At 38.7% G+C, this 115,343-nt stretch carries 93 protein-coding genes, 1 pseudogene and 1 other annotated feature (1 of these 95 running past the window's edge); of the genes and pseudogenes, 14 read left to right on the top strand and 80 right to left on the bottom strand.

Features of this window, described 5'->3' with window-relative positions; translation table 11 throughout:
- Positions 1–100: 100 nt before the first annotated feature.
- The 52 genes and pseudogenes from ACQRD1_RS01405 to ACQRD1_RS01660 all read right to left on the bottom strand — a co-directional run bounded on the left by ACQRD1_RS01405 (position 101) and on the right by ACQRD1_RS01660 (position 63,786).
- Positions 101–1,288, bottom strand: coding sequence for a MerR family transcriptional regulator (locus ACQRD1_RS01405; RefSeq protein ID WP_427786871.1), 1,188 nt, complete (start codon positions 1,286–1,288; stop codon positions 101–103).
- 39 nt (positions 1,289–1,327) lie between these two features.
- Complete coding sequence (locus tag ACQRD1_RS01410; RefSeq protein WP_427786815.1) at positions 1,328–1,924, bottom strand: GerMN domain-containing protein; 597 nt, start codon at positions 1,922–1,924, stop codon at positions 1,328–1,330.
- Positions 1,925–1,929: 5 nt separating this feature from the next.
- The gene (locus ACQRD1_RS01415) at positions 1,930–2,319 is read right to left on the bottom strand and encodes a GtrA family protein (RefSeq protein ID WP_427786816.1); all 390 of its coding nucleotides are present in this window, start codon (positions 2,317–2,319) and stop codon (positions 1,930–1,932) included.
- The gene (locus ACQRD1_RS01420; protein ID WP_427786817.1) at positions 2,303–3,292 is read right to left on the bottom strand and encodes a glycosyltransferase family 2 protein; all 990 of its coding nucleotides are present in this window, start codon (positions 3,290–3,292) and stop codon (positions 2,303–2,305) included. Before ACQRD1_RS01420 ends, ACQRD1_RS01415 begins: the two co-directional genes overlap by 17 nt.
- Positions 3,285–4,847 (bottom strand): hypothetical protein, encoded by a 1,563-nt coding sequence (locus ACQRD1_RS01425; RefSeq protein WP_427786818.1) that lies wholly within the window; start codon positions 4,845–4,847, stop codon positions 3,285–3,287. The genes ACQRD1_RS01420 and ACQRD1_RS01425 overlap by 8 nt, the downstream gene beginning before the upstream one ends.
- A 101-nt stretch (positions 4,848–4,948) precedes the next feature.
- Complete coding sequence (locus ACQRD1_RS01430) at positions 4,949–6,187, bottom strand: glycosyltransferase family 4 protein (RefSeq protein WP_427786819.1); 1,239 nt, start codon at positions 6,185–6,187, stop codon at positions 4,949–4,951.
- An 11-nt stretch (positions 6,188–6,198) separates the two neighbouring features.
- Positions 6,199–7,176: a glycosyltransferase family 2 protein gene (locus ACQRD1_RS01435; RefSeq protein ID WP_427786820.1), complete on the bottom strand. Its 978-nt coding sequence runs from the start codon at positions 7,174–7,176 to the stop codon at positions 6,199–6,201.
- Between the two features lie 16 nt (positions 7,177–7,192).
- A complete protein-coding gene (locus ACQRD1_RS01440; RefSeq protein ID WP_427786821.1) occupies positions 7,193–7,825 on the bottom strand; it encodes a hypothetical protein in 633 nt (210 codons plus the stop codon).
- Between the two features lie 12 nt (positions 7,826–7,837).
- The gene (locus ACQRD1_RS01445) at positions 7,838–8,593 is read right to left on the bottom strand and encodes an ABC transporter ATP-binding protein (protein WP_427786822.1); all 756 of its coding nucleotides are present in this window, start codon (positions 8,591–8,593) and stop codon (positions 7,838–7,840) included.
- A 12-nt stretch (positions 8,594–8,605) separates the two neighbouring features.
- Positions 8,606–9,382 carry an ABC transporter permease gene (locus tag ACQRD1_RS01450; protein WP_427786823.1) on the bottom strand — a complete coding sequence of 259 codons (777 nt, stop codon included), beginning with the start codon at positions 9,380–9,382 and terminating at the stop codon, positions 8,606–8,608.
- Positions 9,383–9,459: 77 nt separating this feature from the next.
- Positions 9,460–11,388, bottom strand: a complete 1,929-nt coding sequence (locus tag ACQRD1_RS01455) for a DUF6077 domain-containing protein (protein ID WP_427786824.1) — start codon at positions 11,386–11,388, stop codon at positions 9,460–9,462.
- A gap of 84 nt (positions 11,389–11,472) precedes the next feature.
- Positions 11,473–11,820: a DUF2304 domain-containing protein gene (locus ACQRD1_RS01460; RefSeq protein WP_427786825.1), complete on the bottom strand. Its 348-nt coding sequence runs from the start codon at positions 11,818–11,820 to the stop codon at positions 11,473–11,475.
- A gap of 13 nt (positions 11,821–11,833) precedes the next feature.
- Positions 11,834–12,532, bottom strand: a complete 699-nt coding sequence (locus ACQRD1_RS01465; protein WP_427786826.1) for a glycosyltransferase family 2 protein — start codon at positions 12,530–12,532, stop codon at positions 11,834–11,836.
- Positions 12,519–13,721 (bottom strand): glycosyltransferase family 4 protein, encoded by a 1,203-nt coding sequence (locus ACQRD1_RS01470; RefSeq protein ID WP_427786827.1) that lies wholly within the window; start codon positions 13,719–13,721, stop codon positions 12,519–12,521. The genes ACQRD1_RS01465 and ACQRD1_RS01470 overlap by 14 nt, the downstream gene beginning before the upstream one ends.
- Positions 13,714–14,811, bottom strand: coding sequence for a glycosyltransferase (locus ACQRD1_RS01475; RefSeq protein WP_427786828.1), 1,098 nt, complete (start codon positions 14,809–14,811; stop codon positions 13,714–13,716). Before ACQRD1_RS01475 ends, ACQRD1_RS01470 begins: the two co-directional genes overlap by 8 nt.
- Before the next feature lie 21 nt (positions 14,812–14,832).
- On the bottom strand, positions 14,833–15,936 hold the full coding sequence (locus ACQRD1_RS01480; RefSeq protein ID WP_427786829.1) for a glycosyltransferase: 1,104 nt from the start codon (positions 15,934–15,936) through the stop codon (positions 14,833–14,835).
- Between the two features lie 35 nt (positions 15,937–15,971).
- Entirely contained in the window at positions 15,972–16,964 is a 993-nt protein-coding gene (locus ACQRD1_RS01485; protein WP_427786830.1) for a Stealth CR1 domain-containing protein, read from the bottom strand.
- Between the two features lie 16 nt (positions 16,965–16,980).
- Positions 16,981–18,189 carry a glycosyltransferase gene (locus tag ACQRD1_RS01490; RefSeq protein ID WP_427786831.1) on the bottom strand — a complete coding sequence of 403 codons (1,209 nt, stop codon included), beginning with the start codon at positions 18,187–18,189 and terminating at the stop codon, positions 16,981–16,983.
- A complete protein-coding gene (locus ACQRD1_RS01495; protein WP_427786832.1) occupies positions 18,189–19,697 on the bottom strand; it encodes a lipopolysaccharide biosynthesis protein in 1,509 nt (502 codons plus the stop codon). Before ACQRD1_RS01495 ends, ACQRD1_RS01490 begins: the two co-directional genes overlap by 1 nt.
- Before the next feature lie 229 nt (positions 19,698–19,926).
- Complete coding sequence (locus ACQRD1_RS01500; RefSeq protein ID WP_427786833.1) at positions 19,927–22,449, bottom strand: L,D-transpeptidase family protein; 2,523 nt, start codon at positions 22,447–22,449, stop codon at positions 19,927–19,929.
- Positions 22,450–22,707: 258 nt separating this feature from the next.
- Positions 22,708–26,226 (bottom strand): N-acetylmuramoyl-L-alanine amidase, encoded by a 3,519-nt coding sequence (locus ACQRD1_RS01505; RefSeq protein ID WP_427786834.1) that lies wholly within the window; start codon positions 26,224–26,226, stop codon positions 22,708–22,710.
- A gap of 180 nt (positions 26,227–26,406) precedes the next feature.
- Entirely contained in the window at positions 26,407–27,507 is a 1,101-nt protein-coding gene (locus ACQRD1_RS01510; RefSeq protein WP_427786835.1) for an acyltransferase family protein, read from the bottom strand.
- Between the two features lie 354 nt (positions 27,508–27,861).
- Entirely contained in the window at positions 27,862–29,382 is a 1,521-nt protein-coding gene (locus tag ACQRD1_RS01515; protein ID WP_427786836.1) for an LTA synthase family protein, read from the bottom strand.
- 379 nt (positions 29,383–29,761) lie between these two features.
- The gene (locus ACQRD1_RS01520) at positions 29,762–30,670 is read right to left on the bottom strand and encodes a nucleotidyltransferase family protein (RefSeq protein ID WP_427786837.1); all 909 of its coding nucleotides are present in this window, start codon (positions 30,668–30,670) and stop codon (positions 29,762–29,764) included.
- A gap of 120 nt (positions 30,671–30,790) precedes the next feature.
- Positions 30,791–32,329 carry an MBOAT family O-acyltransferase gene (locus tag ACQRD1_RS01525; RefSeq protein ID WP_427786838.1) on the bottom strand — a complete coding sequence of 513 codons (1,539 nt, stop codon included), beginning with the start codon at positions 32,327–32,329 and terminating at the stop codon, positions 30,791–30,793.
- Positions 32,330–32,344: 15 nt separating this feature from the next.
- Entirely contained in the window at positions 32,345–32,572 is a 228-nt protein-coding gene (locus ACQRD1_RS01530) for an acyl carrier protein (RefSeq protein ID WP_347376489.1), read from the bottom strand.
- Positions 32,573–32,588: 16 nt separating this feature from the next.
- Positions 32,589–33,572 carry a hypothetical protein gene (locus ACQRD1_RS01535; RefSeq protein ID WP_427786839.1) on the bottom strand — a complete coding sequence of 328 codons (984 nt, stop codon included), beginning with the start codon at positions 33,570–33,572 and terminating at the stop codon, positions 32,589–32,591.
- Positions 33,569–34,768, bottom strand: coding sequence for an alanine racemase (locus ACQRD1_RS01540; RefSeq protein WP_427786840.1), 1,200 nt, complete (start codon positions 34,766–34,768; stop codon positions 33,569–33,571). The genes ACQRD1_RS01535 and ACQRD1_RS01540 overlap by 4 nt, the downstream gene beginning before the upstream one ends.
- Positions 34,761–36,284 carry an amino acid adenylation domain-containing protein gene (locus ACQRD1_RS01545; RefSeq protein ID WP_427786841.1) on the bottom strand — a complete coding sequence of 508 codons (1,524 nt, stop codon included), beginning with the start codon at positions 36,282–36,284 and terminating at the stop codon, positions 34,761–34,763. Before ACQRD1_RS01545 ends, ACQRD1_RS01540 begins: the two co-directional genes overlap by 8 nt.
- 169 nt (positions 36,285–36,453) lie before the next feature.
- Entirely contained in the window at positions 36,454–36,717 is a 264-nt protein-coding gene (locus ACQRD1_RS01550; protein WP_427786842.1) for an HPr family phosphocarrier protein, read from the bottom strand.
- Between the two features lie 11 nt (positions 36,718–36,728).
- Positions 36,729–37,982, bottom strand: a complete 1,254-nt coding sequence (locus ACQRD1_RS01555) for a CdaR family protein (protein ID WP_427786843.1) — start codon at positions 37,980–37,982, stop codon at positions 36,729–36,731.
- Positions 37,960–38,844, bottom strand: coding sequence for a diadenylate cyclase CdaA (gene cdaA, locus ACQRD1_RS01560; protein ID WP_235233869.1), 885 nt, complete (start codon positions 38,842–38,844; stop codon positions 37,960–37,962). Before cdaA ends, ACQRD1_RS01555 begins: the two co-directional genes overlap by 23 nt.
- Before the next feature lie 37 nt (positions 38,845–38,881).
- Positions 38,882–40,006: a hypothetical protein gene (locus ACQRD1_RS01565; protein ID WP_427786844.1), complete on the bottom strand. Its 1,125-nt coding sequence runs from the start codon at positions 40,004–40,006 to the stop codon at positions 38,882–38,884.
- Positions 40,007–40,402, bottom strand: a complete 396-nt coding sequence (locus ACQRD1_RS01570) for a hypothetical protein (RefSeq protein ID WP_427761469.1) — start codon at positions 40,400–40,402, stop codon at positions 40,007–40,009. It lies immediately after the preceding gene.
- Between the two features lie 57 nt (positions 40,403–40,459).
- A complete protein-coding gene (locus ACQRD1_RS01575; RefSeq protein ID WP_427786845.1) occupies positions 40,460–41,185 on the bottom strand; it encodes a double zinc ribbon domain-containing protein in 726 nt (241 codons plus the stop codon).
- Entirely contained in the window at positions 41,182–43,392 is a 2,211-nt protein-coding gene (recD2, locus tag ACQRD1_RS01580; protein ID WP_427786846.1) for an SF1B family DNA helicase RecD2, read from the bottom strand. The genes ACQRD1_RS01575 and recD2 overlap by 4 nt, the downstream gene beginning before the upstream one ends.
- Positions 43,392–44,381, bottom strand: coding sequence for a rod shape-determining protein (locus ACQRD1_RS01585; protein ID WP_328282622.1), 990 nt, complete (start codon positions 44,379–44,381; stop codon positions 43,392–43,394). Before ACQRD1_RS01585 ends, recD2 begins: the two co-directional genes overlap by 1 nt.
- 139 nt (positions 44,382–44,520) lie before the next feature.
- Positions 44,521–47,364, bottom strand: coding sequence for an excinuclease ABC subunit UvrA (gene uvrA / locus ACQRD1_RS01590; protein WP_427786847.1), 2,844 nt, complete (start codon positions 47,362–47,364; stop codon positions 44,521–44,523).
- A 13-nt stretch (positions 47,365–47,377) separates the two neighbouring features.
- Positions 47,378–49,372 (bottom strand): excinuclease ABC subunit UvrB, encoded by a 1,995-nt coding sequence (gene uvrB, locus ACQRD1_RS01595; RefSeq protein WP_235233877.1) that lies wholly within the window; start codon positions 49,370–49,372, stop codon positions 47,378–47,380.
- A 286-nt stretch (positions 49,373–49,658) separates the two neighbouring features.
- Positions 49,659–50,321 carry a PDDEXK nuclease domain-containing protein gene (locus ACQRD1_RS01600; RefSeq protein ID WP_427786848.1) on the bottom strand — a complete coding sequence of 221 codons (663 nt, stop codon included), beginning with the start codon at positions 50,319–50,321 and terminating at the stop codon, positions 49,659–49,661.
- Between the two features lie 208 nt (positions 50,322–50,529).
- Positions 50,530–51,531, bottom strand: coding sequence for a virulence RhuM family protein (locus tag ACQRD1_RS01605; protein ID WP_235231682.1), 1,002 nt, complete (start codon positions 51,529–51,531; stop codon positions 50,530–50,532).
- A gap of 364 nt (positions 51,532–51,895) precedes the next feature.
- A pseudogene (locus ACQRD1_RS01610) lies at positions 51,896–52,165 on the bottom strand (DEAD/DEAH box helicase family protein); the annotation flags it as partial.
- Between the two features lie 213 nt (positions 52,166–52,378).
- The gene (locus ACQRD1_RS01615) at positions 52,379–53,434 is read right to left on the bottom strand and encodes an acyltransferase family protein (protein WP_427786849.1); all 1,056 of its coding nucleotides are present in this window, start codon (positions 53,432–53,434) and stop codon (positions 52,379–52,381) included.
- Positions 53,435–53,438: 4 nt separating this feature from the next.
- On the bottom strand, positions 53,439–54,980 hold the full coding sequence (locus ACQRD1_RS01620; RefSeq protein ID WP_235231686.1) for a nitrite/sulfite reductase: 1,542 nt from the start codon (positions 54,978–54,980) through the stop codon (positions 53,439–53,441).
- 38 nt (positions 54,981–55,018) lie between these two features.
- Complete coding sequence (gene ytvI, locus ACQRD1_RS01625) at positions 55,019–56,161, bottom strand: sporulation integral membrane protein YtvI (RefSeq protein ID WP_427786850.1); 1,143 nt, start codon at positions 56,159–56,161, stop codon at positions 55,019–55,021.
- The gene (gene yihA / locus ACQRD1_RS01630; protein ID WP_347376477.1) at positions 56,151–56,768 is read right to left on the bottom strand and encodes a ribosome biogenesis GTP-binding protein YihA/YsxC; all 618 of its coding nucleotides are present in this window, start codon (positions 56,766–56,768) and stop codon (positions 56,151–56,153) included. Before yihA ends, ytvI begins: the two co-directional genes overlap by 11 nt.
- A gap of 11 nt (positions 56,769–56,779) precedes the next feature.
- On the bottom strand, positions 56,780–59,146 hold the full coding sequence (gene lon / locus ACQRD1_RS01635; protein WP_427786851.1) for an endopeptidase La: 2,367 nt from the start codon (positions 59,144–59,146) through the stop codon (positions 56,780–56,782).
- Between the two features lie 79 nt (positions 59,147–59,225).
- Positions 59,226–60,485 carry an ATP-dependent Clp protease ATP-binding subunit ClpX gene (gene clpX / locus ACQRD1_RS01640; RefSeq protein WP_235231693.1) on the bottom strand — a complete coding sequence of 420 codons (1,260 nt, stop codon included), beginning with the start codon at positions 60,483–60,485 and terminating at the stop codon, positions 59,226–59,228.
- A gap of 33 nt (positions 60,486–60,518) precedes the next feature.
- Positions 60,519–61,100 carry an ATP-dependent Clp endopeptidase proteolytic subunit ClpP gene (clpP, locus tag ACQRD1_RS01645; RefSeq protein WP_235231695.1) on the bottom strand — a complete coding sequence of 194 codons (582 nt, stop codon included), beginning with the start codon at positions 61,098–61,100 and terminating at the stop codon, positions 60,519–60,521.
- Positions 61,101–61,128: 28 nt separating this feature from the next.
- Positions 61,129–62,415 (bottom strand): trigger factor, encoded by a 1,287-nt coding sequence (gene tig / locus ACQRD1_RS01650; protein WP_235231696.1) that lies wholly within the window; start codon positions 62,413–62,415, stop codon positions 61,129–61,131.
- Between the two features lie 121 nt (positions 62,416–62,536).
- Positions 62,537–63,226, bottom strand: a complete 690-nt coding sequence (locus ACQRD1_RS01655; protein ID WP_427786852.1) for a hypothetical protein — start codon at positions 63,224–63,226, stop codon at positions 62,537–62,539.
- Between the two features lie 11 nt (positions 63,227–63,237).
- Positions 63,238–63,786: a DJ-1 family glyoxalase III gene (locus tag ACQRD1_RS01660; protein ID WP_427786853.1), complete on the bottom strand. Its 549-nt coding sequence runs from the start codon at positions 63,784–63,786 to the stop codon at positions 63,238–63,240.
- Between the two features lie 109 nt (positions 63,787–63,895).
- On the opposite strand from ACQRD1_RS01660, the gene ACQRD1_RS01665 reads away from it, so the two are divergent.
- Together ACQRD1_RS01665 and ACQRD1_RS01670 are read left to right on the top strand one after the other, a co-directional pair.
- Complete coding sequence (locus ACQRD1_RS01665; protein WP_347376473.1) at positions 63,896–64,339, top strand: CYTH domain-containing protein; 444 nt, start codon at positions 63,896–63,898, stop codon at positions 64,337–64,339.
- A gap of 110 nt (positions 64,340–64,449) precedes the next feature.
- Positions 64,450–64,854, top strand: coding sequence for a helix-turn-helix domain-containing protein (locus tag ACQRD1_RS01670; protein WP_235231701.1), 405 nt, complete (start codon positions 64,450–64,452; stop codon positions 64,852–64,854).
- Here the strand turns inward: ACQRD1_RS01670 and ACQRD1_RS01675 are convergent.
- The 11 genes from ACQRD1_RS01675 to ACQRD1_RS01725 all read right to left on the bottom strand — a co-directional run bounded on the left by ACQRD1_RS01675 (position 64,851) and on the right by ACQRD1_RS01725 (position 78,139).
- A complete protein-coding gene (locus tag ACQRD1_RS01675; protein WP_427786854.1) occupies positions 64,851–66,059 on the bottom strand; it encodes an aspartate kinase in 1,209 nt (402 codons plus the stop codon). The two genes, ACQRD1_RS01670 and ACQRD1_RS01675, sit on opposite strands and share 4 nt — an antisense overlap.
- Positions 66,053–67,264: a cofactor-independent phosphoglycerate mutase gene (locus tag ACQRD1_RS01680; RefSeq protein ID WP_427786855.1), complete on the bottom strand. Its 1,212-nt coding sequence runs from the start codon at positions 67,262–67,264 to the stop codon at positions 66,053–66,055. The genes ACQRD1_RS01675 and ACQRD1_RS01680 overlap by 7 nt, the downstream gene beginning before the upstream one ends.
- Before the next feature lie 22 nt (positions 67,265–67,286).
- Positions 67,287–68,510 (bottom strand): homoserine dehydrogenase, encoded by a 1,224-nt coding sequence (locus ACQRD1_RS01685; RefSeq protein WP_235231705.1) that lies wholly within the window; start codon positions 68,508–68,510, stop codon positions 67,287–67,289.
- 15 nt (positions 68,511–68,525) lie between these two features.
- Positions 68,526–69,630 (bottom strand): peptide chain release factor 2 gene (gene prfB / locus ACQRD1_RS01690; protein ID WP_420370566.1). Its coding sequence is split into 2 segments (ribosomal slippage): positions 68,526–69,566 and positions 69,568–69,630, totalling 1,104 coding nucleotides; the frame shifts between segments, so codons are not numbered across the junction.
- 14 nt (positions 69,631–69,644) lie between these two features.
- Positions 69,645–72,212 carry a preprotein translocase subunit SecA gene (gene secA / locus ACQRD1_RS01695; RefSeq protein WP_235231707.1) on the bottom strand — a complete coding sequence of 856 codons (2,568 nt, stop codon included), beginning with the start codon at positions 72,210–72,212 and terminating at the stop codon, positions 69,645–69,647.
- 101 nt (positions 72,213–72,313) lie between these two features.
- Positions 72,314–73,126 (bottom strand): phosphoribosylformimino-5-aminoimidazole carboxamide ribotide isomerase, encoded by an 813-nt coding sequence (gene hisA, locus ACQRD1_RS01700; protein WP_427786856.1) that lies wholly within the window; start codon positions 73,124–73,126, stop codon positions 72,314–72,316.
- A 138-nt stretch (positions 73,127–73,264) separates the two neighbouring features.
- Positions 73,265–73,603 (bottom strand): hypothetical protein, encoded by a 339-nt coding sequence (locus ACQRD1_RS01705; protein ID WP_235231710.1) that lies wholly within the window; start codon positions 73,601–73,603, stop codon positions 73,265–73,267.
- 111 nt (positions 73,604–73,714) lie between these two features.
- Complete coding sequence (locus ACQRD1_RS01710) at positions 73,715–75,667, bottom strand: fructose-1,6-bisphosphatase (protein ID WP_235231711.1); 1,953 nt, start codon at positions 75,665–75,667, stop codon at positions 73,715–73,717.
- Positions 75,668–75,759: 92 nt separating this feature from the next.
- Entirely contained in the window at positions 75,760–76,518 is a 759-nt protein-coding gene (gene dapB / locus ACQRD1_RS01715; RefSeq protein WP_235231712.1) for a 4-hydroxy-tetrahydrodipicolinate reductase, read from the bottom strand.
- Between the two features lie 16 nt (positions 76,519–76,534).
- Positions 76,535–77,425, bottom strand: coding sequence for a 4-hydroxy-tetrahydrodipicolinate synthase (gene dapA, locus ACQRD1_RS01720; protein WP_347376470.1), 891 nt, complete (start codon positions 77,423–77,425; stop codon positions 76,535–76,537).
- 84 nt (positions 77,426–77,509) lie between these two features.
- Positions 77,510–78,139: a single-stranded DNA-binding protein gene (locus ACQRD1_RS01725; RefSeq protein ID WP_235231715.1), complete on the bottom strand. Its 630-nt coding sequence runs from the start codon at positions 78,137–78,139 to the stop codon at positions 77,510–77,512.
- 197 nt (positions 78,140–78,336) lie between these two features.
- Between ACQRD1_RS01725 and typA the strand changes: the two genes are divergently transcribed.
- The 4 genes from typA to hpf all read left to right on the top strand — a co-directional run bounded on the left by typA (position 78,337) and on the right by hpf (position 82,299).
- Complete coding sequence (gene typA, locus ACQRD1_RS01730; protein WP_235231716.1) at positions 78,337–80,160, top strand: translational GTPase TypA; 1,824 nt, start codon at positions 78,337–78,339, stop codon at positions 80,158–80,160.
- Positions 80,160–81,065: a phosphatase PAP2 family protein gene (locus ACQRD1_RS01735; RefSeq protein WP_347376468.1), complete on the top strand. Its 906-nt coding sequence runs from the start codon at positions 80,160–80,162 to the stop codon at positions 81,063–81,065. The genes typA and ACQRD1_RS01735 overlap by 1 nt, the downstream gene beginning before the upstream one ends.
- On the top strand, positions 81,050–81,661 hold the full coding sequence (locus ACQRD1_RS01740) for a transporter (protein ID WP_235231719.1): 612 nt from the start codon (positions 81,050–81,052) through the stop codon (positions 81,659–81,661). Before ACQRD1_RS01735 ends, ACQRD1_RS01740 begins: the two co-directional genes overlap by 16 nt.
- A gap of 101 nt (positions 81,662–81,762) precedes the next feature.
- Entirely contained in the window at positions 81,763–82,299 is a 537-nt protein-coding gene (gene hpf / locus ACQRD1_RS01745; protein WP_235231721.1) for a ribosome hibernation-promoting factor, HPF/YfiA family, read from the top strand.
- A 211-nt stretch (positions 82,300–82,510) separates the two neighbouring features.
- Here the strand turns inward: hpf and ACQRD1_RS01750 are convergent, their stop codons facing one another.
- Positions 82,511–83,176 carry a YigZ family protein gene (locus ACQRD1_RS01750; RefSeq protein ID WP_347376466.1) on the bottom strand — a complete coding sequence of 222 codons (666 nt, stop codon included), beginning with the start codon at positions 83,174–83,176 and terminating at the stop codon, positions 82,511–82,513.
- Between the two features lie 153 nt (positions 83,177–83,329).
- On the opposite strand from ACQRD1_RS01750, the gene ACQRD1_RS01755 reads away from it, so the two are divergent.
- Complete coding sequence (locus ACQRD1_RS01755) at positions 83,330–85,846, top strand: PBP1A family penicillin-binding protein (protein ID WP_347376465.1); 2,517 nt, start codon at positions 83,330–83,332, stop codon at positions 85,844–85,846.
- A gap of 88 nt (positions 85,847–85,934) precedes the next feature.
- Here the strand turns inward: ACQRD1_RS01755 and ACQRD1_RS01760 are convergent, their stop codons facing one another.
- The 4 genes from ACQRD1_RS01760 to ftsH all read right to left on the bottom strand — a co-directional run bounded on the left by ACQRD1_RS01760 (position 85,935) and on the right by ftsH (position 91,756).
- Positions 85,935–86,867 (bottom strand): ROK family glucokinase, encoded by a 933-nt coding sequence (locus ACQRD1_RS01760; RefSeq protein ID WP_347376464.1) that lies wholly within the window; start codon positions 86,865–86,867, stop codon positions 85,935–85,937.
- 13 nt (positions 86,868–86,880) lie between these two features.
- Positions 86,881–87,807, bottom strand: coding sequence for an HPr(Ser) kinase/phosphatase (hprK, locus tag ACQRD1_RS01765; protein WP_235231726.1), 927 nt, complete (start codon positions 87,805–87,807; stop codon positions 86,881–86,883).
- Positions 87,808–87,828: 21 nt separating this feature from the next.
- Positions 87,829–89,688, bottom strand: coding sequence for an excinuclease ABC subunit UvrC (gene uvrC, locus ACQRD1_RS01770; RefSeq protein WP_427786857.1), 1,860 nt, complete (start codon positions 89,686–89,688; stop codon positions 87,829–87,831).
- A 112-nt stretch (positions 89,689–89,800) separates the two neighbouring features.
- Positions 89,801–91,756, bottom strand: a complete 1,956-nt coding sequence (ftsH, locus tag ACQRD1_RS01775) for an ATP-dependent zinc metalloprotease FtsH (RefSeq protein WP_235231729.1) — start codon at positions 91,754–91,756, stop codon at positions 89,801–89,803.
- A gap of 201 nt (positions 91,757–91,957) precedes the next feature.
- On the opposite strand from ftsH, the gene ACQRD1_RS01780 reads away from it, so the two are divergent.
- Positions 91,958–93,451, top strand: coding sequence for a DUF1846 domain-containing protein (locus tag ACQRD1_RS01780; protein WP_347376433.1), 1,494 nt, complete (start codon positions 91,958–91,960; stop codon positions 93,449–93,451).
- A 65-nt stretch (positions 93,452–93,516) separates the two neighbouring features.
- The gene (locus ACQRD1_RS01785; RefSeq protein ID WP_427786858.1) at positions 93,517–95,124 is read left to right on the top strand and encodes a CTP synthase; all 1,608 of its coding nucleotides are present in this window, start codon (positions 93,517–93,519) and stop codon (positions 95,122–95,124) included.
- A 102-nt stretch (positions 95,125–95,226) separates the two neighbouring features.
- On the opposite strand, the gene glf is transcribed toward ACQRD1_RS01785, so the two are convergent.
- The 3 genes from glf to ACQRD1_RS01800 are packed head-to-tail and all read right to left on the bottom strand — an operon-like array spanning position 95,227 to position 100,758.
- On the bottom strand, positions 95,227–96,360 hold the full coding sequence (gene glf / locus ACQRD1_RS01790; RefSeq protein WP_235231733.1) for a UDP-galactopyranose mutase: 1,134 nt from the start codon (positions 96,358–96,360) through the stop codon (positions 95,227–95,229).
- Positions 96,361–96,415: 55 nt separating this feature from the next.
- Complete coding sequence (locus tag ACQRD1_RS01795; protein WP_235231734.1) at positions 96,416–99,601, bottom strand: AAA family ATPase; 3,186 nt, start codon at positions 99,599–99,601, stop codon at positions 96,416–96,418.
- Positions 99,598–100,758 carry an exonuclease SbcCD subunit D gene (locus ACQRD1_RS01800; protein ID WP_347376434.1) on the bottom strand — a complete coding sequence of 387 codons (1,161 nt, stop codon included), beginning with the start codon at positions 100,756–100,758 and terminating at the stop codon, positions 99,598–99,600. Before ACQRD1_RS01800 ends, ACQRD1_RS01795 begins: the two co-directional genes overlap by 4 nt.
- Before the next feature lie 90 nt (positions 100,759–100,848).
- On the opposite strand from ACQRD1_RS01800, the gene ACQRD1_RS01805 reads away from it, so the two are divergent.
- Positions 100,849–101,520, top strand: a complete 672-nt coding sequence (locus tag ACQRD1_RS01805; protein WP_427786859.1) for a YkgJ family cysteine cluster protein — start codon at positions 100,849–100,851, stop codon at positions 101,518–101,520.
- 48 nt (positions 101,521–101,568) lie between these two features.
- Here ACQRD1_RS01805 and ACQRD1_RS01810 read toward each other — a convergent pair whose 3' ends face one another.
- The 7 genes from ACQRD1_RS01810 to leuS all read right to left on the bottom strand — a co-directional run bounded on the left by ACQRD1_RS01810 (position 101,569) and on the right by leuS (position 108,348).
- Positions 101,569–102,459 carry a hypothetical protein gene (locus ACQRD1_RS01810; protein ID WP_235231739.1) on the bottom strand — a complete coding sequence of 297 codons (891 nt, stop codon included), beginning with the start codon at positions 102,457–102,459 and terminating at the stop codon, positions 101,569–101,571.
- Positions 102,460–102,727: 268 nt separating this feature from the next.
- Positions 102,728–103,861, bottom strand: coding sequence for a pyridoxal-phosphate dependent enzyme (locus tag ACQRD1_RS01815; RefSeq protein ID WP_347376435.1), 1,134 nt, complete (start codon positions 103,859–103,861; stop codon positions 102,728–102,730).
- 75 nt (positions 103,862–103,936) lie between these two features.
- Complete coding sequence (locus tag ACQRD1_RS01820) at positions 103,937–104,245, bottom strand: hypothetical protein (RefSeq protein WP_347376436.1); 309 nt, start codon at positions 104,243–104,245, stop codon at positions 103,937–103,939.
- 69 nt (positions 104,246–104,314) lie between these two features.
- On the bottom strand, positions 104,315–104,815 hold the full coding sequence (locus tag ACQRD1_RS01825; protein ID WP_347376437.1) for a hypothetical protein: 501 nt from the start codon (positions 104,813–104,815) through the stop codon (positions 104,315–104,317).
- Positions 104,816–104,866: 51 nt separating this feature from the next.
- Positions 104,867–105,451 (bottom strand): TipAS antibiotic-recognition domain-containing protein, encoded by a 585-nt coding sequence (locus ACQRD1_RS01830; RefSeq protein ID WP_235231745.1) that lies wholly within the window; start codon positions 105,449–105,451, stop codon positions 104,867–104,869.
- Positions 105,452–105,505: 54 nt separating this feature from the next.
- Entirely contained in the window at positions 105,506–105,712 is a 207-nt protein-coding gene (locus ACQRD1_RS01835) for a MerR family transcriptional regulator (protein WP_235231746.1), read from the bottom strand.
- Positions 105,713–105,918: 206 nt separating this feature from the next.
- On the bottom strand, positions 105,919–108,348 hold the full coding sequence (gene leuS / locus ACQRD1_RS01840) for a leucine--tRNA ligase (RefSeq protein WP_235231747.1): 2,430 nt from the start codon (positions 108,346–108,348) through the stop codon (positions 105,919–105,921).
- Positions 108,349–108,614: 266 nt separating this feature from the next.
- Positions 108,615–108,864 (bottom strand) — a binding site (T-box leader).
- A gap of 219 nt (positions 108,865–109,083) precedes the next feature.
- Here leuS and ACQRD1_RS01845 point away from each other — a divergent pair.
- The 4 genes from ACQRD1_RS01845 (at position 109,084) to ilvB (ending at position 113,213) form a co-directional block, all read left to right on the top strand.
- Positions 109,084–109,506, top strand: a complete 423-nt coding sequence (locus tag ACQRD1_RS01845) for a hypothetical protein (RefSeq protein WP_235231748.1) — start codon at positions 109,084–109,086, stop codon at positions 109,504–109,506.
- Between the two features lie 59 nt (positions 109,507–109,565).
- Positions 109,566–110,720 carry a CapA family protein gene (locus ACQRD1_RS01850; RefSeq protein WP_347376439.1) on the top strand — a complete coding sequence of 385 codons (1,155 nt, stop codon included), beginning with the start codon at positions 109,566–109,568 and terminating at the stop codon, positions 110,718–110,720.
- Between the two features lie 84 nt (positions 110,721–110,804).
- Entirely contained in the window at positions 110,805–111,383 is a 579-nt protein-coding gene (locus ACQRD1_RS01855; protein WP_235231750.1) for a TetR/AcrR family transcriptional regulator, read from the top strand.
- A 93-nt stretch (positions 111,384–111,476) separates the two neighbouring features.
- On the top strand, positions 111,477–113,213 hold the full coding sequence (gene ilvB, locus ACQRD1_RS01860) for a biosynthetic-type acetolactate synthase large subunit (protein ID WP_347376440.1): 1,737 nt from the start codon (positions 111,477–111,479) through the stop codon (positions 113,211–113,213).
- 59 nt (positions 113,214–113,272) lie between these two features.
- Here ilvB and ACQRD1_RS01865 read toward each other — a convergent pair whose 3' ends face one another.
- Both ACQRD1_RS01865 and ACQRD1_RS01870 read right to left on the bottom strand, forming a co-directional pair.
- A complete protein-coding gene (locus ACQRD1_RS01865; RefSeq protein ID WP_235231752.1) occupies positions 113,273–114,211 on the bottom strand; it encodes an AEC family transporter in 939 nt (312 codons plus the stop codon).
- Positions 114,211–115,343 carry the 3' portion of a CvpA family protein gene (locus ACQRD1_RS01870; RefSeq protein ID WP_235231754.1) on the bottom strand. 478 nt of this gene lie beyond the right edge of the window, so the window shows 1,133 of its 1,611 coding nt (coding positions 479–1,611); the start codon falls outside the window, past its right edge — the gene reads right to left on this strand; it ends in the stop codon at positions 114,211–114,213. The genes ACQRD1_RS01865 and ACQRD1_RS01870 overlap by 1 nt, the downstream gene beginning before the upstream one ends.

Below are 115,343 nucleotides of genomic sequence, written 5' to 3' on the forward strand. Positions count from 1 at the left end.
TCTTGAGTTCAGTATAACAATAACTATTAAAAATCACAAGGAAAGATTCAAATTCTTGCCATCGTTTTGTCGACATTATCTGACAATAATCCCTATTATTTTAAATATGCTTTCGGGAAATGAATATCCCTGCTTCTTTCGTAATCTGAAATCCCACATCCGTCTTTCTCTTCACATACGCACGAAATTCCTTATACCGTTCCGCAATATACTGACCCTGATTCCCATGGCAGGAAAGTACATAAGAGATTAATGGCTCCGGTTCCGGAACCAACAGATAATCTTCATATTCTCTCCATTCATTTTCTGAAAAGTAATCTTTTAGAATCTCAGCACCATTCTCTTTCCCAAAACGCTCATACAATTTATCTGCTGACAGTACGATTCTGTCATCGAATCCCTGGACCAAACGACTGACTTCTATCATATGGTTCCTTCCATAGGTACTACACAAGAAGCATCCTCCCGGCTTAAGTACCCTCCGTACCTCCTGACACACCTTCAAAACATCATCACAATAGAACAGAACATGGTTCGCCACCACCAAATCGAAGCTCTCATCTTCACAAGGGATCTGATGACAATCGAATACCCGAAATGTAAACCGCGAATCTTCCATACCAATAGCACGTCTTGCATCTCGAAGCATTCCTTCTGATATATCCGATAACGTTATCCCTACTTCTTCCGGCAACTTTTTCAAATTACTGCTCCATAACGCGCCATCACCACAGCCAATCTCCAACACCTGCATATCCGACCGCATCTCCATCTGTTCATAGATCCACGGAAACCATCCTTGTGAATTCTGCGAATACAGACTGTGAAGATTAATCCTGGCAGATATATTCGACGCATTCTGATATTGGTTCTTCATGCTCTTCTCCATCCCTGTCAGATGAATCAGATTCAACATCTGATTCCAGTCTATGGTATGCTCCGCCTGAATCGCCTCTGACGTATCCTTAATAGCCTTCTCCACTAGCTGCATCTGCTCGATACGATCTTGCACCAGTTTCAGCTGAATATTCAATGCATTCAACATAAAATGATAATCTGCATCATCAATGGTCATCTCCCGAATATCATCTAATGAGAATCCCAGATACTTCAACAAAAGAATCTGCTGCAATCTTGCAAAATCCTCATCTGTATAAAAACGAGCCCCCGCTTCGCTCACGAAGGAGGGCTTTAATATATCTTGTTTGTCATAATAGCGAATTGTCCGCAAAGTCACATGCGCCATACGGGCAAATTCACCGGAAGAATAATAACCTGTTTTTTTCATCATGTACTCCTTCCAGTGTATCCTCTCACCTGTCAAATTCTATGAAAATGTTGTCATATAGCCTGGATATTCAGCATGTCCAGTAGACAAAGTATCTCCATCCACTGTAACCTGAATCTGCTCACAATCATATGCATCCAGGAATGTATTACAGATACTTCCCATTACAAAGTATTCACCAGTAGATCCCATGCTGGAAATATAAGAAGCGAATGCGTCATTAAAATCAAGTAATATTGTTGATTTTCCGTCTACAGTCGTTGTCTCAAATGACAGGATCTCAACATCCGCTGCAATTGTTCCTTTTTCAATTAATGCATTCAATACTTCTTCTGGAGACAAAGAGTTAATCTGTACTTCCTCAGAGGTAAATGCTGTGGCATCATCATTTCCACAATATAAAATTATATTAGTTGGCTGTTCTACAGTTTCCTGCATATCATCACCATCATCGGGCTCTTCCGTTTCTCCTTGTTTCGTTACAGATTCCTCATCTTTTTTTATTTCTTCTTTTTCGTCCTTTTCTTTCTGTTTTGACACCTCTAATGTCTGACTATTTCCTGTAGTTTTATTACATGCGGCCAAACAACATATTACAGCCAAAAATAAAATTGAAAATACAATTTGCTTCTTCATACCTCTCACTCTTTCTTCTCCAAAACTAATTTCCTGGATACAAAATTATACACCATCACAATTCCAGTTGCTCCAATCTTAGACAATATATAATATATATGAAACAAATCTGTAGCAATCCACATAACTAATTGATTTAGACCTAATCCGATAACACTCATGATAACAAAAAGTAAAAATTCCCTTATTTTTGTTGTATCATCTCTACCTATAAAGACATATTTCATACTTAAAATATAATTCAAAACTGTTGAAAACGAATATGATAAACCACTAGACAAAAGATAATTAATATCACATATTTCCGTAAGAAATATCATCATAAAATAATCTGTACAAGTAGCTATTATCCCCACCATTCCAAATTTAATTATCTGATTAAATAATTTCTTCATTATCCATATCTCTTTCTACACTGAAATTAGAAGTTCTCTCACTGATAATATACCTTGGCCTTGCTTTTGTTTCCAAATATATTTTACCAATATATTCTCCAAGCACACCTATACAAATTAATTGAACTCCTCCAATAAAGCAAATAATACAAATTATACTTGCCCATCCATTAACATTATTTCCTAATGCGTAAGTCAAAATAGCCCATAAAACTCCTAAGAAACTCAAAAGTGATATACAAATCCCAAGTCCAGTTATTATTCTAATTGGTTTTATACTTAAGCTCGTAATTCCATCAAACGCAAGTGCTAACATTTTAGACAAAGGATAATGACTTTCTCCCGCAATTCGTTCATGTCTCTCATAAAAAACACTTGTACTTTTAAATCCCACTAATGGGAACATCCCACGAAGGAAAATATTAACTTCTTTAAAATTTGCAAACTCTTTTAACACCCGACTTGAAACCAAGCGATAATCCGCATGATTGTAAACCACTTCTGCCCCCATTTTATTAAGCAATTTATAGAAACTTTCAGCAGTAAATCTTTTAAAAAAAGTATCCGTTTCTCTTTTGCTTCTTACACCATAAACAATCTCGCACCCATTCAAATACTCTTCAACCATTTGATTCATAGCATTAATATCATCTTGTCCATCACAATCAACAGAAATAGTAATATCCGCTTTATCTTTTGCTTCCATTAGTCCTGCTAATACAGCATTTTGATGCCCTCTATTTCTACTTTGAGAAATCCCAACAAAACAATTATCCGATATTGACAATGACTTAATAATATTCCAAGTATCGTCTTTACTTCCGTCATTTACAAATAGAATTTTGCTATTTACATCTATCATTTCCTTAGAGATTAATTCTTCCAGCTTCTCACGAAAAAGTTTACACGTTATAGGAAGTACTTTTTCTTCATTATAACAAGGAATAATCATATATAAAACTGGTCTATTCATCAGTAATCCTTCTTTCTAATTTCTCTTTCATCCACTCATTCACATTTTTCATACCATATACTCCCAATATAATATAAATTGGAATATAAATAAATAAATACCGCGCTCTTGCCTCGAAAAGTAATTCAAAAAACGTTAGTCCAATAATAGATAGTATCATAACCATATAATCATAATCTTTTTTCTTATTACTTATTGTAAAAAATGTTCTCATCATAATAAATACAAGTATTGTAATCCAAACAAACTGCACAGTTGTAGAATACAAGCTAAAATATTCTCCATTATTATAATATAACTTTTTTAAACGTACAGCCATTTTTGAATTAATATCTTGTTTTATATTGGAATAAAATCCTCCCTCAACTCCCCATGCAAAAGTACCATCATTATAATTTGTCAACATCTTTTTCGAAAGAAATTGCATGTATCCTTTTACTCCATATGATTCCAGTCTTTCTTTTGCAATCTCAAGATTTTTCTTCTCCCTCTCCTCTTGATTTTTACAACTTGCCGAAAGTTCAACATCGCCCAAATCATATATTCCTAATGAATTAGGATTTAATCCCATCATTAAATAGTGAGACATTCCAAATTTGCGGTCACTATTAGTATCAAATCCTTCATTTATATATATTTTCTGTAACACACTAGCCAATGTCGAAATAACGATCCCACTAATTAAGATAATTATAAATCCTTTTTTTATTTTTTCTTTCATGTTATTATTGTCATGCCTCAGACATATTACAATAATAATTGCGATTACCATTATAAGAACTTGTGGTTTTATATAATATCCCAAATAACCAAGAATAAAAATCAATGGGTACCTTATATAATATGGAATATTTTTTTTGATATAAATATATAGTATTAAAACAGGAATAAAAACTCCAAAAGAATCAGAATAACAAATTACCATCCAAGGGGATAATCCTAACAAAACCGCCGAAATACAAAACGCAATAAAGCCATATTGAATTTCCATTTTCTGGCATATTATTGAATAAATCAATCGACATGTTAATGTACTAATCACACAATTGCATACTACAATTGACATCAATTGATATTCTCCTCCAAAAACACCTATTGCACTATTCAGCTTTAAAATCACATAATAAATATGTACAAGCAAAAGATTATTAGGAAACATTGAAAAATAATTATCATTAAATGCTGTTATATCTTCATTTACGACTAATGCACGTGCAGTCGGAATAATATAATATCCAGGATCCCAGCCTGTTTCAAAAAAAATATTATAACAAATATATATTTCTACCAAAAGCAAAATAGGTGTAACAAAATTAACGATCCTGTCATACTGAAAACACTTTATATTAAATGCTTTCTTTCTTCCAACGAAAAACCAAATTAACAAACCAACAAATAAAATTAATATAATGCTAATATTACCAATCAAAAAAGATTTCTTACATGCATAAGTCCATATATCCGAACAAAAAAATAACAGAATCATTAACCAACCAAATATTAATATTGCTAAAATTTCTATACATTTATATAAAAAAGACTGTACTTTTTCCATACACTTATTTATCTCCTAACAACTCAAAATAAAAGCAAAGAAAACACCTTTTGTATAATTATAGAAAACTATTATTAAAACAAATAGGTGTTTCACATTGTTTAAAGCAAATTAATATCTTCTTCAAGCGCTTTCACAATAACGCATTTAACTTTATCTGCCTCTTTCTCCCAAGATGTATTTTTAACATAATCCAATCCTTTTTTACTAATCGCCTTTAATTCATCTGGATTATTGAAATAATATTCCATCTTATCTGCAATATCAACCGGATCATAATCCACCATAACAGCATTATCTTCATTAACCATCCAACTACTATTCTCTCCTTTGGAACAAATAGCAACTGATCCACATGCCATAACTTCCAAAGGAACTAGCGATAAGTTTGTATTCGAAATAACTAGACACATGTCACATCTATTATAACATTCTGCCAATTTCTGCATAGTGACTACCCCCAGGCTCTCATGTTTAAATGGAATCACATAATCGCTCAAATCCCATCCAGCAAACACAACCTCAACATCAGGCATTCTTCTACACAATTCATTTAAAGCTAACAACCCCAATTCAAAATCACGCCTTGGTGTAACAGGCCTTGCATAAAAAAATACTCTTCTAGTATTATCTTTACGCTCAACAGGATAATAAACATCGCGTTGATAAGAAAACAAAAAGCTGTCCGTTTTCATGCCATATTCTTTATTCAGTTTTTCTTTCAGCCAATCTCCTGCCGTAATACCTCTGAGTCCAAATTTATACGTATTTTCAGCAAATTGATATTCTGAACCATGTGCAAAGAAATAAGGTTCAAAATCTTGTACAAAATAAAATTTTGAAATTGTATTATTAAAATTTCGTACATAATACGCAGTATCCCATGATGTAGCAAAAGTAGCATGTCCAAATTTCATATACTTCACATCATAATAAACTTCAACTCTCGAATCCAAAATAGGAAAAGCCTTCGCAACAAACTTTCGGATTGATTTATTGTCAAAAAAACTCTCCGCATTAAAAACATATACTCTACTATGGAAACCGCGTTTCTCTAAATTAGAAATAAACCGAAAGATAGTCGTATGTCCTCCAGATCCTTCTCCCATTTCTGGTATCACCCAGTTTAAAATCTTTATTTGATCATTTTTATGTTTTTCAAAATCATTCTTATTTAATGGAATAATTTTTCTATCCATAATAAACTTGAACAGAGTCAACGGATCTGCTTTTGTTGTAACAAGATGAAGTTTCTGTAACACTCTTCTAAAGATCCCGCCTATTCCTTCTTGTTTCATTATTTTAGGTATTTTTTTTAACATTTTTTTTATCTTAGCCATTTTCTCCTCCTCTATGCATTTCTTTGTTCATATTGCTGCGAAATATGGCGATCAAGCCATACTTGTTTTTTCCGAGAATATCCCGCATATTTTCCTCCAAGATATCCCCCAACATATCTGCTAAAATTTCGACACAAAGAATACCATACCCAATATAATTTTTCTTTTTTAGATATATTTTGATTTTTAATATATCTGGCATCATCTAAATCATGCTTTACAATTTGAAACGGCACTTTAAACCAACTTGATGAAATCAAGAATTTATGCAATCGATATAACCCTTTATATTCATCATAATATCTTTTAAAATATTCTGATAATTTAAAATTGTGAGAATGATAAACAGGCGCAAAAGGACAATACAATTTCTTATACCCTCTTTCAATCATTTCTCTTGCCCAAATCTGGTCTTCTGCAAAATCAACATCCTTATAAGGATATTTTTCAAAGACATCCCTTCTTACACAAGAATTATTATCTGAAAAGAAGACCATAAAATGTCTGTAGCCTTCCTCATTTTTGTACCGTTCCCGATTTTCATCAGTCAATTGAAAAATTGTATTATCTTCCCCAAAATTTTTAAAATGATAATACAAATCTCTCTTATCTATAATATTACAATCCGGGTATGTATAATGAATCCCAAACCCACCAACAATCTCTTTATCAGAGTTCATGGCATCAATAAAATTTTGCAACCATTTTTTTGAAGCCGGCAATGCATCCTGCGTAATAAATATAATATATTCACCAGTACCTTTTGAAGCTCCAAATACTCTAGTCTTACCATGTCCAAATTCAGAAGCTGGAATTTGATAAAGCTTACACGGATATTTTTTTATAATATCAACAGTTTGATCACTGGATCCAGAATCCACACATACAACTTCAAACGTATAAGTTGTTTCCTGCTCAAATATCACTTTTAAAACTTTATCGAAAAGGCTTCCTGCATTTTTAGTTGGAATTACGATTGTTACATCCATCTTTCAATTTCTCCGATTACTTAAATAATTTATACATAAATTTCACAAATACAACTAAATAAAGTACTATTCCTAGAAAAACAATAAATGTTTCAACATTAAAACGTTTATATTCAACTTTAATGATACTTGCTTTTTCAAGATTATCTCCATTAAGTTTTAACGTACTATTAGTCCGTCCTTTTTCTGTAATATAAACTGCCATTGTTTCATTTTCCTGAACCTCAGTTCCTTCAATTGTCAGCAAATACTCTTTACCTTTACTATCCTCTTGTTTTGGAACATCTAACTCAATATTACCTCTTTCTTGTACGCTAGAACTTACAAATTCTTTATTCTCCGTGCTTTTTTCATCAATGACGCCATGAGCAATTTCCGTTTTAGAACCCAGTTCTTCTATTTTCCATTCATAATTACCAATTGATTGACTCTCCAATTTTGTTAATTTAATCTTAAGTCCACACAAACCATTATCAGTACAAACAAACTGCTGTGTCAGCACTTCTCCTTCTTCTAATGCGCCTGTATTCTCATAAGAATTTGCCCCTATATCAGTATTGTATATTGCTCTTGGCCATATTCCATAAGAATACATCGCAGCCACTAGAATTGCCAATGCACAAAAAATGATTCTTTTTAATATTTTCATTTCTATCGTCCTTTACTCTTCCAATTCTCCCGCATAATATGCTTTTTCGAAACGGCTTCCTACTTCTTCACTAGTACCATCTTCTCGAATATGGCCTTTTTCGATCCAAATTGCTCGTTTACAAATCTTTTTCACTTGATCAATACTATGTGATACGAAAAGGATTGTTGTATCTTCTTTCATCATTCCTTGGATCCTCTTTTCACATTTTTCCTGAAAGCGAAAATCTCCTACAGACAACACTTCATCTACGATTAATATATCAGGTTGTCCAATCGTTGCAATTGAAAAGGCCAATCTGGCTAACATGCCAGATGAAAAATTCTTAATAGGTACATCCATAAATTCTTCCAACTCAGAAAACTCTACAATTCCGTCATAATAAGAATTCATTTCTTTACGAGAATACCCTAAAATAGCGCCATTTAAATAAACATTTTCTCTTGCCGTAAGATCCATATCAAACCCCGCACCCAATTCTATCATAGGTGCTATAGTTCCTTGTATTCTGACAGATCCTTTCGTTGGTTTTAGTACCCCTGCTATTGTTTTCAAAAGTGTACTTTTTCCACAGCCATTTAAACCAATAAGACCAACTGATTCTCCTCTTTTCACTTCAAAATCAACATCCTGCAAAGCCCAGAACTCATCATAACTCATATTTCTTTTTATACGCCTAATAAAATATTCTTTCATATTATCTACTTTCTCAGAAGAAAGATTAAAACGCATCGAAACATGATCAACCTTAATTACAGTATCATTCATCTGCTTTTCTCCTTATAAGTTCAAAATAAAATCATCTTGTTGTTTATAAAACACCCATAAACCAAGCAAAAGTGTTACACACGACACTACTAAAGGCACAACAAATTCTGTAACAGACGGTATCGTATTATAAATCATAACATCACGGAACATTTCTACCATCCAAGTAAGAGGATTTAGATTTACGATAAAACGCACCCAATCCGGCAACATACTCATAGGGTAAATTATAGGAGTCAAATACATAAGTCCTGTTAAAAAAACGCTATATAGATGCATTACATCCCGAAACTTCACTGTGAGTGCTGCCAATATAAGACCAATTCCCAATGAAAAAACTATTAAATAAAAAATTGGCACCACCGCTAAAATCATTGTAAAATGTAGTTCCGTCCTTGTACAAAGCATTACTATAATCATCGCACAAAAAGAAGACATAATATTAATTGAAGATGACGCAATTCTTGATACAACAAACAAATATTTTGGAATATATACTTTTTTAATCAAAGATGCATTATTCAATATAGATGTCATTGCTCCCGAAGTTGCCTCATTATAAAATGTAAATAGGATTTGTCCTCCCAGAATATATAAAGAATAATTTTCCACATCAAATCGCATCAGATTTGAAAACACAATTGACAAAATCACCATCATTAAAAGAGGGTTTAAAATAGTCCACAAAACCCCCAAAACTGATTTACGATATTTAATTTTTACATCTCTTGCCATTAATTCATAAAGTAAAGGCTGATATTTTTTTAAATTACTTATATACGCAGACATTTCTATTCCATCCTATTTTTCTATGTAATTCTTTGCACATTATCGCATTATACCTGTAAAATGTCAAGCCAGAGTCCCTAGTAAGTATCTTTATACCATACATAATATACCCCATTTTGTATAATATTCTTTTGTTCAAATCCTATTTTGCTAAGATATTCTCCACATTCTTTATTTTGCACTACAATACAATTGATTCCATATTTCTCAATTTCTGTATTTAACTTCTTCAATGTTGAATCACTAGGGTCATTGACAAAATCATCATATTTAGCTTGATCATAACCATATAACTCATTATCGGCAGATACTGGATATCTCTCAATTGCCGACACCGAAATTATACTTGGAGCAAAAGTTCTCAATTGTGTAGATAAAGAATGTGCTGTTCCGTCTATTCCTGACCATTGTGGGGAAAGTACCAGCAATTTCTCTCCTTCTTCTTCTCCTAATGTCTCCAAATAATTTCCCAATTCAATTGTTGAATTTGGAACAAATTTATTATTGTGATAAATTACTTTTAAATCTTCTATTAAATTTGTATTTGCCGGCATATTATCTGTAACAAATAATTCTCCACCATCTGTTTTATATCCATAAATCAGTAAAATAGTCATTATTCCCGTAATCACAATATAAATATCTCTAACTCGCTTCTCACTAAACCTCTTTCTTATTAACATATAGGAATAAAACACAGAAATAATAACAAATGTATAAATATATGTAGAACACGCTCGTCCAGCCACAAAATCATAAACAGAACAAATTTCAAATACATCGTTTACTTGAGGAACCACTATTAATAAACCGCATAAAATAAATATACTATTTAATCTATATACTATTTTCTCCTTTAATGTAAAACTAAATATAAAAATGACTATACAAATCCAAACAATTGGTGAATGCATAGCGGATTCTACATATGTATAAACTTCTTGCTGTGAATCCACATTACCCGGAAGGAATATTCCACTTAATATATAAACAACCAAAAGACCAATTGCCAACCATTTCAATTGTTTATTTGAACTTTCAAAGAGCCATGTAAAACAAGACGCTACTATCAAAATAATAATTACTGGCAATACAATACTCGATTTTGACATCAAAACTACAGAGATACCTGCCACACCCATTATCATACGTAAATTGATTTTATCTTCTTGAATAAAAAACAATAGTAAAACGATTATTACAATCATTTTAGAAATCGAAGAGCCATAATACATTCCTGTATTCAAGTGGAACATATCTCTTAGGAAAAATAGTTTTGAATCCATTAAGTAAACATAATATATAAAAAAAAGTAAAAATACTCCTAAGACATATTGTAATTCTCTAGTCTTATAATTTTGTTTAGTTCCCTTAACGATTTTTTCTCCAAAGGCAAGAGTACAATTAAAAAAAACAAAATAATGAAACGCAGATTGAAACAGACGTAAAAATAACGTCGGAGTAACCCCAAGAATTTTAACAAAAACCGATGCCTCCAACTCCCATGTATTCAAAAGATATGATATTGCTGCTCCTTGTTCAACTCCCACTGCATAATTTGTACGAAATCCACTTTTTTCATATGGGAGAGTCGCAACTTTTGTTATATAATACCCATCGTCTAGATGATTGCCATACCAAAAAGAACGATAATAAAACAATAGCATACAACATGAAATCACACAAACCAAAATCAAGAACCAATTGTTCATTATATATTCTTTAATTGAACAGTTAATAATTTTACCTTGTTTTTTCTTAAATTTCCAAATACCAAGAAACATCCCCACCAAAATAATCATCAAATAGATAGAAAAAATTATCCAAGCCAGATTTAACAATTGTATAATAATTCCACCTACTGCAACAAAAAAACTATAAACTAAATATCCTACTATAAATTTAACTGCTTGTGATTCATCATTTTTAATCAGTATATTTCCGAATGCATACAATACCAATATAAAAGCACACATAAAAAGTGTGCAAACAAAATACTCTAACATCTCATCCCCACTTTTTTCCTACTTACACGTATTTTTACAACTAAGAATGCATATTTTAATATCTAATTGTATAAGCTAAACTTGCTAACTTTTTTTGTCACAATCTAGCTTTCTATCAATTGCAATTTGCTGGGCTAAACTATCAATCTTATTTTCTAATTGCGAAATTTGAATTGTCATAAAAAACATTTTTATAATCAATACAAAAATAACAATTAAGAAAACCATACTAATAGGTGACTGAAAACCAATAAATCTAGATATACAATAAAAAAGCTGAGGGAAAATCCCCATTACGACCAATATACTAGAAAAAGCAATCCAAAAAACTGTATATTCTATCTTTAATTTTGAATCTCTTATTTTTTTAATCATAAAAATCAACATACAAATTGCACTTATAATCAATAATACTCTTAACAAAGCAGACATATATACCTCCCATTTAATTATCTCGTTTTCTAAAATTCTGGACAAAAAAAATAGAAATCAGCATTTTAATCATATATTTTGCTGAACTTATCCAATTCAAATAACTTTGTCCATACTGTCTTTCTTCCATCTCTACTTGAATTTCAGATACTTTTGCACCATTTTTCAAAAGATAAGAAACCGTATCCGGTTCTGGTCCATAGTTCAAGTTTTTTGCAAATTCCTTAATCATTGGTTTTGAAAACATCCTCATTCCTGATGTCGGATCAGATATTCTAACCTTCGTTGTCATCTTAATAGCAACAGTCAATACTTTACTTCCAATCATTCTCAACGAATTATTTTTACGTTTTCTTACAAACCTTGAACCAATAACTATATCATAACCTTCTCGTATACGCTTCAACATTGGCTCGATAAATTCTGGCAAATGCTGCCCATCTGCATCAAATTGTATTGCAAAAGAGTAATCTTTTTCATAGGCATATTTTAGCCCAGCCTGAAATGCACCAGCTAACCCCAAATTAACTGGTAAATTCAATAACTCATACCCTTTTTCCCTGCAAATTTCTGCAGTTCGATCTATCGACCCATCATTAACAACTATATAATCATATTGCGAATAATTCTCTTGAATAAAATTAACTACATTTTCTATATTTTCTTCTTCATTATATGCTGGTATAATAATTAACAAATCACTTTTCTTCATTAGTTTGCCTTTCTTCATTCAATTCTATAAATATACCTTCTATCTCTTTCGCTGCAATCTTCCATGTAAAATTTTCCTTTAACCGTTTGTACGCCAATGGCACAGCTTTTTGGCGTCGTTCAACATCATTAATTACGTCCAACAATTCCGAAAGTAAAACATCTTCACTATTATCCATTATTATGCTACCATATTCTTTATTAACAATCAATTCTCTTGCTCCTCCACGTGCAGTTGTCAAAATATAACATCGGCAAGCAACTGCTTCTAATATGGATGTAGAAAATCCCTCCGAAAAAGATGGTAAACAAAATATATCGCTTTCCTTTAATAAAGTTACTATTTGTTCAAATTCTAATTGTCCCAACGGAATAATATGCTCATTTTTTCTTTGTGCAATTTCTTTTTTCATATTTCCGTCTCCAGCAATAAATAAATATATATCTTTTCGTTCTATTAGTATATACTCTACAACATTCAGTAAACTAGGCAGTCCCTTTTCTTTTAGCAACCTTCCAGTAAATGTTATGATAATTGCTTCATCTGGAATACAATATAAATTTCTAAAATAAGTTCCTGCATTTTCATATATATTCTCTATCTCATCTACATTTATAGAATTATATATCACGCCTTTTGCATGTATATGAAAATGTTTTAGCCAATCATTACATGCTTTCGATACACCATAATAATTTTTACATATTTTTTTTTCAATCCACGTAATAGTGTGTTCAAATACAGCTCCTACTACATCTAGAAATTTATTATGTACAGAAAGATGACTTGTACCATGTTCGATAGTAATACATGGAATTTTTCGTTTCATTGCAAATATCATTCCATATAAAGAATGAATGTAAAATCTTGTATTTACAATTACCATATCAATTTTTTTCTTTTTTAAATCTCGATTTAATTCTTTAAATTCTTTATCAAATTTAATAACTGGGTATCTTCCACTTAGCAAATTAAAACACGGAAGTCGATATATCTCAATATTCTCATCAAAACATTTTTTTTCTAAACAATATAGATTGGAAGTCACTACTACAACTTCATTCCCTTGATTAATTAATTCTTTTGCTAAATTATACGTATATCTTTCCACTCCTCCCATATGAGGCAAATATTGTGCAGAAAAAATACAATATCGTTTTTTAAGCATAGTTTTTTCATCTCTATACATGACTACAATAAAACTCCTCTAACAAATGTGCCATTTGACTGGAATCATATCCAGCATTGATAACATCCTGTGTTCCGTCCTTTCGAACAAAATGTTTTAAATGATTCAAAATACTAATCGCCCATTTTTCATTATCCCATTCTAAAGGAAATCTCCAAACATGATTTGAAACAATCGCTTCATTCTGTATTGCTGATGAAACGAAACATGGAAGTCCTGCCGCTTGTGCTTCAATACAAACATTTCCCAATCCTTCAAATACAGAAGTGAACACAAATACATCAAATAAATTCATCATATTAGGAACATCATCTCGAACACCTAAAAATTGCACTTTATTTCCCAACTTTTTATTGCTAACTATTTTTTTTATACTATTTTCTAATTCTCCTCTACCAACAAGTATAAGCATTGCATTATCACACCTCATACAAATACTTTCAAATACATCGAGTAAAAATTTGTGATTTTTCGCTTCAGTAAATCGACCAACATGACCAAAAACTAATTTACCTTCTAAACCAAACTGTTTTTTCAACTTTTCATGCCGCTCGATAGAATATTGAAATTCCATAGCATCAATACAATTCTTTAAAACTTTAAAATTCTCCTGTTTTATTATTTTTTTTCCAAACATATCTTTACCAGCTTTATCCGAACATGCGAAAAAAAAGTCTGCTATTTTAGTTACCCTATGAGATAATATCCAAAATACTACTCTTTCCCATAATATACTTGAATTTGTCGCATGACTATGTACAATAGCAAAGGCATCATTTTTTTTTGCACAATATAAATAAGCCGGAGAGAGACTTCCTATATGCCCGTGCACTATTTTATACGGATGAGATTCAAAAAAAGTTTGAAATTTTCTAAATAAATCAAAATAATTATACCCTCTAAACGATGGCATATGATAGATTTCACCTCCCAGCTTCAATATTTCTTCATCATAATCGCCTTGTACATCCGAAAACACCAAAAAATCGAATTGTATTTTTGTCCTATCTATTTTTCTATAAATATTCATAATCAACGATTCAGCACCCGCACGATCCATTTTTCCAATAACATGTAACACTCTCAACATATAATCCGTCACCCAATATCTCTAATATTTCAATTCTAAATATCTTTTTAATTCCTCTGCATTTTCAGATATATCAAATTTTTTTCTACGAACTAAATCACTTCTATTTTCTCTTTTTTGATTTTCTGCACATCTAAGAACTTTAGCAGCCCACATTTCTGAAGAATCATTTAATGACAAAGCACAAATTTTCTCCGTGATTATAACTTCTTCAGATATAGTATCTGAAATAACACAAGGTAAATCAGCCGTTTGTGCTTCAATCAAAGAAATTGGCAATCCTTCAAAAAGTGATGGAAACAAAAAAACATCCATTGCTTGCATTAGTTCATTTACGTCTGTTCTATCTTCTAACATGATAATATTCTGCAAAACACCTTTCTCTTCAGCTTGCTCGATAAACTGCTCTTTCAATTCACCTTTTCCGATCAAAAGAAGCTTTACATTCTTCTTTCTTCTTAAAATCTCATTAAAAATATCCAAAATAAATCTATGATTTTTTTGAAAATGAAATCTTCCTACATGACCAATTAGTAGTTGCGATTTTATTCCTAATGATTCTCTAACTTTGCTCCTAGTTTTAGCATTATACTGATATTTACTTGTGTCAATTGCGTTTTTAATTATTATAGTCTTTTCTGTTTCAATAATATTAGAGGGAAACATAAATTCTGCAGCCACATTTGAGCAAGCGAAAAATTCCGTGGCATACTTTTCAACCACTTTTTTATGATAATTGTGGAGAAATTCATTAATTATTCCTCCCATATTCGCACCATTGTGACTATGCACTATCCGGCATGGAACATCTTGTTTTTGAGCCAATTTAAGCAAAGTAATATCACTCAAAGTACAGACATTGTACCATATAATATCAAATTTTCCTTCTCGAAGAATTTTAATTAATTTTTTATAATATAACAATAAATTATTTGTTCGTTTTGGTACTATGTGCATCTTACACTTATTTACATCTGAAATTTTAATAAAATCCGGCACTTTGTCAAAAATCACAAACTCAAATACATTCTCTTCATCCATCATCTTACTTATATAATTCATTAAAAATGACTCCACTCCACCTAATTGAGAGCTAATTCCAAAAACAAGGTATTTTCTTTTCATATACTACTCCACATTCATAAGAAATTATCTAATATTTATATCTCATATTCAGATTTATCCGGTAAAATATTATCAAAAACATCCAATATATATTTTTTTTCTTCTTCAAAATTGATACTAGTATTCGCATCATTCAGACATACAATTTTATATTTTTTATTTTTCATATCTTTTAATATCAGTTTATCATCTCGTCCAATTTCATAATAATGTCCAAGTTTTTCTTCATTCATTGGATTATATAATCCCTCAGCAATTTGCCAATATTTCATCAAATGTTGGTTTACATCTAAAGGACTTCTAAATTTATTGTAACACGTTTCTTCTAATATTTCTGTTTCTTTCTCCCATACAAGCTCAAACACCGATTTTAAATAGGCATTAGGTAAATGTGTATTTATAAAACCTGTAAACCCAGGGAAAGGAAGCATCATCAAAGTCATTAATACACGTTTGCCATTTTTTAGGGACAACCATTTTTTCCAATCCCTTTTTATCACTTGCCTGATATGAAAATTTTTGTTAATAACCCCAAGATCATTTGCAATCAATTTTGCAAAAACATCATTTTGACATATATATGGGCATGCAACCACCATACTATTAGGCTTTCCATTTTTAAAAAAATCTTCCGGTTTAACAAAATCCACAAAAAAGGTATCATCATTTAAATATAAAAACTTTTCTTCAAGGCCTTCAATTCTATGAATATTCAATTCAATTGGATTTGCACTAAATACAGGCAGGAATTTTTGTGGTATATAATCATCATGCCTAACAATATGAAGTTTAGGATGTTCAATATTCAACCAACTTGGTATATGCCCCCAAGTTATAAAATGAATTTTATTTACCCACGGGGCAAACTTCTCCACTCCTCTAAACCAATATTTCAAATTCTCCCAATCTCTATATCTATTTATAGAATTATCTGCACCCGTATTTACAGAATATCTCTGTTTTTCATTTATCCACTCTTCGTCATTTCCATCAACCCACGGCACTACAAAATCAATTTTTTCCGACATATTATCACTGATCTCCTTAGCCAATTAATTCGTACAATTTTTTCAATTCCTTTTTTGTATCATCCGATCTTTTGACATTATCTTTTAATGTTTTTTCGAACGATTTTCTAAGTTCTTCATGATTTATTACTTCTAAAATTCCAGTATAAATACTATCAACATTTCCTTCTACAAGTTTTCCGTTCTTTCCATTTATTATCTGATCATTTATTCCTTGACAATTTGTAGCTACAATAGGCTTACACAATAATTTAGCTTCACGAATTGTTGTAGAAAACCCTTCAAATCTAGAGCACTGAACATATATATCCGCCATCTCTATGTATTTGTAAGGATTTTTTTTCATTCCTAATAAGATAAAAGAGTCTTCAACATGAAATTTATTTATTAAAACATTTATTTTATCTTTTTGATCTTCTCTTCCAACAATATACCATTTTATATTTTTACCATTCTCAATCAATTTAGCACATACTTCTACTGCCATATCATATCCTTTTGCTGGTAAAATATTACCTACAGATACAATTGTTATTCCGTCTTTATTTTTTTCTACATCTTCTACTTTTTCTTTCGCTAAACGCAACACCTCTTTCTCGTCCAGAATATTATGTATAGTATGTATTCTTTTTTGCAATTCAGGAAAAGCTTTTTTCAAAGTATCTGTAGCTGGTTCCGACATTGTAACCATATAATCAAATTGATTAAAATAAATTTGATCCATTTCATAATTTTGATTAGAATCTAAATAGTTTGTATGCATCCATCCAATTTTTCGTTTTGCATAAACTTTATCAATGCAATAATAATTAGATAATCCTTCTAAATAACCAATACTAACGTCATATTTTTTTTCTAAGGGAATAATATATTTCTGATAATCTTTCCAATAATTACTCCAAAAGTTTCCTTTAATTTCCGAAGTCCTAAAATAGTTTTTTAATAACCTTTTTATATGAATATAAATATACTTCCAATGTCCCGTCAACAAACATTTCACCATAATATTAATTGAAGGCTCTAAAATCGCTTTTTCAGACAAATCAGGGCGAACAATATTCACTGGTTTTGGTATATTTTCTTTATAAAACATACCCTTTTCACATAATACTAGCAAATCCACATTATATTTATTATAATCAAAAACATTTAATAAAGATACAAGCGCATGTTCAGCTCCGCCACATCTTAAAGTTGATATGATAAATAGTATATCTTTTTTCATCACTTCTTTTTCAAAACCCTTTCTATAATATTTATTACATTTTTTGTCATCTTGGGTTCAAAAATTGTATTGGTCAAGCCAAAAATGATTACACATATTATTCCAACGACCATTGCATATACAAACCACTCCAACCAATTTTTTACACAATAGCTAATCCTACAATTTATCCAAAACGCAAAAAACATTATTACTAAATTTCTAATCACTCTAGATATAGAAATCGTTAATGTCTCATTAACAATGTTTTTTCCAACATAACCAATCATATCCACCGTTCTATAAAAATAAGAACATACTGTTCCAATTAAAACACCGTTAATTCCCATCCGCTTAACTAACAATAACGACACTGTAATATTAATTATTGCTTCAATTATAGCAGCATTTTTTGTTTCTTTATAGTGCCCTGCCGCCATTAACATTGTAAGTGAAGGAGTTCTTATACTTCTACAAATCAATATTATAGTGAAAAGCATTGCTGTAATAGGTCGAATATATTTTGCATCTGTAATATTAACTGTATAAACTTCCATAAATGGAATCATCAATATCATCATACATGTACACGCTATAAAACTAATAATAAAAAATAGATATTCATATACCATATAACTATCCCTAACAATATCCATTTCTTTTTTAGCAAATGCATCACCAAATACTGCACATAAACTACTCGAAAACGAATCCAACAACGTAATAATATTAGATACAATCAAATTGTATACAGTATAAACACTAATTTCTGAAAAATTCTTTAAAAAGATCGTTAAGACCACAACATCTGTACTATTTACGATAACGCCCGTAATCTGATGCGTCAATACATCCCATCTCTTTATTAATGCTTCTTTAATAGGTTTTTCTTTAAAGCTTAAATAATGATAATTTCTTTTTACATATCCATAAATAAAAACAGTCCTTAATATATATACAAATGTTGAAACTGCTTTTACCGCAAGAATATTACACTGAAATTTTATCATCAAAATACAAACTAATGCATTTAAAACTGTTCCTATACTTTGTGTAACTGTAACAATATAACCTTTTTGATTTGCATTTAAAAAGACCTTATATTTTCCTAAAACGAGAAAATCTATCAGTGTACTGCTCCCAAGAATGATAACCATCCACCTAATTAACGAAACATCTATGCCTCCTTCTGAAAAAAAAGGATAAACAATGGAAAGTCCTATCAATAAAACAGCAAAAATACCACCTGCCTTAAGATAAAAATCACAAGTTGCTGACATGATACCATTTATTTTTCTATAATTATTTTCAGCTAAAGGCAAAAATAAAGCGACTAATGATGCATTACCAATTCCAGCCTCAACCAAACTAATATATGTAATAAATTGTGTTATGGAAGATACCATTCCATTAACAGAAGAGCCATATGTTACAATCATTAACTGAGGAATATATATTCCAGTAACTACAATTATTAGCTGCAATACAATTGCACTTAATACATTCTGAAATGCATTTTTACTTCTCATTATTATCCAACTTTCTTTTTCACTTACTTAAATGCAATCAATTATTTATATAGTACATTTTTACATTATACTATTTCTATAATATTAAAACAACCATTCACGTTATATATTTTTTCGGTCCTAAACTCAAATTACAAGTCTGTCTTCAGCAAAAATGCTTATTACAATATTAAAGCTTCTTTGCTCGCTTTACAATATCGTAATAAGCACTTTACTAATTATAATTACATTAATATATAACCACTTTTGTTCCTGCGGGAATTACATCATAAATCCATTTTGCATTTTCTATACTTAATCTTACACATCCATGAGAAGCATTGATTCCTAATCTTCCATCAATAATTACACTCTTACTCCCCTGTTGATAAAGTACAGAATGAAATAAATAATTACCATAAAATTGTGTATAATACCAGCAAGTATACCCTTTTCCAAAAGATAATCCTCTACTTTTAACAGTAAATTCTCCTTTCACTGTTGGTGATGACGGTGCCCCAGATGTACACATCCATAATTTCACTTCATTCCAATTATTGATTGTTCCCTGATATATTCCCACTCGGTTTTGCGAAGTATCGACCATAATCAACCATCCAGTATTACTATTATACATCTGAGCTTTCATTGCCATAGCACTCATAATAAGCGCTCCAGTAACTGTATTAAATCTGTAAGTTTTACCTTCTATCACTTGAATCCCATATACCATAGCTCCATCTGCACCATAATATACTTTTTTCCCTGGCAAATCATGCCATCCTCTTACCATTGCACCAGTTATCGTATTAAAATAATACCACTTGTTATTGATATATTGTTCTCCATAACGCATAGCTCCATCCTGCCCATAATATACTTTTTTCCCTGGCAAATCATACCATCCCGTTATCATCACACCATCATTTCCAAAGCAATACCATTTACCATCTATTTGTTTTTCTCCTATATATTTTTGTCCTGTTTCAAGATAATAATAAGTTTTCCCATCCTTTCTTTGAAATCCTTGTACATTTATTCCAGTCACATTACAAAAATAATATCCCACGCCATCAATTTCTTGCCAACCGTATACCATATGACCTGCTATATCGTAATAATAAACATTTCCATTGTGTGTTATCCATCCGCATGCCATTTCTCCGATATCATATTTTTCTGTTTCTTCGACTGCAAAATAATACCAATAACCATCAATGTACTTTTCACCAAGACATTTTTTGCCATCTATATAATAAAATATTTTTCCATTTTCTTGTCTCCATCCGGGCAATAATATTCCTGTTATATTATCAAACAAATAAGTTATTCCTTCAACTTCTTTCCATCCATGACACATTATTCCAGACTGCTCATAATAATATGTATTTCCTCTATGTTGCGTCCATCCAGTTGCCATAATGCCCGTTTGCGGATCAAAATAATACCATTCTCTTTCTATCATTTTTTCACCATAAGCCATAGTTCCATCATCATTGTAATAATACATATGATTATGATGTTTTACTAATCCAATTTGCATACAAGCTTCTGGATTATTGTTAGTAGCATTTTCTTTTTCATTGAAATAATACCACTTACCATTAATATACATTTCACCAATTGCAATCCCCGATGACGTATAATAATATTTATGACCATCATATGTCTTCCAGCCCGTTTTTAATGCACCTGTATCTTCTGCAAATTCATATAAAAAGCCATCAATCTTAATCCTTCCGTATTGCATCTGCCCAGATTCAAGATCATAATATACTGTTTTTGTATTTAATTGACAAAGTCCCGTCTGCATTGCTCCCGTTGTAATATCGAAATAATACCATGCATCATTTATTCTCTGCTCACCATAACACATACTACCATCCGTGCCATAATAAACTGTCTTATTGGATAAATTAACAAACCCATTTTGCATCTTTCCTGTCAATGTATCAAAATAGTACCAACGTCCATCAATATATGCCTCTCCAAATACTTGTTCACCACTAATATCATATCCTATTTTGCTGCCATCTTCTAATGTAAAAATACCTTTTTTCATAGAACCAGTTAATGTATCAAAATAGTAATGTTTATCCCCTATTTTCTGTTCACCATATAACATTTCTCCTGTTTCTACATCATAGTAAACTGTTTTTTGAGATAATTCCACAAATCCTACCTGCATTGCACCTGTAATAGGATCAAAATAATACCATTTATCTTCTATCCTTTTTTCACCATAACACATCCTCCCCTCCGAATCATAATATACAATGCGGTTATCAGGAAGCGTCCAAAAACTATTTTTAACTAGTTGTCCGTTTGAATCAAAATAATACCATCGTCCATTAATATATACTTCTTCATTGAAACATTTTATACCTTGTTGATTATAGTATTCCCATTCTCCATTATCAATACTAATCAGACCAGTTTGCATTGCACCCGTAACAGGATCAAAATAATACCATTTATCTTCTATTTTCTGAGAACCATAAAGCATTTTTCCATCAATATCATAATAAACTATTCGCCCATCTGAAAGTTTTTGAAATTGATTTTTTAGCATAATTCCATTAACATAATAATACCAGTAATCACCCTCTCGCTTTTCCCCAGTATAATTATCACAATTTGTTTGTGAATTTTCCAGCAATGTTAAACTCAATTCTGTACTTTGACCATTGTCCTCTGCACACACATTCATTGATATTCCTATCAATAATATAGATATAACTAAACTGCCAAAGATTTTTACTCTTATTTTCATATTTATTTTCTTTTTCCTTTCCCATTATTATATATCACCGATAAACAAAACAGTTACTATTTGCCAGGCTTAGTCCTTTATTTGATCAAAACATCCCATAACACACTTAAATTTTCCTCTATCCAAGTCATCATTACACTATATATACTTATATTCTTGAAATGGGACTTATATAAATCTGTTTCATTCTTAAAAGTTTTATATACTGCATATATTATAATGAAAGTTTTTACTATGTCACTTTTTAATCAGGTAAAACTATGAGACTAATATTTTCTGGATTATATTAGCAATATCTATTCCGTATCCAACAGCTGTTGCCCATCCTTTACCATATGGATTTTCTTTTTGCCCCAACCATTCAACATATGTTGCACATCCCTTTGGACTAACATAATCAAATCTTGGATCTACACATGGATTTGATAATGTGTTTTTTGTAATTGTTGCGCAAGAATATGCTTTCAAATGTTGAATTTGTGCACGAACTCCCGTTCTAACATCTGCGAAACTTGCGCCTCCGGATCCTCCATCTGTTGCACCAAGACCAGCAAAATTAAACTGTTCAATTTTCACTTGTCCTCCAAATTGGAGAAAACCAGTTTCTTTCATCGTCTGAGCCCATGCGACTTCAGCCTTGATTCCTTCTTGGCACGCTTCTTGATAAAAAATAGTTGCTAAAGTTTCAATATTAGGTGCTCCTCCTTTTGTAAGAGCTTCCGTAGGATATTCCCTATTTCCTTTATTACTATTATAATATCGAATCATCTGATCAATATTTGTATTACTTATTCCTTCAATAATGTAATAAGCTTGTTGCTCTCCATTTGAGCCATAATATTTTCCATTAAAAAAATCATTAATGATCATAGCTCCAGTAACTGTATCAAAAGCATAATTCTTTCCATCTATCGTCTGTTCACCATATAACATTTGCCCTTCTTGGTTATAATAAACCGTTTTATTAGCAAATTCGTGGAATCCAATTATCATTGCTCCAGTAACCAAATCAAAATAATACCAATGACCATTAATATATTGTTCGCCATATCTCATTGCTCCATCAGTGCCATAGTATACTGTCTTCGCCGGAAATTTATGAAAACCAATTACCATTATCCCATCCTTATCCGAATCAAAATAATACCAATGACCATCTATGTTTTTTTCTCCGGTTACTTTATTATCCGCTTCATAATAATACGTTTTATCATTATCAACGAACCAACCCGACTTTTCATCTAAAGCACCGGTCACAGAATCAAAATAATAAGAAATACCATCAATTATTTGATCACCATATATCATTTTCCCTTCAGAATTATAATACACTGTTTTATTTGGCAAGTCACAAAAACCAGTCATCATCGCTCCGCTTACAGGATGAAAATAATACCAATAACCATTAATATATTGTTCACCATATTTCATATCCCCATCTGAACCGTAATACACTGTCTTTGTAGGTAATTTGTAAAAGCCCGTTACCATTGCTCCATCTTCATTTGAATCAAAATAATACCATTTTCCTTCTATATTCTTCTCCCCAGTAACTTTTCCATCCACTGTATAATAATAGACTTTTCCATCTTCCATTACCCATCCAGGCTCTTCTATTAAAGCTCCTGTTATAGGATTAAAATAATACCATTTCCCTTCTATTAACTGCTGACCATATAGCATAACTCCATCCAAATCATAGTATACAGTCTTAGATGAAAGTTCATGGAACCCTGTTGCCATCGCTCCGCTAACTGTGTCGAAATAGTACCATTTCCCATTTATTTGCTGCTCTCCATACAGCATTGCTCCACCTGCCCCATAATAAACTGTCTTTGCTTCAAATTCATGGAATCCTGTTGCCATCGCTCCGCTAACTGTGTCGAAATAGTACCATTTCCCATTTATTTGCTGCTCTCCATACAGCATTGCTCCATCTGCCCCATAACAAACCGTCTTTGCTTCAAATTTATGGAATCCTGTTGCCATCGCTCCACTAACCGTGTCGAAATAGTACCATTTTCCATTTATTCGCTGCTCCCCATACAGCATTGCTCCATCTGTTCCATAACAAACTGTCTTTGTTGCGAATTCATGGAATCCTGTTGCCATCGCTCCACTAACCGTGTCGAAATAGTACCATTTTCCATTTATTCGCTGCTCTCCATACAGCATTGCCCCGTCTGTTCCATAATATACTATTTTATTTGCAAATTCATGGAATCCTGTTGCCATTGCTCCATCTTTGTTTGGATCAAAATAAAACCACTTTCCACTTATGTATTTTTCTCCGGTTACTTTTTCCCCGCCTTCATAGTAATACTTTTCTCCGTTAGTACCAGTTTCCCAATACCCTTTCGTTAAACCAAAATAATTAGCAATTCCTGTTGCGTCAGCGATTCCCATTTTCTTCAACCAGCTATCTTGACTCAATTTTTCTGCATCATTTTCATTTGATATAAATGCATGCTCTACAATAATTCCCGGGAATCCATTCAACTTACTGTTTCTAATAACCGAATAATAATCTGCAATAGAATTATCTGGATATCTTGTATTATTTTCAGAATCTCTAAACTTAATTCCTCTATTATATAATCCTAAAGTAGCCAACTCATTTAAAATATTAATTGATAATTCTTCTCCCTGTTCATAGACAGCCGAATTATAATTGGAATTAGGACTCCATACTTCGACTCCATAAGCTCCAGAATTTGCTGAATTAATATGTAAACTTACAAATACATTTGCTCCCCAATTTTTTGCCATTTCAACTCTATCAGACAATTCTACAGCAACATCACTTTCCCTTGTCATATAAACGGTAACACCACTGTATTGTTCCAACTCTTCTTTACAATATTTTGCAATTTTAAGAGTAAGATCTTTTTCCACCAAGTCATTCGCTGACGCACCACCATCATTGCCTCCATGACCTGGATCCAATACCACAACCACATTTGAGCCATTTTTTTGTTGTTCAAAGTTTGTACGCGCCATTTTACTTGAAGCACTTGCATCCTCCTGCTGAACTGTTTCAACTGTAGAAGCAATTGCATCCTCAATACTTTCATCCGCTGTCGACACTTCGTTCATTGCCACATTTACAATAGAAGTTTCTACTCCAACACTATCTGTTCCACATATTTCTCCTCCTTCATATCCCGGGTAATACATATCTACTCCGAACATCGGTTGCATACCAATTTCTTTAAAATCAATAGAATAAGCTTGTCCATTCTGAATATATGAAAATCCAATTAATTCATAAACACCTACATCATCGCTAGAAAACACATGTGAAAAAAGATATGTTTCATCTTTCTTTTCTGTTAAACCAATTGAAATTGTTTCATTTTCGTTTTTACAAATTAAGTTAACCTCTGAAATCTGTTCACTTCCATCCCCATAAGAAACTACAATTTTTTGCTCTGAAGGTGTTTCTAAATATGGCGACTCAATAGCTATATAATTAATCAAACCATTTTCTGTCTTGTTTATCTTCTTTTCTTCAGTGGGAGTACCTTCGTCTTGTGATGTATCAACTTCTTCACTCGAAACATTCTGTCCACTTCCCCCAACTGAATTTTGTTCGTTTCCGGGAATATCTCCCCCAGATGATTCAACAACCTCTTTATTTGGCTCTTGTTCTTCGACTTTCGAAAACTTTTCATCATTATTATTTATCTCTGCTGCAATAACACTATTTGAAAGACCAAAAGATAATATCATAATTATAGTTAAAATTCTTGTAAATTTCTTTTTCATCATTTTCATTAATTTTTTATATACCTCCTACTAATAATTTATAAAAATATATTATTTTAAGTATATATTATTTCTTTTTTCTTTTCAATAATTTAATCTGCCAGGTAACATCGCACCGCAATAACTTTATTACATTAAAACAAAGAATAACAAAACTATTTTATAGTCTTTTTATTCTTTGTTAAAAATTTATATTATTTTTTGAGACATTTTGTTAACGATTTTTTTCATTTTTTCTTCTATAGTTTTCATTAATAGATCAATATGTAATACATGAAATATTTTACTACGAAGTCTATCAATCAAAATTGATATAATCAGAAATATCCCTGAAAACGCAATCACTTTTACGGGAATCATATAGGAATGGTTATTTGCCCATGATACAAATCTTTGATTCATTCCATATCTCCATATAAAACGCTGCGTATTTAGAATATATACAGCAAAAGCTCCTGGTGCCGCAAATGATATAACTACTTTCAGATATTTGAATGTCATTTTTGAAAAACAGATAATATATAATATTGCAACACCAACTATAGTTGGCGAAGTATAGGATATAAAACTATCTTGATTAATATGAATACTCATAAAATTCAACTCTATCCCGTATATTTTCCAAATCCACGTGACGAATATTAAAAAAACAATTCCTCCAAAAGCCCCCAATGTAGAAACCTTTTTCCCAATCTCACACTTTTTTAATATTGCACCAATCAAATAAAGTATTATCAACCAAGCGAAACAATATCCACCATTTAATGTGAATTTTCCTACAAATGTATCATATATTGAAAATACAAAAAATAAAATCACCAAAAACTTAATTGTAAAAGACTTTGAATACTTTGAAAGTCCTGTATTTAATATCGGTGCAAAAAGGAACAATCCCATATAGGCCGTCAAATACCAATATAGACCATTTGTAACAGGGAATAACATTTCTATTAAATCAAATTTAGTAACTAATTCCGGGTGTAACATATTAAAACCAAGTGTAATAATAACGCCATAGAAAACCACTTGTGACCATAATAATAAATAATTCGATATTTTTAACGGTTTTTCCTCCTCATGATATCCAACATAACCGCTAATTAATGCAAAAACATCCACAGCACAATATGACCATATCTCAAGAAACCAAGAAACCATATACTGATGTGACCCAACAACTACCGAATCTAAAATACCACCTTGCCCCAAAGTATGTAATACTACCACATAAAACATTGCCAAAATACGCAAAAAATCTATTCCTGGATTTCTTTTAATTGTACTTAACATTCCCTTCTCCTTTTTAAATCTTGTTATTTTGACTTAAATATCTCAGTCCAAGAAGCTACTCTCTTCTTGTAAGATTTTCACCTAGTTGTTCATAATAATTACTTACACGTATAATCCAGTTATCTTAGAAGGTAATTAGATTTTTCTTTTTCCCAGTTACCACTGGGTATTTCACCTCATATCATATAAAAAATCTTTATTCCTATTCTTTCTACAATTAAATTAAAGTATCGTGTGAAAGCAAATTTCTACCAAATTACCTTCTTAGAAAAACAGAGCAACCATCTCCGTCAAAAATATTATTTATCTTTTACTAGCAGAACTTTTCAGTAGCTTTCAAACGGAAATAATATTTTATTTAGTTTTTTCAAAATTTTTTATGTCAATAAGTTGATTATAAAAATTCGAATTTTCTTGTAATTTATTATCCAATTTTTTTAAACCAAATTGTTCAGCCAATGTTTCTTCATCAGAGAACAAATTCACTCCCAATCCTAATCGTTCTCCCTTAATCTTCACTCCCATGCTAGCTAATGTTGTAGGAAACATATCCAATGTTGTAAATTTCCTATTATGAATGTTCTCTGTCGTAACTACTGAATTTATAAATGCATTATAAACTGTTCTCTGATAATCTTTATCAACATTTTGGCAAAAATCACTATCCATCGTTAAATGATCTCCTACCAAAACAATTGTAGTATTTTGATAAAAATCTTGTTGTTGAATCCAATTTATAAACTCATAAACCTGTCTACTAGAACAAGCCATCACATTTGAATATTGATTATCATAATCATTTTTGCACAATCCACATACATAACCGTCTTCAAAATGCGTATCAACTGTTAACAATGTAAAATTAAAAGGTTTCTCAGATGATGCCAGTTCAACTAACTCATTTTTTGCAAAAGAAAACAATTTTTCATCTTCAAATCCCCACCACACATAGTAGTCTTCTGGAATTAAGCCTTGATTTTTTATTATATTATAGTCAATCACTTCATAATCCCCATGCTGTTCGAAAAAATTTCTTCTTCCAGCAAAACTTCCATCTGATCCAATCAGCAACACCTGTTTATACCCTGCATCATTCAGAACATCTCCTATACTATAAACAGATGGAAAAATAGCTTTTTCGCTTTCTATATATTCATTCCTTAAAGTTATTTCATTATCTGTCTTTAGTGGCATTCCTGTCGATTGAGTAAACATAGCACCCATAGTCCAGGTTGATCCTACTGTTGGATAAGCACCTCCCAATTTATCTGTATTAGAAAAACTTATATTACTTTCAGCAATTTGGGTCAATTCTGGAATAACATTTTCCTGAAATCCTCCACCCACTTCTTTTGACATATATGTAGTTTCCATAGACTCTAGATAAATATAAATAATATTCCTCTTCTCTTCAGGAAATTCAAGAGAAACATTTCTAGGATCCACATAATTATCTTGAATAAAAGTTGACTCTTTTTTCTGAGCCTCAATATATTTATCAACATCTAATTCTTTCCACAATTTCTCAACTGAAAAAACATCCAAACAACAGAAAAAAACAATTAGAGAAAAGGAAATTAAAACTCCCAACTTCTTTCGTTCACGTATACTAATTAATATTATAATGATTATAAAAAGTACAACTACTGCCATAGGAATACAATAATTAATTGCATCTATAATCATATCTTTATTTGTTCCTTCTAAAGGAACTTTTAAATGAAATACAATTTCATCCATAGATAGTAAGCCCCATGTATCTAAAATCCACTCAACTAAATTATAAATGATCATAGATATGGTACTAAATATTAATAAAATGATAATTAAAAAAAATCCAAAAACTTTTTTTACTATATTTCCTACTTTTTTCATAATTCTTCATCCCTTTTACATAGATTATACTAATATTTTTCTTATTTTTTCACCATTATGTATTATATCTTAGCAAAATAGTGTTTGCAATCTAATCTTATTTTTTTACAAATTTTTCTTGTTCATCAGAAAAAATATGGATAAAATGAAAGTCAAACTCATATTTACCTACATAATTTGAAAAAGAATCCAGAATCTTGGCAAAAAAAGTTTTCATTTATTTGATAATTTTTTATTTCTCACGACTCCGTTTTTCGCAACACAAAAATTCGTCATGCTCAACAACTTAAAACCCATAAAAATAGTGCTGGAAAACAGCTCCAGCACCAACTCTTTCAACAGTTTAAAAGGCAACAAAATATTCCCTTTCATTACTTAATCAAAACAGCCTTTTCGGATATACCCCTGTTGCAATCAATTCTTGTATTGCCTCTACAACAGCTCCTTTATCTTCCTTATATGTAACCCCAAACCACTGATCATGTGACTTTAAGACTTTTACTTGTGTCTTACCTTCTTCCAACAACTGTCCGATAATCCTTGGCAACAAGTATTCTGCCTTAATATCTTCTTTTTTAATACCATCTAAGAATTCTACAAATCCCTTTTCTAATATTTCAAAGAATTCCGGCTGTAGTCCCCACATATTCATGGATACTGGAGAATCCAGATCTAATCGTATCTCTTCTCCGTCCTTTACTGCAACTGCATAGTCATCTCGTCCTGCGATCTCATATGTCTCTTCAATTGCTCTCAACATATTCTCGTCATCTACTTTGCATATTCCTCTGGTCACCGTCCCATTCTTACTTAACGTATTCTTTAGAACGAATCCAACCATACTAATGTCTGATGCATCGTGTTCTTTTATAAGCTCATCATAAGCCTCTACATATGCTTCTTTTCCGTAATAATCATCTGCATTGATGACAAGAAACGGTTCATGCACTACATCTTTGCAGCAAAGGATGGCTTGTCCGGTTCCCCATGGTTTGGTTCTTCCTTCCAGCTTATCTTTGAACTGTGTTGGAATATTATTTAATTCCTGATAGGCATAATCAACCGCTACAACTTTCTCAATACGATTGCCTATGATTTCTTTAAAGTCTTTTTCAAGATCCTTACGTATTACAAATACCACTTTATTAAATCCGGCTTCCAGAGCATCATAGATAGAATAATCCATAATGATCTCTCCATTTGGTCCTACCGGCTCTAACTGTTTAATGCCGCCACCGAACCTGCTTCCGATTCCTGCTGCCATGATAACTAATGTAACATTTTTCATACTCTTTACTCCTTGTACAAAATTAATAGTTCCTCGTTAGTTGATTGTATTATACAATACTTTTTGTGAATTGTACAATGATACATTATTTCGATTTTCCACTAGTATCTTCTCATTTTTCTAAAACTGTGCGTAGATGAATCCGCCAGCTGTATCCATTACACATCCGAACATTGGGATGCAGAATACCAGCATTCCATATACAGCCCATCTTAATATCAACGGCTTCTGCCCAAGGCTTTCCCGGATCTTAACTCCTCGTTCTTGAAGCACGCTGATCAAGAATACGACAAGACATCCCATTGCCAGAATCGCATAATCCAGCCGATCCAATCCCAATGACATTAATGTTCCGTCCGAAAGCGTCTGCAATGCGAATCCTGTCACCGTACTTTTCATCATAGCCCGTGCTGCCGACAGGCTGACCGCCATATCAAAATACCAGCTGATATTAACCAACAGAAAGGTTCGCAGAATCTGAATCACATGCCAACACTTAGACTTGGGATCTATATGGAAGAATGCGAATCCTTTCTTATAGATCGGAGCAAGGAGACTACTGATTGCAATAATCAGACCATTATAGAATCCATAAGCAATGTATTTCCACGCTGCTCCATGCCAGATACCTACTACAAGAAACACAATAATATTAGCCACACAGATAGGCAGGACTCTTCCAGTCTTCTTCCCGAATACTTTCTTGGTCCATTTTCCGAACTTTCCCATCCATTTTGATAAAGAGATTGGATAGAAGATATAATCTTTCATCCAGGTTCCCAGTGTAATATGCCAACGATGCCAAAAATCTGTAATCGAAGTTGCAAAATACGGTCGCCGGAAGTTCTGATCCAGTTCGATTCCAAACAGACTTGCCACCCCTGCCACTACATCCATTCCACCAGAAAAATCCATATATAATTGTATCGAATACATCAGAACTGCTACTATATTCGTGACACCTGAATACTGTGTATAATTCAAGAACACTTGGTTGACCACTACGGATGCCCGGTCGGCAAGTACCAGCTTCTTGAAAAATCCCCATAAGATTAACTGTAAGGCATTCTCGATGTTGATAAGATCAAACCGATGTTCTGCATATAATTGTTCTGCCAGACGATGATACCTTCCAATCGGTCCCTGCAGGATCTGTGGAAAGAAGGAGACAAACAGCGCGAATCGGAAAAAGTTATGCTCAGCCTTACATTTTCCCCAGTACACATCGATAATATATCCCATCGACTGGAACGTATAAAACGAGATACCAAGAGGCAATAGAAGCATCTGAAACGAGATACCTGTGTGGAATACGGCATTGATATTCTCAACCACAAAGTTTGTATATTTCAGAACTGCTAACATTCCAAAGTTCAATACCAGGCATCCTGTCAGAATCGCTTTTTTCCTTGCTTTCCTTCTCTTCTTTTCTTCCTTTGAATTCGCTTGATTACAATCAATCCACTCCAGAAGTCTTCCCGTACCGTAAGTGATAATGGTGGTATACAGAAGGAAGAACAGGAGTTTCACTCCTGATGATGCATAATAGATATAGCTGAATATCAACAGCCAGATCCATTGATACTGCTTAGGGATCAGGTAATATCCCACAGCTGCGATTCCTACGAATAGCAGGAATTCCATTGATATCAGAGACATATCTTTCCTCCACTTTTAAGCTTCCTGGAGCCGTTGTACCATTTCCCATAATGCCTGTGCAGAGTTAAAATTCTCTGGGATGATATCGACTGGTGTGATCTCAACATCAAAAGCATCCTCCAATTCACTTACAATACTTAAGATTGCAAATGAATCCAGTAATTCGTCGTCAATCAGAGTTGTACAGTTCTCGTAATCCACATCTGGCTGAATATCCTTTAATATTTCTAATAATTGTTCCATTGTCTTGTTCCTCCTTTTAATCATTCTCTTTTAGATAATTGCCTAGTTCAAGGCTGAATTGTTCTGCTGCATCTCCATACATGTGACCATCATAATCCCAATAGTTATCTATACTTCTGTCAAACGCAAGAGCCGAATCAAAGATAAAATTATGATATGGAATACGATATTGCTGCATCAGTTCTGTAAAATACCGGTCAGACTGCTGATAACTTTCCGGTGTGTTGGCATATGTCTCTGCCGGTACCGGAAGTGTGATCACTTCCAGTTCAATATTTTCCTTCTTGCAATAGTATAAGATTTTTTCAAAATATTCTTTTGCCTCCGGCCGGAGTTGTTCCTCATTCCATGGAACATTATTGAAGGTTCCCTTCTCTGCTCCTTCTACCTTATCCTGATAGATGAAACCGTCACCGCCGTAATGACCTCCGGGAATATCCAGAATCGCCGGATCATATTGCCGATATTCCGCGCTCAATTTCTTTCGGATTGTCTGCGGTGCTTGAGGGAGAAGATTCTTATAGTAGCTCCACGGGAATATTGTCTGTCTATAATCCAGCTTTATAATCTTATCCCCAAGATACTGAAGCTTGTTCATGGACCAAGGAATTTCCTTATAGAACATACCAGCTACCGTTCCCATATTCTGGTCGGTGATCCAGTAGGATGGGTCTAGCTCATAGATAATCTTTTTCGGTTTCTGCTGCCTGCATGCTTCCTTGATCAGATAATAAGTATCGACAGGATATTCATTTGCCATGCACAAGTTAAAACTATTCTTTCCCGTTACCTGATCCACAACTTGTGGGCTGATTCCATACTGTCCATGGGATGTCCCTACGAACAGATAATCATAAGGGCCATCTTCTTTCAACTCATGGAGATTCAGCCATATAACATTCGGTGGCATCGTAACCCAACTCAGGCAACAAGACAGAATCACGCACAAGATCACGAATATGATCATTCTAATGATATGGTTTTTTCTCTTCTCTTTCATTTTTCTACCATCCCATTCATGATATCTGTCTGCTTCCGTTCCCGTATCATCTGAATGCCATTTTCCTTCGAGTAGAACAGTATCTGCGGAAGATCTCTGCTTAAGAACAGATAGATTCCTTCTGTAACCGCATAAGCTCCTGTCCGTTCGAAGATGATGATATCCCCCACTGCTGCATCTTTTAGTGGAAGTTGCTTCACAATGACATCATTGACTGTACAGAGTGATCCACAGATGTTCCAATTCTCTTCTGTCACATCTCCTTCATTTTTTTGCACATTTTTATGAACATGTTGATAATATGGAGTTTTCATAGCCATCGCCTGCCCATAATATGTGAGATGATTGATTCCGCCATCCACGATTGCATACTGTTGTCCATGGTTTTTCTTTTGATCTGCAATGCTGGTCAGATAATATCCACAATAAGCAGACAGATACCTTCCCATCTCGAAAGTAATCTTCCCTGTATATTTTAATTCTGACAATAGGTTTCGAAGTCTTTGTAGTAGCTCTCCATCATCCGTCTCTTCATCCGTCTGAAAATACGGCACGTAGAGGCCCGGTCCGTATTCCAGTTCTTCTGCCTCATAACCAGATTCTTCTTTTAATCTCTGAAGAAATGTATCCAGATATCGCAACTCTTTCTCTATCTTTTCCATCTTCTTTTTCTGCGTTCCTGAATAATACTGTAATCCTATGAAGGAGATATGCGGATATGCTTTCCGTTTTTCAATCATGGTACAGATATCTTCTTCATCCACACCGAACTGATTTCCACTGGTCAGTCGAATTAAGGCACGAATCACATTGCCTGTCTGAGCAGCACAATACTCCAGAAGCTCCAACTGTTCCAGGGATTCGATTGTATAAGTCCCCTTTGATCCATATGTTTCCATAATGGAGAGAATATCTTCTTTTTCTTTATTTACACCAGATAAGACAATCTGCTCCATGGCAATCCCTGCACGTTCACAGATACGAAATTCTCCCATCGAACACACTTCATACTTATCAACGCGTGTTTGAATCGGCTTTATCAGGAATGGATTGGCTTTCATTGCATAACACAGCTGAATTGACTGGGCAAGTTCTTGCTTTACCATCTCAATTCTACTTATCAGCTCATCAATATCAAAAAGATATGCCGGAGTAGCACATTCTCTGGCTATCGTCTGCAGCTGTACTCTATCCATAGATACCCTCCCTGTATTCTTTCATCATTTTCTTTCGGTCAATCTTTCCATTCTTTGTAATTGGAAGTCGATCCATCTTCACCCACACGTTTGGAATCATATATGCCGGAAGCTTCTTTCCCAATGCACGGACAATCTGCCGTTTCTCAGCCTCGCCTTCATAAAAAGCAATGATCTTATTCTCCGGCTCATCATAAGTACAACAGGCTCTGCGGATTCCCTCTGCCATCTCCATCGCCAGCTCGATCTCTCCAAGCTCAATCCTGTGTCCCATATGCTTGATCTGGAAGTCTTTTCTGGAAGCAAAGTACAGATATCCATCGTGCCCATAATAGGCCATATCTCCTGTACGATATATACGTTCCAGATACTTTTCATTCAGCGGATTCTGAACGAATACTTTCTTGGTCTGTTCCGGATTCCGATAATATCCCAGAGACAGGGCTGTTCCAGAGACGCAGATCTCTCCTTTCTTTCCAGCTTCCCGCACAAGTTGATTCCCCTCATCCAGTAAAAATACCTTTTCATTGGGAAATGGTTGTCCTATTGGCAGACTCTCTCCTGGCTGAAATTCCCGGTCCACAATATAATAGGTACAATTACAGGTAATCTCTGTGGGCCCATATACATTCGCATACAAGGCATCCGGCAGATATTTTTTCCATTCATTCAAGTGCTTTATCGGCATGACCTCTCCGCTAAAGATAATTTTATTCACTTTTTGAGGTACTTTATATTCCAGTCCTTTTAACGTTGTAACTATGCACAGTGCGGACACTGCCCAGATCAATGTAGTGATCTCCCGCTCGTCCAGATAATCCAAAAGCTTTGTCGGAAATGAGAACATCTTCTTTGGAATAATCTGCATAGTTGCCCCTGTTTTCAAAGTAGAATAGATATCCTTCACGGATACATCAAAGTCGAAGGGCGCCTGATTACCGATGACATCTTTGTCTGTAATCCCGAATATATCAACAAATTCTTCCATAAAATCAATGACTGATCGGTGACTGACTAACACTCCTTTAGGGATTCCTGTGGAACCAGATGTGAAAATTGCATATAAAGGATCTATGTCAAGTCTCTGCTCACGAATCGTTTCTAATAGAACTGCATCTTCTTCCCCCTGTAACGCTTCCAGAATATTTACAACATTCCTTTCATATTCCAATGCCTTGAACTGTTTCTCATAATCCGGGTGTAACACCAGAACTTCTGACTGAAGAGTCTGAAGAATCTGTTTCAATCTTTCTGAGGGAAGCTTTGGATCCAGCAGCACATAAAAACAGTCGGCATACACTGCACCCAGGAATGCATAGATGGTCTCCACTCTTTTCTCCATGAATACAGGAACCGGTGATCTTGGCGGAACATAATTGGCCAACTTCGTGCCTACAGATCTGGCAGTTTTCCACAACTCTTTATAAGTACATGTTGACATTTCATCTGCAAATGCAATCTTATCTGGATAATGTCTTGCTGATTGTTCCAGATAGTCTAATATATTTCTAATCATAAGATTCTCCCATCAATTATTTACACACTACTTATTAAGTTTATACTATAACTACCTTTAAATCTAGATGTAATTTCTGAATAATTCTTAATAATTTTGTAATTTTTAAAACAAATCAAGAAAGGCAGTTTACACATCTTATGTAAACTGCCCTTCTCTCTTTTTCACCTTATTCACCAAGTCCATCTGCAATGACTTTTGTCATCGTCCGCATTGCTTCTTCTTCATCTTCCCCGTCGCAGATCAGCTCAATCTCGTCGCCTTTTTTAATGCAGGCTCCAAGAACACTCAAGACACTCTTTGCATTGGCTGTTGTATTGCCATACACAAATGTCACTTTACACTTAAAACTGCTGGCAGTGTTACAGAAGATTCCTGCGGGTCTAAGATGCAAGCCTGTAGGATTGGTAATCGTTACTTTTTGCTTAACCATAATTTCTCCGTTTATTCCTCCTGCTCTTGTTTTTCTTCCAGTATCACTTCTACGCTCACCTCATTCACCAGAGAACATCCCGACGGAAGTTCCACCGATACGGGCACAGTATAAGTTCCTGGTCTTGTATAATCTTTAAGGTCTATACTGACTTTTTTTGCAATCGAGAACGTATTCAGAGTTGCATCCGGACCTTTGATCTGAATCTCAAGATCTACGACCGATCCATAACTCAATTCCAGATTACTGTCAAGGTTATTAACGGTAATCGAACTGGTGGATACTTCGAAGTTCTTTGCCCCCGGCTTTTCCACCGCGATTGTAACCACTACATTATCCGCATTCTCATCTACCAGAGAAACATCTTCCGGGAGATACTGCGAGATATCTATACTTCTCTCTGTTCTCTGCGTCAGGTTCACTGCTGTGAGAGCTGACGCAGGCACTGATATCTCAGTTACTCTTGCCAGGGCACTTTTGCTTCCTGAGATACGGACCTCCTGAGGTTCTACACTGATCTCACTGATCTTATATCCATCTGCTGCCGTCACCATCGAAGTATCTAACTCTACCTTCACACTCTTGATCTGATGTAATGTCACTTCGACAGTAAGTCCTTCTTTTCCAAGATTATTAGCCAGTAGCGATTGGTCAATGACATTATTATTCGCATCGTACAACACCAGTCGTGCTTCCACTTCTGTATCCGATGACAATCCCGACACATCCACTTCTGCCACAACTCTGTTGATGCTGTCAATCACTGTCTTCGGGCCACGGATGGTCACCTTCTCCGGATTGGCCTTCAGTTCCCCGATAACATATCCTTCTCTTACGGTTCCTAATGTGGTCGGTGTAATCGGGAAATTGTTCTTTGCTTCATCATCAATCTGTATCTGAAGGTTTCTTGGATTCGAGACAGCACTATCGTACTTATATCCCTCAATCTTGACCTCGATCGGAATCTGTGTGCCAAGTGACATCTCTTTCATGTCGGCAATTGCCACAATATCTTCTGCTTTGACATCATTCAACACGGAACGCTGAGCAGTCACTGTAACACTCACTTCCTGTGTATCATCCACGATCTGATAGGTTCGGTTTGCTGACGTTACTACTTCTTCATTGATTACTTGAACCGGAATACCGGTATAGGTCTTATCCGTTACCGGATCATCGATATTAACCACGATCAGCCACATGAACAATGCGATAAAGAAGGCTAATATCTTAAGGCCGAAATTAACTGTTAGTCTTTTTCTCATGCTTATGCCTTCCTTTCCACAATGCTGTCAACCTATTTACTTCTGTCTGCTTATCCTGAATTCTTACCAATCTCTCCCTTAATTCTTTTTCACTGATATTTCGATAGATCCTGCCTCCCTGTGCCACAGAGACTGCTCCCGTCTCTTCTGATACTACAATAATCAGTGCATCGCTTACTTCACTCATACCGACAGCCGCACGGTGTCTGGTTCCAAGATCCTTGCTGATTCCCATGTTGTCAGACAACGGCAGATAACACGTTGCAGACACAATCCTGTCTCCCCGCACGATAATCGCACCATCATGAAGAGGTGTATTATGTTCAAAGATATTAATCAACACCTGACTGGACACCAGACAATCCATCTGAATCCCAGTACTCTCATATTCTGTGAGCCGAATGGCCTGCTCTACTACGATAAGAGCTCCTGTCTTGACCTTACCCATTGCATAAGCTGCGCTGATCATACTCTCTCTTGTTTCCTCACTGAAGCGCACCTTCTCTCGCTTGGTCTCAAATGGAATCATAGATGGCAGGAACTTCCGTTCTCCCAGTTTTTCCAGCGCACGCCTTAACTCAGGCTGGAACACCACGACTGCAGCCGTCGCCATCACCGTGACCGCATTCTTGGCCAGGAACAGAATTGTATGCATCTCAAATATTGCGGCGATCAGAATGAATACAGCAAGTACCAGAATACCTTTCATGAGCATCCAAGCTTTCGTATTCTTAATCCACACTATCAGCTGATAGATCAAAAATGTAAGGATTAAAATCTCTACAATATCCGTAATACGCACTTCCGGGAAATACAAGTCTCTTACATATCTTCCAAGAAAATTGCTAATCTGCTGTTCCATCCTATCACCTCCTTTATATTACTATTATATGATGCCTCTAATCCTTTAAATTAAGATCCTTTCTAAGGCTCTGTGTCAGAAGCATCTTATCTACTTCTTTCATATCATGTTTCTTTGCAGCCGGTCCTTTTTTGGGTGCTGGCTTTTTTCCACTTTTTTTCACATTTACTTTACGGTTCTGCGCCTGGGAATCTGCTTTTTTGCGAACCGTCTCTGTATCGATGATCTCAGTCTCCTGACGTTCGTTAATTCGCTTAACAGTCTTCTCTGGTGTCGCCACCGATACCTTCGGAATTGCCTTTACATAATAATAATACTCATCATCTTCAAACTGAAGGTTCTCACTTCTTGCATAATCCACTGAGAACAGGAACAATTCCAGAATCAGTCCAATTACGATTGCTCCGACATTCCCACCGATCAAAGTTCCATAAGAAGTATGTACTCCTAATGCGATGTCTCCTGCTACGATTACAATGACATTAGCAACGGCACCTGCGACAATAGCCACCTTCCACGCATGATCCATAGAAGTTCTGCGCAATGTAAATACTACAAAAAAGCAAATTATAAATGCAACGATAACGATCCACATCTCTTTATTCTGAAATACCTGCTGTACATACTTTGTTACCTGCGTCAGCATTCCTTTTGCACCGACATTTTCAATATTCACAGAACTCTTTTTTACATATTCCAGCATGTAATACACAATCGTTCCGCAAGAGATTGCGATAAGACTGATTGGGGTTGCCACCAGACCACATGCCACCGGGATAATATATGGGACTTTCAGGAAGAATGCCAGCGGAGTCAACAGAACGATCAATGCCTTCTTCGGTGTCAGCCGCAGATAGAAAATGTACATAATCAAAAATATAACTGCTGTTACCGCCAACATTCCAATAGACAAAACAAACATATGGGCAAGAATCAGTACTGTTGCCATGATTACTGTCACCATCAACGGAAGGAAAGTACAGATTACCGCAAGTGCAAGACTTGCCACCGGCGATGCCACAGCCTTCATAAACCCTACATTGTGGTTGATTACCGTAAATGTCACAATTGCAAGAATAAACTGGAATATCTTGTCAAACACCTTTGAATTCTTAGCATATAGCTCTTGTATCCGTCCGCGAAATACGTATATCATATCCATCTATTTGTTCTCCTTTTCATACATCTTAAGCAATCTTGTCAGATTATGATTATATTTCTTCACTCTCTGTCTGGCCTTCTTATGCTTCTCATTATAAATAAAGCTGCTGATAATCAAATATATGATAACCAGCGCAACGTATCCCAGCAATATGATTCCAATCATCATCACCAGTGCTCCATTTGACATCTTCTCCATCAGAGTATCCAGACCCGCCAGTATCACCAGTGCAACTGCCAATATATATCCAACGGTAACCCATAAAAAAGTGCATATCGTATGCAGACTTACATAATCCTTGCGGTAATATGCACTGATTTTAAAATCTTCCTTTCCTTGTGTCTGTTCATAGAACGCAAGATGGGTCATAAGTTTTACCTTTTTTTCATCTAACATAATCCACCTCAAAATGTTTCATTATCCATTTAAACATCATTTTTAGTATAACAAATATCAGTATCCTTGTCCAATACTTATGGTCAAAAAGTATACTTTTTCAACTCCCGCTTTTTTCAGAGTTTTCGCGGCATAATCTATAGTATTCCCCGTTGTATAGATATCATCAATTAACAGCACTGTTGACACTGGAACAAAACCTTTTCTCACAGCAAATGCATGGCTTAGATTCTTCTTCCGTTCATCATGATTCAACGTTTTCTGAGGATTGGTAGATATACATCGTATCAGACTTTTCGTATCGACCGGTATATTCATATTCTTTCCAATCTCTGCACTGATAATCTGCGCCTGATTATAGCCTCGCTTTTTTCTTCGTCTTTTATGGAGGGGAATAGGAATGATCAGATCTGGGTTCCACCTTTTTATCATATGACCATAGGTGCGTATTAATTCCTCTGCATAATGGATTCCATATCTTCTCTGATTATGATATTTGAATTGATAGATGGAGGTGTTGACCGGAGCTTTGTGAAGCCATAGGCTTAGCCCTCTGTCATAAAAATGATGTGTATGTGTACAATCATGACAATACTCTTGTTCTGCATATCGGATCGGCTTTCCGCACTGCATACACCGCGGTTCCCGGACTTTTAAGTGTTCCAGTTTCCGCCTGCATGCAGTGCAGATGCCCTGACGATATACCTTTCCACAAAATGGACAGACCTCTGGCCACAGCCACAGACTGATTCTTTTCAGAAAAGCCTGTAATATCTTTATCATTGTAATTCCTGGATTCGTTCTGCAAGGCTTGTGTTACGATCCTGTTCGTTGGTATTATGAATCATTTCCTGAAATACCACATCACTTCCTACTAACGTTACACATTGCTTTGCTCTTGTGACAGCCGTGTACAGAAGGTTCCTGTGATACAACTGCCTTGGTCCCTGCAGTAACGGAATCACGACCGCAGGATATTCACTCCCCTGAGATTTATGTATAGTAATCGCATAAGCGAGTTCCAGCTCATCCAGCAAAGTATATGGATACTTCACCAGGCGCTGCTCATCATACTCCACAATTACCACTTCTTCATATGTATTAATCTCCTTGATGATTCCCATATCACCATTAAAGATGCCCTGACCTTTGTCGATGGTCATTCCATATTTTGTCGCCACTTCCCACTCCAGCTGATAGTTATTCTTGATCTGCATGACCTTATCGCCTTCACGGAACAGACGATCTCCATATTCTTTTTCCGTCTTTTGGGGCTCTGGTGGATTCAGATATTCCTGAAGTATCCGGTTCAGACGTTCCACTCCTAACAGACCTTTTCTCATAGGCGTCAGGACCTGAATATCATAAGGCTTGGCATTGACATACTTCGGAAGTTTCTTTTGGATCAATGTGATCACAACGCTGATAATCACATTGGCATCCTGCCGCTTCAGGAAGAAGAAATCCCGGCTCTTATTATCTAATACAACCTCTTCTCCACGATTGATCTTATGAGCATTGACCACAATATCGCTTTCTCCTGCCTGACGAAATATCTTCGTCAACATAACGACGGCAAAGCAATGGGAATCAATGATATCCTTCAGTACACTTCCAGGTCCTACGCTTGGGAGCTGGTTTCGGTCACCTACCAGTATCAATCTGGTTCCCGGTACGATTGCTCCCAGCAAAGCATACATCAGTGGAAGGTCTACCATTGACATCTCATCAATAATGATCACATCTGCCTCCAGAGGATTCTCTTCATTTCTCTGAAAACCATTGGTACTGTCATCTTCTGGATTCCCACTGACCTCTAACAATCGATGGATCGTCTGTGCCTCATATCCGGTTGCCTCCGTCATACGCTTGGCAGCACGACCGGTAGGTGCAGCCAGATAGATGTCCATTCCTTCACTTTCAAAGAAATGTATCATCGCATTGATGGTCGTCGTCTTTCCGGTTCCCGGTCCTCCCGTCAAGACCATGACGCCTCTGCGTGCAGCTTCCATCACCGCTGTTCTCTGCTTATCATCCAGATACAGTCCTGTATTCTTCTCGATCGCCTGAAGCCGACGTTCCAGATTGTCCTCTGCAACATCACAGTTCACATTCAGATCATGCAGCATCTTAGCTACATTCATCTCCATGTAATAATAATGGGAAGAATAGATGCGCATTCCATTCTCCGCTTTCTTCATAACGATTTTCTTTTCCATGGCGAGATCCATCAGATATTTCTCGATATCCTGAATCTCCACTTCCAGAAGTTCACTTGCTTTTCTTAATAATACTTCTTGCTTCAGATAGACATGTCCATCATTCACACTCTGCAAAAGCGTATAGAAAATGCCGCTGCGGATGCGATAGTCAGAATCCGTATGAATTCCAACCTTTGCTGCAATCTCATCAGCGGTCTTAAACCCAACTCCCGACACATGATCGGCAAGCTGATAAGGATTTTCCTCGATCACACGATATACGTTCCTGCCATAATGCTGGTATATCTTGGCTGCCAGGGTCGTTGATATTCCATATTTCTGCAGATATATCATTGCCTGGCGCATATCCTTCTTCTCTTCTACCTGTATGGCAATCTCTCTTGCCTTTCGCTCGCTGATTCCTTTGATCTCAGCCAGCCGTTCCGGCTCCTCTTCTATAATTCGAAAGGTATCTTCTTTGAATTTCTTAACGATCTTTCCGGCAACTGCTGTGCCCACACCCTTTACTGCTCCAGAGCCCAGATACCGTTCAATGGATATCAGGTCCTCCGGTTCGCACACCTCAGAAGTCTCTACCTTCATCTGGAGACCATATAATTTGTGCGTAGTATACTCTCCTTCCAGTTTCAGGAGCTCTCCTTCTTCGATATAATGAAAGTTACCGACACACGTCACTTCACCATCATCGTTACTCAGATGAAATACTGTATATCCGTTATCTTCATTGCGGTATACAATATGTTCTACATATCCCTTTATACTTTCCATTAGAATTCTCTTCGTCCGCCCATTAACTCTACAAACTGTCCGGTTCCAATCGCAACCACTTTCATTGGATCATCTGCAGTCATGGTATTGATTCCTGTCTTTTCTTCTATCAGCTCTTCCAGGCCTCTCAGCAAAGCTCCGCCGCCGGTAAGCATGATTCCACGATCCAGGATATCTGCCGACAATTCCGGTGGTGTGCGTTCCAGTACATTGATAACCTCTTCCACGATCTGACCCGTCGGCTCTCGAAGCGCCTCCTCCGTCTCGGAAGATGTAACGGTTACCGTCTTCGGAAGACCTGTCACAAGATTTCTTCCTCTGACTTCCATGACCTCATCTTCAATCAATGGATAAGTAGTCCCTATCTTAATCTTAATATCTTCTGCCGTTCTCTCACCGATCAAAAGATTATGCTTCTTACGCATATAGCGGACAATGGCTTCATCAAAATCATCGCCTGCAATCTTAATAGAAGAATTTACTACTGTTCCTCCCAGGGAAATCACCGCAATATCTGCAGTTCCGCCACCGATATCTACGATCATGTTACCGCAAGGCTTGGAGATGTCTATCCCGGCTCCGATCGCAGCTGCCACCGGCTCTTCGATTAAGTTCACTTCTCTCGCGCCTGCCGCATAAGTTGCCTCTTCTACTGCCTTTCGTTCCACTTCGGTAACCCCACTTGGAACACAGATACTGATTCTAGGCTTCTTAAATGTCCGCTTGCCCAATGCTTTCTGTACAAAATACTTAATCATCTTTTCTGTAACTGTATAGTCTGAGATCACACCCTGACGTAGCGGCCGGACGGCCACAATATTTCCCGGTGTTCTTCCCAGCATCAGACGTGCTTCCTCGCCGATTGCCTTTATCGCGTTCGTATCCCTGTCATAAGCTACAACGGAAGGCTCTTTTAATATGACGCCTTTCCCTTTTACATAGACCAGAACGCTTGCTGTTCCCAAATCAATTCCAATATCTACTGACATCCTTATTTCCCCTTTCATTAAGCTATCTATATGATTATCATTAGTTTATTTATTCACATGCACCTTTAGTGCACGTTCCATTATAATCAACTTTCCTGAAAATGGAAACCTTTTTTTCTTAAATCTTTGTGAATTCCATCTACTTGCGCAGCATGGCATCGATGTATTTTCCTGTGTAGGATATTGGGTTCTTTGCGACCTCTTCTGGTGCCCCTTTTGCAATTACAGTTCCACCTTTGTCTCCTCCTTCCGGCCCGATATCAATGATATAATCTGCCGTCTTAATCACATCCAGATTATGTTCAATGACTACTACCGTATTGCCATCCGAAGAGAGCCTGCGCAGAATCTCTGTCAATTTGTGAACGTCCGCAAAATGCAGTCCTGTTGTTGGCTCATCTAAGATATAGATTGTCTTTCCGGTACTTCTCTTGCTTAATTCCGTAGCAAGCTTAATCCGCTGCGCTTCTCCGCCTGACAGTGTGGTAGACGGCTGTCCCAGCCGGATATAAGATAATCCAACATCATACAGCGTCTCCATCTTTCTTCGAATGCTGGGTACATTTTCAAAGAAATGTAACGCCTCTTCGACCGTCATATCCAAGACGTCATAGATGCTCTTTCCTTTATATTTTACTTCCAGTGTCTCCCGATTATAGCGTTTTCCGCCACAGACCTCACAGGGAACATACACATCCGGCAGGAAATGCATCTCTATCTTAAGGATCCCGTCTCCGGCACAAGCCTCACATCTCCCACCCTTCACATTAAAACTGAATCTGCCTTTCTTATATCCTTTTGCTTTCGCATCCGGAGTTGCCGCGAACAGATCGCGGATCAGATCGAACACTCCCGTATAAGTCGCAGGATTAGATCGCGGAGTACGTCCGATTGGAGACTGGTCAATATTGATGACCTTGTCCAGCTGACTGATACCCTCTATATCTTTATGTTTTCCCGGGATCGTTCTTGCACGGTTCAATTCTCTCGCAAGGCGCTTGTACAAGATCTCGTTAACAAGAGAGCTCTTCCCTGATCCAGAAACACCTGTTACACATGTCATCACTCCCAAAGGGAATTCTACATCAATGTTCTTCAGGTTATTCTCCTGCGCACCAATGACCTTCAGCCATCCGGTTGGCTGCATCCGTTTCTCAGGCACAGGAATCTTAATTCTACCACTTAGGTATGCGCCGGTTATGGAATTTTTATTCTCCATAATCTCTTTTGCAGTTCCCTGGGCAACAACTTCTCCACCGTGTTCGCCAGCTCCCGGTCCAATATCTACAATATAATCTGCTGCCAGCATCGTATCTTCATCATGCTCTACAACGATCACAGAATTACCCAGATCACGCAGATGCCGTAATGTGCCCAACAGCTTGTCGTTATCCCTCTGATGCAGCCCTATGCTCGGCTCATCCAGAATATAAGCAACTCCCACAAGTCCAGAACCGATCTGCGTTGCCAACCGAATCCGCTGTGCCTCTCCGCCAGAGAGGCTTCCAGTTGCGCGGGCCAATGTCAGGTAATTCAGACCTACGTCCATCAAGAATTGAATACGGGCATTAATCTCCTTTAAGATCTGTCCTCCAATCATCTGTTGCTGCTTACTTAACTGCAATTGCTTCAAGAATACTTGCAATTTTTCAATAGACATGGCCATTACTTCAGAGATATTCTTATCTCCCACTGTAACCGCCAGTGCTCCTGGCTTCAATCTCTGTCCGCCACACTCATGGCAAGGTGTGATACACATAAATTCTTCATATTCCGCCTTGACAGTTTCTGAAGATGTCTCCCGGTAGCGCCGTTCAACATTCCGAATCAGTCCTTCAAATGCCACATCGTAGATTCCCTCACCGCGCTGTCCGCGATAATGTACCTTTACCTCTTTTCCTCCAGTTCCATAAATCAACACATCGTGTATCTTTTTTGGATAATCTTTAAATGGTGTATCCAAAGAAAAATTATATTCTTTACTCAGCGCATCCAGAATCGCATAAGTGAAACTCTTCTTATCCGTACAGGACTGCCATCCCATAACAGCGATTGCCCCTTCGCTAATGCTAAGATTCTTGTCTGGAATCATCAGATCTTCATCGAATTCCATCTTATATCCCAATCCAAAACACTCTGGGCATGCACCGAAGGGATTATTGAACGAAAAACTTCTCGGTTCAATCTCATCAATGCTGATACCACAGTCCGGACAAGAAAAACTCTGGCTGAAATTCATCGGCTCACCACCGATGACATCCACAATCATCAGTCCCTCCGCAAGTGCCAGAACATTCTCAATAGAATCTGTCAGCCGCTGCTCAATTCCTTCTTTTACGACCAGTCGGTCTACAATAATCTCGATATTATGCTTGATATTTTTATCCAGAGTAATCTCTTCCGACAATTCATAGAGATTGCCATCCACCCTCACACGGACATAACCGCTTTTTTTCGCGCGTTCAAATAATTTGGCATGGGTTCCTTTTCTTCCTCTTACGACCGGCGCCAACAGCTGTATCTTCGTCCGCTCCGGCAATTCCAGAATCTGATCTACCATCTGATCTACCGTCTGCTTCTTAATCTCTTTACCACATTTTGGGCAATGTGGAATACCGATTCTTGCATACAGCAATCGAAAATAATCATAGATCTCTGTGACCGTTCCCACCGTTGAACGCGGATTCCTGTTCGTAGACTTCTGATCAATGGAAATCGCCGGGGACAGTCCTTCAATGCTCTCTACATCTGGCTTCTCCATCTGTCCCAGGAATTGCCTTGCATAAGATGACAAGGATTCCATATATCTTCTCTGCCCTTCCGCGTAAATAGTGTCAAACGCAAGAGATGATTTCCCGGAGCCGCTGAGTCCCGTCAATACCACCAACTCATTTCTTGGAATATCCAGATCAATATTCTTCAGATTATGCTCATTGGCACCTCGTATTCTTATATATTGCTTCTTATCATTGTTCTTCGACATTGTTCTATCCCTTTCACATCTGCTGCAGCTGTTGCTTCAGTTCTACAATCTTATCTCTTAATTCTGCGGCAGCTTCAAAATTCAATTCTGTTGCAGCCTTCTTCATCTGTTTACTCAATTCCTTGATTAACTTCTCAAGTTCCTTTTCACTCATAGACTCCGGATCTTTTTCCATCCGAAGCTCTTCTGCAGCGACCTTCTTCGATACTGCGATCAGATCACGTACACTCTTCTGAATGGTCTTCGGAGTAATCCCATGCTCCTCATTGTACGCCATCTGTACCTTGCGGCGGCGCTCTGTCTCATCGATTGCCTGACGCATGGAATCTGTCATCACATCCGCATACATGATAACATGTCCTTCTGCATTTCGCGCCGCACGCCCAATTGTCTGAATCAAAGACGTTGCCGAACGTAAGAACCCTTCCTTATCGGCATCCAGAATCGCCACCAGGGTAATCTCTGGAATATCCAGACCTTCTCTCAAAAGATTGATTCCCACCAGCACGTCAAAGACATCCAGACGCATATCCCGAACGATCTCCGTCCGTTCCAATGTATCCACATCCGAATGCAGATAACGTACACGGATGCCCAATTCTCGCATATAATCCGTCAGATCCTCTGCCATTCGCTTCGTCAATGTCGTAATCAATATCTTATTCTTCTTGGCGATCTCCTTATTGACCTCACTTACCAGATCGTCAATCTGGCCTTCCACCGGGCGCACTTCCACCTCAGGATCTAATAGCCCTGTCGGACGGATGACCTGCTCAGCTCTAAGCAGTTCATGCTGTTCCTCATAAGGTCCGGGAGTCGCTGATACAAATAGTACCTGATCAATCTTACCTTCAAATTCTTCAAAATTCAAGGGGCGATTGTCTTTTGCCGACGGCAGACGGAATCCATATTCTACCAACGTAGACTTTCTGGACTGATCACCATGGAACATACCTCCAATCTGCGGCACTGTCTTATGCGACTCATCAATCATCATGATAAAATCATCCGGGAAATAATCTATCAACGTATGTGGCGGCTGTCCCGGTGCCAGTCCCGTCAAATGTCTTGAATAATTCTCTATTCCTGAACAAAAACCGGTCTCCCGCATCATCTCGATATCAAAATTCGTCCGCTCAGAGATTCTCTGAGCTTCCAGAAGCTTCCCTTCACTCTTAAAGAATCGGATCTGCTCCTCCAGTTCTTCTTCAATCCCCTGAATCGCCCGTTCCATATTCTCTTTCGACACTACATAGTGGGAAGCAGGAAAGATGGCGATATGACTCAGTTCATTCTTAATCTCTCCCGTTAATACATCAACCTCAGTGATCCGGTCAATCTCATCTCCAAAGAATTCAACCCGCACCACATATTCCTCAGATCCTGCCGGAAACACCTCCAATACATCCCCATGAACCCGGAATGTGCCGCGCTTAAAGTCCATCTCATTACGATCATATTGTATATCGATCAACTTGCGGATAACTTCATCACGATCCTTGATCATACCCGGACGCAGGGAAATGACCATGTTCTGATAATCAATCGGCGAACCCAGACCATAGATGCAAGATACGCTGGCCACGATAATCACATCCCGCCGCTCCGATAACGCTGCCGTGGCAGAATGGCGAAGCTTGTCTATCTCATCGTTGATGGATGAGTCCTTGGCAATGTAAGTGTCAGAGGAAGGGACATAAGCCTCCGGCTGGTAATAATCATAGTAGGACACAAAATACTCCACCGCATTGTTCGGGAAGAACTCCTTGAATTCACCGTAGAGCTGTGCAGCAAGGGTCTTGTTATGCGCTATGATAAGCGTTGGTTTATTTAATTGTTGGATAACATTTGCCATCGTGAAGGTCTTACCGGAACCGGTGACACCAAGAAGCGTCTGGCATTGGTTACCTTCTTTAAAACCTTTTACTAACTGCTCAATCGCCTGCGGCTGATCGCCGGTCGGCTTGTATTCAGAATGTAATTCAAAACATTTTTGTGCATCTTGCATAAAAACACCTCTTAAAATCTATAGTATAAAAAATTTATCCATCAGCCAAAAATTCGTGTAATTATTGTAAATTCATCTAGTTAATACTCCAAATTAACCCTTTACTCGAATTTAAGAACTCAAAAGTTAACATATGTATTGAAAACAAACATTATTCCGATTCAAATGTTGAATTTTTTGACGATTCGACAATTTTGTTCAATAAATTATCCACACACTGAATTGGCTACACACGTGTAGCCAATTCAAATACATCTAATGGCTTTCGCATTTTTTTGAAATAATTTTAATCCTGATTATATATCAATTGATTTCGTTCCAATTCTTTTTGCAACTCTTCTATAGTAGGTAAAACAGTCATGTATTTAGAAGCAAAAATCTGTTGATTCTCATGTAAAACAGAATATTTAACCATCGTTTCATCTTTGTCCGTACAAAAAATAATACCAATAGTGGGATTATCATCTTCCCTACGTTTCAAATCATCAAACATACGCACATACATATCCATTTGCCCAATATCTTGGTGCGTTAACTTTGTTGTTTTTAAGTCAATAAGTACAAAACACTTCAAAATATAATTGTAAAAAACTAAATCAATATAAAAATCTGTTGTTTCCGTGCAAATTCTCATCTGTCTACCTACAAATGAAAATCCTTTTCCCATTTCTAATAAGAATTTTTGAAGATTGCTAATAATAGCCTTTTCAATATCACTTTCTAAATGTCCATCATTTTGCTTTACTCCCATAAATTCTAGCACAAACGGATCCTTAACAAATTCTAATGTTTTATTCTCCGTATCTGGCAACTGTGTAGACAGCATTCTCTTATAATATCCACTTTTAATATTACGTTCCAACACTCTTACAGTCCAATTTTCATTAGCCACTTCATCCAAATAGAAATTGCGTTCTTCTTCGTCTGAAATACGCATAATATTTCTCAAATGAGACCATATTTACTGAGATAATCCACAACTGGAATTTAGTTTTTCACTTAAGTATCTGATATTCCAACAAAAATATATTCACCATATGTATTTGCTAACGCAGAAATCTCTTTTACTTATTTAGCACCGGACACTTCATCATTTTTAAATTCAAAAAAGAACGATTCTTCTATTTCATTCAAAAAATGTAATATTAATTTTCTCTTTAACCTTTAAGATATTTTTCTACTTCCCGATCAAACTCAGAAACATACTCCCTATCCTGTTTTACCCTAAACACTTCATATTCTTTTTCAGCTTTTTCCATCGCAGTATCATGTGATACTTTTCCTTTTCCAGCCAATACCTTACGCCTGTTATTCGTTAAAAACTGATTTGTCTGGTCAACCCAATCCTGCATACTCATTAATATCTCATCTTCAGCCATTAATTCTGCATAATCAATGAACATAGTTACCAGTCTATTTAAGCGGGATAATTCTTTTTCATTTAAATAATTTTTTGCAATTCCAATATCACGTTTTAAAACCTTGCCATCAGGAGCATCTTTCCATGTAGTTAACCCCATCGCAGGTTTTCCCGAATCAGCACGTTCATATATCAGTTCTGCAGCGGTCTTGCCCGTAACCGCAAAATGCAATTTGTTCTGGACAAAAGCATAGAAATTCTTTGTAATTTCACTGTTTTTATCGTAATCATAACTGCATTGCTCAAAAATATCCGTGATTTTTTGATAAGCTCTTCGCTCACTTGCCCTGATTTCACGGATACGCTCCAATAATTCATCAAAATAATCTTTTCCAAAAGGCTTTCCATTTTTAAGCATATCATCATTCAACACAAACCCTTTGGTAATATATTCTTTTAATGTTTTAGTAGCCCACTGTCGAAACCGCGTAGCTTTCTTGGAGTTAACTCGATATCCAACCGCAATGATTGCATCCAGATTATAACATTTTACATTTCTTTTAACATTCCGTTGACCCTCATTTTGAACTACCGAGAAAAACTCGGTAGTTGACACTTCGTCTAATTCTTCTTCCTTGTAAATGTTTTTCAAATGTAAAGAAATATTATCGGTTGTACAGTCAAATAATTCTGCCATTGCTTTTTGTGTCATCCAAAAAGTATCTTCTTTGAAAAACACATTTACATATATATTGGTATCTTCAACCTGATATAGAACTATCTCATGCTCCTGATTCATTCCTATTTTCACCTCATCTCAAAACATTAAAGAATATATCCACTTTATCATTAAATTTTCAAATAAAAGCTAATGACTTTTGCATTTCGTAATCTCCCTTTATCTCTTTATAATATAATGCGACATCCTTAAACTTCTCAACAATTATATCATGGTAAGAATTGGAGAAATAAAGTTTCCCTCATTCCATCTCTTACTGCTTTCCTACCAATATTATCTCGTACATTACACAAATACATGTCACTAATCTCACCTGTTCATCCGCTGTTATTCTGTCCATATATTTCAATTCTTTCCAGAAAATATGAAATATTCAATATTAAACAGCACTATATATCACGGTTATCACCCTGCCTCCAAACTAGGACATAAAATACTCCGTTGCATTGTTTGGGAAGAATTCTTTAAATTCACCATATAATTGTGCCGCGAGAGTCTTGTCGTGGGCTATGATAAGCGTCGGTTTATTTAATTGTTGGATAACATTGGCCATCGTAAAGGTCTTTCCTGAACCAGTGACACCAAGAAGCGCCTGGCACTGGTTACCTTCCTTGAACCCTTTTACTAACTGCTCAATCGCCTGCGGCTGGTCACCGGTCGGGGCGTATTCTGATACTAATTCAAAATGATCCATGAAATCCTCCTATGAATCTATTATCTGCATTTTCTGTTGCCATTATATCAGAATATAAAACAAAAGTACAGGACAATCGAATGTTTGTTCTGTACTTTCTCAGCTTTATATTATATACTACATACTTACAACTGTTTTTCATCTTCTTCCGCACAAGTATAAAGCGGCTATTTTGTTGCCGATGTCATGTTAGAACTGGAATAAACCACAGTATTAGTTCGACTTCCGGTGAAGCAGTGCACTCAACAGAATTGTAAATCCAAAATTAAACATAATATAGAACACCGTTCCTCTTAATGTATTTTCCATCTGCACAAAGGATGCATATGTCAACAATATCGGCTGATGAAGTAAGTAGCATTCCATACTAATATTGCCGGCAAATTGAAATGGCTTCATTTTAAATAGATTGGAAAAAACTCCTTTCCCGAGTCCCATAATAATTAATACAAGAATATTGGGAATCAGCCAATATACCTGCATACTGAATGAGTTGACTGGCAACGGTAAGAAGAATAATGCAACCCAAAGTACCAGAGCTCCTCCTTCTAAGAAGGAGAATAATGTAATATTTCCGATTGATTTTCTCTCATCATTTACTCGATACATCATCCTTCCCACACACATTCCCAGCAAGTATTCTGCCAGTCTGGATGGAGGAAATGCATAGATGCAATATCCAAAATCTTCCCGATTTCTGACCAACACCGCTACAAGAAAGATAAAAATGGCCAGACATACGCTAACGCCGGTAAGTATTGCCTTTTCTCTTTTATTTTTATGTAATTTATCAAGCAGATAACGCACAGGAAGGTCAAATAGATATAAAAACATAATAGCCGATATGAACCAGGTAACACCATTATAGTGAAGATATGGATTCCACCATGCCTGGATCATAAGTAAGCATTTCATCAACGTCCAGCTACTCTCCTTTAATGCGTTCATATCTCCATTATTAATTATAGAAGGCAAATCCGTCTGTAATATACAGTAAATAACAGACAAGAACAAAACCGGATATATTTTTTTTATTTTTTTCCATTGATGGAGTAACATAGCTTTTACCGTAGGCTTCTCATATCGGTCTGCAGAAGAATAACCCGAACCAAATCCTGACAATATGAAGAAAAAGCTTACCATTGCATAAGCAGAGTTGGCTGAATAGAAATATGGTTCAAGATTCGTTCCAAGAGCATGAAACAAAAAAATAAAACTAAATCCTATAAATCTTAAAAATTGTAGTTGATCTAATCTCTTACCTTTCATCGCGTTAATTTAATAAATACTTCTCTGCAATTGTTTTTAATTTTTTAGGTTCTTCTGCATACCAGGTCTCGAATGTCTTATTTTCTGCCTGAATTGTTTTTCCAAGTTCAACGAAGAATGCCGGCATATCTTTCTGCAGCATCATGCCCCACTGTTCTCCGAAACGTTCCTCTCCCTGCTGATCAGAGCCATTTACATGGAAGGTAAATGCAGGTTCTACAACATCATTTACCCTTTTTGCTCCACCATGGAATCCCAATGTTCCAATCTGATGAGTTCCACAGGAAGAAGTACAGCCTGAAATATGAATTCGTGGCAATATCCCATCTGCAAAATCATATTTTCTTACTTCATGAATGATCTCAGCCAATGCTCCCTGTGAATCGCGCAGCCCAATCTGACAAATAGTCGCTCCAATACAAGAAACGGATGTCTCAAAGAGATTTTGTGCACCATCGTCCGTTACTTTCAGAACTTTCTGTGCTTCATCACCATTCAGATTAACGACATAAATAGTCTCATCTGGTGCAATGCGGATTTCTACTGCTTCCATATCTTTAATTACATCATAAAGCTCTGCAAATTTAGAAACTGCAGGTACTCCGCCAAGTGGATGATAAGCAACCGCATACAGACCCTCCTGTTTCTGGGCGATTACACGTTTTCCTGTTACTTTTGTTCCGTCAGATACTTTCTTAACTGGAGTTGCTTTCACATCAATATCTAAATTTTCATTTGCCTTTACAGATTCTAATTTTTCAAGATATGCTTTCTTGTATCCCTCAACTCCTAATGACTCCTGCATATAACGGGTTCTTGCCTTCGCCCGGTTCTCATAATTTCCATATGCCAGGAATGTCTCTACCATTGCCTTTACATAATACAACACTTGTGACGGCTGCACATCTTCTGCTACTTTTACACCCATACGAGGGTTATTTCCAAGACCGCCGGCACTATATACATCAAATGTTCCGTTGGCAGTTGCCACAAATCCCAGATCTCTGAATGTAGCATGTGTTACATTTGCCGGAGAGTTAGAAAATCCTACTTTCAGTTTTCTAGGCATTTTAACGGTTTTAATAAAACCAAGCAAATAATCCGATACAGCTTCCGCATATGGAAGTACATCAAAGTACTCTCCTTCTTCTACTCCTGACAAAGGGGACACCATAGTATTTCTTGGAAAATCTCCGCCACCGCCTCTGGTGACAATTCCTACATCCAATGCTTTTTCCATGATATCACAAGCCGCTTTTCCATCCAGATTATGGAACTGAATCGTCTGGCAAGTTGTAAAATGCGCTTTTTCCACGCCATATTCTTCAATGGAATCAACTACAAATTTTAATTTTTCCTTTGTCAGTCTTCCACCAGGCAGACGCAATCTTAACATACTTGCCTGTCCACCCTTCTGAGCATAACTTCCAAATCCGCCGGAAAATCCTTTGTACTCTTTCATATTAACTTCTTTTGCATAAAACTTGTCTGTCATCTCTCGAAATTTCGCAAGATCCTCACGAAACTCTTTTAGCAATTTTTCCATAATACTCTCTCCTTTTTTGTGTATTTTGTCAGCGTTCCCTAATTTCTTAAACTTAATATTCCCTCTGCTAATATTTTTATATCATCCAAAATGTAATCAAATGCTCCTGCCTTGTATAGATTTATCGCGATCATTCCAATCGGAACGGCAAAAATCATACCGAACACACCTCCAATCTTGTATCCGGTATATAGCAAGAACAGAGTGAGTAATGGACGTAATCCCATGCTGTCTCCTACTAATTTTGGCTGAATCAACTGTCTCACCAACTGAGTAACAGCATATAAAATAACCAATCCCACTACTAATTTGTAATTTCCCATAAAGAATTGATATATTGCCCATGGAATCAGCGCTGTTCCAGTTCCAAAAAATGGCAGAAAATCTAAAAGTGCAATTAAAAGTCCCAAAAGGAACGAAAAATGAATATTCAATATTATAAATCCGACAACCAAGATTATGTATACAACAACCATGATCTTCAACTGGGCTTTTAAATATCCTCCAACGGCAAATTTCAGATTATCCATTACCATTGTCATACGACTCACCAGTGCATCTGGTGCTACTTTTTTAGACCATCGGATAACATCTTCCCGCTCGGCAATAAAAAAGTATGCGGAGATAAAAGTAACGATTGTTGCTACCAGCACGGACGGAATACTCTTGGCGAATCTTCCGGCAGCTGACACAGTAGGTTCACTGATTCTACTCATCAGTTCTCCCATCATCTCGTCAAAATTAGCAACCATGGTATGCCATCCTTCCTGTACTCCATCCGGAAGCTTTCCAAAGACACCTTCCATACTGTTCCCTATCTGACTCAATCCAGACTCCAGATCTCGGTACATTCCAGGCATATCTTGAATCAAGAAGGATATTTCTTTCCATAATGTACTGATAATGAAATATATTATAAAACAGACTGCCGCCAGAACACCAACAATCATAATCACGGAACCTAATTTTTTTACGATTTTCACTCGTTTTTCCAGCCAATTTACTACCGGACTGGCGATATATGCTATAAACCATCCGATTACAAACGGCATAAAAAATCCAAGCAACTTGTAACCCAGATAGAGAAACAATAATGTTCCGACCAGGCTAAAGGCCAGACTTACGATGACCTTCCAGTAAGGGCGGTCATCTTTCAGCTGCTCTCTAAAATTAGTTTTCATCCGTCTGTTCCACCTCTTCTTCGATCAGGTACTCACTCTCAACCAGATCCCAGATGTCATCTCTGCCCTGCTTAGTAACGGAAGAAAATGGTATGATCTTCGTTCCCGGAACCAGATTCAGACCTGTTTTAATCGCTTTTATCTGCTTATCAATCTGACTTCTCTTAATCTTATCCAGCTTTGTTGCAATAATGATCGGATAGTATCCCTGTGCTACGATCCAGTCATACATCATCTTATCATTAGCAGATGGATCATGGCGAATGTCGATCAAAAGGAACACTGCCTGCAGCTGCTTAGAACCATGAAGATATCGTTCAATCAATTGGCCCCATTTTACTTTTTCCTGCTCCGATACTTTCGCATAACCATATCCTGGGAGGTCTACCAGATACATTTCTTCATTGATATTATAGAAATTAATCGTCTGCGTTTTTCCTGGTGTTGCCGAGATACGTGCATATGACTTACGGTTGATCAAAGCATTAATCAGCGAAGATTTCCCTACGTTAGATTTTCCCGCAAATGCAATTTCCGGCAATGTATTCTCTGGCAACTTACTGGTTATTCCGCATACCGTTTCCAAATTAACATTTCTGATTATCATAATTTTTCCCCTTATTTGTTCTTAGGTTTCGCAGCCCTTCTTTGCTTTACAAAAGCAATTTTCAACACTTCCTCCATATGAGATACCGGAATGATCTCCAATCCTTTCGTAATCTCCGATGAAAGTTCTTCTACATCAATTTCATTTTCTTTTGGCACAATGACCGTCTGAATCCCGGCATTTTTAGCCGCCAGAAGTTTCTCTTTTAATCCACCGATTGGAAGGACGCGTCCTCTTAAAGTAATCTCACCCGTCATAGCGAGATCTGCTCTTACCTTTCTTCCCGTAATTGCCGACATCATAGCCGTTGCCATAGTGATTCCGGCAGAAGGACCATCCTTTGGCACAGCGCCTTCCGGAATGTGGATATGTACATCGTGAGATTTGAAGAAATCTTCTGGAATCTTATATTCTTTACTGACTGAACGGATATAGCTGATTCCTGTTCTGGCTGATTCCTTCATAACATCTCCCAGCTGACCCGTCAGTAAAATCTCTCCCTCTCCTGGCATGACATTTACTTCTATCTGAAGGGTATCTCCACCCACACTGGTCCATGCAAGTCCACGGACGATTCCCACTTCATCGGAATCGTTCTTCATCTGATAGATATAAAGCTCCTTGCCAAGATATGTATGAAGATTGCGCTCCGTTACATGAACCGCGTTCTTCTTTGTCTCCAGAATCTCTCTTGCTGCTTTCCGGCAGATATCTCCAATCTTTCTCTCCAGTTGTCTGACTCCAGCCTCTTTCGTATAATTTCGCGCAATCTTCCACAACGCTTTCTTACTGATGGTCAATTGTTCCGATGTAAGGCCATGCTTTTCCATCTGCTTGGGAATCAGGTGCTCCATGGCAATATGCATCTTTTCATTCTCCGTGTAACTGCTGACCTCAATCACTTCCATACGATCCAGAAGCGGTCTTGGAATTGTCTGTAAAGTATTCGCAGTCGTTACAAACAGTACCTCTGACAAATCTACCGGAACCTCCAGATAATGATCACGGAACTTATGGTTCTGCTCACTGTCCAATACTTCTAATAACGCAGAGAAAGTATCTCCTTTATAATCATTGCTGACCTTGTCAATCTCATCCAATAACATCAATGGATTCTTCACGCCTGCTTGTTTTAATCCATTAGCAATTCTTCCTGGCATTGCTCCTACATAAGTCTTACGATGTCCACGAATCTCAGCTTCATCACGTACACCACCAAGAGATATGCGCACATAAGGCTTCTTCAATGCCCTGGCTAATGATTTCGCTATCGATGTTTTTCCAGTTCCCGGAGGTCCCACCAGGCACAGAATTGGCGTCTCACCTTTCTTTGTAAGCGCACGAACTGCCAGAAATTCCAGCACTCGTTCTTTTACTTTCTCTAATCCGTAATGATCTTCTTCCAATACTTGCTTCGCAAAGGCAATATCCTGATGTTCTTCACACATCTTATCCCATGGCATCTCCAGAACCGTCTCAATATAAGTACGTGTAACTCCGATTTCTGCGGGATTACCCATGGAATTTTTAAATCTTTTAATTTCTTTATTAAGCTTTTCCTTCACTTCTTCCGGCGCCCGAAGTTCATCCGTTTTCTGTTGGAATTCTTCTGCATCTGACAATGTATTGTCATCTCCCAATTCTTCTCGAATCAGTTTTAACTCTTCACGAAGAATGTATTCTCTCTGATTTTTATCTACTCTTTCTTTTACCTTCGCCTGAATCTCATCTTTTACATTCAGAATCTGAATCTCATTGACTAACTTGTAAGCAAGCAATTCATATCTTCTCATCAGATTCGTTTCTTCCAACAATTGCTGGGCATCCAGATAAGAGAATGGCACATTTGCTGCAATGACATTTACTAATCTTGACAATTCATTTATATTTTCAATTTGAAGCGCCAACTCTTTCGATAATTTGGGATTCTTCAAAAGATACTCTTTGAAAATATCCTTCATTCCCCGAAGCATGGCTTCCATATTTAGCGGATGTTCTTCCGCTCCTATATCTTCTACAGAAGTATCCTCATCTGGCATTGTAGTAACATTAACTCTAAGATAAGGTTCTTCAAATTCTATCGTATTTATACATGCTCTGGTATCCCCAGACACCAGGACTCTGTTTATTTTCTTCGGTAATTTTACAATCTGACGGATGGTTGCAACGCATCCAACCCGATATACATCTGCCATTTTCGGGTCTTCTGCCTCAATATCCTTCTGGGCTGACAAGAATATCTTCTGATTCCCTTCCATGGCTTCTTCAATAGCCTTGAGCGATTTTTCACGGCTGACATCAAAATGACGTACCATTTCCGGCAATACAGCAACTCCTCTCAAAGCTACCATTGGCAGACTCATTGTCTCTCTGTTCATAAATATTTCTCCTAATCACAGTTCTTATAGAGTAAAAATAAGCGGGCACAACTGAACTATTTGCACCCGCCTTTTGTTATTATGCACTTTCAAATCTGACGGATGTGTGAACACACTCCGGTTCTCCGATTCCTTTTACGACGTCTTCTGTAATACGGCATGACTTCAACGTCTCATCTGATGGAGCCTGATACATGATATCCATCATGATATTCTCCATGATTGCACGCAAACCTCTGGCGCCAGTTTTTCTCTTAAGCGAAGTTTCAGCAACTGCCTCAAGTGCTTCGTCATCAAAAATCAATTCAACGCCATCTAACTCAAGCATTTTCTGATATTGTTTTACAATTGCATTCTTTGGTTCTGTCAGAATCCGAATTAAAGCTTCTCTGTCTAACATTTCCAAAGATACCGTAACCGGAACACGCCCTACCAATTCTGGAATCAGACCGTATTTTACAAGATCCTGCGGCAACACCTGCTGCAGTAACCGGTCAACATCATTCTCATGCTTTTCTGCAATCTCAACATTAAATCCAATGGATTTCTGATCAATACGTTTTTCAATAATCTTATCAATTCCTTCAAACGCACCGCCACAAATAAACAGGATGTTGGTAGTATCGATCTGAATCAATTCCTGATGAGGATGTTTTCTTCCTCCCTGTGGCGGAACATTCGCAACAGTTCCTTCCACAATCTTAAGCAATGCCTGCTGAACACCTTCTCCAGAAACATCTCTTGTGATAGATGGATTTTCTGATTTACGCGTAATCTTATCAATTTCATCAATGTAAATGATACCATATTCAGCACGCTCAATATCTCCATCGGCAGCCTGGATCAGCTTCAGGAGAATATTCTCCACATCTTCCCCTACATATCCGGCTTCCGTCAGAGCAGTCGCATCCGCAATAGCAAATGGAACACCCAAAATCTTCGCAAGAGATTGTGCGAGCAATGTCTTACCACATCCGGTAGGACCAAGCATAAGAATATTACTCTTGCTCAATTCCACTCCCAGATCTTTTCCTGCCATGATTCTCTTATAATGATTGTACACAGCAACTGATAAGACTTTCTTTGCCTCATCCTGACCAATTACATACTCATCCAGAAATTCCTTGATCTCTTCCGGCTTTAACAGATTAATATCCGCAAATGGATTCCATCTTCTTCCATTGTCATATTCGAATTCTTCTTCTATAATCTCAGAGCAGACGTCCACACACTCATCACAGATATATGCCCCATTAGGACCTGCGATCAATTTTCTTACCTGATTCTGCGTCTTATTACAGAAGGAGCATCTCACCTGATCATCGTTCTTTCCTACCACACTCTCACCTCGTCTAAGGACAGATGCCTTGCACTAGCGTCTCGTGATTACCTCATCGATCAAGCCATATGCTTTTGCTTCTTCCGCAGACATGAAGTTATCACGCTCTGTATCAGCGCTGATCACATCTAACGGCTGTCCTGTATTTTCTGCTAATATCTGATTTAATTTCTGACGAATCTTCAAAATATGTTCTGCCGCAATCTTAATCTCAGTTGCCTGCCCCTGTGCACCGCCTGATGGCTGGTGAATCATAATCTCTGCATTTGGAAGAGCCAGTCTCTTGCCCTTCGTTCCCCCTGCCAGCAAGAAAGATCCCATACTTGCAGCCATACCGATACAGATAGTCTCTATGTCACATTTGATATACTGCATGGTATCATAGATCGCCATACCGGCTGTCACAGAACCTCCCGGGCTGTTAATATACAGATGGATATCCTTCTCAGGATCCTCTGCTTCCAGGAATAACAGCTGAGCTACGATCACACTCGCAGATGCATCTGTCACTTCTTCTCCCAGGAAAATAATTCTATCTTTCAATAATCTTGAATAGATGTCGTAGGAGCGTTCCCCGCGGCTTGTCTGTTCAATGACATAAGGTACTAAACTCATGTATATGCCTCCTCCTGACTACATATTCTTATTTTTCAACAGCATTCTCTACCAAGAAGGTAACAGCCTCCTGAACTGCCATATCTTCTTTCATCTGTTTCTTTTCATTGTCGCTCATGAACTCTTTGAGCTTATCAACTTCCATCTTATAAGCTTCTGCCATCTTAGCCAGCTCTTCATCTAACTTTTCATCACTGATCTCAATGTTCTCAGCTTTTGCAATTGCCTCTAATACAAGACGTGTCTCGATACGTTTGATTGCCTGAGGTCTCATCTCTTCTAACATCTTGTCAGCAGTCATTCCTGTAAACTGGAAGTACTGTTCCATAGTAAGTCCCTGAGACTGGATTCTCTGACCGAAGTCTTCTACCATCTGTAAAGCCTGAGTCTCGATCATAGCCTTTGGAATCTCATACTCTGCATTCTTAACAGCCTGTTCAACAACCTGATCTTCCTGCTTTGTCTTGCCTTCAGAAGCTTTCTGTTCTTTAATCTTTGCCTTAATATCAGCTTTGTATTCTTCTAATGTGTCAAATTCTGAAACTTCTGCTGCGAATTCATCATCAATCTCCGGAAGTTCTTTTGCCTTGATCTCATGGATTGTACATTTGAATACAGCTGCTTTTCCTTTCAGATCTTCTGCATGATAATCTTCTGGGAATGTTACATTGACTTCTACTTCTTTTTCAGCTTCAGCGCCAACCAATTGCTCTTCGAAGCCCGGGATAAATGATCCGGAACCAATTGTCAGCGGATAGTTCTCTCCTTTACCGCCTTCGAAAGCAACGCCATCAACAAATCCTTCAAAATCAAGGATTACTTCATCTCCATCCTGTACCGGACGGTCCTCTACTGTAATTGTTCTTGCGTTCTTCTCAGCTTCTTCCTGAACCTTTGCATCTACTTCCTTCTGTGTGACACGTGTAGAGATCTTATCTACTTCAAGTCCTTTGTACTCACCAAGAGTAACCTCTGGCTTTGTTGCAACTTCTGCTGTAAAGATAAATGGCTTTCCTTTTTCGATCTGAACAACATCGATCTCTGGTCTGGATACGATCTCAAGTTCACATTCATCATATGCATCTGCGTATGCCTTTGGAATCAGAGCATTTGCTGCATCATCGTAAAAGATCTCTGCGCCGTACATTTTTTCAATCATCTGACGTGGTACTTTTCCTTTACGGAATCCTGGAAGAGAGATTTTGTTTTTCTGCTTCATATAGGCACTCTGAAGCGCTTTCTCTAAATCATCGGCAGAAACTTCAATGGTAAGTTTTGCCATGTTTTTTTCTAATTTTTCTACCTGTAAACTCATTTACTATTTCCTCCTGTTTCTATACTCTTTCGGGTTGCCTATCTTTCGGTAGTCGGGAAGATGGGCAGACTATACTACATTACATTCACCAAAGAAGTATAACACAAAGCTTCTGAAATATCTAGCCTTGAATTTCATCTAACCGAAGTATTTTTCGGATTAATTGGTCCATATCATCCTCATCAATGTAATATTCCTTGTCTTTATCCTGTTTTACATGAAGAACTACACTTTTCTTTTCCCCATATTGGCTGTCCATATAAGCGACTTCCAAAAGTTCATAGGCATGATTCACGATATCATTTAATATCTGTTGAGTAGTCTCTTCCTCCGATGCGCCTTCATACTCTCCATTTTTTATCTTCTGAGCGACTTTTAACGAATCTTCCGTCAAAAGCTGCTGAAAATCTACGAATACATCAGACGGATGAATCTCAACCGTTACTTCATATTCTCCTTTACCTGTCTTCTTGGCTTCTTTCACGTTATAACGCATAGTCGTGAATATCTTAGATACCAGTTCTGCAAACTGCGATGTCTTCGTGTCGCTCATCTCAATCTCATTCGTAATGTTACTGGAAACAAACTGATCAATCGAATCACGGTACATCTGCATCAAGGATTCTTCCGTTGCATCTTTTGAATACTTCTTCGCCTGTGTAATGTCTCCCTGAAAGGTCAGATCAAGAACTGCCTGTACATATCCGGCTGCATCAAACTTTTTTCCACATCCTGTCACTGTTAACATTAACACCACGATCAACACGCACAGTTTTCCCCACTTTTTTCGCTTATTCATCACCATTTTCATAGTCGCTTCTCTTAATAATATATGATTGCTTCTGCAATCTCAGCTGTCTTTTCTGGTCCTGACAGGACTTCAATTAATTTCAGTGCAAAGTCTATCGCCGTTCCAACTCCCCGACTGGTAATGATATTGCCATCCACTGTTACATTCGCTCCAGTCATAACCGCACCTTGAATCTCCTTTTCCACAGATGGATAACAGCTGACACGCTTTCCTTTCAGTAATCCCAGATTGCCAAGTACCGTTGGTGCTGCACAGATTGCTCCAACATATTTTCCCTCGTTATAAAAATCTTTTACAACTCTACGGACACCTTCATGCTCATTCAAATTCGTGGTCCCCGGCATTCCTCCCGGCAGAACAATCATATCAGATTCCACAAAATTAACCTCTTCAAACAGATCCTCTGTCTGGACATTGATTCCATGTGCTCCATGAACCGTATATTCTTCTGTAGTGGAAACAGTATCCACATAAATTTTTGCTCTTCTAAGTAAATCAACCACTGTCAGTGCTTCAACTTCTTCAAATCCATCAGCTAAAATTACACTTACTTTTTTCATCACTATCATCCTCCTTAACATTTGATTCTAACACCGTTTACTTTTGGTGTAAACTATATTATGATACCTATAATGCTTTTTTTGATTTATAGACAGGAGGTCCGAAACATTGGAAATAGAACGTAAATATCTCGTACAGCAACTGCCTGAATCTCTGAGCGGCTATCCATGCCGAATTATTGAACAAGGCTATCTCAATACCGATCCCGTTGTACGCATCCGACGTGACAATGAAAAATATGAGCTTACTTATAAATCCAAGGGATTTATGACACGAATGGAATACAATCTTCCATTGACACAGGAAGCTTATGAACATCTTCTCACTAAGATTGATGGGCGTCTTATTCAAAAGAAACGTTATATGATTCCCTTGAACAATGATCTTGCTGCAGAACTGGATATTTTTGAAGGCGATCTCGCGCCTCTTATTCTTGTCGAAGTAGAATTTCCCTCGGAAGAAGCCGCACTTGCCTTTGTCCCACCATCCTGGTTCGGGGATGATGTTACTTTTTCTGGTAAATATCACAACAGTACTCTCAGCAAATTGTAAAGCAACATTTTGTTGCTTTATTGTATTTTGAAACGATTCGATGCATAGATATCTATTTATTGGCCAAATTGCTATACTAACAAGAGAAATGCCTTGTAGGAGTTGACATTATGCCTAATATACAGTTAGCCAATAACTTAAAATATCTACGAAAAAAGCACAACCTGACTCAGACTACTCTGAGTCAGATTCTGAATATATCCAGACAGGCGTACTCAAACTATGAGACCAGTAAGCGCACACCTGACTTGGATTCTCTTCTGCAGCTTACGACTTTCTATCAGGTTAACCTGAACGATCTCGTTCTCGGCAACCTTCAAGACACGACGATCTATTCTGACAAAGTATCAGAAACTGTAGTTCCTTATACTTTTGTCAAAGACAAAAAAACCGGCAATACCATCTATCTCACAGATGAAGAACTGGATCTTATCACCCAGTTCCGCACACTTTCTAAAGAGAATAAACAGATCATTACCGGTTTTCTTCACTCTAATTCCAAAAATTCTGTTTAATCAGACAGTGCAAATCCATCATGTACTGCATTCATTGCTTTATCAATATCTTTCTTTGGAACCAGCACTGTAATGCGAATTTCAGAGGTAGATATCATATTAATATTTACTCTGGAATTATAGAGAGATTCGAACATCTTTGCCGCAACTCCTGGATTACTCATCATTCCAGCTCCTACGACTGACAATTTTGCGACATCTTCATTCCATGTGATGTCCTGAATTGTAAGTCTTTCTTTATTCTCTCCTAACACCTTAATTGCTTCTTCCAAGTCGTCGGATGCTACCGTGAAGGAGATATCCTTGGTACCTTCTCTTCCGACAGACTGAAGGATGATATCCACATTAATGTTGTTTCCTGCAAGTGTGTCAAAGATAGCAAATGCGATTCCCGGCTTATCCTGTACTCCAATCACAGAGATTCTGGCTGTATTCTTATCGGCTGCCACACCTGTTACTAACAATTTTTCCATACCTTTTCCCTCCTTGACCACGGTTCCTTCCGAGCGATTCAAACTAGATCGTACTACTAACTCAACATTGTATTTTTTCGCCATTTCTACCGAGCGGTTGTGAAGTACCTTTGCACCGAGACTTGCCAGCTCCAACATCTCATCATATGTAATCTCGTCAATCTTTCTGGCATTCTTCACCACCCTTGGATCAGCAGTATAGACACCATCTACATCCGTATATATCTCGCATTTATCCGCATGAAGAGCTGCCGCCAACGCCACTGCTGTTGTGTCTGATCCACCTCTTCCCAAGGTTGTAATATCATCATATTTATTCACACCCTGAAAACCAGTGACAATAACAATCTTTCTGGAATCAAGTTCATGAAGAATTCGCTCGGTCTCTACACGTTTAAAACGTGCATTGCCATAACGAGAAGTAGAATGCATTCTTACTTGAAAAGCATTCAATGAAACTGCTGGTACATCCAGTGACTGCATTGCCATAGCCATCAATGATACCGACACCTGCTCACCTGTCGTAAGGAGCATATCCAGTTCTCTTTTCTTCGCCTTTGGATTAATCGTATTTGCCAATTCCAGCAATTCATCTGTTGTATCCCCCATAGCAGAAAGTACAACCACTATATCGTTTCCATTTTTATAATCTTCAATGCAACGTTTTGCAACATTGAAGATACGTTCCTTGTTGGCCACAGAACTGCCGCCAAATTTCTTTACAATTAGCATAATTCCTCCTGTAACAAGTGTCCAATTAACCGGTAGCCGTCTGCCCAGTTTCTCCCCGTTGAAGCCGCAGTCTTCTCATTATATGTCGGAAGTCCCGCCTGTGAACCGGTACTATCATACAATAGATATGGGATTGGCTCTCCCGTATGTGTACGAACTTCAATTGGGGTTGGATGATCCGGCAAAAGCAGAATTCTAAAATCTTCCTGTGCCTGTTTTAATCCATCCACCACAATATTCAACACCTTTTTATCGACATTCTCAATTGCTGTTATTTTATCCGGAATACTTCCCTGATGTCCCATCTCATCTGGAGCTTCTACATGAATATAAGCGAAATCATACCCATCTTTTGTCAATGTTTTCACAGCTGCCTGTGCCTTTCCTTCATAATTAGTATGAAGTCCGCCATTGGCACCTTCTACAATGATACGGTCCATGCCGGCTCCTACCGCAATCCCTTTCAGAAGATCGACAGCAGAGATCATAACACCTTTCTTGCCTGTGCGCTCCTCAAATGACGTCAATGCCGGTTTCTTTCCAGCGCCCCAGAACCATGCAGAATTGGCCGGATGCAATCCATTCTTTCTGCGCTCTATGTTCAACGGATGATTTTCCAGAATATCATAGCTTTTCTTCATCATATCCCGAAGGACTTCATCTTCCGGCAGATAGTCTCCAATTCGTTTCGTCAGAATATCATGAGGAGGTGTAAGTTCAACCACTTTACCATTCTTCCAGATCAGAAGATGACGGTAACTGGTTCCTACATAGAATTCATATCCTTCCTTTTTCAGACCTTCTTTCAGTGCTTCAACAAGAATCGCTGCATCTTCTGTACTGATCTCATCCGAACTGTGATCGATAATCGTACGGTCCTCATAAGCGCAATCCTCTTCTGACAGAGTCACTATATTGCAGCGGAATGATACATCTGTATCTTCCATGTCCACGCCAATACTAAGTGCTTCCAACGGAGAACGCCCCGTATAATAAATCTTCGGATCATATCCCATAACTGCCAGATTAGCGGTATCACTTCCCGGTGCCATTCCTTCCGGAACCATAGATGCCATCCCTAGTTCAGAAACTGGTGACAAGGCATCCATTGTCGGTGTATTGGCAGCCTCTAATGTCGTCCTGCCATCCAACTCCTCCAATGGTCTCCCGGCCATCCCATCACTAAGTACTACCACGTATTTCATAATTATCTCTCTCCCATTCCTTCTAGTCTTCAATACGTATCATATGTAATATCTGATCTTTGTAGATATTTGCTCTGGTGTCGTAATCTCCTTCCATCATCACCGGCGTCGTGAAGCCAAATTCGCCTTCCAGCCCTTCTGCTTTAACGATCTCCACATCACCAAACGAATCCTGAAGCTTGGGCAACATCTCATCAGCATTTCCTTTCATACGGATAAAGAAACGACGTTTTGCATCAGCCTTATCTTCCAAATGCAGTTTTTCCTGCTTCCACATCGTCATGATGTTGCGATTCAGATGCTTTGCTGCATCCACAACGTCTGCCACTACCGCACTTGCTGTCGGAAGCTTTCCTGCGCCACTTCCATAGAACATTGCATCACCAAGGACGTTGCCATGCACAAAGATTGAATTAAAGACTCCATTTACATTGTAAAGTGGGTGCTCTGGATATAACATGCAAGGTGCAACAATCGCATGAAGACGGTTTCCAGCATAGCGCTTGCTGGATGCAAGCAGTTTGATGGTTGTTCCCATCGCTTTTGCATATTTCATATCTTCCACAGTAATTTCTGTAATTCCCTCACAATAGATATCTTCAAAATCCACCTGCTGTCCAGAGATCAAAGAAGATAAGATTGCAATCTTACGACACGCATCATATCCTTCCACATCAGCCTCAGGATTGCGTTCTGCATATCCATTTGCCTGTGCTTCTTTTAACACTGTATCGTAATCAGCCCCCTCATAGAACATCTTCGTCAACATATAATTTGTTGTTCCATTCAGAATTCCAGTAATCTCTTCAATCTCATCAGCTGTCAGAGACGAATTCAATGGACGGATGATTGGAATTCCACCTCCGACACTTGCCTCAAACAAGAAATTAATGTTATGTTCTTTCGCAATTGACAACAGCTCCGCACCATGCTTCGCTACCAGTGCTTTATTGGAAGTCGCCACACTCTTTCCTGCCTGCAGACATCTTTTCACAAAAGTATAGGCTGGTTCAATTCCTCCCATAACTTCTACAACAATCTTAATCTCATCATCATTCACGATAGTCTCAAAATCATGAATAATCTTATCCTGAACAGGATCTCCCGGGAAATCTCTCAAGTCAAGTACATATTTAATATTTAATTCATCACCTATTCTCTGGTTGATACGTGCTCCATTGGTATTGACAACCTCTACCACTCCTGAACCAACCGTTCCATAACCCATAACCGCTATATTTACCATATGTTCCTCCCTCAATTATCTTACAGTTTCTTTCAGATATGCATTTATGAATATATCAATATTGCCATCTAATACCGCATTCACATTGCTGCTCTCCACATTCGTTCTGTGATCTTTCACCAATGTGTATGGCTGCATAACATAAGAACGAATCTGATTGCCAAATCCAATTTCTTTTACTTCACCTCGGATATCTGATACTTTTTCTGCCTGTTCCTGCTCTTTCATGAGCTGAAGTTTTACCTTCAGCATCTGCATTGCTTTTTCTTTATTAAAATGCTGAGAACGTTCATTCTGGCATTGTACCACAATCCCTGTGGGAAGATGCGTGATTCGAATCGCAGAAGACGTCTTGTTGACATGCTGCCCACCCGCTCCGCTGGCACGATAGGTATCTATCTTCAGATCATCATCAGCAATCTCAATATCTATCTCATCTTCAATGTCTGGCACTACATCACAGGATGCAAAGGATGTCTGTCTTTTTCCAGCCGCATTGAATGGCGATATTCTCACAAGTCTGTGAACGCCTTTTTCCGACTTTAGATACCCGTAAGCATTTTCACCATTCACCTCGAATGTAACCGTCTTAATTCCTGTAATATCTCCATCCAGATAATCCAACACCTGAATCGTAAATCCTTTTCGTTCTGCCCAGCGGCTGTACATTCGATAGAGCATGCTGGCCCAGTCACAGGATTCCGTTCCTCCGGCACCAGCATGAATCGTAAAAATTGCATTACAGGAATCATACTCACCAGACAACAATGTCTGAATCCGTAACGATTCGAACGCTTCTTCAAACTCCTGAATCTCTTTTTCAATCTCTTTTGGCATCGAAGGATCGTTTTCTTCATATGCCATCTCAATCAACAGATTGATATCATCATAAGAAGCATATAATTCGTGAATAATCTTTACCATATCCTGAAGACTTTTCAGTTCTTTCATAAATCGCTGAGACTCTTCCGGATTATCCCAGAACCCAGGTTCTTCTATCTTTCGTTCCAGTTCTTCTATCCGTCTTTCCTTGCCTTCCAGGTCAAAGTGAATCCCTCATCTCGGCAAGAGGCTCTTCATAGGCATTCATAACAACTTTAAACTGATCTAATTCAACCACTTTTTCACCTCTTTCTATTTTTTACGTCCACAACACTGCTTGTACTTCTTTCCACTTCCGCATGGACATGGATCATTCGGATATACTTTCTTCTCTGCACGCTTCTTAGGAGCACGAACAGCACTTTCATCCTTATTGGTTCCAGTTACCTTCGCTACCTGTTCTCTCTCTACCTTCTGTTCAATTTTCACATGGAACAGCGCGCGAATCGTATCTTCCGTGATACTCTTTGTCATATGATCGAACATGTCGTACCCAATCATCTTATATTCTACTTTTGGATCTCTCTGTCCATAGGCCTGAAGGCCGATTCCTTGACGCAGCTGATCCATATCGTCAATATGATCCATCCATTTTGCATCTATGACTTTAAGCAGAATAACACGTTCGATTTCACGAATATGCTCTGGTTCCGGGAATTCAGATTCCTTGGCTTCATATGCCTTTGTAGCACGCTCTTTCAAAAGATGCTTCAACGCTTTCTGGCTTATGTCTTTGACATCTTCTTCTGTAACAGGCGCCATCGGGATCGTATTATGAATGGTAAGATTTAACTCTGCAAGATTCCACTCATCATAATCCTGATCAGCACTGATGACCATATCTACAATATTCTCCACATAATCATTGATCATATGGAAGATAGAATCACGCATGTTCTCACCATCCAGAACACGTCGTCTCTCTTCATAGATGATCTCTCTCTGCTCATTCATGACCTGATCATATTCTAACAGATTCTTACGAATCCCAAAGTTATTGCTTTCTATCTTCTGCTGTGCTTTTTCAATTGCACTGGACAGCATCTTATGCTCAATCTGTTCTCCTTCTTCTACTCCCAGGGTAGTAAATACACTCATCAATCTTTCAGATCCGAACAGACGCATCAGATCATCTTCCAGCGAAATATAGAAACGGGACTCTCCCGGATCTCCCTGACGTCCGGAACGTCCGCGCAGCTGATTGTCAATTCGTCTGGATTCATGACGTTCCGTACCAATAATCTTCAATCCTCCAGCTTCTCTTGCTTCTTCATCCAGTTTAATATCTGTACCACGACCTGCCATGTTAGTTGCAATCGTTACAGCATCATGGACACCTGCCTGGGCAACGATCTCAGCTTCCATCTCATGGAACTTCGCATTCAACACGTTATGTTTAATGCCACGTCTTTTTAACATGCCACTCAATAATTCAGAATTCTCAATCGTAATGGTACCTACAAGTACAGGCTGATGCCTTGCATGTGCCTCTTCAATGGCATCACATACTGCCTTAAATTTTTCTTTTTGTGTCTTATATACCGCATCTTCAAGGTCCTTTCGAATAACCGGGACATTGGTTGGAATCTCAATAACATCCATGCCATAGATCTGACGGAATTCCTGTTCTTCTGTCAGAGCAGTACCAGTCATACCTGCCTTCTTGGCGAATTTATTAAACAGATTCTGGAAAGTAATGGTAGCCAGAGTCTTGCTTTCTCTTCTTACTTTTACATGTTCTTTTGCTTCAATTGCCTGATGAAGTCCGTCGGAATAACGACGTCCCGGCATTATACGTCCGGTAAACTCATCTACGATCAGGACTTCGTCATCTTTTACTACATAATCCTTATCTCTGAACATCAGGTTATGAGCGCGAAGTGCAAGAATAATATTGTGCTGAATCTCAAGATTTTCCGGATCAGCAAGGTTATCAATATGGAAGAACTGCTCAACCTTCTTCACACCATCTTCTGTCAGGTTGATATTCTTCTCCTTTTCATTAACGATAAAATCGCCTGTTTCTTCAATATCTTCTCCCATGATGGCATTCATCTTGGTGAACTCTCCGCTTGCCTCGCCACGTTCCAGCTGACGTGCCAGAATATCACATGCATCATAGAGCCTAGTAGATTTTCCACTCTGTCCTGATATGATCAACGGAGTCCTGGCTTCATCGATCAACACAGAGTCTACTTCATCGATAATGGCATACTTCAATCCCCTCTGTACCAGTTGTTCCTTGTAAATGACCATATTATCTCTCAGATAATCAAAACCAAGCTCATTGTTCGTGACATATGTGATATCGCAATTATAAGCAGCACGGCGTTCATCATTATCCATGCCATTCAATACAACACCTACGGTAAGGCCAAGAAATTCATGTACTTTTCCCATCCATTCCGCATCACGCTTTGCCAGATAATCGTTGACAGTGACAATATTTACACCTTCGCCGGTCAACGCATTCAGATATGCCGGCAATGTCGATACCAGAGTCTTTCCTTCACCGGTCTTCATCTCCGCGATACGTCCCTGATGAAGAATAATACCTCCGATCAACTGTACACGGTAATGCTTCATACCAAGAGAACGGTAAGCAGCTTCTCTTACAACTGCAAACGCTTCCGGAAGGATATCATCCAATGTCTCTCCGCCTGCAAGCCTTTCCTTAAATTCTCTGGTCTTATCTTTTAATTCACTGTCCGAAAGCTTCTGCATCTCTGGCTCCAGCGCCTCGATTGCATCCACGATTGGATAGATTCTCTTTAATTCATTTTCACTATGTGTTCCGAAAATTTTCTGTATTAAACCCATATTGACTTAATGCTCCTTGTCATTCATTTGGTCATAATATGACCACTCTATCCCTCATTCTAACACTATCTATATTTCAATTCAACAAATTCATAAAGTATTTACAAACTGTTAATTTTCCTGCAACTCTCTTCGGATGCCTGACAACTAAAGTGCTTCACCGTCTGATAAGGGATCTTCCCTCCAAACAGATCCAACGCGCTTCCAATGGTAAAGTCCAGTTTCCCCTGGGAAATCGTCTGAAAATGCTTCAGATCCTCCAGACTTCCGATTCCACCTGCATATGTGATGGGGATCTGATCTTGCCTGCATAAGATCGCAATCAGTTCCTCTTCCACGCCGGAAGCTTTTCCTTCTACATCTACTCCATGTACCAGAAATTCATCACAATATTCTGCGATTCTATATAACACTTCCGGATCCAGTTTTACCTGTGTAAATGTCTGCCATCGGTTTGTCACTATATAATATTCCCCGTCCCTTTTCCGGCAACTCAGATCAATGACAACATGCTCTTTTCCGACAGTTCTGCGTAAGCTATCCATTCGGTCCCATCGGATGATTCCATCCTGGAATACATAAGAAGTCACAATGACATGACTTGCACCTGCACCGATATATTCTTCTGCATTCTCAGAAGTAATGCCACCGCCAATCTGAAGTCCTCCAGGATATGCCTCCAGCGCCTTCAGCGCCTGTACTTTTGTCTGTTCATAGTATTGGGAAGACGGCGGATTCAGAAGAATCACATGTCCACCTTTTAATCCATCCTTTCGGTACAAACGTGCAAAATAATCCGCATCCTGAACAGCGGAAAAATTCTCAACCGCCTGATCGTTTTCATCCGTCAGGCTACCGCCTACGATCTGTTTTACTTTTCCATTGTGTATGTCAATACATGGTCTGAATCTCATACTTATGTATCTCCTCGCAAATATCATTCTTATCGTGATATTTTATCACACTAAAGCAAAAAAAACTATATATGATCATAAAATCTCTGATTTTAGCAAATCAGCAGGGCACATTACATGTCCTGCTGATTGAATACACTATCGTTTTTCTGTTGTATTATTATTGACATTGTCGTTTGTGTTATTGACATTGTCATTCGTATTGTTTCCGTTTTCGTTGGTTCCATTTCCATTCAGCGCATCTCCCACATCATCTACACCGTCACGGATATCATCACCAATCTCATCGGCAACTCCATTATTATTGTTATCATACGTGGTACCATCTGTTGCACCGTTGGTCGTATTGTTCTGATCTGTCGCTGCGTTGTTATTTGCCGCATTATCATCTGCGTTTCCATTGCTGCCACATGCAGTTATTCCCATCATCACTCCAGTACACATAAGAATCAATACTAATTTTTTGAACTGTTTCATGTCTTAATCTCCCTTTCATGTATATTCATCTATAATCAAGTATTACTTGTTGCTAGTAATATTTGCAAATCATAGAATTCTATACTTTTTTCTGACTGGGATATTTTTACATTATAAACGTTCTGCAATTTTACCACTTCGATAAGCTTCCAACAGACACTCCAGATCTTCAATCTGTTCCTTCAGATCTTTTCCGATATCTGTATCCCCTACCAGTTTCCGTTCCAATACTCTTTTTACGACAATACTGTCTGAATGAATATCACTTTCCTTTTCAATTGCCGCCTCGGTTGACTCGAACGGCTCATGGGCCGCAAGAATCAGACCATAAGAATTATAGATCAGTGTATATCCGGCAATTCCGGTTTCTTTTTGGTATGCTCTGGAAAATCCTCCGTCAATGACCAGCACTTTACCGCCACATTTGATCGGACTCTCTCCATTCTTCGTCTTCACCGGCACATGTCCGTTAATAATATGTCTGCATTCATTCTGGAGTCCGAATTCATCCATGATCCTATCCACAACTTTTTCATTCTCTAACAGACAATAATATGGATTCTTCTTCTCTTTATGTGTCTCTTTTTCCGCAAGGAAATATCGTTCAAAGGTTGCCATCTTATCCTTGCCGAATAACGGAGAATTTTCACTCAGCCAGATATACCACATCATATCCTTACCACGTTCCTTTTCTTTGCCATCCAACGCATAGAATCCTTTGCGGACATAGCTTTCCAGAACCTCATACAAGCCTTTTCCTTTATAGGAATGCCCATAGATACGAACATTTTTCAAGCTGCCATCTTCATTCAGAGGAACACATCCATGATACAGAAGATTGTTATTATATACTTTATATAATCCACCTTTATTCAACAGGAACCTCATATGGCGCTGTAACTTTTCACAATTCAGGAAAGCCCGCTCCAGTCTTTCCATAATATCTTCTTCTTCTTTCGTCAGCGCATAAGGTTTCTTCGGATCAATCGTCGGGAAATTCTTGTCCAGAAGTTCATATGTCTTACCATCCAATTCAATCGTTCCAGCTTCATAATCAATATGATGCAAAAGATTTCTCTTTTCCATCTTAAATCCCGGATTCTTCTTGATAATCTGTCCTTCCACTTTGAACTGAATGATTGAAATTGCCTTATGCATCTTGATATTCATCAGTTTCTCGCCTGGTGTATGTCCGGAATCAGCCTTCAGCTGAAAACATTCACACGGATCATCCTTATATACATTCAGTGCAAAGGTTGCAAGCGGAAGCAGATTGATTCCATATGCATCTTCCAAAATGTCCAGATTTCCATATCTCGCACAGATTCGGATCACATTGGCAATGCAGCCTCTCTGCCCTGCTGCAGCTCCCATCCACAACACATCATGATTTCCCCATTGAATATCAATAGAGTGATACTCCATTAATTTATCCATGATAATATGTGGTCCTGGACCTCTGTCGAAAATATCCCCAACAATATGCAGATGATCCACCGTTAACCGCTGAATCAGTTCGCTCAAAGCAATAATAAATTCTTCTGCTCTTCCTATTCTGATAATCGTACTTACGATTGCATTGTAATAAGATTCCTTATCGCTGATATCCGCCTTTTCCGTAATCAATTCTTCAATTACATAAGCAAAATCTGCCGGCAATGCTTTTCTGACTTTTGACCGTGTATATTTACTTGCCGCACATTTGCAGATCTCAATCAACCGATACAGAGTAATCTTATACCAGTCTTCCATGTTCTCTTCTTCCTTCTTGATCCGATCCATCTTTTCTTTCGGATAATAAATAAGAGTAGCAAGGGTCTGTTTATCCTTACTACTCATAGTATTCCCGAATACATCGTCGATTTTACGGCGCACGGAACCAGAGCCATTCTTCAATACATGAGAAAATGCCTCATATTCCCCATGAATATCCGTAAGAAAATGCTCTGTGCCTTTCGGCAAATTCAGAATCGCCTGTAAGTTAATAATCTCTGTCGACGCTTTAGCGATGGTTGGATAAAGTTGAGAAAGTCTTTCTAAATAACGTACCTCTAACTCTTTCATAAAATCCTCCATTTTGCTCGCTTCGCTCGCTAGGAAATCAAAACCTCTCCATGTGGGTTATCCGTTCCCAGTAAATTTATAATACAGTTCCTCTAGAACTGAATTACATCGGACATATCGTATCTTCCAGCTGGTTTTCCAGCAAGGAATTTGGCTGCTTCAACTGCACCTTTTCCAAACACAGCTTTTGAATAAGCAGTATGCTTGAATTCGATAACTTCATCAGCCCCTGCGTAGATCACTTCATGATCCCCGACAATTGTTCCGCCACGAACAGCCGAGATCCCAATCTCTTTCTGATCACGTTTCTTGCGCACCTGACTTCTGTCATACACATAAGTATATTCATTATTCATTGATTCATTAATAGAATCAGCCAGTGCAAGTGCGGTTCCACTCGGTGCATCCAGTTTCTGGTTATGATGCTTTTCCACCAGTTCAATATCAAATCCTGCCGGTGCCAGTACTTTCGTTGCATCTTTTAAAAGTTTCATAAGCAGATTGATCCCCAGCGACATATTTGCCGACTTCAAAACTGCAACCTTTTTAGACGCTTCTTCTACTTTTGCCAGCTGCTCCTCAGACAGTCCGGTTGTACATAAAACCACCGGTATCTGCTTCTTCACACAATAATCAAGAAGTCCATCTGCAGCTGCTGCATTGGAAAAATCAATGATAACATCTGCTTTTACATCACATTTTTCAATGCTGTCAAATACCGGATAATCATTAGCAAGACCGGTATATGTATCAACTCCTGCCACAAATTCTATTGCTTCATCTGCTTTGACAAGGCCTGTGATCACCTGCCCCATTCTGCCATTGCATCCATGCATAATTGCGCGTATCATCTTCTGTCCTCCTGCCTTATGCCAATTGAATTCCAAAATCCTTCATCGCCTGTGCCAAAGCCTTCTCATGCTCTGGAGTCAGTTCTGTCAACGGCATACGAAGCGGTCCGCAATCCTTGCCCATCAATGCCATTGCTTTTTTAACCGGGATCGGATTAACTTCACAGAATAACTGTTCAATCAACGGAATTGCCTTTAACTGAAGTGCTGCGCTTCCTGCCACATCCCCTTCAAAGAACTTTGCACAGATATCATGTGTCTCCTGTGGCGCAACATTAGAGAGAACAGAAATGACACCTTTTGCCCCAAGAGAAAGTAACGGTACAATCTGGTCATCATTTCCAGAATACAGATCAATGTTGCCATCTGTCAGAGACATGATCTTTGCCACCTGTGATATATTACCGGAAGCTTCTTTTACTCCTACGATATTATCAACATTTTTTACGAGTTCTGCCACTGTTGCCGGTTCAATATTACAACCAGTTCTGCTGGCAACACTATACATGATAATCGGAGTTTTTACCTCTTTTGCCACAGCCGTATAGTGAGCAATCAATCCTGCCTGAGTTGCCTTATTGTAATAAGGTGTTACAAGCAAAAGACCATCTGCTCCATGTTCTGCCGCATCCTTAGACAATTCAATTGCTGTTCTTGTGCAGTTAGAACCTGTTCCCGCAATCACCGGAATTCTTCCTTTTGCTCTTTCAATCGTGAATCTGACGCACTCTGCATGTTCCTCTTCTGTCATAGTAGCAGACTCTCCGGTCGTTCCGCAGATAACAATGCTGTCTGTTCCATTTGCACAGTGATAATCAATTAATTCATCCAGTTTATCATAATTAATACTTTCATCTTCATTAAATGGTGTGACGATTGCCACGCCGGCACCTGTAAAAATAGACATAGTAATCCTCCTGACTTTCATAATAATCTATTGAAATTCTATCATCAATCAAATATGATGTCAATGAAAGTCTCTGCCGGATTCTTAATCTTCCAGACATTCCAGCTTGCTGACAGATACTTCATATGCCGTTCTTTTCTCAGTCTCTGTCTCCGTCAGTTTCTTAATATATTCCCTACTCTGAATCCGTCCAATAATCTGAACATGCTCACCAACTTCAAAAGCCGAAGCAAATCTTGCATTTCTTCCCCAACAAATGCATGGTATGTAATCTGATTTGCCATATGGCCGGTTGACAGCCAGCAACAGGTCTGCAATCTCTCTTCCAAGTGGTGTCTTTCGATACACTGGCAATTTACAGATATAGCCATCCAGAAAAATATTATTCGTCTTTGCTCCATCCAGTTCCTCATCAATAAATTCTGCTTCTCTTACAAACACCGACAGAACCAGACGGTTCTTTTGTTCATCATGTCTGTTATAAGAGCGGAACTGTCCACTTACCATAATGAATTCTCCCGTATAATCCTGCGTCACATCAATCAGGCGTTCTGAGATCATAAGCGGAATCCGGTCTTCCGAATTACTGAGACGTTTTACATTAACATCCACCATATAAAAGCCCTCTCCGTACACCTCATGGCTGAATGTAAAAGGTGATGCAATCTCTCCCATAATCGTTACCTGGTTGTTTTCAATAATCTTATCTGACATAATTTTACAATCTCCCTTCCTCTGAATCGTATTTTGAGTTGTCAAGCATCCTGCGAAAATCCCCATAGTTTTGCAGGGTCATTACATAGTCTATGAAGGGAGTTACTATTTTAGAACTAAAATACTTGTAAATTTTTCGAAATGTGATAAACTAATGAAGTTGCATATATTAATAGGTAGAGAAAAGGAAGATTGGTATGAATACAAAACGTGAAGATGTACGTAATATAGCCATTATCGCCCATGTCGACCATGGTAAAACAACATTAGTAGATGAACTTTTAAAACAAAGCGGTGTATTCCGAGAAAACCAGGAAGTAGAAGAGCGCGTCATGGACTCTAACGATATCGAAAGAGAACGTGGAATTACGATTCTTTCCAAGAACACTGCCGTATATTATAAAAATACAAAAATCAACATCATTGACACCCCCGGGCATGCCGACTTCGGCGGCGAAGTAGAACGTGTCTTAAAAATGGTAAATGGTGTCGTTCTGGTAGTTGATGCTTTTGAAGGTGCCATGCCGCAGACCAAATTCGTACTGCGCAAGGCTCTGGAATTAGATCTGCCAGTAATCGTTTGTATCAACAAGATTGACCGTCCAGAAGCAAGACCTGATGAAGTTATTGACGAGGTCTTAGAATTATTCATGGATCTTGATGCTTCTGATGAACAACTTGACTGTCCTTTCGTCTATGCATCTGCTAAAGCAGGCGTTGCTGTATTGGATCTGACCGATGAAGAGCGTGACATGAAGCCTCTCTTCGAGACCATTTTAAGTTACATTCCTGCACCGGAAGGAGATCCTGATGCAGACACACAAGTACTGATCAGCACCATTGATTATAACGAATATGTAGGTCGTATCGGCGTCGGAAAAGTAGATAACGGTACGATCAGAGTTGGTATGGATGCCATTGTTGTAAATGAACATGATCCAGAACGTCAGGAAAAAGTCCGTATCAGCAAACTATATGAATTTGACGGTCTGAATAAAGTAGAGGTAAAGGAAGCTACGATTGGATCTATTGTTGCTATTTCTGGAATCTCCGACATTTCTATCGGAGATACGATCTGTTCTCCTGAAAATCCAAAAGCAATTCCTTTTCAGAAGATTTCAGAACCTACAATCGCAATGCAATTTATTGTAAATGACAGTCCATTTGCAGGTCTGGAAGGAAAATATGTAACTTCCCGCCACTTACGTGACCGTCTGTTCCGAGAATTAAACACAGATGTCAGCCTTCGAGTTGAAGAAATGGACAACACCGACAGTTTTAAAGTATCTGGACGTGGCGAGCTGCATCTGTCTGTTTTAATCGAAAATATGCGCCGTGAAGGATACGAATTTGCAGTCAGCAAGGCTGAGGTTCTGTATAAAAAAGATGAGAACGGTAAATTACTAGAACCTATGGAGGCAGCTTACATTGATGTCCCAGATGAATTCACCGGTACTGTTATCGATAAACTCAGTCAAAGAAAAGGTGAATTGCAGAATATGGGAGCCTCCAATGGCGGTTATACCCGTCTGGAATTCCGAATTCCAGCCCGTGGATTGATTGGTTACCGCGGTGAATTTTTAACAGATACCAAAGGAAATGGTATTATGAATACGGCTTTTGATGGATATGCTCCATATAAAGGTGATATTCAGTATCGTAAACAAGGTTCTCTGATTGCTTATGAGACCGGAGAATCTGTCACTTATGGATTATTCAGTGCTCAGGAGCGTGGTGTCCTCTTTATCGGACCTGGAGAAAAAGTATATTCCGGTATGGTTATCGGAGAAAATGCAAAGACCGATGATATCGAAGTCAATGTATGTAAGACCAAACATCTTACCAACACTCGTTCTTCCAGTGCAGACGAAGCACTTCGCCTGACACCACCAAAAATCCTTAGTCTGGAAGAAGCACTTGACTTTATTGATACCGATGAATTACTGGAAGTAACTCCAAAAACCCTTAGAATCCGCAAAAAGATCTTAGATCCTAAGATGAGAAAACGAGGAAATAAATAATGACATTTTTATGGCTGTTGGAAGGAATTCGCACTCCTTTCTTAGATAAATTGATGCAACTAATCACTTATTTTGGCCAGGAACTGATTATCATAGCGGTTATCTGCGTACTTTACTGGTGCGCGGATAAGCGCTTTGCTTATCTCCTGGGATTTACGTACTTTACTGCCGGCTTGTGTGTTCAATCCCTGAAAATCACTTTCCGTATCCCAAGGCCCTGGATTCTGGATCCAGATTTTACAGCTGTAAAGAGCGCCGTCCCAGGCGCGACCGGATATTCTTTTCCAAGCGGTCACACACAAGGAGCCACCTGTCTGTTTTTTCCACTGGCTTTAAAGGCTCAAAATATTTGGTGCAAAATTCTCTGCATCCTTGCCTTTTTGTCTATCGGTTTTTCCAGAATGTATCTGGGATGCCACACTCCAAAAGATGTATTGGTATCTATGCTGATTTCTATTCTGGTATCTCTTGTTATCTGGAAATTTCAGACATTTTTACTGGATGATTCACGTTATCTGAAACAGATTGCCAGCATTCTGGCACTTTTGTCATTTGCCGTGGCTGCCTATGCTCTTGTCCTGAAAAGCAATGGAACAATTGAGACAAAATACGCCACAGACTGCTGTAAAGCCGCCGGTGCAGGCCTTGGATTCGCCATTGGCTGGTACATTGAACGGACAAAAATGAATTTCGATACACATACCGGAAATATCGTCACACAGATTCTGAAGCTAATCATTGGACTGATCATTGCACTTTTGATTAAAGAGGGCTTTTCCACGATCTTTGGAAGTTCCATCTTGGCAAAAATGGCAGAATATTTTATACTGGTTTTATGGGTACTTGTTATCTATCCATTTATATTCAGTAAAATATTAAGGAGAAATGTATGCAGCAATATATAGCTAATTTTTTGAAACGAATAACTGAAATCTTGGAATTCTTTATTTCCATTATGCTGGCCATCGGAATCGTTCTTTTATGTATCCGTATGGCTGCTTCCTTAGGTAATATTCCTGATCTCAGTATCTGGCCGAACTATGACGATCTTCTTGAAACCTGCTTCAACCTTATCATCGGTGTTGAGTTGATTCGAATGATGTACTATCATACTCCCAACACTGTATTTGAAGTATTGCTTTTCGCAATTGCCCGCCAGATTATCATTGATCACTCTTCCATCTGGGGAAGCCTGATTGGTGTATGTGCAATTGCAGTATTGTTTGCCACACGAAAGTTCCTTTTCTGTGAATTTGATATATCTGAGGCCACCATTTTTCGGGCAAGCACAAAAGTATCATCTATTAATAAGCTCTTAAATATCCACATCCCTTATAAGGAACATGAGACCTTGCTTGATGTGACCATGCAGAAGCTAGAGGAGACCGAGACAGGATGTCATGTCGGCGCATGTGTCTATTTTGCAAATGTCGGTCTTCGTATTGCCAAAGTACATGATGGAAAAATTTCAAGAATTGAAGTAATACGTGCTATACATTAGTCTTCAAACGTGTTATACTACATATATCAGATAGATTACTTGTCTTGCCGTAAATTGTCAGACTAATCTTCTGAAATTATGTCGAAAAGGAGTTGGACAGCATGAAGTTTATCATTATTGGGAAAAACATCGATGTAACACCTGGTTTAAGAGAATCCGTTGAAAGCAAATTAGGTAAACTAGAGAGGTATTTTACTTCTGACACGGAGATTCACGTAACATTGAGCATCCAGAAAGAGCGTCAGAAAATCGAGGTAACCATCCCTGTAAAGGGTGACATTATCCGTTCTGAGCAGGAAAGCAATGATATGTATGTTTCTATTGATCTGGTAGAGGAGGTCATCGAACGCCAGCTTCGCAAATATAAAAACAAATTGATTGCAAGACATCAGGAAGGCGGCAATTTCAAACAGGAATTTATTGACGCAGAAGACACTGCAGAGGATGAAAACGAGATTAAGATCGTCCGTACGAAAAAGTTTGGATTCAAACCAATGTATCCTGAAGATGCATGTGTACAGATGGAACTTCTCGGACATGACTTCTACGTATTCTGCAACGCAGAGACAGATGAAGTCAACGTAGTTTACAAAAGAAAAAATGGAACCTACGGCTTAATCGAACCAGAATTTTCATAAAGCTACAAGCAATAAAAAAATAAAAAAAGAGGTTACCAGAGCATTCATGCTCTGGTAACCTCTTTTTTTATTTTTTCATGGCGACAGCCATGACTGAGATGCAACGCAGTGGCATCTCGGTTTATTGCGTTCTCCTCACTTTGCTCTCTTTTCATGGCGACAGCCATGACTGAGATGCAACGCAGTGGCATCTCGGTTTATTGCGTTCTCCTCATTTTTCCAGGATTTCCAAAACTTGCACATTCCCATCTATATTGGCAAAATAACAAAACTCTCCCTCTTGCATCATGGCCTGTCCATTAGTTCCTTCTGTAATCTCCGCCTTCACTGCTGCAAGCTCATCTTCTGGAATCAACGCTTCTAATTCCACTTTATCTGTATATACCGAATCCAGAATCTGAAGCCCTCTCTGTCCTAAAATGTACTGAATTTTCCCTAATCCAGTATAATCTGTTGAAATACAAAGTTTAACTCCCAAAATTTTGGTTATAATCACAGATGAGGCTAAGCCTTGTTTAGTTGCAGCTGAATATGCACGGACCAGCCCTCCGGTTCCCAGTAATGTCCCTCCAAAATACCTCGTTACTACCACGGCGACATTATGAATCTCCTCTCCAAGCAGAACCTCCAACATGGGTTTCCCCGCCGTACCGCTGGGCTCTCCGTCATCACTGCACCGCTGAAGTTCATTGCGTTCTCCGATCACATAAGCAAAGCAATGATGTCTGGCATCCCAGTATTTTTTTCTGACTGATTCAATAAATGCCAATACTTCTTCTTCTGACCCGGCCGGAATTACCGTCGCAATAAACCGTGATTTTTTCTCCACGATTTCTCCCTCTCCGCCTTGATATACCGCCTTATATTCTGATAACATATCGTCTTCCTTTCACACCTAATACATAATCCTTATCTATTACTATACCTAATTTCTTAAGATTTTCCTACTGAAATATGAACTTTTCATTTTTTTCTTTATTAACGATTGGTTATTTGGTATAATAACGGGGTATGAAGGAGGCCTAAATGCATGAATTATGGTAAGAAAAAAGCTTCGCAAAAGCAAAAAAAGATAACGTCCAAATCTACCATGCAGGGGAAAAGAATAGGCGTACGGCTTTTTAAAGCATTTCTTCTCTGCCTGGTAGTCGTATCGGTCGTCGGGGTCATTGGAGTTGGCGTATTTGTCAAAAAGATCATTGATGATACCCCCAAAGTCTCCCCCGAAGATGTAAAACCGAAAGGATTCACTACCTTCGTGTATGCGGATGATGGTACAACAGAGATCGAACGTTTCGTATCTTCCGGTTCAAACCGTGTATACAAATCTATTGATGAAATACCTGTCGATCTGCAGCATGCCTTTGTTGCAATCGAAGATGAACGTTTTTATGAGCACAATGGTATTGACCTTCAAGGTATTGCCCGTGCTGCAGTAATTGGAATTACTTCCGGTGATTTTTCCCAGGGTGCAAGTACCATTACACAGCAGCTGATAAAAAATAATGTATTTACTAATTTCATGGACGAGCAGACATTCTATGACAAGCTGCAGCGTAAGATCCAGGAACAGTATCTGGCATTACAGATCGAAAAGCAGATGGACAAGGACACCATTATGGAGAGTTACCTGAATACCATTAACCTTGGTCAGAACTGTCTGGGCGTACAGGCTGCTGCAAAGCGCTATTTTAATAAAGACGTCAATGAATTGACCTTATCGGAATGTGCCGTAATTGCCGGTATCACTCAGAATCCTACTGGCTACAACCCAATTACAAACCCAGAGGATAATTCTAAGCGTAGAGATAAAGTACTGAAGAACATGTTGGAGCAAGGATATATAGATCAGGCTGCTTATGACGAGGCTAAAGCAGATGATGTCTATTCCCGAATCCAGACGGTAAATAGCGCTGCTCAGGACGAAAATCCATATAGCTATTTTGTAGACGCCCTGACAGAACAAGTGATTGACGATTTAAAAACACAGCTTGGATATACAGAAACACAGGCTTACAACGCTGTATACAGCGGAGGTCTCAGCATCTACTCTACTCAGAACAGAGAAATCCAACAGATCTGTGATGAGGAAATGAATAATGATGCAAACTATCCCGGACTAAAAGAATATGGACTGGATTATGCACTTACTGTTACCAGAGCTGATGGAAGTGTGGAAAACTACAGTTCCGGTCATATCAAACAATATGTGAAGAATACGTACGGAAAAGAACAGGGACTTCTCTATTCCAGTGAAGAAGAAGCACGTGCTATGATTGAAGAATGGAAGTCAACCATTGCTCAGGAAGGCGATACTTACGATGAAGTCGTTAATATTTCTCCTCAGCCTCAGGCTTCTGTTACTATTATTGATCAGTCTACCGGACAGATTAAAGCTATGGTCGGAGGCCGCGGTGAGAAATCAACCAGCCTGGGCTTGAATCGTGCTTACAAAGGTTCCAAACGTCAGCCTGGTTCTTGTTTTAAGATACTTGCTGCTTATGCTCCTGCTTTAGATTCTTGCGGCAAGACGTTAGCTACCGTTATCAAAGATGAGCCTTATACTTTAAAAGGCGGCCAGGTGCTTAGAAATGCCAATGGGCGTTACGGTGGAGACACAACGATCCGCAAGGCTATTACATGGTCTATCAACGTATGCGCAGTTAAGCTTAGTGATGAGATCACACAGGAACTTGGATTTGAATATTGTGAAAAATTCGGTATTTCTACTCTGGTAAAGAGCAAGGAAATCAATGGCGATATCTACAGCGACATTACACAGACACTTGCACTTGGCGGTCTTACAGAAGGTGTCTACAATTATGAAATGTGTGCCGCATATGCTACAATTGCCAATGGCGGTGTCTATCATACACCTACTTTATATACTAAGATTCTTGATCACGATGGTAACGTACTGCTGGAAGGAACCGGCGAAACTCGTACAGTAATCAAAGACAGTACCGCCGCACTTTTGACCAGTGCTATGCAGGATGTAGTTAATTCCGGTACCGGTACTGCCTGCCAGTTACCAAACATGCCAGTTGCAGGAAAAACAGGTACTACAACCTCTAACAAGGACTTATGGTTCTGTGGATTTACCCCATATTATACTTGCGCTGTATGGGGTGGTTATGACGATAATAAGGAATGTAGTTATGATACGAATTTCCGTTTCCGAATCTGGAAAAGCATTATGAGCAGAGTTCATGCAAATCTAGAGACTAAAGAATTCACAATGCCTGCTTCCGTTCAACAGAAAACCGTATGTTCTATCTCCGGTCTATTAGCAGTATCCGGAAATTGTCCTGGTATCACTGAGTACTTTGCAACGGATACACTGCCAACGGAAAGCTGTCCTGGACATGTGGCGGAAGAGCCAGAAGAAGAGACCGAAGAGAATGGTGACAATACCGAGACAGATCCAGGAACGACTCCTACAACTCCGACTGATCCAGGCGGTGGCGGTACTGATACCCCAACAACTCCGACCGATCCAGGCGGTGGCGGCGGAGACACCGGTGGTGGTGAAGCTCCTCTCCAATAGGCGATAATTCTTAAATTATAAAACAGCAGAATCAAAATTTTGATTCTGCTGTTTTAATTCATATCATATTAAATTTCATCTACTGCCGTTAAAGAATTAACTTTGCTGCCCCACAGATTCCTGCATCATTTCCGAGTGTTGCAAGAACGAACTCCGTATTCTTATTAGCAAAGAATGCTTTTTCCTGGAAGTTTTTCTCTACATAGTCAAGAAGAATCTCACCAGCCTTAGAAACACCTCCACCGATAACGATTACAGATGGATCTACTACTGCTGCAAGATTAGCCATTGCATGTCCAAGGTATACACCAAACTCTTCTACGATTTCTTCTGCGACCTTATCTCCATCCTTCAGAGCATCGAACACTGTCTTTGCGCTGATCTCTTTCTTATCTCTAAGAGAAGATGCTGCATCATCAGCTGCCAGACGTTTTTTCGCAAGTCTTGCAATTCCTGTAGCAGATGCATATTGTTCCAGACAACCTGTTTTTCCACATCCACAATGTTCAGTCTCCTCATAATTCACACAAAGATGACCAATCTCTCCGCCTGCACCATGAGCACCTACCAGCGGATGACCATTGACGATGACTCCGCCGCCGACACCGGTTCCCAGTGTAACCATGATCATATTCTTCTGACCTTTTCCAGCTCCCAGCCACATCTCACCAAGAGCAGCTACGTTCGCATCGTTTCCTGCTGCAACCTTAAGACCGGTCAACTCTTCCATCTCACGGTTCACTTCTTTATAGCCCCATCCGAGATTCGCTGTATTCTGCACAACACCATTATCATCCACTGGTGCCGGTACTCCTATTCCGATACCACTCATCTGTGAAGCCTCAATTCCTTTTTCTTCCATCTTTTTCTTGAGAGATTCTGCTATGTCCGGAAGAATTGCTTCTCCTTTATTCTCTGTACGAGTCTTAATCTCCCATTTATCCACGAGTTCTCCATCTGTTTTAAAAAGTCCAATTTTTACAGTTGTACCCCCTATATCAACTCCAAAACAATATTTCATCTCCCATATCCTCCTATTTTTTTATTAAATTCTCTTGTACACGTTTATATAATTCCTGAGCCGCATTATAACCCATCTTCTTCTGTCTGTGATTGATTGCGGCCGTCTCAACAATGATAGCAAGATTACGTCCCGGACGAATTGGAATCTGATGACATAAAACCTTATTGCCAAGGAATTCTGTGTACTCTTCCTCAAGGCCAAGACGATCATATTGTTTCTCTTTATTCCAATCCTCCAGTGTAATAACAAGATCGATATTCTTAGTCTCTCTTACACTCTGTACACCAAATAAAGTCTTAACATCTACAATACCGATACCACGCAATTCAATAAAATGTCTTGTAATATCCGGTGCTGACCCGACCAAAGTCACATCGCTGACTTTGCGAAGCTCTACCACATCATCACTGACCAGACGATGCCCACGCTTAATCAACTCAAGCGCTGCTTCACTCTTGCCAATGCCACTTTCTCCCATAATCAGGACACCAACGCCATATACATCTACCAACACTCCGTGAATGGAAATACATGGAGCCAATTCCACATTCAGCCAACGAATAATCTCTGCAGTAAACTCAGAAGTCTTCTTTTCTGTTACGAATACTGGAACCTGTGATTGATTCGCCATCTCTAAAAACATGGGTTCAGGCTGCAGATTTCTCGAAAAGATGACGCATGGAAGCTGATAAGACAAAAACTGTTCATAAATCTCTTTGCGTTTTTCCTCTTCCATCTTCTCCAAAAAAGTATACTCTACATATCCAATCAATTGAACACGGTCTGAGTCAAAATGTTCAAAATATCCTGTAAGTTGCAGAGCCGGTCGATTAATATCCGGAACCTCGATCGCAATATGTTCAACATCAACGTCTGGCGTAAGATTCTTAAGGTCCATCTTCTCTACGACCTTTTTTAATTCTACTTTACTAGCCATATTATTCTCCTCCACGCATTATTATTTTTTTATTATATCATATTCGTGAAAAAAGTTATAGACATCCTGTGCTGATTTTTCATTCATAGAAGGGAGTTCTTTCAGTTGTTCTATTGTAGCATTTCTTATTGCATCAATACTCTCGAAATATTTCATCAAGTCCTTTCTACGAGCCGGCCCTACTCCCTTAATGTCATCCAAAATCGAATGTACCTGTCCCTGACTTCTCAATTTACGATGGAAAGTAATGGCGAACCTGTGTGCCTCATCTTGAATTCTGGTAATTAATTTGAAGCTCTCAGAATTCTTATCTATAGCAATTTCTTTATTTTGATAATACAGTCCTCTTGTACGGTGATTGTCATCCTTGACCATTCCACAGACTGGAATATTCAGATGAAGTTTATCCAACACTTTTAACGCCACATTTACCTGCCCTTTTCCGCCATCCATAAGAATCAGATCAGGAAAAGATGTAAATCCACCCATATCTTTTCCTTCTTCTTTTTCTCGCATTCCATGTTCAAATCTTCTGATCAGAACTTCTTCCATACTGGCGTAGTCATCCGCTCCCTGCACGCCTTTGATCTTAAATTTACGGTAGTCATTACGTTTCGGCTTTCCTTTTTCATAGACAACCATAGAGCCAACAGATGCAAAACCACTGGTGTTGGAAATATCATATGCTTCCATCCGTACTACTCCTTTTAACCCAAGAAGATTTTCCAATTCTTTTACAGCGCCGATGGTTCGTCCTTCTTCCCGTTTCAACCGTTCTTTATCTGTGCTCAGAACAAGAGCCGCATTTTTTCTGGCCAGCTCTACCAGTTTTTCTTTCGTTCCTTTTTTCGGAACTCTCAGATGAACTTTATGTCCTCTTTTCTTTGCAAGCCACTCCTCAATAACTTCTGCGTCCTCAATCTCCTCTGGAAGCATCAGTTCCGACGGAATATATGGTGTCCCGGCATAAAACTGCTTCACAAAGCTGGACAGAATCTCTTTTTCAGTCTCTCCTTTCGCTATTTTTAAATAAAAATGATCTCTTCCGATCAAGCGTCCTCCCCGGATGAAAAATACCTGTACAACTGCATCCTCTTCTTCTACTGCCACCGCCAGAATATCTCTGTCATCTCCTGCTGTATCTGTAATCTTCTGTTTTTGAGCAATCTTCTGCACGCTAGAGAGTAATTCACGATATTCAATCGCCTTCTCAAATTCTAACGCTTCTGATGCCGCCTGCATCTTTTCTTCCAGCTCTTTTAAGATTACGTCATAATTTCCATTCAGAAAATGAATCACTTCATGGATAGATTTACGATACTCTTCCTGTGATATATAACCCTGACAGGGTGCCTTACACTGGTGGATATGATAATTTAAGCAAGGACGTTCTTTCCCGATATCCTTAGGCAACTTCCGGTTACAACTTCGTATGTGATAAAGCTTACGAATCAGTTCAATTGTATCCTTCACAGCACCGGCACTGGTGTAAGGTCCAAAATATTTTGCCTTATCCTTCACCATGCGTCTTGCCATCATCACCCTGGGATAAGGCTCGTCTACGGTTACTTTAATAAATGGATATGTTTTGTCATCCATCAACATTGTATTATATTTTGGTCGATGCTCCTTAATCAGATTGCATTCCAGTACTAATGCTTCCAGTTCAGAATCCGTCACAATATATTCAAATCGAGTGATATGGGTCACCATCTGCTCAATCTTGGCGCCCTTGTTCCGGCTGCTCTGAAAATACTGCCTCACACGATTCTTGAGACTGATTGCTTTTCCAACGTATATGATGTCATCTTTCTCATCATGCATAATATAAACGCCTGGTTTCCCAGGCAGCTTTTTTAATTCTTCCTGAATATCAAACATAGGCTCTCCCCCTATTTCTTCCACTTCATTATTACATAAGAAAAAGTTCTTTGCAATCAAGTCTGAGAATTGATCACAAAGAACTTTTATCTGTACGCGTCTTTATTTCTACCTATTCTTCTGTGCTGTCTGTAACTTCAACAGCTTCTGTCTGGATATCTTCTCTTTCCACCGGATTCATACCGATTCTCTGTTCTTCTTTCTTAGGAGCATTCGGATCGATTCCTTCTACTTCATGGAATATTTCCATAAACTCTTTTCCGGTAATCGTCTCCTTCTCAATCAGGAATGCTGCAATCTTATCCAGGGAATTCCTATGCTCACTCAACAGTCTCTTAGCCTCTTCGTAAGCTTCCTTTAACATCTTCATGACTTCCTGATCAATCTCTGAAGCTGTCTCCTGTCCGCAATTGCTTACCGGACGGCCGTCCAGATAACGATTCTGAATAGATTCCAGCCCGATCAAGCCGAATTTTTCGCTCATACCATACTGCGTAATCATGGCTCTTGCGATACTGGTCGCTTTCTCAATATCATTGGCAGCACCAGTCGTAACGGTATCGAACACGACCTCTTCCGCCGCACGTCCTGCCAACATTCCGACTAACATTGCCTGTAATTCCTTCTTCGTATTCAGAAACTTCTCTTCCTCCGGTGTCTGCATGACATAACCGAGGGCACCCATTGTACGGGGAACGATCGTGATCTTCTGCACCGGTTCGGAATCTTTCTGGAGTGCACTGACCAGTGCGTGTCCTACTTCATGATAAGATACGATTCTTCTTTCTTCCTGACTCATGATACGGTCTTTCTTCTCTTTTCCGACCAGTACCACTTCCACAGCTTCGAACAGATCTGACTGAGATACTGCATTTCGTCCATTCTTAACGGCGTTAATTGCTGCTTCATTGATCATATTGGCAAGATCTGAGCCAACAGCACCGGATGTTGCCAGCGCAATTGCTTCCAGATCTACCGTTTCATCCATCCGCACATCCTTCGAATGTACCTTCAGAACATCAACTCTTCCTTTTAAATCAGGCTTTTCCACAATGATACGACGGTCAAAACGTCCCGGTCTCAAAAGTGCCGGATCCAGAATCTCCGGGCGGTTTGTTGCTGCAAGAAGCACCAATCCCTTGTTACTCTCAAATCCATCCATCTCTGCCAAAAGCTGATTTAACGTCTGTTCACGCTCATCATTGCTTCCAAGCTGATTGTCACGGCTCTTACCAATGGCATCGATCTCATCGATAAAGATTATACATGGAGCCATCTGCTGTGCCTGCTTGAACAGGTCACGCACACGGGATGCTCCTACACCTACATACATCTCGACAAACGCAGACCCACTCAATGAGAAGAATGGTACTTTCGCTTCTCCTGCAACTGCCTTGGCAAGAAGTGTCTTACCAGTTCCCGGAGGGCCTACAAGGAGTGCTCCTTTTGGAAGCTTGGCACCAACGCTTGTATATTTACCCGGATTATGCAGAAAATCAACGACTTCCTGCAAAGACTCCTTTGCTTCATCCTGACCGGCAACATCTTTGAAAGTAACACCTGTAGACTTCTCCACATACATCTTGGCATTACTCTTGCCAATACCCATCATTCCGCCGCCTTTTGACATCTTTCGAGTCATCCATACGATCAGACCGACAAAAATGATAATTGGTAAGAACGTCGCCAGAGTCTGCGCCACTACCATAGATGTCGTATCGGGTATCTCCTGACTGAACTTTACATCTGCTTCTGTCAGCTTATCTGCAAGCTTATCATCATTAACAATACCGGTATAATATTCTTTTGCAACTTTCTGTCCATCTTCTTTTTTCTCTTTAATCACGATCCGGTCGCTCTGAATCTGTACTTCATCGACTTTCCCGTCATCTACCATCTTGATGAATTCATCATAAGTGATCTCATTTCCTTCTCCTGTTCCCTGAAACTGGAACAGTGCCATAACTAGAATCATTGTTATTAATGTAACTAATATAATAAAAGAAAAACCCTGCTTATTATCTTTATTATTATGGTTATTTTTGTTTTTATTATTCTGGTTGTCCATATTTCTCCTCCTGTGCTTCTCTTTCATTATAAGGACAGCCTCCTTAGAAATCAACAAAAACATTATGAAAAGATTGTAAACTCTCCACATGGTGTAGTATACTTTTATTAATAATGCTTATGCGTAACTGGCAGTTTTTTTCCAGATACACGGCAATCGAAAGTATAATTCTATATAGAAAGACTAAGGGGAATGAACACAATGAAAATTGGATTTGACAATGAAAAATATCTTCAAATGCAGTCTGCCCATATCCGGGAGCGAATTAATCAATTTGACAATAAACTTTATCTTGAATTCGGTGGCAAATTATTCGATGATTACCATGCTTCCCGTGTGCTACCTGGTTTTCAGCCGGACAGTAAGCTGCGCATGTTAAAGCAGCTTTCTGACCAGGCAGAGATCGTAATCGTAATCAGTGCAGAGGATATCGAAAAAAATAAGATTCGCGGCGATCTCGGCATCACTTATGATTCTGATGTACTTCGCCTGATGGCTGTCTATCAGGAACATGGCCTCTATGTCGGCAGCGTTGTAATCACCAAGTTCAGCGGTCAGGAAAGTGCTACTTTATTTAAGAACCGTCTGGAAAAACTTGGCATAAAAGTATACCGCCACTATATCATTCCTGGCTATCCGTCCAATGTACCTTATATTGTAAGTGATAACGGATATGGCAAAAATGACTATATCGAGACTTCCCGTCCACTGGTCGTTGTTACAGCACCAGGTCCCGGAAGTGGAAAAATGGCAGTATGCCTTTCTCAGCTATACCATGAACATCAGCGCGGCATCTCTGCCGGTTATGCCAAATATGAGACATTTCCGATCTGGAATATTCCATTAAAACATCCGGTCAATCTGGCCTATGAGGCTGCGACTGCTGATCTGAACGATATTAACATGATTGACCCGTTCCATTTGGAAGCATATGGAAAGACTACTGTAAATTATAACCGGGATGTTGAGATCTTCCCGGTATTAAACGCCATGTTCCAACGCATTTACGGGGAAAGCCCTTATAAATCTCCTACTGATATGGGAGTAAATATGGCTGGAAACTGTATCTGTGATGATGAGGTCTGCCGGGAGGCTTCCCGCCAGGAAATCATCCGCAGATACTATGCATCTCTGCAGCGACTTCTCATGGGATCCTGTTCAGAAGAAGAAGTCTGCAAGATCGAGATGCTCATGAACCAGGCCGGAATAACGGTTCACGATCGTCTAGTCGTTGATGCTGCCCTGGAGCTTGCTCAGGCAACGGACGCGCCTGCTGCCGCTCTTCAGCTCCATGATGGACGTATGGTCACCGGAAAGACTTCTAATCTACTGGGGGCTTCTGCTGCTCTTCTTCTGAACGCATTAAAAGAGCTGGCAGGAATTGATCATAAACGTCATGTGATTTCTCCTGCAGCAATTGAACCGATTCAAAAATTAAAGACTTTATATCAGGGCAGCAAAAATCCACGACTCCATACCGACGAAGTACTGATTGCCTTGTCTGTTAGCGCAGCCACCGACCCAGTTGCACAGTTGGCACTCGATCAGCTGCCGGAATTAAGAGGATGCCAGGCACATACTTCTGTCATGGTCAGTTCTGTAGATATGAAGCAATTCAAAAAATTATCCATACAGGCCACTTTTGAAGCAAAGTATGAAAAAAACTCTGTATTTTTCAACGAAAAGGGTGTATAATCTTAAAGTATTTTTTTAATATAATGAATGAGAGACATGACAGATTGAACTTTAAGGAGGAAATTATGGCAGTAAAATACGTATTTGTTACAGGTGGTGTTGTATCAGGACTTGGTAAAGGAATTACAGCCGCATCTCTTGGCCGACTGTTAAAAGCACGTGGTTACACTGTGACCATGCAGAAATTCGATCCTTATATTAATATTGACCCGGGTACAATGAATCCGGTACAGCACGGTGAAGTGTTCGTAACCGACGATGGAGCTGAGACCGATCTTGATCTGGGCCATTATGAAAGATTCATTGACGAAAGTCTGAGCAAGAATTCAAATGTTACAACCGGAAAAATCTACTGGTCCGTTCTTCAAAAAGAACGCCGTGGAGACTTTGGAGGAGGAACCGTCCAGGTAATTCCTCATATAACAAACGAGATTAAAAATCGTTTTTACCGCAATCCTGCAGCAGAAAATACAGAAATTGCCATTATCGAAGTAGGCGGAACCGTCGGTGACATCGAAAGTCAGCCGTTCCTGGAAGCAATCCGCCAGTTCCAGCATGAAAAGGGTCATGAAAATGTTATCTTAATCCATGTTACCCTGATTCCTTACCTGCGTGCTTCCCAGGAAATGAAGACCAAGCCGACTCAGGCAAGTGTAAAGGATCTTCAGGGAATGGGAATTCAGCCGGATATTCTGGTATGCCGTTCCGAGCATCCTCTGGATGTTGGCATCAAAGATAAGATTGCCTTGTTCTGTAATGTACCATCCAATCACGTATTGCAGAATCTGGATGTAGAGTATCTGTATGAGGCTCCTCTGGCTATGGAAGAAGAGAATCTCGCAGGCGTTGTCTGTGAATGTCTGCACCTTGACTGTCCGGAACCAGACTTAAAAGACTGGGCTGAGATGGTAGAATATCTGAAGAATCCAAACACCGAAGTCACTGTAGCTTTAGTCGGTAAATATATTCAGCTTCACGATGCGTACATCAGTGTTGTAGAAGCATTAAAACACGGTGGTATCTTCAGTCGTGCTACCGTAAATATCAAATGGATAGATTCTGAAACTGTTACAGCTGATAACGTAGAAGAACTTCTGAGAGATGTCAGCGGAATTCTTGTTCCTGGCGGTTTTGGACATCGTGGAATCGACGGCAAATTAGAGGCAATCAAATATGCACGTACGCACAATGTTCCATTCCTCGGTCTTTGCCTTGGAATGCAGCTTGCCATTGTAGAATTCGCCCGGGATGTCATCGGCTACAACGATGCACACAGTGCAGAATTAAGTCCAAATACCACACATCCGGTCATCCACATCATGCCGGATCAGATTGGTATTGAAGATATCGGCGGAACATTAAGACTTGGCTCTTATCCATGTGTTCTTGATAAAAGATCTAAGGCTTACAAATTATATGGAACAGAAAATATCAGTGAACGCCACCGTCACCGTTACGAAGTAAACAATGACTACCGCGACGATCTTACATCACATGGTATGATGCTCTCTGGTCTGTCACCAGACGGAAGAATTGTAGAAATGATCGAAATTCCGGAACACCCTTGGTTTATCGCAACTCAGGCACATCCAGAATTAAAATCTCGCCCGAACAGACCACATCCTTTGTTCCGTGGATTTATCGAAGCCGCATTAGAATATCAGAAAAAATAATGATATAAATACAAAGTCCCTGAGCTACAAGTTAAATGCATCTTGTGTCTCAGGGATTTCTTTTTGCCGGAGGAATTCTCCGTGACTTTCACTTCTCCGTCTTTAATTCAGATGAGCCTTTACGCACTTGAGAGCTTCGGATACAATCTGGTGCATATCGTAGTAGCGGTACATTCCGAGGCGGCCTCCAAAGATGACATGCGGTTCTTTATCCGCAAGTTGTCTGTATTTTTCGTATAAGGTGTTATTTTTCTCGTCGTTCATTGGATAGTATGGCTCCTGACCTTTGGACCAGGATGCCGGGTATTCTCTGGTGATGACAGTCTTTGGATTCGCCGGAATACCTGTATTGCCATAGCCCCCCTGACATCCATACTCAAAGTGTTTGTGTTCGATGATACGAGTATAAGGAATCTCATATTCTGTATAATTGACAACTGCATTGCCCTGATAATTCTCCATATCCAGTACTTCTGTCTCGAATCTCAAGCTTCGGTATTCCAATTCCCCATAACAATATTCATAATATGCATCAATCATTCCCGTAAAGACAATCTCTTCTGCCTCAGCTTCCAGTTCCTTACGATTCTGGAAGAAATCTGTCTCCAGCCGGACTTCGATTCCCTCTAGCATCTTTTCAATCATCTGTGTGTATCCGCCTACAGGAATTCCCTGATATTTATCATTGAAATAATTGTTATCATATACGAATCGAACCGGAAGGCGGCGGATGATGAAGCTTGGAAGTTCGTCGGCACGTTTACCCCACTGCTTCTCTGTATATCCTTTGACTAATTTTTCATAGATGTCCCTTCCCACAAGCGAGATTGCCTGCTCTTCCAGATTCCTGGGCTCTGTGATTCCAGCTTCTGCAATCTGACGGTCAATAATCTCTTTCGCCTCCTGCGGTGTCGTAATGCCCCACATCTTACTAAAGGTATTCATATTAAAAGGCAGATTATATAACTCATCTTTATATCTTGCCACAGGGCTATTGGTATAACGGTTAAATTCAGCAAATTGCTGGACATAATCCCACACTTCTTTATCTGAAGTGTGGAAAATATGTGCTCCATACTGATGTACCTGGATTCCTTCTACTTCTTTGGTGTAGATATTTCCGCCGACATGATTACGGCGGTCAATTACAACCACCTTTTTCCCTGCTTTTTTTGCCTCATGTGCAAAAATGGAACCGAATAGTCCGGCACCAACAATCAAATAATCATACTTCATATCGTTTATCCTGTCCTCCCTTTATCACTTTTCTCTCTGTTACGGTTCTTTCAAACTATATCGGGTCTGTCTCATCAGACCATCGGGCATGACTGCCATGTTCTGTCTTTTTAACCAATAGCTTGCAATCTATTTGTTCCTTTAATTCATTGACATGCGAGATGATACCAACCAGTCTCTTTTCATCTGCCAGATCACACAGGACCTTGATTGCCTGTTCTCTGGCAGCATCATCCAACGAACCAAATCCTTCATCCACGAACATCGTATCCAGATGGATTGCTCCTGCTGTATTCTGCACAATATCTGCAAGGCCAAGCGCCATTGCAAGAGATGCCATAAAGGATTCTCCGCCGGAAAGAGTCTTTACATCACGCACGGAATCACTGGCCATATGGTAGACATCCAAATCCAGCCCTGCCTGTCCCTGACTTCCAAGATTTTTCACTTCCCGGCACTGCAGGATGAATTCATTGGATGTCATCTGAACCAGTCGTTTATTCGCGGCATGTATGATCTGCTTAAAATATTGTCTCTGGACGTAAGTCTCAAAATCCATCTTGACGGCCCCGCTTAACGTTCCGTTAGCTGTCTTACTAAGATTGCTTACTACTTCGTATTGCTTCTGAAGACTTCCTGTTTTTTCAAAATAGCGTTTCAGATGCTCTCTAATCTCTCGATTCTTCTTATTGATACTGTATAACTGAAGATATTCTTCCTGTCTGATCTTCTGTTCCTGACTGACAGACTGAATTTGTACCTGAATCTCTTCCAGATCTTCTACTGTTTTTCCATCTATTTGTTCTTCCAGCGATGTTTTCATCCCGGAAATCTGATGCAGCTTTGTATGATACTGCTGAATCAGATTTTCTGACTCCTGGATCTCTTCCGAAGACATTTTCCCGGCATGATACTCTTCTTCATCTTTAAAACATTGCTGCTGTATCATGGTATGGTATACCTGATTCTGATATTTTTCTTCTTCCCTTTGCTGTTGAACTGCCTGCTTGAGGCTGTCTGTCTGTCCTTCCAGCTGCTGAACACTTTCCTTTGCCTGCTGTTCTCTTCGTTCTGCTAATTCTAACGCTTGTCTCACCTTTTGTAAAGAGTCCTCCAGTTTTTTCAACTGCTCTTTCGCAATCTTCTGCGATGCAGCCGGAAGTCCTTCACTTTTTGAATGAATCTCTGATTCCAGCTGACTAAGCTTTAGCGATACTTCTGCATGCCTTTCTTTTTCCTTCTCCTGGATGAGCTTTTGTTCTTCCACCTTCTTTAGAATCTGTTGTTCTTCTCGCTGGGCCTGTTCCAACTGCTCACTTTCCTTTTGTGCCAAAATCAGCGCATCTTGAAGCTTACAGATCTCTTCTGCGCATTGGAAAGCCTCATCCCGAATCTGCGCACCTGCTCTTGTTCCCTCAGCCAGTTCTTCCAGCGTAAATTCTCTTTCCATCACTCGGAGGAATTCTCTGGAAAATGATTTCTGTTCCGCCTCATATTGGACAGCTGCTGCTTGGAAGGCCTTTGTCGACTGGTCTCTGGACTGCTCCTTCTGATTTCTTATTCGCTTCGCTTCTTCTACTTCCTGCTGGGTTGGTGCTCCTTCTGACAATTGGCAGATCTTGGGATGATCACAGGATCCACACACCGGGCAGGGATCTCCTTCTTCTAATTCCTGCGCCAGTATTCCTGCCTGTTCCGCCAAAAACGCCTGATATTTCTGTTCATAATTCATCAATTCTTTCAAGTACCGGTTGTGATCCTGTTCCGCCTGAATCTTCTTTTTCTGACATTCTCTTTTCATCTTTTCAAGACTTCTGCATAGACCATCAAGGGACTCTAATTCCTTTTGTCTGGTTTTTTGCCGCTCAATTTTCAGGCAAAGCCCTTCCATTTTTTCTTTGCTTCCGGCACATTCTTTTTGAATCTTCACTAAAGTCTCTTTGCGATTCATCAGTGCGTCTAATGTCTGCACAGATTGATGCAATTCCTTTTCCTTCTGATCTTTTTCCTTTTTCTTTTCAACAAAAGATGCCTGCAACTGCTCAATCTTTTCATATAAGGGAAGTGCATCCTGAATTCGGATGATTTCCGGCGTACAGATTACTTCCTGTTCCTTCATCTGCTGCTTTGCGTTATCTTTATCTTTCACGCAGTCTTCTAAGCGAGTTTTCGCACTCTCAAGTCTGTCTACGGTCTCCTCAAGTGTCTTTTTATTCTTCTGAATTGCCTCGGTGATCTGTATCAGCCGACTTTCCTCGATATATACCTTTTCCGCTCTTTTCGCAGTGGATAGCCTTCTTTCTCTGTCCTGATACTCTTCCTTTTGATTCAAAAGTTCTTGTTCCTGATTCTTGATCCGTTCCAGGGACTGGTAAAGCTGGCTTAGTGTCTCCCCTTCCTTCTTTTTGCCATTTAATTCATCTATTTTTCTTTGTAGTCCTTCTGTCTCTTTTTTCTTCGCTTTTTCCAGGACGCTGCCTGCCTGAATCAGATTCTTTAACACTTCCAGAGCTTCTTCTTTCACAACGACAGGCAATGCCTTACATTCTTCCCATTTCCCATTTTCTTCAAAGTCTTCGATGTATTCTACCCGATCCATCTCTTGCCTGATATCCCGAAGATGATCTTCCAGCTGGTAATAAAGCTGATTCGCCTTCCTCTTTAATTCCTCTTGAACCCGATAATACAGACGAGTCTGGAATATCTTAGAAAATATCTTTTTTCGTTCTTTTGACTCTGCATGAAGGAGTTTTAGGAAATCTCCCTGCGCAATCATTGCAATCTGTGTAAACTGATCTGCATCCAGTCCGATAATCTCCACAATCTTCTGGTCTGTCTCGCGTTTCTTTCCCCGATACACATTCCCATCCGGAAGAATCAACTCCACTTTAGGGGACTCCTTTACATAACGCGGCGATCCATCTGCATATCGCCTCTTTCCAAGCCTGGTATACTCTGGATTTCTTCGAATCGTGTAAGTCTTCTCCTGATAGAGGAATGTATATTCTACATAAGTGTCCGTCTCATCGGATGCATATTGACTTCTCATCATATTACCATCGCGCCTGCCGCCGCTGGTCTGATCATAAAGGGCGTAAGTAATTGCATCAAATATGGTCGTCTTTCCTGAGCCAGTATCCCCGGTAATCAGGAAAAGTCCATGCTGGACTTTCGAAAAGTCTATCGTCTCTTTTCCTGCATAGGAACCAAATGCTGACATCACTAACCTGATTGGCTTCACTGCTTTTCCCCCTTTGCCTCTTCCAGAATCTGCATCATAATCTCCTGTTCCTCTTCCCCCATCTCTTTTCCCTGCATTTCCTGATAAAAATCCTCAAAACTTTCCAACGGATCTTTGATGGTCAGCTCTTCATCCAGTTCCTGCAATTTATTCCGTGTTCTGGTATTATCCACACGAACCTCCAGAATATGGCTGAATACCTTTTCCAATTGTTCTTTTGGCTTATATGGTTCAACTTCATCCGTCAAGGTAATACTGATGTAATCATCCTTTTCCTTCTCTTCTGCCTGCTTCAGGATCTCTTCAAGCTGCCCCCGCTTCTTCTGTACATCTCGTAATGGATGAAGCGGCAGAAGCTCAATCTGCGGTGATGTTCCCTTTTCCTTCAGCGTCACCACAGAAAGGGATTTGTGATGACTGCTTTCGCTGACCGAATATTTTAAAAGCGTTCCGCAATAACGAATATGAGACATTCCCACATTCTGTTCTCCGTGGAGATGACCCAGCGCCACATAATCAAACTCCTTCACACATCCGATATCTATATTGTCAATTCCTCCCACGGAAAACGTCTCAGAATCACAAGTCTGCGGATTGTCTTTACCCGTATAGAACTGATGAGAAATCAATACATTTCTTCTATTACAAAAATCAATCTTCTCTCGCTCAATTAAGCATCTTACTGCTTCTGAGTAAGTTTCTGGGATGTCTTCATCGAACACTTTTCTGACATATGCAGGCTTTAAAAATGGAAGCAAATAAAAATCTATTTCCCCATATTCATCCGTAAGGGTCACTTTTTCTATATATTCTTCCTGTGTCTTCGGTGCGATTCCAGCCAGATGGATCTGGTGCTTTTTCAATATGCCGGACGCATACTGTAAACGTTCCGCCGAATCATGATTTCCACTGATGATCAACACTGTAATCGCCGGTTCAATAGCAGAAAGAGCCGTCAAAAACTCGTCAAATATACTGACCGCTTCCGCTGAAGGAACCGATTTGTCATAGATATCTCCGGCAATAATAATCGAATCCGGATGTATCAGCTCTGCATAATCTATGACTTCGCCCAGAATCTTTTCCTGGTCTTCTCTTAAGTTATAATGATGAAGCTGCCTGCCAATATGCAAGTCAGACAAATGAAAAAACTTCATAAAAACGAATCCTTTCTATTTACATCTGAAACCATCTTACACTATAATCTTCTTATCTAGCAAGAAAAGATTATATCAGGAGAAATAACCATGTTAAGAAACATTGATCTAAATGAAATATCTGATGGAAAGCTCTATGGAATCAACGACATGGTCAAGGCTGACTGCGGCGGCTGTCATGGATGTTCCGCCTGCTGTCATGACATGGGAACTTCCATTATCCTTGATCCATTGGATGTCTTCCGCATAACCACAGGTCTTCAAAAATCATTTGAAGAATTACTAGATGGCTTTCTAGAGTTGAATGTTGTAGACGGAATTATCCTTCCCAATCTTAGGATGAGCGGAAATGATAAAGCATGCGCATTCCTTGACCAGAATCAACGATGCAGCATCCACGCCATCCGCCCGGGTATCTGCCGGATCTTTCCTCTAGGACGTTTTTACCAGAATCATTCTTTCCAATACATTCTTCAGGTTCACGAATGTCCGAAACCAAACAAAACCAAGGTAAAAGTCCGTAAATGGATCGACACAGAAGACAGCCGCCGTTACGAGAAGTATATCAGCGACTGGCACTATTATCTCAAAGGCCTGCAGGAATACATTCAAACTGCCAAAAACGATTCTGAGCAAAAAACAATCAGTATGTATCTGTTAAAACAATTCTTCCTGCTGCCATTTCAAACATCGCAGGATTTTTATGAACAATTTTACTCCAGACTGGAAGAAGCCATGGCATATACAGATCAATTTCTGTAGTCCATGGCTTCACGCCTATCCCTTCTTTAACTTATCATTCATTTTCATCTACAATTCAAACTCTTCCAACAACTTCTTTTGATATTCCTCATTGCCTGCTGCTTTTACAATATCTTCCGTACGATTTTGCTCTGCAAGCAACTGGTTCAGTCGGTTAAGACGCTGTGTTGCTAATACCTTACCTTTTGCCATTCCAGCGGCCTCGCCCTCTTCGTATCCCTCGGCACGTGTCTGACGCATATGTCTCTCTTCATCATATTCGTAGATACTCATTCGTTTCGCCTCCGCTCTGTTCTTCGACAGGAATTCTGACAGAATTCCTTCTTTGATACATTCTGTTATCGCTTGCTCCACAGCATCCTCCAGTGACATTCTATCTGCATATTCCCGTACTCTTGCCGTATACAGGGAATAATCCTTTAATGTTTTGCATGCATTCAACAATTCCGGATTATAATCCGGATTGATATTTAACATAAGCGCCGTTAACTCTAGAGAAATTTCATCTTCCTTAACGCTGTACATGTCTGACAACTTCAGAATCATTCGATCTGGAAATGGGTCTCTTCCGTTATAAAAGATTAAAAATCGAGGCGGTGGTATATTGATAACCTTTCGCCCATACAGATTCTCGTTCTTTGTAATATTCGCATAGATGTCTGATACATACAGTAAATACCGAAGTGGCAGATTCGGACTGTAAGTTGACTGGTGTTCATACAATGACAGTCTGGAATCAATGATAAAAGATACATCGTTCTTCATGGACATATAAATAGCATTTTGCAAAGTGTTGATTTCCAACAATTCAGGGATATCATAATCTGTTTTGTTGACTGCATTATACAAGGCAAGCAATTCTTTTTTGTCACTGAATATCATCTCAAAGATACGGGCTTTGTAGATGCGGTTTGAAGTAACTGTTCCTGTCTGTTCCATAAAAAGGCCTCCTTTTTCTATTCTTGCAGAGGCTTTTCCAATGCATCCTGTTCCATCCTGGAAATCCTCTGCTGTTATGTGGGTGATCAAGCATTGAGATTTCTAAGATTTTCTGATGATTGAGATGAATTTCAGACGCGTTTCGCTTAGACTGATAGAAATAAAATGCTCTGTGTGTATTCTAGCATAATGAATTTTGAAATACAACAACTCATACTATTTTATTTTCGACAGTAAAAATTACATCTATACACTACTCTTTAGTGTATCAATTTTTAAAACCATACGAAGTAGCGATCAGCAAAGCCTTTGAGTTTTCTGTTATTTTTTTCTCCTTTACAAGTTTTTTTACCCCCGCAACAGACAATGCAGAAGATGTTTCTAAATACAATCCGTTTCTCGCCAACTCAGACACCGATATTCCTACATAAGACGCTGGAACAGAGATTGCATATCCATTACTATTTTTTAATGCCAAATATGATTGTACTGTTACCGTATTGCCTCCAATTGATGGTGTATTTTGGCTATTACCTTCGAATTGTTTAATGCATTCATCCAAACTCCTAACTTTTTCTAAACGAGGAAATGGTTCTACCGCAACTAACCGTGGCATTTCTTTTATCTTTTCTGCATCAATCAAATCTTGAAATCCCTCATATATTCCCCACAACAAATCTCCGCGCGATGTAGGTATCAAAATATACTCTGGAATATCATCCTTCATTTCCTCAAATATCTCATAAGATATCGTTTTATATCCTTGCACACCAAAACAGCAACTGCCTACTGGAGGAACATTTACATTAGTTGCACTAAACCAATTTTCAGTCTCCATCTCTTCTCTGATTAATTTCCACCGACTCATTGAATCTTTCGCAATAATTAGTTCCGCACCAGTCGTTTCTATCGCTTTTTTCCAGTGTGAAGCAATGGCATCCGTTACAACAATACTACATGATATTTCATTTGCCGCAGCATAACATGCAAGAGAGATTCCTTCGTTACCACTTGAAGCTGCCACAATTTTAGAATACCCCATTTCTTTTGCTCTCGTTACAATCAAGGGATTCATTCTATCCTTATGAGAACCTGTCGGATTCTGAAACTCACATTTCACATAAAGATTTCTAATTCCTATTTCCTCTGCAAGACGTGGTATCTCCACAACTGGAGTTGCACCTTCCCCCAGAGAGATAAAATCATCAACCGGAAGCATAGAAATGTACCTTTTCATTCCTTTTTTCATCGGAAGTATTTTCAGATTTTCTTTATATTTGAATGTCAAACTAGACGGATGCCCTTTATTCAAACAGTCGGGACATCCTAACGGATACTCTCCAACAGGTAACTCTGCTCCACATTGAATACAGTACATATATTGAATCTTTTCATTTGTCACATCTAATTCCTCCGTAAAATATTATTCTGCTAGCATTGTAAAGAAATTATATTTACAATATGAAATTAATTAACCTTACAGATACAGTTCCGTCCTCCTGACTGAAACATATGGTTTTTCCTGTCGTATCATCGCAGATTCTTTCAAATCAATATCTGCATATAGTATCTTCTCGGTATCATCTGCCTTTACTATCGTCTTGCCTTCTGCAGATACCTGAAAGCCTGTATCAGATGCCGCATAATACTCCTGTTCATAGAACCTTTCTGCCTGAGCAATATGAACCATTTTCTGGATTCCAAGAATGGTACCTTCCTGATCAATCAATATACTTGCATCATAAGACTCACCATTTTCTGTAAGGTAGATATTGGGAACTGCCATGATGTGATAATCTCTGCAGGTATCACAAAAAGCTTTTACAATACATTCTTAAATTATTTTCACTTTTTCTCATATATCTCTCGCATTCTTGAAAGTAATATAAATGTAACTTATTCCAAATATCACACCACTTATGAGTAAAAGGAAATGCCTCAATGCGATGCCGCTTAGCAGAAATATTCCGATGGGAATAATCGCCAGCGCCATACTCTTCCACAATTTCGGCTCGATAAAATACAGCATCCAGGCAACCCAGTATGCAATTAGTAAAAGTACATTTCCTACTCCATACATCAAAAAAGCATTCACAGAACAAAATCCGAATTCCGCAATTCCGATATGAAACACCATAAGAAACATGGATGCATATCTTCCAATCTGTTCCATCAGATTCATTCCCTTATTAACTACTTTATTTTCCTGTCCCCGATAATAAAATGCATAGATAAGATTCGGAAGTAACATTAATATGATAATGATAAATCCAAAGATATTTATCCAGTTTTCTCCCGTCTGTCCTGCTATAAATACAGATGTCGGTCCATCTGCTCCGCCTATAGAATAACTCATTTTAAATCACCTCTGATCAAGACTCATTATATCATCTAATTCTGTTTTACACTAATCCTTTATGCCATAATACTGATAAATTGCTGAACCGATATACTTTGTAATTCCTTTTCCATATTGCTTGTCTGTGGCTTCTTCCATTTGAGAATTGTTTCGGTAATCGTTTGCAACTTCCAACAATAAGGCTCTCGCATTATCTACTTTAAAAAGACTTTTATAATTTTCTGCCAATCTTTTTACCGCTTCCATTGCCATATCGTTATCTGAATTTTCCATTGCATGGGCAAATTGTCTGTAAGTCATATCTATTTCATTTTGCTTCTCAGTAAATTCCTCTTTATCTCCTGTTGACTGCAGACTCGCCTCTATCGCTTTTTCTTTACTTCCATATATTTTAATCAACTGCTCACAGACCTTTTCGTCTTTGAAGTTTTCTGTTACAGTCTGTACGAACTGATCAATATCTCCATACTTCTCTACTATCGTCTTTTTATCTTCTTCACTCATAACCTCTAATGAATGATGAACTATTTTTTGAATATCGTCATGGTTAAATGCTTCAAAGCTCATCTTCTCCTCTCCTTTCAATACGTCAGAAATTAATTCAATTATTCCGTTCAGACGGTTACGCTTCATTTCTAACATCCATTTTTGCATTTCGAGAATTTTTCGCTTATCAGCATCAGGATTTCACATAATTGCTTTTATCTCTGATAATGGAACTTCTAATTCTCTGAAAAACATAATCTGTCGTAATTCCTTCAGCGATTTCTCGTCATACAAACGATATCCTGCTTCTGTTAATTTTGCAGGCTTAAGTAAATTAATTTCATCATAATACCGTAATGTTCTTATACTGATTCCTGTCAGCTCCGACACCTCTTTTACTGTTTTCATACTTCCTCCTTTCCTATTCATCGTAAACCGTTACGTTACTGGAGAGTCAAGATGTTTTCTGTTTTTATCTTATCATATTCCTAATAATCCTACACCCATTTTCGTGCATAGAAAAATGGCGCAGATAATATCTCTATTACCTACGCCATTTCTTATTACACTTTTCAATTCAAGTACTCTATTTGTCGGAAATATTTTCCTTCAATTTATTTCTGTACAATATTGATGATCTTCTTCGGAACATAGATCTCTTTTACAATGGTTCCTGTCAGCTTATCTGCCACTGCTGCTTTTCCGGCTTCAATTGCATCTTCTTTGGAAACATCTGCTGCCACAGAGATGACTGCTCTGGTCTTACCGTTAATCTGTACCGGAACTTCTATCTCATCATCTTTCATAGCTTCTTCATCGTAAGTTGGCCATCCGGCACTGAATACACTGCCTTCGTGTCCTAACTGCTCCCAGATCTCTTCTGCAATATGAGGTGCAAATGGGGACAGAAGAACTGCCATGATAGACAATGTCTCCTTGTCAATTCCGCCTTCTTTCTTGGCAATCTCAATCAGCTTATTGTTATGCTCCATGAAACCAGAGATTGCTGTATTCAGGCTGAAGCTTTCCAGACGAGTAGTAATATCATATACCAGTCTGTGACGTTCCTTGATCATCTCTTTGGTAGCTTTTACATCTGCTTCTTTACTGTCCATTACCAGATTCCACAGACGTTTTAAGAAACGGTTTACACCGTCAATTCCACGGTCATCCCACTCTGCATCTAACTCCGGTGGTCCTACGAACAGCTCGTACATTCTCAGAGAATCACATCCGTAATCTCTCACAAGATCATCCGGAGATACCACATTTCCTTTTGATTTGCTCATCTTAATACCATTCTTGCCAGTGATCATACCCTGATTGAACAGTTTCTGGAATGGCTCATCAAAATCAATCACACCGATATCGTATAAGAACTTGGTATAGAAACGGGAATACAATAAGTGTAATACCGCATGTTCTACACCGCCGATATACATATCTACCGGAAGCATCTCATCTGCTTTTTCTCTGGATACCAGTTCTTTATCATTATGATTATCAACATAACGTAAGAAATACCAGGAAGATCCAGCCCACTGAGGCATGGTGTTGGTCTCACGTTTTGCAGGCTTGCCACACTGAGGACAGGTGCAATTCACCCACTCATCAATACCTGCAAGTGGTGACTCACCGGTTCCTGTCGGCTCATAGGATTCTACATCTGGCAGACGAAGTGGCAATTCTTCTTCCGGCACTGGTACACAGCCACAATCTGGACAATGTACGATCGGAATTGGCTCACCCCAGTAACGCTGACGAGAGAATACCCAGTCACGGAGCTTGTAATTTACAGTTGCACGTCCAATACCGCGCTCCTCAATGATATGTGGTGCTTCTTTCTTCAGCACTGCAGATTCCATACCATTCCACTCACCGGAATTGATCATTGTTCCGTTCGCTTCGGTATAAGCTTCCGTCATATTTTCAATTTCTTTTCCATCTTTCGCAATAACCTGAATAATCGGAATGCCAAATTTCGTTGCGAATTCAAAGTCACGGTCATCGTGTGCAGGTACACACATGATTGCACCGGTACCATAATCGGCCAGTACATAATCAGACAGCCAGATTGGTGTCTTCTCACCGTTTAACGGATTGATTGCATAACTACCTGTGAATACACCTGTCTTCTCTTTATCCTGCATACGATCTACATTAGACTTCATAGATGCATCGTAGATGTATTTCTCAACAGCCTCTCTGGTCTCATCCGTAGCCAGGCTCTTAGCCAGTTCATGCTCCGGAGCAAGAACCATAAAGGTTGCACCATACAAGGTATCTGGTCTTGTTGTATATACCGTAATCTTTTCTTCTCTTCCTTCAACAGGGAAGTCTACTTCTGCACCGTAAGACTTGCCAATCCAGTCAGCCTGCATCTTCTTAACCTTCTCCGGCCAGTCAAGCTTGTCCAGATCATTTAACAGTCTGTCTGCATATTTAGTAATACGGAGCATCCACTGACGAAGATTCTTCTTCGTAACCTCAGTTCCACAGCGCTCACATTTTCCATTTACTACTTCCTCATTGGCAAGACCGGTCTTACAAGACGGGCACCAGTTGATTGGAAATTCCTTCTCATAAGCAAGCCCTTCTTTGAACATCTTTACAAAGATCCACTGCGTCCACTTATAAAAGTCAGGATCTGTTGTATTTACTTCACGATCCCAGTCATACAGTGCTGCAATCTCATTGATCTGACGCTTGATATTCTTAATATTCTCAGCGGTAGAAATTGCCGGATGCACTCCCATCTTAATGGCATAGTTCTCAGCAGGCAGTCCGAACGCGTCCCATCCCATCGGATGAATGATATAGTAACCCTGCTGCAATTTATATCTGCTCCATACATCAGAGATTACATATCCTCTCCAATGTCCAACATGAAGCCCATTTCCTGACGGATATGGGAACATATCCAGACAGTAATACTTCTCACGTTTTGTTCCATCTGCATTTTCTTTGACGTTAACAGGATCTTTTTCCCATCTTTCACGCCACTTTTTCTCAATTGCCTTATGATTATAAGGTACGTTTGACATCTTTCCATTCCTCCTATATTGATTACTTGGTGAGGTTCTACACGAACCTAGTAAGCAATATACAACCTGCTGGCTTAGCGAGGTCCTTTCGAGCTTAGCAGCATGGTTGTCTCCTTACTTACTTGGTGAGGTTCTACACGAACCTAGTAAGCAATATACAACCTGCTGGCTTAGCGAGGTCCTTTCGAGCTTAGCAGCATGGTTGTCTCCTTACTTACTTGGTGAGGTTCTTCACAAACCTGACAATAAAAAAGCCTTCACATCTCTCAAGAGACGAAAAGGCTTAGCTTCCGTGGTACCACTCTTCTTCATATGGAGGTAAAACTCCATATGCACTCATTCTTTTCTGTAACGGGAAATCCCGCTCCTGCCTATACTACTATGACTGCTTCAAATCGCCATAGCATTCAACAGAAGAACTCCGAGGCGAGTTGGGAGATTACGCTTACTGTCTTGCACCACCCGACAGCTCTCTGTAAACGATAGGCTCTTAATACTCCTCATCAACGTTTCTATCATATATAAACTATTTGCCTAATTATTATATGAAGAATGTTAAAATAAGTCAACCCCCTTGTTTTACTTTCCATTACACAACAAACAAAACATTGATCATCTTTCCATGAAAATGTATAATTTTAAGGTTGTTCCCTCTACACCTTTAGTGTATAATAGACATAAGTAAATCGTACTGAGATGTTCAGTATAATATGATACATAAAGGAGAGATTTCCCATGGTAAATTTATTAACAGGTCCGAAAGGCAGCGGAAAAACACAACAAATGATCGAACAGGCTAACGCAAAAGCAAAAGAATGTAACGGCAATGTAGTATTTATCAAGAAAACTCACAGAGATACAGCAAGTGTTGCATTTGATATCCGTACAATTTGTATGGATGATTTCCCGACAATTACCAATACAGACGAATACATTGGATTCTTATATGGCATGTATAGTTCTAACCACGATATCGAATGTATCTTTATCGATGGTATTCTGAAGCATGCTGATATTTCTTTAGACAGCATGCCCGATTTTATTGAAAGACTGAAAAAGATCTCAAAGGAATGTGGTATTGATTTCTATGTAAGCATTAGTGCCGATAAAGCTGATTTATCAGGTGTTAATGCCGAGGGATGCACATTTTTGAACTAATATAACTATTTCAAAAGGAAAGGGCAGTCCAATCGGGCTGCCCTTTATGGTACAAAAAGATGAGTGGGATCAAAGATGCAAAAAAGAAAAGAGCCAGACGCCAGAAGATGAAAAGACTTCGCATAATGTTGTGCATTCTTCTTTTTCTCTTTCTATGTATTCTACTGTTTTTGACAGTGCGTTCTTTTCATTCTAAAGATAAAGAAAAGAAGGTAGAAACACCTCCGCCTTCTGAAAATATTGATACATCCAAAGTCGATGTACAGGAACTAGTGATTAACAGTACAGAACCTTCCGACTCTGAAGCACCGGTTTCTATTACCGTAAGTTCTATGGGTGACTGTACACTGGGAACAGATGTCAACTTTGCGCAATCGACCAGTCTTCCGGCATATTACGATATCAACGGTCCCGATTACTTTTTCCAAAATGTTCGATCCATACTGGAAGCAGATGATCTGTCAATTGTAAATATGGAAGGAACCCTTACCACCTCCGACCAGCGCGCAGACAAAACTTATGCGTTTAAAGCCTCCCAGGATTACGTCAAGATTCTTTCCGACAGTTCTATAGAAGCTGCTAACTTGGCTAACAACCACAGCATGGATTATGGGGAGCAAAGTTATACTGATACAATCAATGCTTTAGATGATGCAGGCATCGCAAGTTTTGGCTTTGAACATGTGAAAATTCTGGACATCAAAGGGATCAAGGTAGGTGTTACCGGTATCTACGAACTTGCAGAACATCTGGAAAAGAAGCAGCAGGTAAAAGAGAATATAGCTGCATTAAAAAAAGCAGGCGCACAATTAATCATTATTAATTTTCACTGGGGAATGGAGCGAGAATACCAGCCAAACGATACACAGAAGCAATTGGCACATCTGGCAATCGACGAAGGTGCCGATCTGGTAATCGGTCATCACCCTCATGTATTACAGGGTATCGAAAAGTATAAAGACAAATATATTGCTTACAGCCTGGGAAATTTCTGTTTCGGAGGGAACTCCAATCCAACAGACAAAGATACCATGATCTTTCAGCAGACATTTACCATTACAGAAAATGGTGTTGAAAAAGACGACAACATCAATATCATTCCATGTTCGCTTTCTTCCGCCAGCAGCTACAATGATTATCGTCCTACACCGCTAGACGAAGACGAAAAGCAACGAGTACTGAACAAAATCAAAGAATATAGTTCGAATCTGTGATGAACAAACTGACCAATAATCCATTCTTGAATTTCAACAACAAAAGTGTTAAGATGAAAGTACGCACTTGCATGGAGGTATGCTATGGATGAGACAAGTCAGAAAATCATTGACGCCACGATGTCTTTAATACGGGACAAAGGATATGTAGCTACAACTACCAAGGATATCGCAAAAACTGCAGGTGTCAATGAATGCACTCTGTTCCGTAAATTTAAAAGCAAAAAAGATATCGTTTTACATGGCGTGGCCCAGGAGAAATGGCGCGGAAATATTACTCCAGAGATCTTCCAGAATGTCACATGGGACTTGCAGCATGATCTGGAAATGTTCATGAATGCATATATGGAGAGGATGACACCCGATTTTGTGAATCTTTCCATTGGATTACGGGCACCACAGCTTTATGATGATACAGCCTCATTAATTATGAAAGTTCCACAGGCGTTCTTATCTTCTCTCGTAGATTATTTTAAAAAAATGGAAGAAAAAGGGAAATTACCACATCTGGATTTTGAATGCCTGGCGCTCACTATCTTTTCATCCACTTTTGGATATACTTTTTTACGCGCATCCTTTGATGATAAGTTGACGTCTATAGAGAAAAAAGCCTTTATTAAGCAAAGCGTCGAAGTGTTTTGCCGGGGAATTCCGCAAATATAATGAATCAGGTACTATCGGATATTTATTTATCTGGCAGTACCTTAAATATTAATTTTATGCAAGCAAGTACATGCATACAAAGGAGGTCGAAATATGAAAATATCTGGTGCTGAATTATTTGTAAAAGCTTTAAAGGAAGAAAAGGTTGACGTACTGTTTGCCTATCCCGGAGGGCAGGCCATTAATCTGTTTCATGCCCTTTATGGCGAAACAGATATCAAAGTCATCCTGCCGCGGCATGAACAGGGATTAGTTCATGCTGCTGATGGTTATGCCCGTTCTACCGGAAAAGTTGGTGTCTGTCTTGTAACAAGCGGACCAGGTGCCGCCAATCTGGTAACCGGCATTGCGACTGCCAATTATGACAGTGTTCCAATGGTATGTTTTACAGGACAGGTGCCGACAAAACTAATCGGTAATGACTCTTTTCAGGAAGTAAATATTGTTGATATTACCAAAAGCATCAGCAAATACGCAGTTACTGTTAAAAGGAGAGAAAATCTGGCTGAAATTATAAAAAAAGCATTCTATATCGCCAAGACCGGGAAGCCAGGAGTCGTGGTAGTTGACATTCCAAAAGATATTCAACAGGAATTGGGAAGCGATGATTACCCTTGCACAGTAGATACTCAGGACTGCAAGCCCAAAAACACCACTCCTTCCCTTCAGATTATCAAAGCCTTAGACATACTAGATCACTCCAAAAGGCCTGTTTTCTTAATCGGTGGTGGTGTAAATATAGCTCATGCAGGTAAAGAAATGACAAAACTAATCCAACTGACCGGCATCCCTGCTGTCACGACCATCATGGGAAAAGGTGCCATACCATCCGACCATGAACTATACATTGGAAACATAGGCATTCACGGCAGTTATGCTGCAAATTCTGCAATCAGTCAGTGCGATGTACTATTTTCTATCGGGGCAAGATTTAACGACCGCATTACAGGAAAAACGGACGAATTCGCGCCAAATGCAAAAATCATCCGCGTTGACATAGATCCAATCTGCATTTCCAGAAATATTGAAGCAGATCTTTCTATCGTTGCTGACGCAAAAGATGTAATCTGCTCATTACTTGAGAAAGCCGGCCCTTTAAATATCAGAAGTTGGACAGAACAAATCAACACATGGAAAAAAGCACACCCTATCCATATATCCGGCGACGGTATGACACCTGAGTCGATTATCGGTCAGATCAACCAGATATTCAAAAATGCTATCATCGCAACAGATGTCGGACAACATCAATTATGGACGACTCAGTTTCTTGATCTCAATGAGCACAAACAACTTCTGACTTCTGGCGGTCTCGGAACTATGGGGTATGGTTTCCCGGCAGCACTTGGAGCCAAAATTGGAAACCCTGAAAAAGATGTGATCGTAATATCCGGGGATGGAAGTATACAGATGAATATTCAGGAATTAGCTACTGCTGTTGTAAATGAACTGTCGATTATTATCTGTATCTTCAACAACAGCTATCTGGGAAATGTAAGGCAATGGCAGGAGATGTTCTACCAAAAACACTATTCGCAGACCTGCCTTCGCCGCCGCAAAAGCTGTGCCGCTATCTGTAATACACCAACCCAAAACTGTCCGGAATATACTCCTGATTTTATACGTCTGGCAGAAAGCTATGGTGCAAAAGGAATCCGTGTCACAGAAGAATCGGAAATAGCAGATGCACTCACCGAAGCAAAGCAAAACCAGAAAGCACCAACAATCATTGAATTTATCATTGAACAAGAATTGAATGTACTGCCGATCGTCCCGCCAGGCAGACCGTTACAGCATATGATTTTAGAAGGCTCACAAAAGAATGCATAATAAAAAGTGGAGGATTTCATCTTTCCTCCACTTATCGTTCCGTCAATCAGTTCAGTTCTTTATATATAAAACAGGAATTCATACAATAGCGTGATCAAAGGCATGGTAATGATACAGAAAATGACAGACATTACATTAATTACGCTGGCATATTGCGCATCTTTATTATATATCTGGGCAAGCTGAGTTACCATAGCTGCCGAAGGTGCCGCTGTAGCAAGTAATACAACCATAAAGATATATTCTGCATCATTATGTAAGCCCAGATGACCCAGGAATGCAAAGGACACTGTTGCAATCAACGGAAATACAATCAACCGCAGCAGACAGATCAGATAAGGACGTTTTTGTCTGAACACCCACAGAAGATTCACATCTCCAATGACCATACCAATGACCAGCATGCTGGCGGTACTCACCATATCGCCAAACCCACTGACACTACTGCCTATTACAACTGGAAGCCTGATTCCAGTGGCAAAAAATACGAATCCAAGGAATATGGCAATCAGATTCGGATTCAACAGAATCTTCTTATAATCTCTCTGCTGTTCCTGATTCACAACGCTTACTCCATGTGTCCAGACCAAAACAGCCTGAACCATGATAAATGCAGATGTATAGAATACCCATTCACTTCCCAGTACCGCCGATACCAGCGGAATGATCAGATAGCCTGAATTCGTATAGATAATAGAAGCCTTTTCAATACTGTTAATATTTAAAGGCTTCTCAATGAGCTTTGTCACAGCAATCATCACAACATGCACAATAACTGAAAGAACCGTTGCCAGAAGCAGCCCATATACTTTGTCCTTTGTTAATTCAATTTGAAAGGAATTAAAGATTGCACATGGTGAACAGATATATACAACGATATTAGATATAATCTTACTGTCTTTCGTTTTAAATAGTCCTATCTTTACAATAATATATCCTACGACCATCGTTAAAAACATGGCCATAATCTGCTCTGCCAAAAGTATACTCAATTCCATTATTTCTCTTCCTTAATCTCCAGAGACATGACTGTGTTTGCTTTGTCCCCCTCTTTGTATTCCATGGTAATCTCCTGCCCGGTTTCACATCTGACAACATCAATATAATCAACAACTGATACGTCAAAGATATCATCAGAACCTTCCACCATGATATAATAGTGCGATGTTCCCTCTAGCACTGCCTGTGCAATCTTTGTAATCTTACCTTGGATGGTTTTTACCTCTCTGGTATCTTCTTCAACCTGTTTCACTCCATTGCTCAGCAATAATTCCAGATAATTTTCTTCACACTGGCTTACACTGTCGCCAATGGCAACAATCTGATATTTCTGAACATTTACCATAGCATACTTTTTCACAAGCCCCGCATCATCTTTTAGAGCAATAAAATATGTCGGTTCATCCGAAATATTCAACAACAGAGGAAATGTCGCAAGATATCCCAGATTCTGTACCTGTCCTTCTGCGGAAGACATGGCAGATGCTTCTGTCGCACCTTCTACTTTATAATATTTTGTCTCCATAGTACGCTGGTTCGAAAGCACAAAACCAACATTAGACTGATCTCCGTTTACAGATGTCACTCCTGTATACATCCACACGTCATCATCCAGAGCCAGGTAATTATATCCGTCTGTCGTTTCCAGACAGTCTTTCTGACTTAAAACGCTGTTCAGAAAACCATGTTTCAATGTTCCGTAATAATCAAACAACTGCACCAGAAGATCTGCAGAATATGCACGGTCTACCCACTGTGGTACATCTTCAATATCATAAGTCTTGGTTTCTCCGGTAATGGCATTACACAATACTACTTTCCCAACCGTTTCACCGCCAAAAAGTCCAATATTAAACTTCTTTACCGGTGCGATCCAATAAGGTACACCTTTGTCATCAATTTCAAAACTTAAGTCTCCATAGATATAGGTCGGATGTGCAAACCGCAGATGCCTGTAAATATTCCGATTCAGATGTTCACTGGTCGTATACTTCATTCCCTCGTCAAGTTTTACAAGTTCCGTAGTCTGTGTTGCCATATTAATACGGATATAAGCCGGAATTCCATTCGAACGATTGGTAAACCATTTGATCAAATTCGCATATTTCAGCGGAGACACACGAACCGGAT

Source organism: Bariatricus sp. SGI.019, assembly GCF_050315235.1.
GTDB lineage: Bacteria > Bacillota > Clostridia > Lachnospirales > Lachnospiraceae > JAFBIX01.

Bases quoted from the DNA above. Each gene is read 5' to 3' on its own strand.
- ACQRD1_RS01405 (WP_427786871.1), bottom strand. From the start codon at position 1,288: ATGAAAAAAACAGGTTATTATTCTTCCGGTGAATTTGCCCGTATGGCG.
- ACQRD1_RS01410 (WP_427786815.1), bottom strand. From the start codon at position 1,924: ATGAAGAAGCAAATTGTATTTTCAATTTTATTTTTGGCTGTAATATGT.
- ACQRD1_RS01415 (WP_427786816.1), bottom strand. From the start codon at position 2,319: ATGAAGAAATTATTTAATCAGATAATTAAATTTGGAATGGTGGGGATA.
- ACQRD1_RS01420 (WP_427786817.1), bottom strand. From the start codon at position 3,292: ATGAATAGACCAGTTTTATATATGATTATTCCTTGTTATAATGAAGAA.
- ACQRD1_RS01425 (WP_427786818.1), bottom strand. From the start codon at position 4,847: ATGGAAAAAGTACAGTCTTTTTTATATAAATGTATAGAAATTTTAGCA.
- ACQRD1_RS01430 (WP_427786819.1), bottom strand. From the start codon at position 6,187: ATGGCTAAGATAAAAAAAATGTTAAAAAAAATACCTAAAATAATGAAA.
- ACQRD1_RS01435 (WP_427786820.1), bottom strand. From the start codon at position 7,176: ATGGATGTAACAATCGTAATTCCAACTAAAAATGCAGGAAGCCTTTTC.
- ACQRD1_RS01440 (WP_427786821.1), bottom strand. From the start codon at position 7,825: ATGAAAATATTAAAAAGAATCATTTTTTGTGCATTGGCAATTCTAGTG.
- ACQRD1_RS01445 (WP_427786822.1), bottom strand. From the start codon at position 8,593: ATGAATGATACTGTAATTAAGGTTGATCATGTTTCGATGCGTTTTAAT.
- ACQRD1_RS01450 (WP_427786823.1), bottom strand. From the start codon at position 9,382: ATGTCTGCGTATATAAGTAATTTAAAAAAATATCAGCCTTTACTTTAT.
- ACQRD1_RS01455 (WP_427786824.1), bottom strand. From the start codon at position 11,388: ATGTTAGAGTATTTTGTTTGCACACTTTTTATGTGTGCTTTTATATTG.
- ACQRD1_RS01460 (WP_427786825.1), bottom strand. From the start codon at position 11,820: ATGTCTGCTTTGTTAAGAGTATTATTGATTATAAGTGCAATTTGTATG.
- ACQRD1_RS01465 (WP_427786826.1), bottom strand. From the start codon at position 12,532: ATGAAGAAAAGTGATTTGTTAATTATTATACCAGCATATAATGAAGAA.
- ACQRD1_RS01470 (WP_427786827.1), bottom strand. From the start codon at position 13,721: ATGTATAGAGATGAAAAAACTATGCTTAAAAAACGATATTGTATTTTT.
- ACQRD1_RS01475 (WP_427786828.1), bottom strand. From the start codon at position 14,811: ATGTTGAGAGTGTTACATGTTATTGGAAAAATGGATCGTGCGGGTGCT.
- ACQRD1_RS01480 (WP_427786829.1), bottom strand. From the start codon at position 15,936: ATGAAAAGAAAATACCTTGTTTTTGGAATTAGCTCTCAATTAGGTGGA.
- ACQRD1_RS01485 (WP_427786830.1), bottom strand. From the start codon at position 16,964: ATGTCGGAAAAAATTGATTTTGTAGTGCCGTGGGTTGATGGAAATGAC.
- ACQRD1_RS01490 (WP_427786831.1), bottom strand. From the start codon at position 18,189: ATGAAAAAAGATATACTATTTATCATATCAACTTTAAGATGTGGCGGA.
- ACQRD1_RS01495 (WP_427786832.1), bottom strand. From the start codon at position 19,697: ATGAGAAGTAAAAATGCATTTCAGAATGTATTAAGTGCAATTGTATTG.
- ACQRD1_RS01500 (WP_427786833.1), bottom strand. From the start codon at position 22,449: ATGAAAATAAGAGTAAAAATCTTTGGCAGTTTAGTTATATCTATATTA.
- ACQRD1_RS01505 (WP_427786834.1), bottom strand. From the start codon at position 26,226: ATGAAAATGATGAAAAAGAAATTTACAAGAATTTTAACTATAATTATG.
- ACQRD1_RS01510 (WP_427786835.1), bottom strand. From the start codon at position 27,507: ATGTTAAGTACAATTAAAAGAAATCCAGGAATAGATTTTTTGCGTATT.
- ACQRD1_RS01515 (WP_427786836.1), bottom strand. From the start codon at position 29,382: ATGAAAAAAGTAGGAAATATAGTAAAAAAAGTTTTTGGATTTTTTTTA.
- ACQRD1_RS01520 (WP_427786837.1), bottom strand. From the start codon at position 30,670: ATGAAAAATGTTACATTAGTTATCATGGCAGCAGGAATCGGAAGCAGG.
- ACQRD1_RS01525 (WP_427786838.1), bottom strand. From the start codon at position 32,329: ATGTCTCTGATATCAATGGAATTCCTGCTATTCGTAGGAATCGCAGCT.
- ACQRD1_RS01530 (WP_347376489.1), bottom strand. From the start codon at position 32,572: ATGGAACAATTATTAGAAATATTAAAGGATATTCAGCCAGATGTGGAT.
- ACQRD1_RS01535 (WP_427786839.1), bottom strand. From the start codon at position 33,572: ATGAAAGAGAAGAGAAAAAACCATATCATTAGAATGATCATATTCGTG.
- ACQRD1_RS01540 (WP_427786840.1), bottom strand. From the start codon at position 34,768: ATGGATAGAGTACAGCTGCAGACGATAGCCAGAGAATGTGCTACTCCG.
- ACQRD1_RS01545 (WP_427786841.1), bottom strand. From the start codon at position 36,284: ATGATTAGAAATATATTAGACTATCTGGAACAATCAGCAAGACATTAT.
- ACQRD1_RS01550 (WP_427786842.1), bottom strand. From the start codon at position 36,717: ATGGTTAAGCAAAAAGTAACGATTACCAATCCTACAGGCTTGCATCTT.
- ACQRD1_RS01555 (WP_427786843.1), bottom strand. From the start codon at position 37,982: ATGAGAAAAAGACTAACAGTTAATTTCGGCCTTAAGATATTAGCCTTC.
- cdaA (WP_235233869.1), bottom strand. From the start codon at position 38,844: ATGGAACAGCAGATTAGCAATTTTCTTGGAAGATATGTAAGAGACTTG.
- ACQRD1_RS01565 (WP_427786844.1), bottom strand. From the start codon at position 40,006: ATGGATATGATATACGTATTTCGCGGACGGATACAAGAGCTATATGCT.
- ACQRD1_RS01570 (WP_427761469.1), bottom strand. From the start codon at position 40,402: ATGTTAGATGAAAAAAAGGTAAAACTTATGACCCATCTTGCGTTCTAT.
- ACQRD1_RS01575 (WP_427786845.1), bottom strand. From the start codon at position 41,185: ATGATAAAGATATTACAGGCTTTTCTGAAAAGAATCAGTCTGTGGCTG.
- recD2 (WP_427786846.1), bottom strand. From the start codon at position 43,392: ATGGAAAGTATAAAGGGATATGTAGAACATATTGTATACCGCAATGAA.
- ACQRD1_RS01585 (WP_328282622.1), bottom strand. From the start codon at position 44,381: ATGTCAGTAGATATTGGAATTGATTTGGGAACAGCAAGCGTTCTGGTC.
- uvrA (WP_427786847.1), bottom strand. From the start codon at position 47,364: ATGTCGAAGAACAATGATAAGAAGCAATATATAAGAATACGAGGTGCC.
- uvrB (WP_235233877.1), bottom strand. From the start codon at position 49,372: ATGCAAGATGCACAAAAATGTTTTGAATTACATTCTGAATACAAGCCG.
- ACQRD1_RS01605 (WP_235231682.1), bottom strand. From the start codon at position 51,531: ATGAATCAGGAGCATGAGATAGTTCTATATCAGGTTGAAGATACCAAT.
- ACQRD1_RS01615 (WP_427786849.1), bottom strand. From the start codon at position 53,434: ATGAAAGGTAAGAGATTAGATCAACTACAATTTTTAAGATTTATAGGA.
- ACQRD1_RS01620 (WP_235231686.1), bottom strand. From the start codon at position 54,980: ATGGAAAAATTGCTAAAAGAGTTTCGTGAGGATCTTGCGAAATTTCGA.
- ytvI (WP_427786850.1), bottom strand. From the start codon at position 56,161: ATGAAAACTAATTTTAGAGAGCAGCTGAAAGATGACCGCCCTTACTGG.
- yihA (WP_347376477.1), bottom strand. From the start codon at position 56,768: ATGATAATCAGAAATGTTAATTTGGAAACGGTATGCGGAATAACCAGT.
- lon (WP_427786851.1), bottom strand. From the start codon at position 59,146: ATGAACAGAGAGACAATGAGTCTGCCAATGGTAGCTTTGAGAGGAGTT.
- clpP (WP_235231695.1), bottom strand. From the start codon at position 61,100: ATGAGTTTAGTACCTTATGTCATTGAACAGACAAGCCGCGGGGAACGC.
- tig (WP_235231696.1), bottom strand. From the start codon at position 62,415: ATGAGTTTACAGGTAGAAAAATTAGAAAAAAACATGGCAAAACTTACC.
- ACQRD1_RS01655 (WP_427786852.1), bottom strand. From the start codon at position 63,226: ATGAAAATGGTGATGAATAAGCGAAAAAAGTGGGGAAAACTGTGCGTG.
- ACQRD1_RS01660 (WP_427786853.1), bottom strand. From the start codon at position 63,786: ATGAAAAAAGTAAGTGTAATTTTAGCTGATGGATTTGAAGAAGTTGAA.
- ACQRD1_RS01670 (WP_235231701.1), top strand. From the start codon at position 64,450: ATGCCTAATATACAGTTAGCCAATAACTTAAAATATCTACGAAAAAAG.
- ACQRD1_RS01675 (WP_427786854.1), bottom strand. From the start codon at position 66,059: ATGCTAATTGTAAAGAAATTTGGCGGCAGTTCTGTGGCCAACAAGGAA.
- ACQRD1_RS01680 (WP_427786855.1), bottom strand. From the start codon at position 67,264: ATGAAATACGTGGTAGTACTTAGTGATGGGATGGCCGGGAGACCATTG.
- ACQRD1_RS01685 (WP_235231705.1), bottom strand. From the start codon at position 68,510: ATGGTAAATATAGCGGTTATGGGTTATGGAACGGTTGGTTCAGGAGTG.
- secA (WP_235231707.1), bottom strand. From the start codon at position 72,212: ATGGGTTTAATACAGAAAATTTTCGGAACACATAGTGAAAATGAATTA.
- hisA (WP_427786856.1), bottom strand. From the start codon at position 73,126: ATGAGATTCAGACCATGTATTGACATACACAATGGAAAAGTAAAACAG.
- ACQRD1_RS01705 (WP_235231710.1), bottom strand. From the start codon at position 73,603: ATGAAACAGTTCAAAAAATTAGTATTGATTCTTATGTGTACTGGAGTG.
- ACQRD1_RS01710 (WP_235231711.1), bottom strand. From the start codon at position 75,667: ATGAAAGAGTTAGAGGTACGTTATTTAGAAAGACTTTCTCAACTTTAT.
- dapB (WP_235231712.1), bottom strand. From the start codon at position 76,518: ATGATACGCGCAATTATGCATGGATGCAATGGCAGAATGGGGCAGGTG.
- dapA (WP_347376470.1), bottom strand. From the start codon at position 77,425: ATGTCTATTTTTACAGGTGCCGGCGTGGCAATCGTCACACCATTTAAT.
- ACQRD1_RS01725 (WP_235231715.1), bottom strand. From the start codon at position 78,139: ATGTCAGATAAGATTATTGAAAACAACCAGGTAACGATTATGGGAGAG.
- typA (WP_235231716.1), top strand. From the start codon at position 78,337: ATGAATACAAAACGTGAAGATGTACGTAATATAGCCATTATCGCCCAT.
- ACQRD1_RS01735 (WP_347376468.1), top strand. From the start codon at position 80,160: ATGACATTTTTATGGCTGTTGGAAGGAATTCGCACTCCTTTCTTAGAT.
- ACQRD1_RS01740 (WP_235231719.1), top strand. From the start codon at position 81,050: ATGCAGCAATATATAGCTAATTTTTTGAAACGAATAACTGAAATCTTG.
- hpf (WP_235231721.1), top strand. From the start codon at position 81,763: ATGAAGTTTATCATTATTGGGAAAAACATCGATGTAACACCTGGTTTA.
- ACQRD1_RS01750 (WP_347376466.1), bottom strand. From the start codon at position 83,176: ATGTTATCAGAATATAAGGCGGTATATCAAGGCGGAGAGGGAGAAATC.
- ACQRD1_RS01755 (WP_347376465.1), top strand. From the start codon at position 83,330: ATGAATTATGGTAAGAAAAAAGCTTCGCAAAAGCAAAAAAAGATAACG.
- ACQRD1_RS01760 (WP_347376464.1), bottom strand. From the start codon at position 86,867: ATGAAATATTGTTTTGGAGTTGATATAGGGGGTACAACTGTAAAAATT.
- hprK (WP_235231726.1), bottom strand. From the start codon at position 87,807: ATGGCTAGTAAAGTAGAATTAAAAAAGGTCGTAGAGAAGATGGACCTT.
- uvrC (WP_427786857.1), bottom strand. From the start codon at position 89,688: ATGTTTGATATTCAGGAAGAATTAAAAAAGCTGCCTGGGAAACCAGGC.
- ftsH (WP_235231729.1), bottom strand. From the start codon at position 91,756: ATGGACAACCAGAATAATAAAAACAAAAATAACCATAATAATAAAGAT.
- ACQRD1_RS01780 (WP_347376433.1), top strand. From the start codon at position 91,958: ATGAAAATTGGATTTGACAATGAAAAATATCTTCAAATGCAGTCTGCC.
- ACQRD1_RS01785 (WP_427786858.1), top strand. From the start codon at position 93,517: ATGGCAGTAAAATACGTATTTGTTACAGGTGGTGTTGTATCAGGACTT.
- glf (WP_235231733.1), bottom strand. From the start codon at position 96,360: ATGAAGTATGATTATTTGATTGTTGGTGCCGGACTATTCGGTTCCATT.
- ACQRD1_RS01800 (WP_347376434.1), bottom strand. From the start codon at position 100,758: ATGAAGTTTTTTCATTTGTCTGACTTGCATATTGGCAGGCAGCTTCAT.
- ACQRD1_RS01805 (WP_427786859.1), top strand. From the start codon at position 100,849: ATGTTAAGAAACATTGATCTAAATGAAATATCTGATGGAAAGCTCTAT.
- ACQRD1_RS01810 (WP_235231739.1), bottom strand. From the start codon at position 102,459: ATGGAACAGACAGGAACAGTTACTTCAAACCGCATCTACAAAGCCCGT.
- ACQRD1_RS01820 (WP_347376436.1), bottom strand. From the start codon at position 104,245: ATGGCAGTTCCCAATATCTACCTTACAGAAAATGGTGAGTCTTATGAT.
- ACQRD1_RS01825 (WP_347376437.1), bottom strand. From the start codon at position 104,815: ATGAGTTATTCTATAGGCGGAGCAGATGGACCGACATCTGTATTTATA.
- ACQRD1_RS01830 (WP_235231745.1), bottom strand. From the start codon at position 105,451: ATGAAGCGTAACCGTCTGAACGGAATAATTGAATTAATTTCTGACGTA.
- ACQRD1_RS01835 (WP_235231746.1), bottom strand. From the start codon at position 105,712: ATGAAAACAGTAAAAGAGGTGTCGGAGCTGACAGGAATCAGTATAAGA.
- leuS (WP_235231747.1), bottom strand. From the start codon at position 108,348: ATGTCAAACGTACCTTATAATCATAAGGCAATTGAGAAAAAGTGGCGT.
- ACQRD1_RS01845 (WP_235231748.1), top strand. From the start codon at position 109,084: ATGGTAAATTTATTAACAGGTCCGAAAGGCAGCGGAAAAACACAACAA.
- ACQRD1_RS01850 (WP_347376439.1), top strand. From the start codon at position 109,566: ATGAGTGGGATCAAAGATGCAAAAAAGAAAAGAGCCAGACGCCAGAAG.
- ACQRD1_RS01855 (WP_235231750.1), top strand. From the start codon at position 110,805: ATGGATGAGACAAGTCAGAAAATCATTGACGCCACGATGTCTTTAATA.
- ilvB (WP_347376440.1), top strand. From the start codon at position 111,477: ATGAAAATATCTGGTGCTGAATTATTTGTAAAAGCTTTAAAGGAAGAA.
- ACQRD1_RS01865 (WP_235231752.1), bottom strand. From the start codon at position 114,211: ATGGAATTGAGTATACTTTTGGCAGAGCAGATTATGGCCATGTTTTTA.